Source organism: Lysobacterales bacterium, assembly GCA_019634735.1.
Taxonomy (GTDB): Bacteria; Pseudomonadota; Gammaproteobacteria; order Xanthomonadales; family UBA2363; genus Pseudofulvimonas.
Genome location: JAHCAT010000013.1, coordinates 1 through 113216 on the forward strand (window position 1 = coordinate 1; position 113216 = coordinate 113216).

Genomic DNA, 113216 nt, shown 5'->3' on the forward strand with positions numbered 1-113216 from the left:
AGAAGTGCAGTGCCGTCGCATCGGCGATACGCCGCCTGGCAACGGGCTGAGGCACGACGCCAATCAGGCCTGTGGGAGAGGGGCCGGGGGAGAGGGCCGGGGCTTGCCATGATCTGCATCGTTGCCGGCCCAGCGGCGCGCGCTGCTCAGGGCAGCCCTCTCCCCCGCCCCTCCCCCGCAGGCGGGGGAGGAGAGAAGTGCGGTGTCGTCGCATCGGCGATACGCCGCCTTGCAGTGGGCTGAGGCACGACGCTGATCAGGTCGAGGCGGGCGCCTACAGCACCGGCAGCAGCGGCGCGCCGAAGGCCGCCGACAGTCGCGTCAGCACACGCTTCCAGAAGCTGTCTTCGCCCGGGAAGTCGCCGACGTCGGCGTGGCACAGGTGGAACTGCGGGTGCGTGCGCGCCAGCGGCGGACAGGCGGGTTGCAGCTCGTAGCTGGTCGCATAGCGGAACGGCCACAGGTCGAACACTGGCAGCGCGGTGGAGATCCGTTCGATGGCGCGGCCCATGCGGTAGAAGGGTGCCGGGCCGCGCGGGCCGCGGGCGATCAGCCAGGCGTTGCCGGGCGCCATGTCGCGCTCGATGGTGGCGGTCAGCCGCGCCGCCAGCGCGGCATCCTCGATGACCAGGGCCGACTCGGTGTTGAAGCGGTCCGAGCGCGGATCGAAGTTGTGGCTGCCGACCAGGCTGGTGTGTCCGTCCACCACCAGGGTCTTGCCGTGCATGCTGTTGCGCGGCGCACGAACCGGCCCGGCCAGTTCGACCATGCGCTCGAGGTCCTCCGGGTCGGGCCGCATCTCGTGGATCTGGAAGCCCAGCTCGCGCAGGTAACGCTTCTTGTACTTCCAGGTCAGCGCATAGACCGGAAAGGCGTCGGTCGCCGCCAGCGAGTTGGTGGAGACGCGCACCTGCGGCGGTTCCGGCTCGCTGCGGCGGGCGCGCAGCAGGCGGCGGCTGGGCCGGTCGAGCACCAGGTAGGGCGTCTGGATCAGCAGGTCCCGGCGGGCACCGGCGACCAGCCCGGCGATCTCCAGGCTGACCGCATTGGCCTCGGGCCGGCGCGAGCCGACCTTGACCGGGGCATCGGCGACGAAGCGGATCGACTCGACCGGCAGCATCGGCGCCAGGAAGCGGCCGCGCACCAGGGCATCGTCGGCGGCCTCGGCGGCGAAACGCGCCGCCTGGGCATGGATCGCCGGATCGATCTCGGCCTGCGGCTGGGGCGCGGACTCGCCGGGCGCGACGCGACGCAACTGCCGGGCGACATCGGTCAGGTATTGTGCCGGCACCGCGCGCGGATGCGCCCAGAAGCGGTCGAAGGCCGCGACCATGTCCGCCACCACCGGGCCGGTCACCAGCAGCTCGCGGTCGTAGTAGGCGAACTCCGGGTCGAGGTCGAAATAGGTGTCGGCGTAGTTGCGCCCACCCAGGATGCCGACCTCGCCGTCGATCGCGAACAGCTTGGTGTGCATGCGCTGGTTGAAGCGCGAGAAGCAGCACAGGATGCCGGCGGCGAACTCGCCCGGCGAAGTGCGCGCCTGGTTGAAGGTGGGGTTGTAGACGCGCAGCGACAGGTTGGGATGGACGCGCACCAGGTTGGCTAACAAACCGGGATGGTTGAGCGAGAACAGCTGGTCGACCAGCAGGCGGACCCGCACGCCGCGCCGCGCCGCGGCCTCGAGCTCGGCCAGCACCAGGTCGGAGCCGGCGCCCGGCTTGAAGATGTAGGTCTGCAGATCGATGCTGTGCCGGGCCGCGCGCAGCAGGTGCAGGCGGATGCGCAGCGCGTCGCTGCCCAGTTCGAGCGGCAGCACGTGATGGCGACCGGCCTGGGTGGCGAGGAATTCATGGAAGGGCGAATCGATGGCCGCGCAACCGGCCGCTGCGGTACAGGATTGCGCGGTACCGGCCTGTGCGTGCGCCTGCGCCTGCGCCAGCCGGGCGTCGACCTCGGCGCGGCGCGCCGGCGACAGCGCGCAACCGGCAAGAGCCATGGCCAGAAGCGCGGTCGCCAGGCGCGACAGCGCGACGCGGCATCGACGATTCGGCCCGCCCGGCACGGATGGACTCACCGGCCCTGGTCCACGTTCGCGATCGCGCGAGGCAGCACGGCGTCGTCCTGGCCGGTCGGCGACGGGTGCGACGGCAAGTGTGGCAGGACAGGCGATTGCCGGGACGAGGCCCGCGACGCGGCTTTCAGGGCGACCACGCTTCGAGCAGCCTGGACTTGCCGCGCAGCGGCCGCGCCGGCCGTGTCGGCACCAGGATGCGCAGGTGGGCAGCGGTCACCATCGGCGGGGCGTCCGCGCCGACCAGGAAGGTCGCCAGGTCGGTAAGCCCTGGGTTGTGGGCCACCACCAGGGCGTGCGCGGCCTGCGGCCGCAGCGACTCGACCAGGTCCAGCAGGACTTCCCACTCGCATTCGTAGATCTGCTCGGGGTACTCGGCCGCGGCGGTGAAGTCGTAGCCGAGCGGCGCCAGCGTCTGCCGCGTGCGCGTGGCCGGCGAGCAGCGCACCTGATCGGGGATGCCGCGCTCGCGCAGACGTTCGGCCAGCAGCAGGGCCTGCTTGCGACCGAGGGGCGACAACGCGCGCTCGAAGTCGCTGCCCGCGGGCGCCTTGGGCAGGGCATCGGCATGCCGGACGAGGTCGAGCAGCAGACTCATGGGCCGCGAATGCTAGCACCCGGGCAGTCCGCAACGGCCCCGCAGGCAAGGACACGTGTGTGTCGTTTGCGCCGGGAGCCCGGCACCCCGGGGACCGCCAGCGCCTGCCTCGGCCCGTCGCGCAACGACGCGCCTATCCGCCTTGGCCGCCGAATTCGCCGGCCCACGGGCCAGGCGCTCCTGATCGCCTGCCCTTGGGAACCTTCCTGCAATCAGCGGCGTAGCGGTGCCTTTTCGCGGCTGTGGAGCCCGCGGCACTCGACAGCCCGACCGTGTTCCGGGAAGCGCGTCGGCAGGGCGACCCGCTGCGGAGGTCTTTCAACCCCGATCCCGCGCCGCGGAAAAAAGAGGTGCAGGTCACGGCCCCGATCCCGATTCCCGAGCGCGCGGGCCCGGACCAGTCATGGACCCACGTCGTGGGGCGTCGAGGGCGTGCCAGCAGGCTGTTGAAGAACAGCCTGCTGGCTGCGGCCATGGATGGCTGTTCGGCGAAGAGACTGCACAAGCAGCCGCTTCGACGGGAGCGCGTCCGGACCTGCGCCGGACGGGCGACTTGAAAAACGACCAGGATGGTCGTTCTTCAACAAGCTGCTACGCCGCCGGCCCGAGGTCGAACGAGATGCTGATGCGCTCGCCCTCGCCGCTGTAGGGCAGCGTGCGGTGGAACAGATAGGACGGAAAGAACAGCATCGCGCCGGGTCGCGGGCGGAGCCGCAACAGGCGATCCGGGGGCGGCGCGGGCAGGCCGGGATAGGGCTGGCCGAACTCGATCCAGCCGGCGGCGCTCCCGTCGCCAAGTACGGGCGGCAGCGCCACGTAGAACGCCCCGGACAGCCAGGAGCCCTCGTGGATATGGGTGTCGATCAATCCCTGCTCGCGCACCCGCGTCGCCCAGACGTGCATCAGGTGCGGGCCGCGCGGCACCTGGCCCAGGAACGGATGGCCCGGGACATCGGGCAGGCCGGCGATGAAGGCGGCAATGGCGGCGCGCAGGCTGTCCGCGAAGCCCGTAATCGCCGGCGTGTCGTCGGCCAGCAGCTCGCCGGTCAACCAGCCGCCGCGCGCCACCAGACCGACCGGCTCGTAGCGCAGCCTGCTGTGGTTGCGGATGTCGTCGGCCAGCGCGGCCAGGAAGGCGTCACGGTCGGCGAAGGCTGGCGGCGTGGCGATGTCGACCTCGCGCACCCAGTCGTGCAGGCCCAGCCAGGCCTCCGCGGCCGGCCAGCCCTCGACACCGGCCAAGGCGATGGCGCGCGCGGCAATGCCACCCTGGTCGGCGGGCTCCAGCCTGCAGGCCCGGTCGAGCGCAACCAGCGCCGGGGCGGACTGCTGGCTGCGCAGGCGTACCTGGCCGAGCTGGCGCAATACCGGCGCCGGCGCATCCTCGGCCTGGGCGAGCAGCTGCAGGCACTGCTCGGCCTCGTCGAGGCGACCCAGGGCTTCGAGGACGCGCGCCAGGGTCACCGTCGGACCCGCTTCGTCCGGCGCCAGGCGCACGGCCTCCCGGGCAGGCTGCAGGGCTGCCTGGGCGTTTCCCTGCTTGAGCAGGCAGGCGGCAAGACAGTCGTGCGCAGCGCCCAGCCCGGGATGGTCGGCGATCAGCGCGCGCGAAGCAGCCAGCGCCCGCTCGACCTGATCTGGCGCCGTGCCCCGGGACAGGGCCGCGGCCAGGGTCATGCGGGCGGGCACGGCATCCGGCGCAAGGGCGACGGCAGTTCCGGCGGAAGCGATCGCCTCATCGATACGGTCGAGGTGGATCTGGCTGGCCGCCAGGTTGGTCCAGGCCTCGTGGCCGTCCGCTCGCAAGGCCGCGGCGTCGGCGAATGCCGTGGCGGCCGCCAGCCAGGCACGCCGCCGCCAGGCGAGATGACCGCGGGCCAGGGCCAGCACGTATCGATCGGCACCGGCAGCGACACCTTCCTGCAGCGCGGCTTCGGCACCGGCAACGTCGCCGGCTACCTCGCAGGCCCAGGCCAGGGCCTGCCAGGGCTCGGTCCGGCCTGGCTGGCGTCCGACCAGGGCCCGGGCCTCGATCAGTGCATCGGCAGCGTGGCCGGCGTCGGCCAGCGCGCGCACCCGGGCCGATGCCGCTTCAAGGTCGTGCGGCCGGCGCGCCAGTACGGCCTGCCAGGCTTTCGCCGCCTCCAAGGGGCGCCCGGCCTCGCCCGCCGCCTGCGCCAGGCCGATCCAGGGTTCCGAGGGCGCCGGCTGGCGTTGCACGGATCGGGCGAAAGCCTCGATCGCGGCAGCCGGCTGGCCCGCGGCACGCAAGGCGAGGCCAAGGTTGTAGTTCACACCGGGATCGTCGGGGCGACGGGCCTGGACGCGCTGCAGTGCGTCCACCGCCAACCCGGCCCGACCCAGCGCCAGTGCGGCACCCGCCTGTATCTGGAGGGCATCGGGATGGTCCGGATGGGACTCAAGCACCGGCTGCAGCAGGGCCAGGGCCTGCTCGGCCCGGCCCGCCGACAGGGCAGACCAGGCCGAGCGCAGTGCGGCCAGGGTCACGTCAGCCACCAGCCGGTGATGCCCAGGCGATCGGTCTCCGCCCAGGGCGCGACCGGCGAAACGAAATGCCAGGCCGGCACCTTGAACAGGCTCAGGCTGTTGGGCATGGGTTCCAGCGTCTCGACGACCCGGCCGTCCTGGTCCTGGAAGTGCAGCAGGCCACCCCAGTCGGCCGACCAGGACCGGCCGAGGTTGAAGACATACGCGTAGCGACGGCCTTCATCCGCTTCGAAATCGTTGTGTCGGCGAAGGAACATGCCTGGCCGATAGCGGGTCGCCTGGGCGCTGACCCGTCGCAGCGACGGGTCGCCGGTCAGCATCCGGCAGAACGACAGGAACGGCGGAGCATTGAGGAAGTCGAGCACGGCGTGCAGGAGCAGGCCCGGATCGCGGCCTTCGAGCGCCGCGGTGACCATCATGTAACTCTCATAGGCGAACGCGTAGCCGCCCCGGGCGCCCTGCGCTGCCTGCGCGACCCGTCCGGCCTCGCCGTCGCTGCCGTTGCGCCACTCCGCCGCCGGGAGCAGCCGGGCCACGTCTCCGGCATGACGCACGGCCAGGCCCCAGGGAACCTCCTGCTCCAGGCAGGCACGCAGCCGCTCGAGCGCACTGGCCTGGAGCACGTCGGGAATCTGGATACGGCCGCGCTGCTGCAGTTGCTGCCGCCAGTGCCGCAGGTCGAGATCGTTGCTGAGCATCTCCGGGAAGATCGCGCGGGACGGGAGTGGCCATCTTCTCACGCCCGGCGCAGCCGCCCTGCCGCGACCCGAGAGGCGTCCAGTCTCAGCGCATGAGCGGGGACCGGGACCAGGGGCCAGGAGCGAGAGGGGGCGAGCAGGGACCGGGGATCAGGACAGGGGGGACGGGACTGGCTGCGGCGCCGGGCCCCGGATCGGTCGCCGCGAGGGCGGCAGCGCCTCCCGTCAGCGCCCCAGCCAGCGCAGCAGGCGTGCGAAGTCCTCCTGGCGATCGAGGGCGAGCATGCTGCGGTAGTCGAACAGCCCCTTGCCCATGGCGGCGGCCAGGACGTAGGCCTGGGTATCGCGGACCTGGGCCAGCAACGGGAACGGCTGGCCGGCCAGGCGCTCGAGCGCGGCGCGTGTCGACAGGGTATCGACGCGCACCCGGTTCAGCACCAGACCGACCTTGGCGCGCCCGCCCGCCACCGGGCGGGTGCCGGCCAGGTCGGCCAGGAAGCGCTCGCTGGCATCGAGGTCGATCACCGAGGGCAGCATGGGTACCAGGACCCGGTCATCGGGCTGCAGCAGCTTTTCCAGGTCCTCGGCATGGACACCGGCCGGCGTGTCGACAATCAGCCAGTCGACCCCGGCGGGAGGTTGGAAGCCGCCCAGGCGCTTGAGCTTGCGCAGCACCACCCATTCCACCGGGGCGGCGTCCTGCGGCCGGCGCTCGCACCACGCGGCGGTCGACAGCTGCGGATCGCAATCGGCGAGCAGGACGCGCCGGCCCTTGCCGGCCAGCGCCGCGGCAAGATTGACGGTCAGCGTGCTCTTGCCGCAGCCGCCCTTGCTATTGGCCAGGAACAGACGCTTCATCGCACCCTCCGGCATGACCCGCGCCCGATCATGCCCGGCCCCGGCCGGGGTGTCGAGACCGGCGCGGCGCGGCTTGACCGGGATCAACCGGGCCAGAGTCGGACGCGGCCTACAATGGCCCTCCGCTCCGCCAGGCCGCCGCCATGTTCCAGGTGACCCCGCTGTTCGCCGTGCCGATGATCGAGGTGCAGCACCCCGATCCGGCCGATCTCAACGCGCGCCTGCGCGAGCTGTTCCTGGCCCGAGAGGCCGAGGGGCTGCGCCATGCCAACCCGGCGTCGTCGATGAAGATCAAGCAGGGCCTGTTCGAAAGCGACTTCACGGTGTTCTCCTGGCCGGACGCGCCGGTGCAGGCGCTGCGCGAGTTCTGCTGGGCGGGCCTGTCGCGCGCGGTGGCGCAGCTCAACGGCTTCGGCGCCGAGCAGATGGCGCGCCTGCAGATCTTTTCCCACACCTGGTTCCACATCACCCGGGGCGGCGGCCAGTTCGACCTGCACAACCACGGGATGGCCTCGTGGTCGGGCGTTTACTGCGTGGATCCCGGCGACAGCCCGGCCGACGACCCGGATTCCGGCGCCCTCACCTTCGTCAACCCGATGGCCCTGGCCAACATGTTCCAGGACCCGGCCAACGTCCACCTGCGCCGGCCCTACGGGATGGCCAACATCACCTATCGCCACACCGCCGGCCGTCTGGTGCTGTTCCCCTCCTGGCTGTTCCACCAGGTGCAGCCCTACCGCGGCCTGCGCGAGCGGATCACCGTCGCCTTCAACTGCTGGTTCCGCTTCGAGGGCGAGTAGGCCGCGAGCCAGCACGACCCGGACGATCCGCCTTCGGTCCTCGTTCGCCATGGTTCCTGCGTGCGGCGCCGCATCGGTCGCCACGCGCCTTGCCCAGATGCGCGCCTGGCGCCCGGGCGCTGCGGCCTTGCCGCGACGACACGGATCGATCCGGACACGGCACCGGCGGCACGCATCCTCAGGGGTCCGCTCGGGCCTGGCCACGGAACGCGCCTGAGCCGCGACACCCCTCAGGTGTCCTGGGTCTGCTCCCGGTACCCACGGTCGTACGCAACGCCCCGATCCCGCAACCAGGCCAGCACGCCCTGTGCGGCCGCCGCGCCGCTGGCGAAGCAGGCGGTCAGCAGGTAGCCGCCGGTCGGCGCTTCCCAGTCGAGCATCTCGCCGGCGACGAACACGCCGGGCAACGCGCGCAGCATCAGGCCCTCGTCGAGCGCCTCCAGGCGCACGCCGCCGGCGCTGCTGATCGCCTCGGCGACCGGGCGCGCGCGCAGCAGGCGCAGCGGCAGGCGCTTGATCGCGGCGGCCACGCGCTGAGGATCGTCGAGCACCTCGCGCGGCAGGATCTCCTGGAGCAGGCCGGCCTTGACGCCGTGGATGCCGGCGTCGCGACGCCACTGCTCGGCGCGCGTGCGCTTGCCGCGCGGTCGCGACAGCGCCGCCTGCAGGTCCTCCAGGCTGCGACCCGGCGCCAGATCGAGCGCGAGGTCGGCATGGCCGTCGCGGGCGATGCGCTCGCGAAACAGCGCCGACAGCGCGTACACCACGCTGCCTTCCAGGCCGGTCGCGGTGGCCACGCATTCGCCCTGCAGCGCGCGCGGCGTGCCGTCGTCGTCCAGCCAGTGCACCACCACCGGCTTGACCGGCGCGCCGGCGTGGCGCTGCGCGAAGTGCGCGCTCCAGTCCAGGTCGAAGCCGCAGTTCGCCGGCTGCAGCGGCGCGATGTCCACGCCGCGCGCCCGCAGCACCGGTACCCAGGCGCCGTCGGAGCCGAGCTGCGGCCAGCTGCCGCCGCCCAGCGCCAGCACCACGGCATCGGCCCCGGCGCTGCGTTCGCCGACGGGCGTCTGGAACGCCAGGTCGCCGGACTGCGTCCAGCCGGCCCAGCGGTGCTGGACATGGAAGGCGACGCCCTGCTCGCGCAGCCGGCGCACCCAGCCGCGCAGCAGCGGCGCCGCCTTGCGGTCGGTCGGGAACACCCGTCCCGACGTGCCGACGTAGGTGTCGATGCCGAAGCCCCGTGCCCAGGCGCGCAGCGCGTCGGCGTCGAAGCGCCGCAGCCAGTGTCCGACCGCCGCGCTGCGCGTCCCGTAGCGGGGGGCGAAGGCTTCGAACGGATCGGAGTGGGTGAGGTTCAGCCCGCCCTTGCCGGCGATCAGGAACTTGCGGCCCACCGAGCCCTTCGCCTCGTACAGGTCCACGGCGACGCCCGCCGCACGCAGCCGCTCGGCCGCGAACAGGCCGGCGGGGCCGCCGCCGATCACGGCGACACGGAGTGGAGCGGGCGATGCCGTCATCGCGGCATTATCGCCGCGCGGCCAGGGCCACGGTTGCCGCGCATGGCCGGGCTCAGCCCGTCCCGATTGGCGTCGTGTCTCAGCTCGCTGCCAGGCGGCGTGTCGCCGGTGCGACGGCACCGCACTTCTCCCCTCACCCGCCTGCGGGGGAGGGGCTGGGGAGAGGGCCGCCCCGGCCAGCGCGCGCCGCTGGGCCGGCAACCATGCAGATCATGGCAAGTGCCGACCCTCTCCCCCGGCCCCTCTCCCAGAGGGAGAGGGGAGCACAGCGCGCTGCGCTCAGCGAACACCGGCTCCTGGCCCTTGGTCCCGACCCTGAGCTGAGACAGGACGCCAATCGGGTCAGCCCGTCGGATCCGGCAGGGCCAGCGCGCGGACCGCGCGGATGCGCGCTTCGCGCACGGCGGCCGCGATGTCGGCATCGGTACCGGCGACGCGCGCGGCCACGGCGCCGGCGTCGACCGCGCGCGCAGCCGCAAGTGCAGCGCGCAGCCGCCCGGCCTGCGGGTAGGGGTCGTCCTGGCGCCCGGCCCGGCCGCGGGCGTCGGCTTCGCAGGCGAGCAACAGCCGCTGGAAGCGCTGCGGACGGCGGAACGCGTCGACCTTCGCCAACAGGTCGACCACGGTGGCCGGACGCAGCTCGGCCGCCCGATGGATGTCCAGATGGTGGCGGCAGGCCAACCGGGCCAGGTCGGCGTGGTCGCGGGGCACCTTGAGCCGGACGTTGACCGCCTCGACCATGGGCAGGCCGGCGTGCTCGTGGCCGCGGTGCGCGGGCAGCTCGCCGGCCGGCGTGACGCCCTTGCCGAGGTCGTGCAGCAGGGCCGCCCAACCGACCTGGCTGTCGCCGGGCGCCAGCGCCGCGGCCATGTCGCTGACCAGCTCCTGGTGCCGGCCGGTGTCGATCTCGGGGTGGAACTCTGCGCGCTGCGGGATGCCGTACAGAGCGTCCAGCTCCGGCAGCAGCACGGCCAGCGCGCCGCTGTCGCGCAGCATCCGCAGGCAGGCCGAGGGCCGCGCTTCGCGCAGCGCCCGTTCCAGCTCGGCCCAGACCCGTTCCGGGACCAGGTGGTCGAGTTCGCCTGCCGCGACCATGCCGCGCAGCAGGTCCAGGGTCTCCGGCGCCACCGTGAAACCCAGGGGCGCGAAGCGCGCCGCGAAGCGCGCCAGCCGCAGCAGGCGCACCGGGTCCTCGGCGAACGCCGACGACACGTGGCGCAGCACGCGCGCCTGCAGGTCGGCCTGGCCGCCCCAGGGATCGATGACGCGGCCCTGCGCATCCTCCGCCATGGCGTTGATGGTGAGGTCGCGCCGGCGCAGGTCGTCCTCTAGGCTCACCGACGGGTCGGCGTCGACCACGAAGCCGCGGTAGCCGCGGCCCTGCTTGCGCTCGGTGCGCGCCAGCGCGTATTCGGCCTGGCTGTCGGGGTGCAGGAACACCGGGAAGTCGCGGCCGACGCCCCGGAAGCCCAGCGCCTCCAGGTCGGCCTGGCGGGCGCCGACCACCACGAAGTCCTGGTCGTGCACCGGCAAGCCGAGCAGGCGGTCGCGCACGGCGCCGCCGACCCGGTAGGTGGCGAAGCGGCCGGCCGGAGCGAACGGCTCAGGTGCGACGGGCATGGTGCCGGTACTGGTCCAGGCGCGCCTGGTGGCGGCCGCCGGCCAGCATCTGCGGCACCACCGCGTCGACCGGCGTCGGCGCGATGCCGAGCGCGGCCAGTCCGTCCCTGCTGCCGACCGAATCGAGCTTGAGCGAGCGGAAGTTGTCGCTGGAGATCGGCTTGCCGGGGATCAGGTCGCCGACCAGCGCCTGCACCCGCCCGAGCGGATCGGGCAGGCCGATCACCCAGCGGCGCAGGCCCAGGTGGCGGGCGGTGTAAGCGACGATCTCGCGCAAGCTCATCACCCGCGCGCCGTACAGCTCGAAGGTCTCGCCGGCGGTCTCCGGCCGCGCCAGGCAGCGCGCGACGGCCTCGACCACGTCGCCCACATGGACCGGCGCGAAGCGCGCGCCGGGCCGGGCGATCGGCAGCGCCGGCAGCAGCCGCAGCAGGCCGGCGAAGCGGTTGAACAGCCCGTCGCCGGGTCCGAACACCACGCTCGGCCGAACGATGCGCCAGCGCAGCGTGCTGGCACGGACCAGCGCCTCGGCCTCGCCGCGGGTGCGCAGGTAGTGGCTGTCGCCCTCGCCGGCGCGCAGCGCGCTCATCTGCACCAGGTCGGCGGCCCCGGCCGCCGCACAGGCGGCGATCACCTGGGCGGTGAGCTCGACATGGGCGCGCCGGAAGCCCTTGCCGCCGAAGCCGCGCTCGTTGAGGATGCCGACCAGGTTGACCACGGCGTCGGCGCCGGCGAAGGCGCGGGCGAGCGCCTTCTGATCCAGGGGATCGACCTGCAGCAGGCGCAGCCCCGGCAGCAGCCGCAGGTCGCCATGGCCGGCAGGATTCCGGCTGGTGACGGTGACCCGGTGGCCGGCATTGGCCAGCCGTGCCGCGAGGTGGCGGCCTATGAAGCCGCTGCCGCCGACGATGACGATGTGCCGTGTCGTGTTCATGGCGCGGTGTCCTCCATGCCGATGCCGTCCCGTGCCGGAACCTGGGCGAGCGGCGCCGCGCAGTGCACACCGCCGCTGGCCGCGAACGCGGTCGCCGCCGGGCGCTGGCCGGGATCGGGCAGGCGGCTGGCCAGCGGGCGCGTGCGGCCATGCAGGCGCCAGTCGTAGATCACGCTGAAGGCGAGCACCCGGGCCACGTATTCGCGGGTCTCGCGGTAGGGAATGGTCTCGATGAAGACATCGGCGGGCAGGTCGCCGCGCTGGTCCAGCCAGCGCTGCACGGGTGCCGGCCCGGCGTTGTAGGCGGCGCTGGCCAGCCAGGGGCTGCCCCCGAAACGTGCCGCCTGGTCGGCCAGGTAACGGCTGCCCAGGCGGATGTTGCGGTCGGGATCGAGCAGGGTGGCGGTGCCCTGCCAGGGCTCGCCAAGCTGCGCCGCCACCTGCCGGCCGGTGCCCGGCAGCAGCTGCATCAGGCCCCAGGCGTCGGCCGGCGAGCGGGCATCGGGCTGCCAGGCGCTTTCGGCGCGGATCAGCGCCAGCACCCAGGCCGGGTCGAGGCCGTTCGCGGCGGCCTCGCGCTCCACCGTGTCGCGGCGAGGCAAGGGGAAGCGCAGGGCGTACTTGCGCAGGTCGTCGCCGCCGCTGAGGGCGTGGATGACCCGGTCGTGCCAGCCTTGCGCGGCGACCATCAGCAGCATCTGGTCGCGGCCGGCGGCATCGCCGCGCGAGAGCGCGCGCTGCAGGGCGCGCGCCGCCTCCGGCCGCCAGCCCACCGCATGCAGTTCCAGGGCGCGCGCGAGATCGATGTCGGCGAGCAGGGCGCGCTGGCGCTGCGGGTCGGCGCCGACCTCGATGGGACACAGCGAATAGGGCAGGCCGGCCCGGTCGGCCGCCAGGAAACCGTGGAAGCTGGCGTCGCCGGCCAGGGCGGCGAAGGCGTTTCGCGCCGCCTCGGCCTGGCCGGTCTCGTCGAGCGCGCGGGCGCGCCAGTAGCGCATCCGCGGCGCCTGCGCCTGGTCGGCCGGCAGGCCGTTGACGAGGGCCAGCACGGCCGGCCAGTCGAGCGCGGCGAGGGCGGTGCGCAGGCGCCAGTCGGCGATCTGCGCATCGCGCGCGCTGGCCGGCACGCGGTCCAGCCAGTCGCCGGCGTCGGCGCGGTAGCCGGCCGCGGCGAACACCGCGATCTCGCGCAGCACGGCGGCACGTTGCGCATCGCTGAAGGCCAGCCGCGGCGACAGCGCCTGCCAGTGGCCGATCGCGCTTTCCACGGCCGAACGCGCGCGGCGCTGCAGGGCCAGGGTGGCGGCCTCGCGGGTGGCGGGCTCGTCCGGCCAGGCGGCAGCGGCACGCAGAGTGGCCTCGGGGTCGCCCGCGGCACGCGCCAGCCGTTCGCCGGCGGCGCGCTGGTTGGCCGGCAGTTGCCGCGCCAGGAAGCCGGCCAGGCCGCCGTTGCCGGCTTCGACCGCCAGGCGCAGGCGCTGCCAGGTGGCGGCGGCATCCAGCCAGCCCTGGGCACGGCCATGGGCGATCACCGGGTCGCAGGCGTCGGGAAGACCTTGCCCGGTCGGCCACAGGGCCCGCAGGCCGGCGCGCAGCGCGGCGGCGTCGCCGCCGCGTTCGATGCCGGCGCGCAGACGGTGGCAGGCCAGGCTGCCGCCCAGCTCGTCGCCGGGATCGTCGGCCTGGAAGCCGGCCCAGTCGCCGCGCCGCGCCAGCTCGCCCAGCCAGTCGCGCAGGAACTGGCGGCCGAGCTGGCTGTCGCCTTCCGACGCCAGAAAAGCGCGGGCACGACGTGCGTCCAGGGTGCGCAGCTCGCGGCGCAGGGCGGCGTAGTCCAGGTAGGGCGCCAGCACGTAGCCGTCCAGGTGGCGACGCCGCTGCGCATAGTCGTCCTGGCGGCCGGCGGCGAGTGAGACCGCGGCCGCCAGGAACTCGGCACGCCAGGCCGGCGTGCGGTCGCGCGCGGCATCGGCGGCCAGGGGCGGCGCCACCACCAGCAGGACAGCGAACAGGAACGCGGCAGGGCGCACGGTCATCGCGACCAGTCTACCCCGGGGACGGATGCACGCAGCGTGTGCGGCCAGGACCGGATCGCCGGTGCCGCGCGCGATAATCCGGCGATGCCCGATCCCTCGCTGCTGGTCGATCTCGTCCTTTATCTGCTGCTCGGCGCCCTGGCCGGCTTCCTGGCCGGCCTGCTGGGCATCGGCGGCGGCCTGGTGGTGGTCGCCGCACTGGTCTGGCTGCTTCCCGGCCGCGGTGTGCCGGCCGCCGTCCTGATGCAGGTGGCGCTGGCCACCGCCCTGGCCGGCATCGTGTTCACCGCCGCGTCCTCGACCCGCGCCCACTGGCGGCGCGGCGCGGTGCGCTGGCCGCTGGTCGCCTGGCTGGCACCCGGCCTGGTGCTGGGCGCCGCCGGCGGCGCGGTGCTGGCCACCTGGCTGCCCAGCCGGCTGCTGGCCGCCGTGGTGGCGGTCTATTGCCTTCTGAGCGCCTGGCAGCTGGCCCTGGGCAGCGTGCGGCCAGCCGCCGGCGCCGCGCACGAGGTCGGTCGACTGTTGCTGGCGCTGGCCGGTCCGGTGATCGGCGTGGTCTCGGCGATCGTCGGCATCGGCGGCGGTTCGATGACGGTGCCGCTGCTGGTCTGGCGGGGCGTGGTGCCGGTGCAGGCGGTGGCCACCTCGGCCGCCTGCGGGCTGGCGATCGCCGTGGCGGCGGCAGCCAGTTACGCCCTCGCGCCGCCACCGCAGGACCTGGTGCTTCCGCCCGGCACGCTCGGCTATGTCTACTGGCCCGCTGCGCTGGCCGTGGCGGCGACCAGCATGCTCACCGCACCCGCCGGGGCACGGCTGGCCCACCACCTGCCGGCCATGCTGCTGCGCCGGGTGTTTGCCGGGTTCCTGCTGCTGATCGCGGCGCTGATGGCGGTGGCGGTGCTGCGCCACTGAGTGCCTGGTCGGCTCGGGCACGCCTGACTGCGCGCCCGAGGCGCGCGCGAGCCTTCCATGGCTCGCGGCTGCCGCGCATCGACCCCGCGCTGCCTGGCTGAAGCCCGCTCGACCAGAGACTCGGGTCTGGTCTGCTCGGGCCCGCCTGGGTCAGGGCAGGTTGGCGAGCAGCCAGTCGGCCACCGCAAAGGGCCGGCTGTCGCCACGCTGGCGCAGCTCGACCCGGTAGCGGCCGGCGACCACGAGGGTCGGCGTCGAGGTGATGCCGGCGGCCAGCGACCACTCGCGGGCCTGCGCCATCGCCGCCTCGACCTCTGCGGAACGGGCGACCTCGAGGAAGCGGCTGCGATCGATGCCGGCGACCTGCACGATGTCGGCCAGCTGCTCCAGCGTCTGTCCCGGACGGCCTTGCTGGTACATGGCCGTGAAGATCGGCCGGTGCACGCGGCTGAACACGCCCATCGCCTGGGCGGTGTGGAAGGTGCGCGCATGCGGGTCCCAGGCCGGCGAGAACACCACCGGCACGTAGCGCAGGACGACCGCGTCGCCGCGTTCGCGCTTCCAGGCATCGACCTCGGGCTGGAACTGGGCGCAGGCCGGGCAGGCGTAGGAGAACGCCTCGGTGACCTCGTTGTCGGCCGCCGGCAGCGGGGTGGCCAGGCGATGCCAGTGGACCCCCTCCTGATAGGCGCCGCCGGTGGTCCCGGCAGGCGCCGGGGATTCCTGGGAGCCGCCGCCACAGGCGGCGAGCAGGCCAGCGACGGCCAGCAGCGCGATGCGTTGGATCATGGTTCAAGCTCCTCTTCGGTGGCGCCGGGCAGTCGGGTCCAGGCGCAGTCGCAGGGCAGGCGCGCGGTCAGCGCCAGCGGCAGGTGGTCGGACAGTCCGAACGAGGGCGCTTCGCAACGCAGCGACTCCAGGGTGTCGGACAGCAGGATGTGGTCGATGCCGCGCACCGGCGCCCAGCTCGGGAACGTCGCCGGCGAGGCCGAGGGCGGCGTCAGCGGGGTGCGCTCGTACAGCTGGATCATCTCGCGGGCGGTGGCGGGGCAGTTGAAGTCGCCCATCACGACGACATGGCGATGCTCGTCGATGATGCCGCGCAGGAACTCGATCTGGCGCATCCGCGCGCGCGGCCCCAGCGACAGGTGGACGACCACCACCAGCAGGGCGTCGTCGCCATCGCCGAAGCGCGCCCACAGTGCGCCGCGACCGGGCAGCGTGCCGGGCAGCGCGTAGTCGCGCACCTCGCTGGGCTTGCGCCGCATCAGCAGCGCGTTGCAGGTGTGCGTGATGCCGCCGATGCGGCGGTTGGTCTGCACGCTGAACCAACCGAAGCCGGCCTCTTCGGCGAGGAACTCGATCTGGTTGGTGAACCCCGAACGCAGGCTGCCGGCATCGGCCTCCTGGAGGGCGACGATGTCGTAGTCGGTGAGCAGGCCGGCGAGCTTCTGGAGGTTGCGCCGGCGCGCGCCGTGCCCCAGCAGGTGCCGCCAGGGCCGGGTCACGTAGTGGTGATAGCGCTCGAAGTGGGCGCCGGCCTGGATGTTGAAGCTGAGCAGGCGCAATGCGCCGTCGGCGCCGTGCCGGGCTGCCTGCGCGGAGGCGGTCACGGCGCCGGTCGCAGGCCTCAGTTGCCGCGCATTTCCTGGGCGACCAGGAAATCGACCACCTCCAGCATGCCCTGGAAGCCGCCCTGGCCGGCCTGCACCAGGTACTTGCCGTTGACGATCACGCTGGGTGTGCCCGGCACTCGCCAGCGCATCGCCTGCTCGCGGGCGCGACGCAGCTTGAGGTCGGTGGAGCTGGCGCCGGCCGCCTCCATGAAGGCGGCCCGGTCGATGCCCTGCTGGGCCGCGAAGTCGGCGATCTGCTCCAGGGTGGCAAGCGCCCGACGCTCCTGGTGGATGGCCTTGAACATCGGCTCATGCAGGGCGTCCAGGGCGTTCAGCGCCTCGGCTGCGAAGAAGGCGCGGGCGTGGGGCTCCATCGCCGGCGAGAACACCGCCGGCACGCCGCGGAACTCGACGTGCTCGGGCTTGCGTGCTTTCCAGGACGCCAGGAACGGCTCGAAGTGGGCGCAGTGGATGCAGGTGTAGGCGAATACCTCGACCACCTCGACCTTGCCCTGGGCGACCTGGGTCGGCTGCGGCGGATCGATGCGCTGGTAGTGGGTGCCTTCCTGGAACAGCGCCTGGGCGCCGGCCAGGCCGGGCAGGACGAGCGCGAACAGCAGGGCGAGCAGGCGGATGGGCATCGGTGCGTCCTCGGTAGGGGGCGAAACGGACCGGAACCGGCGGCTCAGGTTCCCGGTTCCGCGACGGGCTGCGCCTCGGCCGCGGCAGGTGCCGGATCCGCCACTGCGGCCGGCACCGGGGTGCGGCGCGCGGCGGCGGCGGCGGCCGGGTCGGCCCGGTGCAGGCCCTCCACATAAGTGGCCAGGGCGGCGATCTCGGTCTCGTCGAGGCCGCGCGCGATCGCCACCATCTGGGTGCTGGGGTGGTCGGCGCCGCCGTAGTGGATGCCGGCGTGGAAGCGCTCGAGCACCGTCCTGGTGTACTCGCCGTGCTGGCCGGCCAGCGCCGGATAGCCGGCGCCGGGGATGCCCCGGCCGCTCGGGCCATGGCAGGCCAGGCAGGCCGGCACACCAGCCTCCGGCTTGCCGCCGCGATACAGGCGCGCGCCCAGGCCCGCGTAGGTGTCGTCGCGGCCGTCGATGGCGCTGTCGTCGGCCAGGCCGGGCACGATGGTCTGGCCGGCGAAGTACGCCGCCATGTCGGCGATGTCCTGATCGGACAGGCCGGCCACGAACGGCGTCATCTCGATGATCTCGCGCTCGCCGTCGCGCACCGCCCGGGTCTGCCGGTAGGTGTAGTCGGCGTGCTGGCCGGCCAGCTTGGGCCAGGCCGGGTTGGCGGAGTTGCCGTCCAGGCCGTGGCAGGCGCCACAGACGGCGGCCTTTTCGGCGCCGGCCTGGGCATCACCGACCGGCGGCGCTTCCAGCGCCTGCACGGCAAAGCTGGCCAGACCCGCCAGCGCAACAACCAGCCGAATGCTCATGAAGGACACTCCAGGGAACTCGTTTCCATAGCAGGGCGGCGATTCTAGCAGCCGCCGCCGGCAGGCGGTTCAGGCGGCGGCCGGGATCGCGCCCGGGGACTGCGGGAGCCGTCGACCTTCTATGATGGCGGCCGTGAGAAACCCCTTCGCCTCAGCCACCTTCGCCCGCAGCGCGCCGCGGCTGCCCGACCTGCCGCCCGACGAGGGCCGCGAGCTGGCCTTCGCGGGCCGCTCCAACGCCGGCAAGTCCAGCGCCATCAATGCCCTGACCGGCGTCGCCGGCCTCGCCCGCACCTCGCGCACGCCCGGCCGCACCCAGCAACTGGTGGTGTTCGACCTCGATGCCCGGCATCGCCTGGTCGACCTGCCGGGCTACGGCTACGCCAAGGTGCCGGTGGCGGTGCGCGCGCAATGGGGCCAGGAGCTGGGCCGCTATTTCCGCGAGCGCCAGAGCCTGATCGGCCTGGTCCTGGTGATGGACTGCCGGCACCCACTGAAGGACAGCGACTGGCTGCTGCTGGAGGCCTGCGCCGACCGCGGCCTGCCGGCCATGGCCCTGCTCACCAAGGCCGACAAGCTGGGCCGCAACCAGCAGCAGACCCTGCTGCGCGAGGTCCGTGCCCGCCTCGCCGAAGGCGGCGCCCTGGTCGCCGCCCGGCTGTTCTCGGCGACCCGCCCGGTGGCGCAGGATGCGATCCGCAACGAGCTGGGCGCCTGGCTGTTCAAGGACATCGCGCCGGCGCCCTGAGCGCTCCAGCCGCGAACGCTCCTGCACGGACCACCTTCCGGCGCAGACCTGCGCCTGTCCCCGCTCCCTGCGCATGCGCCCCTCTGAGAGGCCGCGATGTTTCGCCCGGCGTCCGACATCCCGCGCGCAGGCACTCGCCCCACGCACACTCAGTCGTAACGCAGCACCGTCTCCAGCGGAGGGCCCTGCCGCCAGCGGGCGCGGCCGTCGAGGCCGGCGAGCTCCAGCAGCACGCCGGCGCCGGCGACCTGGCAGTGCAGCTTCTCGACCAGGGCGCGCGCCGCGGCCAGGGTGCCGCCGGTGGCCAGCACGTCGTCGACGATCAGCACCCGCCGACCCGGGGGCAGCGCATCGACATGGATCTCCACGCGGTCGTGTCCGTATTCGAGGCCGTAGTCCTCGCCGATGGTCGCTCCGGGCAACTTGCCCGGCTTGCGGATCGGCACGAAGCCGGTACCCAGGTGCACGGCCAGGGCGGCACCCAGGATGAAGCCGCGCGATTCGATGCCGGCCACCGCGTTGATATCGGCGTCCCGCCAGGGTGTGGCCATGGCCTGGATCGCGGCGCGCAGGCCGCCGGCGTCGGCCAGCAGCGGCGTGATGTCCTTGAACACGATGCCCGGCTTCGGAAAATCGGGCACGTCGCGGATCAGTCGGTCGAGATCGGTCATGGCGGGGTCGCAGCGTCGGGTGGGGTCGGCCGCGCTGCCAGGCGCACGGTGCCGATGAAGATGCCGAGCAGGGCGAGCAGCACGCCCAGCCACTCCCGGCCGCTGGTGGCGCGATCGAACAGCAGCACGTCCTGGACGAAGGCCAGCGCCGGCTGCAGCAGCAGGAGCAGGCCGACCAGCGAGGCCGGCAGGCGTGGCATGGCACGGGCGATCAGCACCCAGCCCAGGCACTGGCCGACCACGCCGAGCGCGACCAGGGCGGTCAGCGAGCGGGCATCCGGAATCGCGAAGGAGACGCCCTCGACGGCGCCGGTGCCGGCCAGCATGGCCGCGCACAGCAGCGAACACAGGGCCAGCAGCTGCGCCGAGGGCAGGTCGGTATGGCCGCGCTGGGCGTGCCGGAAGCTGAGCATGTAGACCGCGTAGCACAGGCCGGTGAGCAGGCCGAGCAGGACACCGGTGCGCGCGCCCGGGCCGAGCGTCGACCAGTCGACGCCGACCAGCAGCCAGGTGCCCGCGAACGCCAGCACCAGGCCGGCCAGGAAACGCGGCCCCAGTCGCTCGCGGTAGAGCAGCACGCCGGCCAGGGCCATGAAGAAGACCTGGAAGTTGGCCAGCAGGGTGGCCAACCCGGGCCCCACCAGCAGGATGCTTCGGTGCCAGACGAACAGGTCGGCGGCGAACGCTGCGGCGGGCAGGCTCATCCACAGCCAGTCGCGACTGCGGGTGGGGCGCCATTGACTCAGGAGCAGCAACAGCAGCGCCAGGGCGACACCACCGAACGCCATCCGCCAGAACGCCGAGACCGTGGCTGGCACGTCCGCGTACCGGACCAGCACGCCGGTGGTGCTGATCAACGCCGCACCCAGGACCATCATCAGCAGCGCCGCACGATCGCCGGGCACCGGGGCGCCCGGCGACGGGCGAGGTTGCGCGGGCTGCTGCGGGCGGGCCTGGACCGGGGGCATGCGGGATCCGGAAAAAGCGCGAAATGTGATCCGCTGCGCTGGCGGCCGGCGGTACCAGGGCGCATGATGGCAAAGGTCGATGACGGCTGTCGCGCGGCCTTGCCGCGATCGTCACGGATCAGGCGGCGACACTGTCGGCACCGTGGCACGCCTGTCGCGCGTGCCGGGCACGATACGCCGCACGCATCCGGCGGGTCGGGCCATCCCGCGCCGGACGAATCTTCGGCGCAACCATCCAGACACGGGGGTCCTGCCATGCGCGTCGCCATCTTCGCCACTCTGCTCGGGCTTGCCCCGTTGGCCCTCGCCGGCGTCGCCGTCGCACAGGACGACGCCGAGCCGCCGCCGCGGACCCTGCGCGATCCGGCCCAGGCCCTGCCCAGCCGGCAGACCGGCGAGGCGGTGATGCCCGCCCGCGAGGCCTTCGACCGCGAAACACCGCAGATCCGGGTCGGCGTCGGCCGCGACCGCGCAGCCGAACAGGCCGCGGCCGAGGCGGCCGGCGCGCAGCTGGTCGGCGACGGCCATTCGCGCAGCCACGAGTGCAGCCCGGGCGAGCGCGTGCAGCTGGTCGGCAGCGGCAACATCGTGCGCATCTCCGGCCTGTGCGTCGGCCTGGTGATCGACGGCAACGACAACCAGGTCGAGGTCGAGGTCATCGACGAGATCCGCATCAACGGGCGCGACAACGACGTGCGCTGGCGTCGCGGCCTGACCGTGGACCGCCCCAACTACCTGGAGACCGGCGGCTTCAATACGGTCGGTCGGCTTGCCGCGGGGGCCGACGACGAGGGCGGCTGAGCGGCCGCGCGGCGCAGCCGCCGGTAGCAGATCGAACGCCGACACGACCGCGTCGGCGGCGCTTCCCGGCAAGGCTTCCCAGCCACCCGACGGAGCCGCCGGCGGTCGCGGCGGCCCGGCGCTCCGCCCGGCCGCTAAGGCGGGTTAGACGCGGCCGGCGCGCAGCGCCAGTGGCCAGCGCACGGTACGCAGCGTCGCCGGCGCGCCCCAGGCCGCCGCCAACGCGTCCGCCATATCGGCCACCGCGTCGCGGCCGGTGGCTGCCCGGTGGCGCTGGCTGGCCGACCAGGAACGCAGGTAGGCCAGGAACGCCGGCAGATCCCACTCGGAGGCCATCGCGAACGTCGGCGCCGGCAGTGGGTCGAACGGGAACGGCAGGTCGGCGTAGCCGGCCTCGACATGCTGCCGTTCCGGCGGCCAGTACGGACCCAGGACGCCCTCGTACAGGCGCTCGAACACCGCATCGACCGCCGCCGACACGGTGCAGAGGCCGTAGCACCAGACCGCCACGACGGCGCCGGGGCGCGCCACGTCCCGCACCGCCGCGTGGAAGGCCTCGCGGTCGAACCAGTGCCAGGCCTGGGCCACAGTGACCAGGTCGGCGCTGCGCGCCGGCAGGTCCGGCGCGTGCGCCGGCGCCACCTGGTAGCGGATCCTCGGATGCGCGGCGGCGCTGGCGATCTGGGCGGCGCTGGCGTCGCTGGCGTGAACGCGCTCGAAGCGCGCCGCCAGCGCCAGCGCCGCCTGGCCATTGCCGCAGCCGGCGTCCCAGGCAAGCTCGCGTCCGGGGCTGCGCTGCGCCAGCCAGTCGAACAGGGCATCGGGATAGCCGGGTCGCGCCGCCGCGTAGTCGGCGGCGTGCCCGGAGAAGTGGTCCTTGAAGGCGGTCATCCCGGGGCACCCCCGGGGCGGAGAGGTGATGTCCTCAAGGCGGATCTCCGGCCTGGCGCGGGCGACCATTGTCGCGCCGACTGGCATCGCCGGCAGCGACGCCGGACAATCCCGGCATGGACATCACCCTCTGGCACAACCCGCGCTGCAGCAAGTCGCGCCAGGCCCTGGCCCTGCTGCGCGAGCGCGGCATCGAGCCGCACATCGTGGAGTACCTGGTCGAGCCGCCCGACGCCGCGGCGCTGCGCGCCGTGCTGGCGGCCCTGGACGGCCCGCCGCAGGCCCTGCTGCGCGGCGACGAGCCGGACGCCCGCGCCCTGAGCCTGGCGCCGGAACGCATGGACGCCGGAGCCGTGGTTGCCGCCCTTGTCGCCCATCCAGGGCTGATCCAGCGGCCGGTGGCGATCGCCGGCGCGCGGGCGGTGATCGGACGGCCGCCGGAAGCGGTGCTGGCGCTGCTGCCGGACGCCACAGGCTGACCTGATTGGCGTCGTGTCCCAGTTCATGATCGGGGACCAAGGGCCAGGACTCGGGACCCGGGACCCGGGAAGCGCAGCGCGCTCTGCTCCCCTTTCCCTCTGGGAGACCTGATTGGCGTCGTGTCTCAGCCCAGGATCGGGGACCAAGGACCAGGACTCGGTGTTCGGTGAACGGAGCGCGCTGTGCTCCCCTCTCCCTGTGGGAGAGGGGCCGGGGGAGATGGTCGGGGCTTGCCATGATCTGCATCGTTGCCGGCCCAGCGGCGTGCGCTGGCCGGGGCGGCCCTCTCCCCCGCCCCTCCCCCGCAGGCGGGGGAGGGGAGAAGTGCGGTGTCGTCGCACTCGCGTAAAGCCGCCTGGCAACGGGCTGAGACACGACGCTAATCAGGTCCCCCGCAGGGCGGGGGAGAGGGCCGCCCGAAGCGGCCGGAAACTCACCGGCCGCCTGGCGGCCGCTGGATCACTCGCCCGGACGCGGCACCAGGTGGTCGGGCAGGCGCGGCGGCTCGAAGTCCCAGTTGAAGCGGACCGGCGTGCGGAACACCCGCACCGGCGGCAGCTCGCGCCCGCTGCGCAGCAGGCCGTAGCTGTCGTAGTAGCCACGCTGCGTGTTGGCGATGTAGTAGAGCTGGTCGTCGACCAGGACGCCCCGCGTCGGGCTGTCGAAGCCCGGCTGGTTCGCCTCGATCGGCACCGCCTGCGCGATCGCCCGGCCGGCGTCGTCCAGCTTGATGCGCAGCACGCGCTGCGGCGAGGTGCCGCTCTGGATGGCGACGATCTGCCCTTCGTAGACGAAGATGTCCTCGATGCCGTGCAGGATCACCGCGCCGGGATGACGCACGTCGAAGGCCATGCCGCGTGTCAGGTCCAGCCCGAACAGGCCCATGTCGTAGTCGCTGAAGTACAGGGTGTTGCCGTCCCCAGAGAACGCCAGGCCACGCAGACGGTTCAGGCGCGGCTCGGCCATCAGCGGCTCCAGCGCCGATTCGCCCAGACGGAACAGCTGTCCGCGCAGACCTTCGGCGACGATCACCTGGCCGCGCGGCGACACCGCAATGGTGTTCAGCACGTGCGGCAGGCCATCCTCGGGCGCGGGGTAGGCGGCGATCAGGCTGCCGTCCTCCAGCGAGAGCTTGAGCAGCGCCGAACGCCCGCCCTGCTCGGCCTTGAAGCCCTGGAAGTGCGGCACCGCCGCCGTGGTCGCCCACAGCACGCCGCGACCGGCATCGACACGCAGGTCGAACAGCCCCCACCAGGACTCGCCCTGCGGACGTGCCCAGGGCTGCACCTGGCCGTCGCGGCCCCGCCGGTAGATCACGCCATCGCGCGCGCTGCCGAACAGGAAGTCGCCGTTGCCCGGATGCCGGGCGATCGACTCCAGCAGCAGGTCGCGCGGGGCCAGCTCGAAGGCCAGCTCGCCGTCGCCGAAGGCCTTCTCGCGGGCATCGTCGAACAGCGCCACAAGGTAGTCCCACACTTCGGTGCCACGCAGCGGCGCCATCCGCGCATCGCCGGCCAGGTCGTAGGCGGCACCGGCGCGCTGCATGATCAGCAGGGCATTGTAGGCCTGGGGGAGGTCGCCCTTGCCGGCGTAGGCGGCGACCAGCTCGAAGACGTAGTGCGGGTTGTGCGGGCGAAGCTGGCGGACCCGCTCCCAGACCCGCACCGCACCGTCGAACTCGCCTTCGGTCTGCAGGCGGCTGGCCATCGCCACCAGCGCATTGACGTCGGTGATCTGGGTCAGGTCGACGACCGGGCCTTCGTCCTCGTCGGACTGCGCGGCCGGTGCCGCCGGCTGGGACTGCGCCGCGGACGCGGCGACGGAAAAGACCGACAGGACGGCCAGCAGCAGCGCTGCGGTGAGCTTGCTCATTAGCGTGGAAACACCTGGGTAAGGAAAGCGGGGCGGCCGCAGCGGGCGCTGCGGCACGGCCAGGGCAGACCGGCGCGGCCGGCAATGGTTCCCGGCGGCCGGATTCGGCCATGATGCCGGTCAGGACGCCAAAGGATACCGCAGTGGACCCTGTACCGCCCCCGCACGACACCCGCACCCTGCACGAAGGCCGCTTCCTGGCGCTGCGCCAGCGCGGCCGCTGGGAGTTCGTCCAGCGCACCAACGCCTTCGGCGCCGCCGTCGTCGTGGCCCTGACCGACGCCGACGAAATCGTCCTGGTCGAGCAGTACCGCGAACCCCTGCAATGCCGCTGCATCGAGAACCCCGCCGGCCTGGCCGGCGACCAGCCCGGCGAGGACGACATCCTGGCCGCCGCCGGCCGCGAGCTTCTGGAGGAGACCGGCTTCCAGGCCGCCCGCCTGGAGCTCCTGATGCACGGCCCCAGCGCCCCCGGGATGGCCGACGAGATGCTGAGCTTCGTGCGCGCCAGCGGCCTGCGCCGCACCGGCCCCGGCGGCGGCGACGGCGGCGAGGACATCACCGTGCACGTCGTGCCCATGACCCGCGCCGCCGCCTTCCTGGCCGAGCGCATGGCCGCCGGCCTGCACGTCGACCCGCGCGTCTACGCCGCCCTGTTCCTGGCCCGCTGGCAGCCCGACGGCCGCGCCGTCGACCCGGACCGCGCCGACTTCGCCTGAAGCGGCGCGCGGCGTCCGGCGCACCGTCGATGTCGGCCGCGCTGATGCGAAGGCTCAGTCGCCGAAGCCCAGCCCCGCCAGCCCGCCACGCAGCGAGGTGGCATCGGCATGGCCCAGTTGCCGCAGCACGGCCGCGCCATACAGGCTGCGCTGGCCATGCGCGCACAGCACCAGCCAGCGACCCGGCCCCGGGTCGGCCAGGCCCGACAGCAACTGCGGCAGCGGGATCCAGTGCGAATCCACCGGTACCGGGATGGCCACCCGCTCGCCCGCGCTGCGCACGTCCAGCACCGACCAGCCCTCGGCCAGCGCGGTCTCAAGGTCGGTCAGCTCGATCTCGATCGAATCCATGGCCGGCACGATACCCAAAAGACCGCAGTCGTTCCCGCGGAACCGCACACCCCTCGCTGCTTTCAGGCCCTTTGACCGCCGCAGCACCGCACTTCTCCCCCTCCTCCGCCTGCGGGGGAGCCTCCGGGACCAGCCCGGTCTCGATCGAATCCATGACTGACGCGACAGACGAAGGATGCAAGTCGGCTCGACGGGGTCGCAGCTCCGACATCGCGTCCAGGCCCGCTGTCGACCGCCGCAGCACCGCACTTCTCCCCTCCCCCGCCTGCGGGGGAGCCTCCGGGCCCAGCCCGATCTTGATCGAATCCCTGACTGACGCGACAGACGAAGGACGCAAATCGGATCGACGGGATCGCAGCCCCGACGTTGCGTCCAGGCCCGCTGTCGACCGCCGCAGCACCGCACTTCCCCCCCCCCCCGCCTGCGGGGTAGCCTCCGGGACCCGCCCGATCTTGATCGAATCCATGACTGACGCGACAGACGATGGACGCAAGTCGGATCGACGGGATCGCAGCCCCGACGTTGCGTCCAGGCCCGCTGCCGACCGCCGCAGCACCGCACTTCTCCCCTCCCCCGCCTGCGGGGGAGGGGCGGGGGAGAGGGCCGTCACGGCACAGCCGCTTCCTACCCAACGGCCCCGCGCCCGAACCGTCCGCCACGCCCCGCAGCGTTGCCGCCATCGCTGTCAGCCGCCACCATCCGGTTCACCCTCCAGCCCGGCCTGATCGATGCTTCCTGCCCAGCACCTCACTCTCCGCTGCCTGACCGTCCTGTTCCTGTCCGCGGTCATCCCCGCAATGGCCTGGGCCGCGCCACCGGCCGCGGACGCCGCCAACGCCACCACCACCGTCTACCTGGTCCGCCATGCCGAAAAGGCCGACGGCGACGACCCCACCCTGTCCCCTAGCGGCCAGACCCGCGCGATCACCCTCGCCCACGTGCTCGCCGACGCCGGCCTGTCCGCCGTCTTCGTCACCGACACCCGGCGCAGCCGCGACACCGCCGCGCCGGTCGCCGCCGCCACCGGCCTGGCCGCCACCCGCTACGACGCCCGCGACGCCCAGGCCCTGGCCGCCACCGTGCGCGCCGACCACGCCGGCCAGGCGGTCCTGGTCGTCGGCCACTCCAACACCCTCGACGACCTCGCCGCTGCCTTCGGCGCCCACGGCCTGGCCGATCTCGACGAGTCGCAGTACGACCGGCTGTATGTGGTGCAAGCAGGAAGCAACGACGTTCGGCTGCTGCAACTGCGCTATGGCACGCCCACGCATTGACCGTAGCCTTCCCAGGCATCCGGACCCGGGGCGACTCGACCGCAGGGGCTTCGTGTGCAACCACCCCCCCTGGGAGCGGACTCACCATGGCGCCGGCCACAGGAGTACTGCCATGCAGGCCACCCTGACGTCTCCGGCCGGAGCTTCCTGATGAGTTCCCTAACCGCTCCGCTCCGCTTCCAGGCCCCCCTGCTGCGCCCCGCGCAACCGCGCAACGCCAGCTGGTCGTTCCTGCATGTCCCGGCCGCGGCCAGCGCCCGCCTGCCCTCGCGCGGCCTGGTCACGGTGGCCGGCACCCTGGCCGGCGCGTCCTTCCAGGCAACCCTCTCGCCGGATGGCCAGGGCAGCCACTGGCTGAAGGTCGAACGCGCCCTGCGCGAGGCCGCCGGCGTCGCGGTCGGCGATACCGTGGAACTGGCCATCGCCCCGGCCGTCGAAGAACCCGAACCCGCCCTGCCCGCCGACCTGCGCCGTGCCCTGGCCGCACACCCGGCGGCAAAGGCGCAATGGGCCAGCCTGACGCCGGTCGCGCGCCGCGACTGGATCTTCTGGATCGGCTCTGGCAAACAGGCGCAGACCCGCACCAGACGCATCGCCGCCACCTGCGACATGCTGGCGTCCGGCAAGCGCCGGGCCTGCTGCTTCGATCGCTCGGGGAGGTGGAGCAAGGGGCTGTCGGCGCCCGAACCCGCCGCGTGAGCAGCAGCCGGTCACGGCGGAAACCGGTCGAGCCGGCCAGGTTTCCACCGCTACGATCACGCAGCCCGATCCACGGCGCCATGGTCAGCCACGTTGCGGCGCATCGATAACTGCCCGGCACCGCAGCCGACCGCACTCCGCGACCAATCCAGCAAGTCAATCACCCGCTGCCAGGCGACACCCAAGTCGGCCATGCTGGCGCACCCGTCGTTCCCGCCAGTTCGGAGACCTCGGGGCATATGTATGGCCTTCACGAAGCCCGAACACCGACAGCGCCCGGCGGAACGGGTGCACCCACGAGACCTCGAAGGCAACAGCACGCTCATAGGCGGCAAGTTTGTGGATCGGGTCGAGACCGGCCGTAGACCGTGAAGGCACCCCGATCACCCAGTCCGGCGGACCCCGCAGACCGCGCTCGTCCAACCGTGGTGTGGCATGCTTTCCACCTGCCTCTGAGATGCGCCATGGCCAAGCCAGTCGAAGACCTAGCCGCGCAAGCCCTGAACCTGCCAGCCGAGGACCGTGCGAAGCTGGTCGAGCGCCTGCTCGAGAGCTTCGAGCCACGCTCGCCTGCGCAGGTGGCGTGGTTGCAGCTTGCCGCTACTCGCCGGGATGCCGTTCGCGCGGGCAGCGTATCGATGGTGCCTGGCGATGAGGCGCTCGCCCGCATCCGCAGCCGAATCACGTGAGTTTCTGGCTTCACCCGGACGCAGAAGCAGAACTTGGCGAGGCGGCAGCCTACTACGCCGAACAAGCAAGCCCCTCGTCGCCCGGGCTTTCCTGGCGGAATTCGAGCGCGTTCGCGACCTGCTAGTCGAGAACCAATACCGAGGCCCGCACGGGGAGTACGGCCTTCGCCTGTATCACCTCGATCGTTTCCCTTACACAGTGGTGTACGAGCCAGATGAACAGACGGGCCCGCAGATCTACGCCGTCGCACATCAGCATCGCGAGCCAGGTTATTGGGCCAAGCGCATCGACCCTTAGCCCGGACGTCCACGAGGACGCGTAGTGGGGCCGTCGGGATCGCGCCCTGGCAGCGAAAAGGTGCAGTGCAAGGCTGCCAGGGACGAACTTCCGATCCAGGTCAATGCGCCGCCCGGTCCCTTCGCGGCGCTCCCTTCGGTTAGCAATCAAGCGCATGAGCACCCTGCTGCCCGTCGCGATTCTCGCCCTGCTTTCGCCTGTCGCCAGCGCAACCTGGGCGGACACGCCCGGCGGGCACGTCCCCGCCCGGTTTCTCGGCACCTGGGCGGCCGATGCCGACCTGTGCGGTCAGGAACCCTACGAGTCGATGCTGGAGATCACCCCCGACTCGATCGCGTTCTATGCCAGCGGCGGCCCCATACGCTCGGTGGAGGCGCACAGCGTCGAGGAAGTCACCCTCGTGGCCGAGCTCCACGGCGAGAGCGACGAGACCTGGGCCGAATCAATGACGCTGCGACTCTCCCAGGCCGGAAACAGGCTGGCGATCGACGACAGGGAGGGGTTCCGGCATCGTTGCCCGCCTGCGAATCGCTGACGCAAGCGGTGCGGGAAAGGTTTCCGGGAAAACGCAGGCTCCCCACCCGGCAGACACCTCGAGAGCACGACCTCCAGCCGCATGCGGACGGTGCAGCACATGCCCCATGTCGCCCGAGCAATCGCGCGCCCTCACCCCACCCACAACAACCTCCCCGCCACATACAGCACCAGCACCGCCGTCAGCCGCTTCACCGTGCGCTCGGAGAAGCGGCCGGCGCCCAGCCAGCTGCCGAGCTGGCCGCCGGCCAGCACCGCCAGGAACAGCGGCCACCAGGCCAGCAGTTCGCCAGCGTGGTCCAGGCCGCCCAGCTTGGCGGCCTGGCCGGCCAGGCCGGCCAGCGAGTTGAGCAGGATGAAGACGCTGGCGGTGGCGGCGATGGCCTTGGGCGTGGCCAGGCGCAGGGTGTGCAGCAGGGGCGCCAGGAAGATGCCGCCGCCGATGCCGACCAGGCCGCTGAGCAGGCCGATGCCGGCGCCCAGGGCCAGCGCCAGGGCGAGCTGGCCGGGCGTGCGCCGCGGCGGCGCGGCGGTGGCCTGGCGGCGTTCGAACAGCATCAGCAGGCCGGCCGTCAGCAGGGCCAGGCCGAGCAGCAGCACGAAGGCCTCGCGCCCGATCGGCAGCCGGCCGCCCAACCAGGCCATCGGCATCGACAGCAGCACGAACGGCGCCACGAAGCGCGGGTCCAGGTGGCCGGCGCGGGCGTAGCGCCAGGCGCCGCCGCTCACCACGATCAGGTTGCACACCAGGGCGATGCTGGGCAGCAGCCGGTAGTCGACCTCGGCCAGCACCAGCAGGGCGTTGTAGGTGGAACCGCCGCCGAAACCGACCATGGCGTACAGCAGGGCGGTCAGCGCGAACAGTGCGGCCAGCCAGGTCACGGCGCGGCGTCCCCGCCCTCCAGGTCCTGGTAGTTGCCGGCCTGGAAGCGCGGCGTGCACAGGGCCAGGAACACCAGTTCCTCGGGCCCGGGGTTGGCGATGCGCTGGCGCACGCCGGGCGGGATCAGCACCAGGTCGCCGGGGCCGACCGCCTGCGCCGGCAGTTCGCCGACCTCGACCTCGCCGCGGCCTTCCAGCACCAGGTAGCGCTCGGCGGTGGCGGCCAGGCGGTGCCAGCGCGTGCGGCCGCCGGCCGGCACCCGCGCGCGCGCCACCGACAGCGCCGGGTCGGCGGGGTCGTTGAGCAGCTCCAGGATGTGGCAGCCCTCGACGAACCAGTATTCGCGGGCCGGGTCGGCCCGTCTCACCTGCGCCTGCATCGCCGTCTCCCTCGCTGTCGCCCGCCCGGCGCACGCCGGACCGGCATCGTAGCCGGCCGGGCGGCGCTGCTGCTCAGGCCGCACCTGAGCGGCGCGGCGCAAGTGCTTGGCGCGGCGCGGTTCGTCTCAGCCGGCGCGACGGCCGCGCCGGAAACCGCTTGCGTCCGCCCGCGGAACCACATAAAAAGGTGGCATGCAGCTCACCGACCGCCAGCAGGCCATCCTCGACTTCCTGACCGCCTTCCAGGCCGGCCACGGCTACCCGCCGACCCGCGCCGAGATCGCCCGGGCGTTCGGCTTCTCGCAGGCGCGCAGCGCCGAGGACCACCTGCGGGCGCTGGCCGCCAAGGGCGCGATCGCGCTGGAGGGCGGGCGTTCGCGCGGCATCCGGGTGCTGGCCGGGGCCGGCGCGGGCGAGGAGGGCGACGCGGGCGCGCCGCCGGCCGCCGCCGACCTGCTCAGCCTGCCCCTGGTCGGCCGGGTCGCCGCCGGCGCGCCTATCCTCTCCGACGCCCACATCGCCGGCCGCTACGCGCTGGACCGCGCGCTGTTCCGGCCGCGCCCGCATTTCCTGCTGCGCGTCGAGGGCGACAGCATGCGCGAGGCCGGCATCCTCGACGGCGACCTGATCGCCGTGCACCGCACGCCGGTCGCCGAATCCGGGCAGATCGTGGTGGCGCGGCTGGACGACGAGATCACCGTCAAGCGCCTGCGCCGCGGCGCCGACGGCGGCCTGGCCCTGCTGCCGGCCAATCCCGACTACGCGCCGATCCCGGTCGACCCGGCACGCCAGGCCTTCGCCATCGAGGGCCTGCACGTCGGCGTGATCCGGCGCGGCTGAGGGCCATGACCGCCCTGCACCAGCCGGCCGTTGCCGGCACCGCCGCCGACCCCGCCCTCCCGGTCCGCCCCGACCTGTGGCGCGGCCGCCGCAACCGCAGCGGCACGCCGGCCAGCGCCACCGGCTGGCCGGCGCTGGACGCCCTGCTGCCCGGCGGCGGCTGGCCGGCCGGCGCGGTGTGCGAGGTCCTGCACGGCCACGACGGCTGCGGCGAGCTGGCCGTGCTGCTGCCGGTCCTGGCCCGCCTGGCCAGCCCGGCGCGGCCGCTGGTCTGGGTGGCGCCGCCCTACCGGCCCTTCGCGCCGGCCCTGCGCGCGCACGGCCTGGACCTGGCCGCCCTGCACCTGGTCGAGGCGGCGCCGCAGCAGGCGCTGTGGGCGGCCGAGCAATGCCTGCGCGCCGGCTGCTGCGGCGCCGTGCTGCTGTGGTCGGCCAGCGCCGACGGCACCGCCCTGCGCCGCCTGCAACTGGCCGCCGAGACCGGCCGCGGCCACGCCTTCCTGCTGCGCGACGCCCGCCACGCCGGCAACCCCAGCCCGGCACCGCTGCGCATCGTCGTCCGCCGCGAGCGCGGCGAACCGGTGCTGCGCGTGCTCAAGTGTCGCGGCCTGCTGGCGCCGCCGGCCGGCGAGCTGGCGCTGGTGGCCGGCGATGCCGGGCGCGCGGGCGCTGTCCGGCCCGGGCCGGCCAGCCCCCCGGCGAGGCAGGCGGCGGACGCTGCACCCGGGGCCACCGGCCTCGAGACGAGGCGGGCCGGCGCGGCGTCCGGGTCCGCCGGTGCCCGGCAAGCCACGCTGTTCCAGCCCGCGACCAGGGCGGCGCCCCACACGGCCAGGCCCGACCCGGCGACCGTCCGCCTGCCGGCGCCGTCGTCGGGGCGCGGCGCCGACCCGGCGGGCGCCGGCCGTGCCGTGCCCGTGCGGCTGGCGGCGGGGCAGCCCTCCGCCTGCCTGGCGCCTGCGGCGTCAGGGTCTGACTGTCCGGCTCATCCGGCAGCCGGGCCGGCCTGTCTCGCTCATCCTGCGGCCGGGTCCGGGCACCCGCTCCAGACGGTCCTTGCCGCCGTCGCCGGCCCGGCCAGCGGCGCCGCCGGCACGCCGCCATGAGCGCGTCGCTGTGGGCCTGCCTGCGCCTGGCCGATCCGGCGCTGGCCGCCATGCAGCGGCGGCTGGCCACGGTGCCGGAGCGCCTGGCGGTGCTCGACGGCCCGCCGCAGCGGCCGCAGGTGCTGGCCTGCAGCGACGGCGCCCGCCGCGCCGGGGTGCGCCCGGGCCTGGGCCTGCCGGCAGCCCGCGCCCTGTGCCCGGATCTCATCGCCCTGCCCCGCGATGCCGGTGCCGAGCAGGCGCTGTGGCAACTGCTGGGCGCCTGGGCCTACGGCTTCAGCGACCAGGTCAGCCTGGCCCTGCCCGACGCCGTGGTGCTGGAGGTCGGCGGCAGCCTGCGCCTGTTCCGGGGCTGGCCGGCGCTGGAACGGCAACTGCGCGGCGACCTCGCCCAGCTGGGCCTGGCCGCGCGCCTGGCCCTGGCGCCGCGGCCGCGCGCCGCCTGGGTCCTGGCGGGGCTGGCCGGGGCGGCCTCCTCGCCGGCGGCGGGCCGGACTGCGGGCGGTATCCGGGCCGCGCCGTCGCCTGCCGGCGCGTTGCCGGCGGCCCGTGCTGCCAGAGGGGCGGTTTTTTCCGACGGCAGCGCGCGGGCGGCATGCAGCCCGGGCATCGGGCCAACGATGCCTTCCGGAAAACGCGACAGGGAGGATGCCGGGCAGGCCGGGGTGCGCGCCGCGGGCGACCTGGTCCGGGCGATCGATGCAGCGACCTCCGCCCCGGTCAGCGCGGTGGCCCGCGACGACGCCCTGCGCCGCCTGCTCGACGACCTGCCGGTGAGTGCCGCCGGCTTCGAGCCCGGCGCCCTGGCCGCGGTGCGCGCCATGGGCTTCCTGCGCCTGCGCGAGCTGGCCGCCCTGCCGCGCGACAGCCTGGGCCGCCGGATCGGCGCCGCCGCCCTGGTGCAGATCGACCGCCTGTACGGCCGCGCCCCCGATCCCCTGCCCGGCTGGCAGCCGCCGCAGGGCTTCGAGGCGGTGATCGAGTTCGACGCCCGGCCGACCGCCGTGGAACCGCTGCTGTTCGCGCTGCGCCGGCTGTTCGCCGAACTCGCCGCCGCCCTGCAGGCGCGCGACGGCGGCGTGCAGCGCTTCCGCCTGGTGCTGCTGCACGAGGACGTGCCGGCGACCACCGTGCCGGTCGGCCTGCTGCGTCCCGAGCGCGATCCGGCCCGCCTGCTGGAACTGGCGCGCGCGCGCCTGGAACGCGCCAGCCTGGCGGCGCCGGTCGCCGGCCTGGCCCTGGTCGCCGACGAGCTGCCGCCGTTCCGGCCCGGCCTGGCCGACCTGTTCGCCGGCGCCGCCGAGCGCGGCGACTGGCCGGACCTGCTCGAGCGCCTGCGCGCCCGGCTCGGCGACGAGGCGATCCGCCATCCGGTCGAGCAGGCCGACCATCGCCCCGAACGCGCCACCGCCCTGCGGCCTTCGGCGCTGCCGACACCCGGCGCGCCCCGGCTCGGCGTTAGGCGGCGCGATGGCGGCCTGCCACTGCCCGGCACCGGCGTCGCTGCCGGAGTCGGTGCCTGTGCCTCTGCCCGTGCCGCTGCTGGTACTGCCGCCCGCGGCGTCCCCGCCGCCCTGCCCGCCGACCCCCGCCAGGCGGCCAGCCGCCCGGTCTGGCTGCTGCCCCGTCCGATCCCCCTGCGCGGCCGCCCGGCCCGCGTGCTGTCCGGCCCGGAACGCCTGGAGACCGGCTGGTGGGACGGCGGCGACCTGCGCCGCGACTACTACGTCATCGAGACCGCCCAGGGCCAGCGTGCCTGGGCCTTCTGCCCGGTCGGCGAGCGCGACGGCTGGATGCTGCACGGCTGGTTCGCCTGAGGCGCGAACGCATGGTCCCGTCGCTGGGCAACACCAGGCTCTCCTGCCCGGCCGGAGCTGCCTCCGCGGCACGGCGTGGCGACTTGGGCTCCACGCGGGCGACGCAGCCAGAGGTCGCCGGCAAACCCGGGCAGGCCGGTCCGGCATGGAGGGAGGCCCCGGCAAGCCCCGGCCCTCTCCCCCAGCCCCTCTCCCCGAGGGAGAGGGGAGCAGGACGCGCAAGTCGCCCCCCTCCCCGCGACCCTCTCCGACGCGGCGACGCCCCGCCTCTCCCTCCCCGCCGCGACGGCACACCACTTCTCCTTTCCCGCCGCGACGACGCCCCACTTCTCCTTTCCCGCCGCGACGGCACCCCACTTTTCCTTTCCCGCTGCGACGGCGTCCCACTTCTCCCCTCCCCCGCTTGCGGGGGAGGGGCCGGGGGAGAGGGAAGTCCCTCCGCACCCCGGATGTCGTCACGCCTGTCCGCGGCCGGGACGACAGGCTCTAGGCGAACACACCCCACTTCTCCCCTCCCCCGCCTGCGGGGGAGGGGCCGGGGGAGAGGGCAGGACGCGCCATGAGCGCCGACCTGCCCGACTACGCCGAACTGCACTGCCTGAGCGGCTTCAGCTTCGGCCGCGGCGCCGCCAGCGCCGACGAGCTGTTCGCACGCGCGAAGCGGCTCGGCTACCGGGCGCTGGCGATCACCGACGCGTGCTCGCTGGCGGGCATCGTGCGCGCCCTGGAAGCCAGCGAGGCGCATGGCGTGCCGCTGATCGTCGGCGCCGAGTTCACCCTGGCCTGCGGCCTGAAGTGCGTGCTGCTGTGCGCCGACCACGCCGGCTACCGGCGCCTGTGCGCGCTGATCACCACGGCACGCCGGCGCGCCGGCAAGGGCGGCTACGAGCTGCGCCGCAGCGATGTCGAAGCCGGCAGCAACGACGGCCTGCTGGCGCTGTGGCTGCCCGGCGAGCGGCCCGCGCCCGGCCAGGGCCGCTGGCTGGCCCGGCAGTTCCCACAGCGCACCTGGCTGGCGGTGGAACTGCACCGCGGCCCCGACGATGACGCGCGCCTGGCGCTGCTGCTCGACCTCGCAGCACGCCTCGACCTGCCGGCGGTGGCCAGCGGCGACGTGCACATGCACGAGCGCCGGCGGCGCGCCCTGCAGGACGTGCTCACCGCGATCCGCCTGGGCGTGCCGGTGGCGCAGGCCGGCCATGCCCTGTTCGGCAACGGCGAACGCCACCTGCGCACCCGCCGGGCGCTGGCCGCCATCCACCCGGAACGGCTGCTCGCCGAATCGGTGGCGATCGCCGCGCGCTGCAGCTTCAGCCTGCGCGAGCTGTCCTATCGCTATCCGCGCGAGCTGGTACCCGACGGCCACGACGCCGCCTCCTGGCTGCGCAGCCTCACCGAGGCCGGCCTGCGCCGACGCTGGCCCGGCGGCGAGCCGCTAGCCGTCCGTGACCAGGTCGAACAGGAACTGGCCCTGGTCGGCAGGCTCGGCTACGAGGCCTTCTTCCTCACCGTCGAGGACGTGGTCCGCTTCGCGCGCGGCCGCGGCATCCTGTGCCAGGGCCGCGGCTCGGCGGCGAACTCGGCGGTGTGCTTCGCGCTGGGCATCACCGAGGTCGACCCGTCGCGGTTCCGGCTGCTGTTCGGGCGCTTCCTGTCCGAGGAACGCAACGAGCCGCCCGACATCGACGTCGACTTCGAGCACCAGCGCCGCGAGGAGGTGATCCAGTACGTCTACGGCAAGTACGGCCGCGAGCGCGCCGCGCTGGCCGCCACCGTGATCCGCTGGCAGCCGCGCAGCGCCGCCCGCGAGGTGGCCAAGGCCCTGGGCCTGCCCGCCGACCAGCAGGACGCGCTGAGCCGGGTGTTCGCGCGTGGCCAGGAAGGCGCGGCGCTGGAGGTGCTGCTGGCCGAACAGGGTTTCGCACCGGACTCGCCGGAACTGGCGCGCGTCCTGGCCCTGGTCGACGAACTGGTGCGCCTGCCCCGGCACCTGTCGCAGCACGTCGGCGGCTTCGTGATCGCCGACGAGCCGCTGTCGTCCCTGGTGCCGGTGGAGAACGCCGCCATGGACGGGCGCACCGTCATCCAGTGGGACAAGGACGACCTCGAGGAACTCGGCCTGCTCAAGGTCGACGTGCTGGCCCTGGGCATGCTCTCGTGCCTGCGCCGCGGCCTGGACCTGCTGGCCCGCCATCGCGGCCGGCGCCTGGAGCTGGCGACGATCCCGGCCGAGGACCCGGCGGTGTACGCCATGCTCCAGGGCGGCGACTCGATCGGCGTGTTCCAGGTCGAGTCGCGCGCGCAGATGGCGATGCTGCCGCGCCTGAAGCCGGCCTGCTTCTACGACCTGGTGATCCAGGTGGCGATCGTGCGCCCCGGCCCGATCCAGGGCGGCATGGTCCATCCCTACCTGCGCCGCCGCAACGGCGAGGAACCGGTCGACTATCCCAGCGCGGAGCTGAAGGCGGTGTTCGAGCGCACCCTGGGCGTGCCGATCTTCCAGGAGCAGGTGATGGAGCTGGCGATGGTCGCCGCCGGCTTCAGCGCCGGCGAGGCCGACCAGTTGCGCCGCTCGATGGCGGCCTGGAAGCGGCGCGGCGGCCTGGAGCACTGGCGCGAGCGTATCCTCGGCGGCATGGCCGCGCACGGCTACGCTGCGGAATTCGCCGAGCGCGTGTTCGAGCAGATCAAGGGCTTCGGCAGCTACGGCTTCCCGGAATCGCACGCGGCCAGCTTCGCGCTGCTGGTCTACGCCTCGGCCTGGCTGAAGTGCCACCAGCCGGCGATCTTCGCCGCCGCCCTGCTCAACAGCCTGCCGATGGGCTTCTACGCCCCGGCGCAGATCGTCGCCGACGCGCGCCGGCACGGCGTGCGCGTGCTGCCGGTCGACGCGCTGGCCAGCGACTTCGACTGCACCCTGGAGGAACAGGACGGCAGCACCGGCGGCCTGGCCCTGCGCCTGGGCTTCCGGATCGCCGACGGCCTGGCCGAGGCGGCCATGCGGCGGCTGGTCGCGGCGCGCGCGCAGGCGCCGTTCGCCGAGGTCGGCGACCTGGCCCGGCGCGCCGCGCTCGACCGCGGCCAGTTGCAGAAGCTGGCCGCCGCCGGCGCCCTGCGCCGCCTGGCCGGGCACCGCCACCGCGCGCTGTGGGCGGTGGCCGGCACCGAACCGGTACCGGCGGCGCACGCGCGCGGTCGCGACGCGGCCCTGACCGGTTTCGAGTCCCGGCCCGCCATCGGGACCCTGACATCGATTCCGGGTTCGACTGCTGCTTCGACTTCAGCTTCGGTTATCGCTTCGGCCCCAGCTTCGTCTGTCGCTTCGTCTGTCGCCTGGGCCTCAGCTTCGGCCCCGGATGCAGCAGATGCGCATGCGACCGGGGCCGCCTCCGCGACTGCCGGCGCCGATACGCCTGTGGAGAACACCGGCGTATCGGCCCGGCCCGGGCGCCCGACCGGAACCGGCAGGACCGCCCGCCAGGCGCCGCTGCTGCTGGCCGACGACAGCGCCCACGAGCGCCGCGTCGCGCTGCGGCCGCCCGATCGCGCCGCCGAGGTGCATGCCGATTACGCGGCGCTGGGCCTGAGCCTGGCGGCGCATCCGCTGTCCCTGGTGCGGCCGCGCCTGGCCCGGCGCGGCCTGCTGCGGGCGCTGGACCTGGAATCCCTGGCCGACGGCGCGCCGGTGCGCCTGGTCGGCCTGGTGACCATGCGCCAGCGCCCGGCCACCGCTTCCGGCGTCACCTTCGTGACGCTCGAGGACGAGACCGGCCAGGTGAACCTGGTGGTCTGGCGCCAGGTCGCCCTACGCGACCGCCGCGCCCTGCTGGAATCGCGCCTGCTCGCCGTGCGCGGCCACCTGCAGGCCGCCCACGGCGTGCGCCACCTGATCGCCGCCCGCCTGGACAGCGCCGACGCCCTGCTGCCGTCGCTCTCGGCCGGCAGCCGGGATTTCCACTGAAATGCGCGACGGATCGGCGGCAGGCGAGTGGGGGCGACGGCAACGACGAACTACAGCGTGGCTCGCCTGTCCGATACCGCGGTCGATCCCGTCGATGATGCCGGTCGCTGCTGCTTCGCGCCTGCTGAGGTGTCGACACTCCCGGATCGCTGCCGCTGCACCGACGCCGCGGTGATGCTGCTGCCGAAGCCCGTACCGCAAGACACCAGGGGCATCGCTACGCACCCGCAACCCTCTCCCCCAGCCCCTCTCCCGCGCCGCGGGAGAGGGGAGCAGCGTGCGCTCCGAATCCCGAATCCCGAATCCCGAATCCCGAATCCCGAATCCCGAGTCCCGAATCCCGAGTCCCGAATCCCGAATCCCGAGTCCCGAATCCCGAGTCCCGAGTCCCGAGTCCCGAGTCCCGAGTCCCGAATCCCGAGTCCCGAATCCCGAGTCCCGAATCCCGAATCCCGAGTCCCGAATCCCGAATCCCGAGTCCCGAATCCCGAATCCCGAGTCCCGAGTCCCGAGTCCCGAGTCTCGAATCCCGACTGCCGAACCCCGAGTCCCGATGACCAGTACGGCCAACCGAACACAGAGCCGTCCGGCCAGAACGCGGCGACACCGCACTTCTCCCCTCCCCCGCCTGCGGGGGAGGGGCCGGGGGAGAGGGACGGGGCGGAGCCTGATCCCCGCCCTACTCGCGCGGGCCGTCGGCGCGCAGCAGGTTGTCCTCGCCATGCTGGCGCGCCTCGTCCTCGACCTGGGCGTCGATGTGGACTTCGGGGGCGATGTCGGCTGCGGCTGCGGGCTCTGCGGGCGCTCGCGGCGAGCGGCCGGCGGAGGCTGCCGGCGACGATCCTGGCGCAACCGGCGTCACCACGGTCGGGGTGGAACCGGGCATCGACGCCGCCCCCGACTGGCTGAGCTGGACCCGGTAGATCGGCTCGGGCAGGTCCATGCCGGCGCCCTCCAGCGCCGCCTTGACCGCCTGGATGGCCTCGCTCTGCACCTTGCCGAACGAAGCCCGGCGCTGGTCGACCCAGGCGCTGCAGCGCAGCGTCACGCTGGAGTCGGCCAGCGCTCGCACCAGCATCGCGGGCGGCGGCTGGGCGATCACGCCGGGCGTGCCGGCCAGGGCGGCCAGGCACAGCTCGCGGGCGCGGCACAGGTCCTCGCCATTGCCGATGCCGAACTCGAACACGAAACGCCGGGTCGGGTTGCGCGTGTAGTTGAGGATCACCGCCTTGAACACCAGGGCGTTCGGCAGGCGCAGGTGGTTGCCGTCCAGGGTGATCAGGGTGGTGGCGCGCGCGGTCAGCGTCGCCACCCGGCCCTCGTGGCCGTCGATCACGACGTGGTCGTTGGGCGCGAACGGCTGGCGCAGGCTGAGCAGGATGCCGGCGATGTAGTTCTCCACCAGGTCCTTGAACGCGAAGCCGACCGCCAGGCCGACGATGCCCGCCGCGCCCAGCACCGCGCCGACCAGGGCGGTCGCGCCCAGCAGGTCCAGCGCCACCAGCACGCCCATCACGGTCACCGCCAGGCGCAGCGCCTGGTGCATGAGGTCGGTGAGGAAGGGATTGCGGCTGAAGCGGCGCAGCGGCGCCAGCACACGCACCAGCAACCCGCCCAGCAGGTGCAGGCCGACCACGATCGCCAGCGCCAGGCCCAGCAGCGGCAGGGCGACGATCAGCCTGCGCAGGCGCTCCATGCCGTCCGCCAGCACCGGCGCAAGGCGTCGCTCAAGCGCGGTTTCCAGATACACCCGATTGTCCACAGCGACCACGCCGTCGACCGCGTTGGCGAGCTGGCCCGCCACGTCGATCATCGCCTCGGTATCGACGCTGCCGCGCAGGGTGGCCAGTCCGGAGGTGACCTCGACACGGATGCCGGCCAACGCCGGCACGCGCACCATCACCGCCTGCACACGCCGCGCAAGGTCGGCATCGCCCTGCGCCAGGCGCTCGATCTCGGCGGCCACCGCAGGATCGCTGGCCGGGTCGTCGTCGACCTGCGCCGCGTCGGGGCCATCGGCATCGGCCGGCGGCGCCTGCGCCGCGACCGCCGCCGCGCCCGCCAGCCACAGGGCCAGCGCCAGCGCGGCCAGCAACCGGATCAGGCGGTCAGCAGCCACCAGGCCACGCTCTGCCACAGCAGCACCAGCGCCATGGCGGCGATCGCCAGCCAGGTCAGCACGGTGCCGAACACGCGGCCGTTGCTGGTTCCGGCGGTGCGCGACAGGCCCGCCGCGTGCAGCACCCGGCCCAGGACCAGGGCGATGCCGAACGCGTGCAGCCACAGGGGCACCGTCGCCAGCAGTTCGAGCACCAGCAGCAGCACCAGGGCCAGCGGGATGTTCTCGGCGAAGTTGGCGTGCACGCGAACGCGCAGCGCGAGCGCCTTGTCGCCGCCGTCGCCGATGCCGATGCGGGCGCGCCGACGGTACATGACCACGCGGGCGGCAAGGGCCAGCATCAGCAATGCCAGCAGCGCCGCATAGAAGGCGGTGACGCGCGGCATCATCACGGCGTCAGCCTGCCGGCTGCAGTTCGACGCTATACGCGTCGATGCGGTACTCGACCTGCGGGCCGCTCACCGATGAAGGGTCGTCGCCGGCGTCTTCGGCCAGGTGCCGGGCGAAGCTCTCGCTCAGCGTGCGCTGGCCGAGCGTGCCGTAGACCACGGCATTGCCGCTGCTGTCCATGGGCAGGAAGAAGGCGTGGTTGGTGAACACGCGCGCGCTGCGCTCGCCGTCGGCCAGCACCAGCCAGCAGCCCTTGTTCTGGCAGACCTGGGTGATGCGGCCCTCGAACTTGGCGCGGCGGCGCAGGAACGGGCCGGCATCGTCCAGCACCGAGCCGATCGCGGCCGGCCGCCCAAGGGGCATGGCCTCGCCGTAGACGTGGCTGCCGCTGGCGGTGATCTGCGGCGTGCTGGCGCCCTCGCCCGCGGCCAGCGCGGCCGTGGCGGAAAGCAGCAGGGGCAGGAACAGACGCTTCATCGGAAAACTCCCTGGGTGGTCCCGCCGGGGGCCGGCGATGGATGCCGGCCAGTGTAGCGGCGCAGGCGACGCTTGCGCCGCATGGAGATTCCGTCTCCCCGCGACCGCTGGTGCCGCGCGCGCAAGCTCAGGCGAGCAGCGCGATGCCGCGAACCCGGTCGCCGTCCGCTCAGGTCGCCAGCGGCCAGTCGACCAGCCGTTCGACCGGATCGACCGCCAGGTACTTGCCGCGTGGATCGCGCGCCAGCCGGGCCATCGCGCAGCCCGGGTCGTGCGTGAAGAACAGCCGCACGCCGCGCGCCAGCATGTCCACCAGGAAGGCCTGCTTCTCGTCGATCAGGCGCTCGGGCCAGCGGTCGTAGCCCATGGTGACCGGCAGGTGCACCCAGGGCCGGCCAGGGATGAGGTCGGCGCAGAACACCACGCCGCCTTCCGGCGAGACGATCTCCGAGAGCATCAGGCCCGGTGTGTGGCCATCGCTGTAGTGGAAGCGCACCGCCTCGCCCAGGGTGGCGCTGTGCGCGCCCTCGACCAGTTCCAGGCGGCCGGAGTCGCGCAGCAGCGGCGCCAGCTCCGGGATGAACGAGGCGCGGTCGCGCGGGTGCGGGTCGAGCGCACGCTGCCAGTGCGCGGCACCGACCAGGAAGCGCGCGTTCGGGAACAGCAGTTCCGGCGCTGCGCCCTCGCGCCAGGCGGCGAGCAGGCCGCCGGCGTGGTCGAAATGCAGGTGCGAGAGCACCACAACGTCGATGTCCTGGTGGCCCAGGCCGGCCTCGGCCAGCGAATCCAGCAGCCGGTGCCGTTCCTCGACGACGCCGAAGCGCTCGCGCATGCGCGGCTCGAAGAAGGCGCCGATGCCGGTCTCGAACAGCACCGTGCGGCCGGCGAGGTCGCGCGCCAGCAGCGCCCGGCAGGCCAGGGGCACGCGGTGCGCCTCGTCGGGCGGCAGCCACTGGCCCCACAGCGCGCGCGGCACGTTGCCGAACATTGCGCCGCCGTCCAGGCGCTGGCTGTTGCCGTCGATCGACCACAGCCTCATGGTTCGCGCACCTCGCCGCGCCCGGACGACCAGCGCGGATCGGCGGCCGCTTCCAGGCTGTCGTCGGCGTGGTTCCAGATCACCACCTGCATGTTGCCCCAGTCGCGCTCGCCGACGTTGACCGTGTGGCCCATCTCCTTTAGCGCGGCGATGGTCGCCTCGTCCAGGGCGCCCTGCTCGGCCGAGATCGCGTCGGGCAGGTACTGGTGGTGGATGCGCCGGGCCGAAACCACGGCCTGCGCGTCCTTGCCGTCGATCACCTCGAGCAGGCCGAGCAGCACCATGGTGATGATGCGGCTGCCGCCCGGCGTGCCGATCACCGCGGTGCGATCGTCGCCGATCACGAAAGTGGGCGTCATCGACGACAGCATGCGCTTGCCCGGCGCCGGCGCGTTCGCCTCGCGACCGATCAGGCCGTAGGCGTTCGGCGCGTCCGGCACCAGCGCGAAGTCGTCCATCTCGTTGTTGAGCAGCACGCCGGTGCCCGGCACCACGAAACCCGAGCCGTACGGCAGATTGACGCTCAGCGTCGCGGCCACCAGGTTGCCCTCGGCGTCGATCACCGAGAAGTGCGTGGTGTCGCTGCCGCGCGGCGCGTTGTCGGTTCCCGGCAGCATGGCGCTGGGCGTCGCCCGGTCGAGCAGGATGGAGGCGCGCAGGCCGGCCGCATAGTCGGTGCTGAGCAGCTTTCGCAGCGGCATCTCGACGAAATCCGGATCGCCCAGGTAGATGCCGCGGTCGCGGTAGCCGCGGCGCAGCGCCTCGGCGAGCAGGTGGGTGCGCGGCGCGGGATCCAGCGCCGGCAGGTCCCAGCGGCGCAGGATGTTCAGCACCTGGGCGATCACCACGCCACCCGACGAGGGCGGCGGCGAGGTCACGATGCGGTGGCCGCGGTAGTCGATGACCAGCGGCTCGCGTTCCTTGACCTGGTAGGCGGCGAGGTCGTCCAGCGTCCAGCTGCCGCCTGCCTCGTTGACGCCGGTCACCAGGCGGCGCGCCGTGTCACCGGCGTAGAACCCCTCATGACCGTGCTTGGCCAGGCGCTCGATGGTGCGCGCCAGGTCGAGCTGGCGGATCACGTGACCCTCGGCGGGATTCTCGCCGGCATCCAGGAACTGCCGGGCGCTGGAACGCCAGCGGCGCAGCACCTCGACCCGGTAGCCCATCAGGGCGCGGTACTTGTCGTCGACCGGGAAGCCCTCGCGGGCCAGGCGGATGGCGGGCGCCAGCGAGGTCTCCAGGGGCAGCTTCCCGTAGTGCTCGGCCAGCCAGGCCAGCCCCGCCGGCTGGCCGGGAATGCCCGCAGCCAGCGGCCCGTTGACGCTGCGGTCGCGGTCGGGCTTGCCGTCGTCGTCCAGGTACCAGTCCAGGCTGACCGCCGCCGGCGCGGTCTCCCGGGCATCGATGAAGACTTCCTTGCCGTCGCTGGCGCGGCGCACAAGGAAGAAGCCGCCGCCGCCGATGCCCGAACTGGCCGGCTCGACCACGGCCAGCGCCATGGCGACCGCCACCGCGGCGTCGAAGGCGTTGCCGCCGGCCGCCAGCACCTCGTGGCCCGCTTCCGTCGCCAGGTGGTGGGCACTGGCGATGCCGGCCCTCCCGGGACCGGCAGCGGCTTCCGGCGCCGCCGCCGGGGTGGCCGCCGGTGTGGCCGACAGCAGCAGCGCGGGAAACATCAGGGCGGCGGCCAGCAGGACGCGGCGGGCGAGGGTCATGGCGTGATTCCGGTCAGTCGGTGGTACTTGGCCAGCAGCTGGGCCTGGTCCTCGACCTGGTCGGGGTCGGGCAGGCAGCACTCCACCGGGCATACCGCCTGGCATTGCGGCTCGTCGAAGTGGCCGACGCATTCGGTGCAGCGCGCCGGGTCGATCTCGTAGATGGATTCGCCCTGGTGGATCGCCTGGTTCGGACATGCCGGTTCGCAGACGTCGCAGTTGATGCACAGGTCGGTGATGCGCAGGGCCATGGTGTCGAGGCAGGGCGGGTCGGGCGACCCGCCGGGTGGCCGGAAGGCCGGTGCGGCAGGGCCGCACCGGCGCTGTGTGATGGCTCAGCTGCCGAACTCGAGGAAGATGAACTCGGCGCCGGAGCCGGCGATCGCGGCCTCGGCGGCGGCGCGGTCCTCGGCGCGGCCCACGAAGACGACGCGGGCGCCCCGCAGCCGGTTCTCCGGCAAGCCTTCGAAGATCTCGGGCATGTGCCGGGCCATCAGCGCCGAGTCGCGCGAACCGAAGGCCAGCACGGTGTCCTTCAGCACGCCGCGCTGCAGGGTGTTGTTGGCGTTGTCGATGGTGCGCATCCGGGTCTCGTCGTCGTCGGACGGGCTCAGGTAGACGGCGAACGGCGGCACGCCGCGGCGCACGCGGACGTGGTGGCCGACCATGCGGCTGATGTACTGGCGCCACTCGCCGTCTTCCTGCGAGGTCGGCAGGGTCGGCGATGGCCGCGCGGCGGGCTCGGCCGGCGCTGAGCCTTCCCGGTTGCAGCCGGCCAGGGCCAGCAGGCCCAGCAGCAGCGCAAACAGGGGCAGTCGGGAAACTCGGGACATCGTTGGCTCTCCTTGGCTCCGGGCGGCAGGATCGTCCCTGCGGACGACGGTTCCGAGTATAGCGCCGGCGCGCGGCAGGATCAGGCGAAACGCCGCTGCAGGGCCGCCCACACCACCGGATGCACGAAGCCGGAGACGTCGCCACCGAACCGGGCGACCTCGCGGACCAGCGAGGAGGAGATGAAGCTCCACTGCTCGGCGGGCGTCAGGAACAGGGTCTCCGCTTCCGGGATGAGGTGGCGGTTCATGCTGGCCAGCTGGAACTCGTACTCGAAGTCGGAGACGGCGCGCAGGCCACGCAGGATCACCCCGGCGCCGAGATCCCGCACGAAGTCCGCCAGCAGCACCCGGTAGCCGACCACCTCGACGCCTGCGATGCCGGCCAGCGCCTGGCGGGCCAGGTCGATGCGCTCGTCCAGGGAGAAGCTGGGACCCTTGACCGGGTTCTCGGCGACCGACACCACCAGCCGGTCGAACAGCGGCGCGGCGCGTTCCACCAGGTCGATATGGCCGTTGGTGAGCGGATCGAAGGTGCCCGGGTAGACGGCGATGCGGGGGTTGGCGGGCATGGCTGGGTGGACCCCTCGGACCGGTGGGCGCGTGGCCGCAGGTTAGCCGAGGCGGGTCGGGGGGCGCTATGTGGGGAGGAGCCGGGACTCGGGACTCGGGACTCGGGACTCGGGACTGGGGGGACCGGGGACCGGGGACCGGGGACCGGGGATCGGGGACTTGGGGCTTGGGACTTGGGGCTTGGGACTTGGGGCTTGGGACTTGGGGCTTGGGACTTGGGGCTTGGGACTTGGGACTTGGGACTTGGGACTTGGGACTTGGGACTTGGGACTTGGGACTTGGGACTTGGGACTTGGGACTTGGGACTTGGGACTTGGGACTTGGGACTTGGGACTGGGGACTTGGGACTTGGGACTTGGGACTTGGGACTTGGGACTGGAGACTGGAGACTGGAGACTGGGGGCTGGAGACTGGGTTGGGGTTGGGGCTGGGGTTGGGGCTGGGGTTGGGGCTGGGGCTGGGGCTGGGGAGTTTGAGCTCAGGGCTGCTCGGGGGCGGGGCGGGCGTCGGTGGCGCGGTAGAGGGCGCATTGCACCTGGCCGGCTGTCAGGCTGCGCCAGGGCGTGGCCGACAGGGGCGCGGGGCCGCCGCGTGGCCATTCAACGTACAGCCAGGCGGACGGCGCCAGCCAGCCGTTGGCGAGCAGGGCAGCCAGCGCGGGTGCCAGCAGGCCGGCGTCGTAGGGGGGGTCCAGGAAGACCAGATCGAAGGGCGCCAGAGGTGGCCTGCGCAGCCACTCCAGGGCATCGGCCGCGACCACCTGCACGGTATCGCCTGTCGCGAGCAACTCGACATTCGCGCGCAGCACCGCAAGCGCGCGCGGGTCGCGTTCGACCAGGGACACGTGCGCAGCGCCGCGGGAGGCGGCCTCCAGGCCCAGGGCACCGGTACCCGCGAACAGGTCCAGGCAACGGCTGCCCTCGACCACCGGCGCCAGCCAGTTGAACAGGGTCTCCCTCACCCGGTCAGGGGTCGGTCGCAGGCCCGGCACATCGGCCACCGGCAGGCGCCGGCCGCGCCAGGTGCCGGCGATGATGCGGACCCTGCCCGGCGCTGCGCGTGTCGCGCGCGCGATCAAGGCAGCGGCTCCGACCGGCAGCCGGCGACGTCGGGTCGCGGCGTCCGCGGGGCGGGTGTTCCAGGCGGTCTGGGCGTCGGCATTTCCGGGGCCTCGATAAGCCAAGGGGATGGATGCGCAGCGGCCGGCCGGTACGCCGACCGTCCGACGCTCCGGCTCTCCGGCGCGGCGGCGTTGCGTCTCCCGGCCGGCGGCGGTCCGGGCCTTGCGGTTGCGGCGGCGTTCCCCGGCCACGGCGACTCTGAGCCGGCGCTGATCGCAGGCGCCCACACCCGGATCGTGCGCCCGCGACGGGCTGTTAGCATACCGGTCCGTCCCAGCCCCGCCCGCCATGCTCGGCCTGTTCCGCAAGAAGCCCACCGACCAGCCTGCCGCCGGCGATCCCGCCGCGGACAAGGCCGTCCAAGCCCCGGCAGCCGCCGCGCCCGCTGCGGAACCCGCAGCGCCCGCCCGCGGCGGCTGGCGCCAGCGCTTGTCCGGCAGCGCCCTGGGCGTCGGCCTGCGCGCGCTGTTCTCGACCCGGCCGCCGCTGGACGAAGACCTGCTGGAGAGTCTGGAGACCGCCCTGCTCACCGCCGACGTCGGCGTGCCGGCGACCACCGCCCTGATCGAGGCGCTGCGCACCGAGATGCGCGCCCGCCGCTACCGCGATTCCGACGACCTGATGGCCGATCTCAAGGCGCGCCTGCGCGCCCTGCTGGCACCGGTCGCGCGACCGCTGCAGGTCGACCCCGCGCGCGCGCCGTTCGCGATCCTGATGGTCGGCGTCAACGGCGTCGGCAAGACCACCACCATCGGCAAGCTGGCCCGGCGCCTGTCCCGCGAAGGCCACAACGTGGTGCTGGCCGCCGGCGACACCTTCCGCGCCGCCGCCGTCGCCCAGCTCGAGACCTGGGGCGAACGCACCGGCGTGCAGGTGTTCTCGCAGGGCCAGGGCGCCGATTCCGCGTCGGTGATCTTCGATGCACTGAAGGCCGCGCAGGCGCGCGGCGCCGGTGTGCTGGTCGCCGACACCGCCGGCCGCCTGCACACCCAGGCGGGCCTGATGGACGAGCTCTCCAAGGTTCGCCGGGTGATGGCCAAGGCCGACACCGGCGCGCCGCACGAGGTGTTGCAGGTGATCGACGGCAGCACCGGCCAGAACGCCGTCAACCAGGTGCGGCAGTTCCGCGAGGCCGCCCAGGTCACCGGCCTGGTGGTCACCAAGCTGGACGGCACGGCCAAGGGCGGCGTGGTGTTCGCGCTGGCCCGCGAGTTCGGCCTGCCGATCCGCTTCATCGGCCTGGGCGAGGGCGCCGAAGACCTGCAGCCGTTCGACCCGGACGCCTTCGTCGATGGCCTGCTGCCCGACGACGGGGCACGCTGAGTCATGTCGCGGGCCCGGATATGTCATGAGGACGCGTGGCGAGGCCGTAGAGATGATCGGCGGCCGCAGTAGCGGCGTCGTGAAATGCCCGGGCTAGGCCGGCGCCTGCTGGCCGTGGCCGCCCTGCTGGCGGTGCTGGCCGGTGCCACCTTCCTCACCGCCCGCTGGCTGCTGCGTCCCGACAACCTGGCGCGCACCCTGGTCGCCTGGGTCGAGCGGGAGCTCGACGCCACCCTGGTGCTGGACGCGCCGCCCGGCCTGCGCCTGGTGCCGCGCCTGCAACTGACCCTGGAACAGGTCCGCGTTGAACGCGCCGGGCAACCGCTGGCGGCGGCGCGCGAGTTGCGCCTCGCCCTGCCCTGGTCGGCGCTGTGGAACGGCGGCCTGGCGGTCGACAGCCTGCTGCTGCGCCGGCCGGAACTGGATTGGCAAGGCCTGCTGGCCCTGCTGCGCGACCTGCAGCCGGCGTCCCCCGCCAGCCCCCGCCGGACCAGCCTGCCCAGCATTGCCGTGGGTCTGCGCGTGGAGGACGGCGTGCTCAGCTCGGGCGTGGCGGGCAATGGCGGCTGGCGGCTGGACCAGGTGTCGCTGGTGACCACGCCGCTGCGGGACGGCCGCACCTTCCGAATCGACGCCGGCGCCCGCCTGCGCGGCGAAACCACGCGCACCCTGTCGTTGTCCGCCGCCGGTCGGCCTCAGACCGGTGCGGAGGGCCTGCGCCTGGACGAGCTGTCGATCCGCCTGGTGGTGGGCGCCGCCGACGGACCGCTGGACCAGGGCGTGGTGGTCGAGACCAGCGGCGCCCTGACCCTGGCCGATGGCGCCATCGCCGCCGCCGACCTGCAGTTGCGCGTGCCAGCCTGGCCGGACGGTGTTCCGCTGCCGCCCGGCGTGCAGGCCGGCGTGCCCGTGGGCCTCACCCTGGTCCTGCCGTCGGGCGCCGAGTCGGCCGACCTCGACCTGCGCCAGGACGGCCTGGCCCTGCACGCCCGCCTGCACGCCAGCGAACTGCAGCAGGCGCTGGGCAGCCTCGGCCAACCGCTGGCGGCCCTGGCCGCGGTGCGCGGCCACTGGCGCCTGGATCGCCTGGCCACCGGTGGCGTGACCATCGAAGGCGTCGAGCTGGACATCGTGCCGCTGCCGGACACTGGCCCAGGCAGCCAGACCCTTGGCGACGATTGAGCCCCTTCCAGGCTTCGCCGCGCGCCTGCTGCGCTGGCACGCCAGCCACGGCCGCCACAACCTGCCCTGGCAGCAGCCGCGCACCCCCTACCGGGTGTGGCTGAGCGAGATCATGCTGCAGCAGACCCAGGTCGCCACCGTCATCCCCTACTTCCAGCGCTTCGTCGACGCCCTGCCCGACCTCCCGGCGCTGGCCGCCGCGCCCCAGGACCAGGTGCTGGCCCTGTGGTCGGGCCTGGGTTACTACAGCCGCGCGCGCAACCTGCATGCCGCCGCGCGCGCCTGCATGGAACGCCACGGCGGCGAGCTGCCGAGCGATGTCGAGGTGCTGGCCGGCCTGCCCGGCATCGGCCGTTCGACCGCCGGCGCCATCGCCGCCCAGGCGTACGGCATCGCCGCGCCGATCCTGGACGGCAACGTGCGCCGGGTGCTGTGCCGCAGCCATGGCATCGACGGCTTCCCGGGCAGCGCCGCGGTCGAGAAGCGGCTGTGGCAGCTCGCCCGTGAGCTGCTGCCGGCGAACGATCCGGCCGACTACACCCAGGCGCAGATGGACCTGGGCGCCACCGTCTGCACCCGCGCCCGTCCGGCCTGCCTGCGCTGTCCCCTGGCTGCGGACTGCCGCGCGCTGGCCAGCGAGCGCGTCGCCGAGCTGCCCCAGCCAAGGCCGCGCAGGTCGCTGCCCGAGCGCAGCGCGCACTGGCTGTTGCTGGTCGACCCCGGCGGCCCGCGCGTGCTGCTGGAGCGCCGCCCCGAGCAGGGCCTGTGGGGCGGCCTGTGGTCGCTGCCGGAATTCCCCGACCGTCAGGCGCTGGACGGCGCCGTCGCCCTGCTCGGCCTGCGCCACGACCGGGCGACCCCGCTGCCGCCGGTGCGCCACCTGTTCACCCACTTCGCGCTGACTGCCCAGCCCTGGCAGGTCGAGGCGCCGGCATCCGCCATCGCGGAACCGGGACGGCAACGCTGGCTGGCCGGCGACGCGCTGGCCGACACCGGCCTGCCGCAGCCGGTGCGCAGGCTGCTGGTGGGCGTGCTGCGCTGAACCGGACCGGCACCAGGTGCCGGAAGACATGTCCACAGACGGCTCGGCGCCAAGGACCTGGGACCCACGCAGTCGCGTCCATCCCTGCGCAGGGGCGCGGAGCCGCCGCGCCGGCAATGGCCACGGCACCCGCACCCCCTACAATGTCGCCATGCGCACCGTGCACTGCGAAAAACTCGGCCAAGAACTGCCCGGTCTGGACTTCCCGCCCTGGCCCGGCGAACTGGGCCAGCGGATCTTCAACGGCATCAGCAAGGACGCCTGGAGCCAGTGGCTGGCCCACCAGACCATGCTGATCAACGAGAACCGCCTGTCGCCGCTGGACCGCTCGACGCGCACCTTCCTGGCCGCCGAGATGGAGAAGTTCCTGTTCGGCGAAGGCGCGCAGCCGCCGGCAGGCTACGTGCCGCCGACCGACTGAGCCTGCGTTCCGCTCAGCGCTGCCGGATCGCGCGTATCTCGGTCCGCGCGGCCTTGTAGTCGATCGGCCGGATTCGCTCGATGCGGCAGCGCACACCCTCGACGATCACGCTGTCGAAGCGGCTGCGCAGCGAGTTCATGGTGCCGTCGAACATCACCACCCGCGCGAACTCCAGGCCCAGGCAGGGCCCGCCAATGTCGAGCAGGTACCAGCGATTCAGGCGCGCCTCCAGCAACAGCATGTCCTGGTTGACCGGCTGCCAGCTGATCAGCCGGAAGCTGCGGATCTGGTCGACCGGCTCGCCGGCATGGGCCTGGTAGATGGCCAGTTCGCGCTGCTGGAATTCGCGGCGCTCGGCCAGGCTTGCGCAGCCGACCATCAGCAGGGCAACCAGGACGGTGAGGCAGGCGGTACGCAGGCGGGACATGGTGGGCTCCTTCGGCCGAGGGCTGTCGACTGGCGCGCAACCGAGCGTGCCCGACCCCTGCAAGGTCGGATGATGCCGGCAAAACGTCGCAGCCCGCCGGATGCGGTTCAGCGCGGCGCCAGCTTGACGGCGCCGGCCCCGACCGCTTTAATACGCGGCCCGTCCCGGCCGTCCCGCCGGATCCACGACGGAACCCGTGGCCGGGTAGCTCAGTTGGTAGAGCAGGGGATTGAAAATCCCCGTGTCGGCGGTTCGATTCCGTCCCCGGCCACCATCGCAGGGCCCGCCTCGCCGGGCATTGCGGGGTCGGAAAAAGGTCGGACCCGACCGCCGCAGCGCCAAGTCCGGCCCGTATCAGGCAGCGCTGGCCACCAGGGCGACGCCCTTCCGCATTCCTCTGCACCAACCTGACGACCGGGCCGCGGGCGCCGGCGCAGCGTGCGCGCGCCGACCACAGGCCGGGTCGCTTGAACTGCCCCTGGCTCGCCGTCAACGCGGCATCCATGCCCGCGACAAGGCCGGGGACAGCGCCCCGCACACCAGTCCCGCCAGCGCGGCCGCGGACCGAACCCTGGCGATTGCCGCGAGGAACGGCACCCGGAACGTTCCGGCCGCGCCGGGCCGTCCGCCCCGATGAGACGCCTGGCCAGCAAGATGCAAGCCCTGCCGAACAGCCAACAGGAGATGCCCCCATGACCGTCCTGACCAGCCGCTTCACCCGCGCCGTCGACCATGCGCGCATTGCCCACGCCGCACAGTTCCGCAAGGGCTCGGGCACGCCCTACCTCTACCACCTGCTCAGCGTCGCCGGCCTGGTGCTGGACTACGGCGGCGACGAGGACCAGGCCATCGCCGGCCTGCTGCACGACCTGCTGGAGGACTGCGGCAGCGGCCACGAGGCGCTGATCCGCGCCGAGTTCGGCGAGCGCGTGGCCGCCATGGTCAGGCACTGCACCGACGGCAGCGCCGAGGCGAAGGCTGAAGCCACCACGCCCGAAGCGAAACGCGCGAACTGGCTCGACCGCAAGCTGGCCTACCTGGACCACCTTGCCGAGGAGCCGCTGGACGCCCTGCTGGTCGGCGCCTGCGACAAGCTCCACAACGCCCGCGCCATCCTCGCCGACCTGCACGGCGACGCCGGCCTCGCCGTGTTCGACCGCTTCACCGCCGGCCGGCTGGGCACCCTGCAGTACTACCAGGCCCTGGCCGAGGTCGCGCTGCGCCGCGCAGGCGAGGGCGGCGCGCGGTTCCACGAGCTGGCGCGGGAACTGGACCGCACCGTGGCCGAAATGCATACCCTGGCCGGGGCGCAGCAGCGGGTGGCGCTGGCGGCAGGGTCGTTGTCCGGCGAGGGATGACGGAAGCCCGACCCGAGGGCGCGGTTGGACAGCCGGGAGCGGCGCGTCCGCCCCGATTTGCGCCAGGCGATGCATGGCGTCGCGATTCGGCAGGTGGCGATCGCCGGCGTCCCACCCCGACCTTGCGTCGACGCCGGGCAGTTGCTGCCCGCCCGCAACCTGCCAATTGACGCGCCCGCGGCAACGCTGAAGACTCATCGGCCATCGGCAGCCGCTTGGTCCTCCTTGCCCTGCCGACCGCTCCAGCTCAGGCACCCGACGACCCCGCCAAGGAAGACGTCTGGTCCTGGCAAGCCCGTCGCCCGTCGGGACGCGGTCGGGGTTGTGGCGGCTTATCGGACCACCGTGGTGCGGAACGCTGCTCCGCGCTCCCGGACGCCAGCAACCAGGAGAGTCCAGATGACCGTATCCGAGGTTCTCGCCCTGCTCGAGTCCGAGCGCGACGAGCGTGGCGTGAATAACTGGGAAAAGCTGGGGCGCGGGACCGCCGGATTGCGGAGCCATGGGATCGGACTCACGCGCCTGCGCAAGCTGGCGAAGCAGATCGGTCGCAACAGGGACCTGTCGCTGGCGCTCTGGCGGACCGACGTCTACGACGCCCGGGTCGTCGCCCTTCTCATCGACGATCCTGCGCAGATCACCCGCGAGCAGGCCGAGCGGCAGGTCGAGGAACTGGCTGGCGGCATGCTGGCGCACGTGTTCGCCTCCTGCGACGCGACGCTGGCCAAGACCCCTTTCATGGTCGAACTCGCCGAGGCCTGGGTCCGGAGCGACGACCCGGTCCGCCGCGATTGCGGGTTCGGACTGCTCTACGAGGCGTCGAAGCTGTCCGGGAAGAAAGCCCCGGGCGACGGGTTCTTTCTGGCCCAGGTGCAGCGCATCGCGAACACCATCGACGGTGAGCCGGAAAACGTCCGCCTTGCCATGGCTGCGGCGCTGATGGGCATCGGGAAACGCAACGCGACGTTGAACCAGGCTGCGCTGAGGGTCGCGCAGGATGTGGGGCCGATCGAATTCACCTCCGCCAACGGAACATGCGAGCCGTTCGACGTCGCGAAGCATCTCACCACGGATCGGCTGAAGGAGAAGCTGGGCCTGCAGGTGCCGCGCGTCGCCGGCTAGCGGTTCCTTCCAGCCGATGCCGGCCTCTGGAACCCACCTCCCCTCCCCGTCACCAGGGCGCTCCACTGAATCCAGGCGCCCTCCTGCCGGCATCCATGTCCGGGAAGCGTCGCGATGTCGCGGCGCAAACAGGAGTGATCGATGGTCAGGTTCGACAGCGCTTGGGTTCTGGTCCGCGTATGTGCGGTGGTGTGGGGGTTGGCGCTTGAACCCACCACGGCCCTCGGGCAGCCGGGGCCGCCCCCTGACCCGGCCTCGGTCGGCATGACCGCAGAGCAGAACAGCGCCGTGGTGCTCGCCCTGGCGACCGTGCTGCGCGAGCGCTTCGCGTTCGAGGAGCGCGGCGCGGCCGCAGCGCGGCAGGTCGAGGCGATGGAGGCCGCCGGCGCCTTTCGCGAGGCGCGCAATGCGGCGCAGTTGCTGGACCTGATCTCGGCCCGGATCGCCCCCATCGTCGACGACCGCCATTTCCGAGCCCGCTATATGGGGCCGGAGGCCGTCGCCGGGTTCAGCGAAGCCGGGCCGTCAGCGGAGGACACCGCCCTCTACCACGAGGAGGTACGCCTGCGCGGGGGTGAGATTCCGGAGGTGCGCTGGCTGGCGGGCAACGTGGGATACCTGCGCATCAGGATGTTCCTGGACACGCCGCCCAGCACCGAAAGGCTGGCTGCGGCGATGGCCATGCTCGTCGACACCGGCGCGCTCATCATCGACGTGCGCGGGGCGCCGGGCGGCGAACCCGCTGGCGTCGCCAACGCGATCGGCCATCTGGTGAGCGAACGCACACCGACGGTGCACCTGCAGGTCCGATTCGATCCGGACTCCAGCCGCAGCTTCCACGCCGAGCCCCGGACACCGGGATTCATCGGCAAGCCGGTGTATGTCCTGACCGATGGGCGCACCGCCTCCGGCGCCGAGGAGTTCGCCTACGACCTGCAGGCCATGGGGCGCGCGACCCTGGTCGGCGAGACCACGCGTGGTGCCGCGACGCCGGGCGGATACCGGCCGCTGGCGCACGGCTTCGTCGCCTTCATTCCCATGGGGATCGTGACCCAGGCCATCACCGGCGGCAACTGGGAAGGCGTCGGCGTGGTGCCGGACGTCGAGGTGCCGGCTGCGGAGTCCCTGGAACGGGCGCACCGCCTGGCGCTGGAAGCCATCCTCGAGCGTGCGCAAGGCGTGCACCGCGAAATCGCGGAAGAAGGCCTTGCTTCGCTGAAGCCATAGGTTCGGGGTCAGGTTCACTCCCGCGCTTCCGGCAGGCGGAAGCCCGGCATCCCGGCGCCACCAGTCCGTCCCGATTGCGGATGCGGCTGGTGTCCGGTCTTCAGCCAGCCTGACCCTTCTCCACCTCCCGCGCGCCGATCACCCGCGCGTGCGCGTTCGGCCGGATCGGCTCGCCGCGGAGCTCGGCGAGCAGGTGGGTGAGTTCGGCACCCAGCAGCAGGATCAGACCGGAGTAGTAGACCCAGACCAGCAGCACGACCACGGCGCCGGCCGGGCCGTAGGCGCCGCCGACGCTGCTGTGGTCCAGGTACAGGCCGATGCCGGCCTTGCCGACCGCGAACAGCGCGGCGGTCAGGGCGCCGCCGATCAGGGCGTCGCGCTTGCGGATCACGGCGTCGGGCAGGAAGTGGTAGACGGCGGCGAAGATCACCGTGAACAGGGCGAACGAGAAGCCCGCTTCCATCAGGCGCCAGGCCAGGGTGTCGCCGCTGACATACAGGGCGATCGCGGCACTGGCCAGCAGGGAGATCACCAGCAGCACCACCAGGCTGAGCAGCAGGCCGATCGCCTGGGCGCGTGAGCGCAGCCAGCCCAGCCAGGCGCGACGCGGCGCTGGCTCCAGACCCCAGATGCGGTTGAGCGCGCCCTGCAACTGCGCGAACACCGCCGAGGCGGCGAACAGGGTGACGCCCAGGCTGACCAGGCCTGCGATGTTGCCGAAGCCGGGGCGCTGGCTGGCGTTGGCGATGACCAGGTCGGCGGTGCCGGCGGCGCGCTCGCCGACCAGGTCGGCGAGGCCGGCGACCAGGCGCTCCTGCAGGGCCGGGTCCAGCGAGCTGGCCAGCCACAGGGTGAGCACCAGCAACGGCGCGAACGAAAGCGCGGCCCAGAACGCCAGGGCCGCGGCGCGGGTCAGCAGTTCGTCGCTGCCGATGTCGGCGAGCAGGCGCTTGATCGCTCCTGCGGTGGTCCGGACCTTGCTCATCGCGGCTTCCGTGGCGTTCGTGGCATACAGCTTAGCCGGCGCTGGCGTGTCCGCTTCGCGAACGGGGCCCAGGTCGCGATGGCACCGTCGTCCCCGATCATCCGACCCGGCGTCAGCCGATGCTGATCGCCGTTCCATACCGTTGCGTATAGACTGCCCGCCAGCATCCGGACGAAGGCCATGGCCCAGGGCGAACGCATCCTGATCACCGGCGCCGGCAGCGGCCTGGGCCGCGCGCTGGCGCTGCGCCACGCCGCGCTCGGCGACCGTGTGGTGTGCGCCGACATCGAGCCGGCGCGCGCGCTGGAGACCGCGGCGATGATCGAGGCCACCGGTGGCCATGCGCTGGCCCTGGCGGTCGACGTCGCCGACCCCGCCAGCGTCGACACCCTGTGCGGCGAGATCGAAGCGCTGTGGGGCGGCATCGACGTGCTGGTGAACAACGCCGGCGTGAGCAGCGCCGGCAGCGTCGCCGATACCGGCCTGGACATCTGGCGCTGGACGCTGGACATCAACCTGATGGGCGTGGTGCACGGCTGCCGCAGCTTCCTGCCCGGCCTGCTGGCGGGCGGCCGCGGCCGGATCGTCAACATCGCTTCGTTCGCGGCGCTGGCCGGGGCGCCGGGCATCGCGCCCTATGCGGTGGCCAAGGCCGGGGTGGTGGTCCTTTCCGAATCGCTGCGCGCCGAACTGGACGGCAGCGGGGTCAGCGTCAGCGTCGCCTGCCCGTCGTTCTTCCCGACCCGGCTGCTGGAGAGCTTCCGGTCGCCGGCCGAGGGTTACCGGCACATGGCCGGCAAGCTGATGGCGGCCTCGCGCACCGATGCCGATTCGGTTGCGCGGATCATCATCGAGCAGGCGCGCGCTGGCCGCTTCCTTATCCTGCCGACGCCCGGCGAAGCCGGCCGCTGGCGCCTGAAGCGCTGGTTGCCCTCGGTCTACCACCGCCTGCTGATGCGGCGCGTGCGCGCGCGCCGCAGGCGCTGAGCCATGGGCCGATCGCCGGGCGCGAAAGACCGCGCGGATACGCGGGCCCGCACTCTTCGACCTGGCGGCCCGCACGGAATCGCCCGATCCGCCGATCGCTGCAAGGGCGGCGCGCATCCGCTGCCAGTTTCGAGGCGGGTGGACGACAGCCATGCCCCGACGGTTTCCAATCGCCATGACCGCGCCCGGCACGGGCGCACCGAATCAAGGACCCAGATGCCATGGCCAAGCTGCTGATCTACGGCGCCAACGGGTACACCGGACAACTGGTGGCGCGCCTGGCCGCGCAACGCGGCCTCGATGCGGTGCTGGCCGGACGCAACGCCCAGGCACTGTCCGCGCTGGCGACCGAGACCGGGTTCCCGGTGCGGGTGTTCGGGCTGGACGATGCCCAGGCATTGCGCGCGGGGCTGGACGGCATCGCCGCCGTGCTGCACTGCGCCGGGCCGTTCTCGAAGACCTGCGCGCCGATGCTGGAGACCTGCCTTTCGGCGGGCGTCCACTACCTGGACATCACCGGCGAGATCGACGTGTTCGCGCACTGTCATGGCCAGGACGGCCGGGCGCGGGCGGCCGGCATCGTGGTGCTGCCGGGCAGCGGCTTCGATGTCGTGCCCACCGACTGCCTGGCGGCGATGCTGCACCGGCGGCTGCCTTCGGCCACGCACCTGGTGCTGGCGTTCGAGGCCGGCGGCGGGCCCAGCCCAGGTACCGCCAGGACCAGCGTCGAGGGCCTGGCCGGCGGTGGCCGGGCACGCATCGATGGCGAGCTGCGCCGCGTGCCGCTGGCCTGGAAGTCGCGCAGCTTCCAGCGCGATGGCCAGCAGCGCACGGCGATGACGATTCCCTGGGGCGATGTCTACACGGCCCATGTGTCGACCGGGATCGCCAACATCGAGACCTACATGGCGGTGCCGCCGGCGACCATCGCCCGGGCGCGGCGGATGCGCCTGCTGCGACCGCTGCTGGCACTGGGCCCGGTGCAGCGCTGGCTGCTGCGCAGGGTCGATGCCAGCGTCCGCGGCCCGGACGCGGAGCGGCGCAGCCGCACCGGCTGCCATGTCTGGGGCGAGGTGCGCGACGAGGCAGGCCGGATGCTGTCGCTGGCCCTGGTCACGCCGAACGGCTACGACCTCACCGCCACCGCCTCCCTCGGCATCGCCGAGCGCGTGCTGCGCGGCGACGCGCCGGCGGGCTTCCATACCCCGTCGACGCTGATGGGCGCCGAGTACGTGCTCTCGCTGCCGGGCGTGCGTCTGGTCGGCGACTGACACGGGTCGACGCGCGGGGTCGGGCCGCTGCCGTCCCGTGCCGGCAGCGACCCGACAAACCGCGCCCGATACGTCGGTGCGTCGCGACCGCCATCGGCCCGAACGCCCTGGGGTCCCCCACCTGCGAACGCCCTTTGCAGCGCGTGCCCGCGGACCTGGAGCGATCAGCTGCCTTCGCGCACGCCCTCGCGCGCGGGACCGAAGCATCGGCTCCGAAGGACCGCCCTCTCCCCCAGCCCCTCTCCCGCGCCGCGGGAGAGGGGAGCAGATCACGCCCCGAACCCCGAACCCCGAACCCCGAACCCCGAACCCCGAACCCCGAACCCCGAACCCCGAGTCCCGAGTCCCGAGTCCCGGCTCCCGGCTCCCGAAAGAACAGCGGCACCCCACTTCTCCCCTCCCCCGCCTGCGGGGGAGGGGCCGGGGGAGAGGGCCCGCCGTGCCCGGTGGCGACCACCGCTCGGGGCGCCACCGAAACACCGCCCGATGCGCGAGCCCCCTACTCGAAGCCGTCGGCGAAGATCACGTCGCTGCCGCAGCTTGCCGCGTCGAACTGGCCGGGCGTGCCGAGGTCGGCACCGCTCGATGCCCAGGATCCGAAACCATCGCCCAGGGCCGACAACTGCCAGCCGGACACGTCGTTCTCGCCGATGAAGGGGCAGTCGGCCTGGCCGCTGCGGTTCTGGGTGCGGATGGTGCCGGGATAGGTCTGGTCGCCGTAGAAGAGGCGGTCGTGCAGCGCGGATGCGGCGTCGTACAGGTGGATCTGGTCGTTGCGCCCCAGGTTGTTGCCGCTGGTCGCGCCGAGCAGGCCGATCACCTTGACCTCGGGCGCCAGGCCCCAGGCCAGCCGGAAGCTCGCGGCGTCCGCCTCGGTGACGATCACCGACTCGCCCGGCTGCACCACGCCGAATGCCGACAGGTCGAACGCCCCTGGCACGGCATGGTCGTCGTCCATGCTCCAGCCGGTCATGTCGATCGGCGCCGCCGACAGGTTGGTGAACTCGATGAACTCGCCGTTGGCGCCGGCGTACATCCATTCGGTGATACGCATGCCATCGGTGCCGCCCAGCGCGTACTCCAGCATCAGCGGCCCGCGTTCGGCCAGGGCCGGCGAGAAACGCATCGAGGCGAATGCGTTGCCGGCGGTTGCCGACACGTACCAGGCGACGCGCTGCCCGGCACCACCGGCCAGCGGGAACTGCGCGCCGTACACCCCATCGCCGGCCGCGCCGTCGCCGGACTGGCCGTCGTCGCGCATCTCCGCCCAGCTGTAGCGGGCCGACGGCGACGGCCGCCAGTACAACCGCACCTGCGCCACCGTGCTGCCCGCGGGCTGCACGCGGGCGGTCGCCCAGACCGGCTCGCCGGGCTGCGGCGTGTCGCTCGACGCCGCCACCTCGCTGATCGCCGGGCCGACCGCGACCAGTTCGCCATTGCCGTTGAGGAAGGTCGCACGCTGGGTGACGAACGGCTGGATGCCGACCAGGGTGCCGCCCGCCAGTCCGGACAGACCCAGGTTGACCGTGCTGGTGAAGTTGTTCTGGAACAGCGCGTAGGTATAGATCTTCTTGGGGTCGGCCTGCACGTGCGACTCGATCAGCGCCCGGTGCGCGGCGAAGATCGGCTCGAAATAGGCCCAGCTCAGATCCTCGCGCACCGTGCGGTAGTGCGCCATGTAGCGCTGGCGCAGCTCGGGCACCGCCAGCACCCGGCTCAGCACCGGCTTGTTGGTCTGCGTGAAGTTGCGGTTGATCGCCCAGTTGGTCTGCGTGAAGGTCTCGTTGGCGTCGCGCTGCATCAGGTGCAGGCGTCCGTCCAGCGGGTCCGTATAGGTCATGAAGTCGCAGCCCTTGTTGATGTAGCTGTCGTCGTCGGTGAGCATGTTTTCCAGCACCACCGACCAGATCGACGGGTCGATCGCGAACAGGGCGTCGATGTCCTGCCAGTTGCCCAGCGGCGTGTTGCTCAGCGCGTTGGTGACGGCGATCAGCGAGGCGAGCGGATCGGGCAGTCCGCCGTCGTTCTGGATCTCGTAGGCGACGTAGTTGGCCGGGCTGGTACCGGCGTAGGCCAGGCCGGGTCCGTTCGGGCGATTGGCGCACTTGATGCGCAGGCCGTCGGCGTTGGCGAAGAAGTCGCGCAGCATCCGCTTGTCCGGCTGCTGGATGTTGTTGTACACGCCCCAGTTCTGGCCGTTCAGGGTGACCAGCACGTGGTTGGCGCGCGGGTTCGGCACGAAGCGCGCCACGAAGTTGTTGTAGACCACCTCGCGGGTGAAGGTGGGATCGCGGAAGCCGTTGTTGAGATTGATGTTGTCGTAGCCCTGCACGTCCTGGTTGCCGTGCACGTGGTCGACCTTGATCTTCAGCGAGAACTTCTCCGAGCCCGCCGGCAGCGCGGTGTACGAGGTGTTGCCGCGGATGCGCACGCCGACATCGGGATAAACCTGGCCGTCGATGGTCAGGTCGGCCAGGATGTAGGTCTCGGAGACATAGTTGTTGCGCAACCGCTGCATCCAGTCGGCGTCGTGGAACTGCAGGGCGACGGTGCGCAGCACCGTGGGGTCGTAGAGGTCCTGGGCACCGGCCAGGGTGGCCGGCAGGATCAGCAGGACGAGCAGACGGGCCAGACGACGTGGCGAAAAGGACATGATGGACGCTCCCCGGTGGCGCCGCGCAGAAGGCGACGGCGCGGGCGGCCGGGGCATGTGTGGCGCCGGCCTGGCCCACCGTCAAGCCTAGCGCCTTGACGACCGGCAACCATGGAGGAATTCCGGAGGCGCCGACGGGCGGCGCGGCGCCGCGAGGGCCCCGGCCGGACCGTACCCCGCCTGATCGCGGCGATCAGCGCGATCGAGTCGGCTGGCGGCTGCGGCCGCCGGCCGGGCGGCGAGCCGGCCGGTTGCCCGTCGGTGGCGGGCAAGCCATTGAAATCGAAGATCTGTCCTGTGCCCACCGAGGTACGCACATCCGGTGGCCCGCGGATCCTGGGTGGACGCCGGTAATCGCCGGCCGCCAATCCGGTAGAGCAGGTCAGCCCAGGCAGCCTGAGCGCTTGCCCCGTCCGTCCACCCGGTGATTGCCATGACCCAGCTCCCCCAAAACACCCCCCGCGCCGGACCGGTGCGCGACCGTGGCAGGCCGCCCTGGCAGCGAACCGACCTGTCCGTCGCCGCCCGGTTCGCGCTTGCGATGGCCATCGGCATCGCCGACGCAGGGTCGGCCGTCGCCGGGGCGCCGGAGAGCGCAACCGGCGCAGCCGGACACACCGGCTCGGTCTCTGTGCTCGGCATCGAGTTCCGCGGCGACCGCACGCCGTTCGAGTTCGCCTCCTCGCTCGACAGCGGAGCCCTGTGGTGCACCGGCGCCATCAGCGTCGCCGAGGCCCGCCTCGCCCTGCCCGCCGGTGCCCGCTTGCTGGAGATGCGGGTCTGGGGCACCGACGACCTGCCCAGCCATGGCCTGCGGGTCAGTCTGGTGGAGAGCTGCCTGCCCAATCTGCTGCCCGCTGCCACGCCGGTGAACACCGTCCTGGGCCTGCTGGAGAGCGTCGGTTCGCCGCTGCACTACAACCAGGCGCTGAGCTTCGACCCGGCGCCGGTGGTCGATGGCCGCGACTGCACCTACTGGGTGCGCGCGCAGTTCGCGCCACTGTGCGCCGGCGGCGGCTCGCTGGCGGTGCGCAAGGTGCGTGTGAGGTACCAGCGATGAAGCGCAGCGCCACAGCCTGGATGTCCCCGGCCGCCTGCGCGAGACGGTGGGTGGCCGGCCTTATGCTGCTGGCCGCGGCCGCGCCTGCCGCCGCCCACGACGCACCCACAGGCGGCGCCATGCCGGCGAACGACTTCCGGACGACCATTGCCCGGGCCGGGTTCCCTGCCCTGTCCACGGACCTCTCGTCCGGCGAGACCTCCTACGTCTGCGGCAACCTGGCGGTGCGAACCACTCCGCACCGCGTCCGCTACCCCTTCTCCCTGCCCGACCACAGCGGGCCGCTGGCGATCGATGTCTGGAGCACGGCGTTCAGCGGCGCACCGAGCCTGGAGCTGCGCGTCCGGGTGTCGTGCCTGTCCGGGCAGCAACTGCTGCCCGTCACCCAGACGCTGAATGCCGTCACCCTGCCCGGCACACACGGCTCGCAGCGGGTGACCATTGCCGTGACCGATCCCGGCGTGCCCGCCGAGGACTGCCGGTTCTGGCTCGAGGCCGCCTTCGCGCTTGACGTCGTGCCATGTTCCAGCCGCTGGATACTCGACAAGGTGCGCGTGACCTCGCGCGTGCGCGACCGGATCTTCCGGTCGCGCTTTCCTGCCACGCTCTGACCGGAGCCCGCATCCATGGACCGCCCACTGAGCTTGCTCCTGCTCGCCTGCCTGACCTGCCCCCCTGCCTTGGCCGACCCGCCACACCCAGGTCACCGACTGGTCACCGATCCGGCCGAGATGGCCGCCTGGGACACGGCGCCGGGGGGCGAACTGTGGCTACTGGCCGACGCGCGCGCGGCAACCCCCGGCGAACGGGCGGAACGGGCCCGCCAGCACGAGCTCGCGGCGTTCAATCCGGCCGTCAACGCCGGACGCTGGTTCCACGTGCAGGCCACCGAGTTCCTCAACGTCAATGCAAGCCACGGCTACTCGACGCGCGGCGAGCTGATGTTCACCCTGAGCGGAGCCGGGGCACTCGACGCCCTCGCCAACGTCGACCTTCCCGAGGATCGCCGACTGTCCTGGATGGATGTCTGGGGCGTCGACAGTCACCCCACCGCAAGCCTGGCGGTCAGCCTGTGGCGCCGCTGCACCGACGACACCGGGGCGGTCAGCACCGTGCAGCTCGCCTCCGCATCCAGCGGCGCGGCCTTCGCCGGCGGCGCCTTCTTCTCCGATGTCCCAGTGGTGCATCCGCAGGGCATCGCCCAGCACGAGCATTGCGTCCACTACCTGCGCCTGTTCGTCACCGCCGCCAACCTCGGCGAGTCCATCGCCCTGCTGCGCGTGCGCCTGGAGTAGCGCCTTCCGTCCTGGCTGCGTTGATTCACCGCAGCGCCGACGACGTGATCTGGTTCGCGGTTCTCATCCGGCACCGCCTAATCAGCGCCGCACGAGGTCCCCCCGTTGATATCCTGCGCCGTCCGACCCGCGCACCGTGCCGTGGGCGCAGGATCCGGGGGGATCGACATGCATCGACGTGGCTTCGTACGCTCGCTGGGCGGTTTGCTGGTGGCTGCGCCGATGACCCGGCGGGCCGGGGCGGCTGGTCTTCCGGCGTTGCCCGGCGGCACACAGCTGGACCGCATCTTCACCGATGGCTTCGACCGCCTGCCTGGCGTCGAGCCGGTCGACGACGGCATCGAACTGGGTCAGGGCACGGTCTACCACATCGCCAAGACCGGCAACGACGCCAATCCCGGCACCCAGGAGCAGCCCTTCCTCACCATCAACCGGTTCATGGCCGCGTGCGCACCCGGCGACACCGGCGTGGTCCGTGCCGGCGTCTACCGTGAGTCCACGGTCGGCAATCCGCACGTGCCGCCGCAGGTCTGGATGGGCGATGTCATGGCGGCGATCGGCATGCGCGTCAACGGCGCACCGGGCAACCGCTGCACGCTGATGGCGCATCCCGACGACGTCGGCGCCGTGGTGATCGACGGCAACGGCAGCCTGGTCGGCATCCACGCCAACCAGAAGGACCACTGGAACCTGTGGGGCCTGCGCATCGAGAACTGCCTGATGAACGGTATCGCCAGCTGGGGCCAGGCGCCGGATCATGTGCCGGACTTCGCGGCACTGTCGCGCTGGTGGAAGATCAGCAACTGCGCGGTCGCCCACGTCACCGGCCTGGCCCAGGACAACGTCGCCGGGATCGGCCCCTGGGGTACCCAGGGCTGGCACATCGTCAACACCCACATCCACGACATCCACTCGATCGGCCATGTCGGCGGCGTCTCCGGCATCCTCGCCTACGGCGCGATCGGCCTGCTGGTCGAGCACTGCCGGATCGCCGCGGTCGACCATGGCGTGTTCCTCAAGGACCACTTCCTGCTCACGGCCGAGCCGCGCACGCCGGCGCCGGGCGCCGAGATCCGCTACTGCGTGCTGGACACCCGCGAGTTCGTGCTGTTCAAGAGCTTCAGGGGCGATGGCTCCTGCGAGGCCGGGACCACGCGTTTCCACCACAACATCTGCTACGGAACCAACGCGGGCGAGACCATCGCCCGCGCCGTGATGGGCGGCACGCTCGGACAGAGCGAGGGCCTGTACTTCGAGCACAACCTGTTCGACGTGCAGGCGAGCAGCGCCGTGGTCCTGGAGTGCCAGGCGATGCGCGATGTCCGCATCCGCGGCAACATCCTGGTCAACGGCGGCGGCATGTACCGGTTCATGGACACCCACCTGGCCAGCCACCTGACCCAGGCCAACCACAACCTGTTCAGTCCGCACGTGATCACCGCGGTGATGGACGAATACAGCGCCAACCCGGTGCCGTACTGGTCGCTGGCGCAGTGGCAGGCGGCGCTTGCCAGCCAGTCGAACGCGCTGGGCTTCGACCATCCGGACACTGCAAGCCAGGTGGTGGCGACCGCCAGCCTGTTCGTGGACCGTCCGGCTCGCGACTACCGGCACCGGCCCGGTTCACCGGCGCTGGGCCTGATGCCGGACGGCTCGCACTGCGGTCCCTACCAGCTCGGCCTGGAGACCATCGGCCTGCTGTCGAACCACAGCGCCAGTTGATTCCGACGCGACATCCCTCGAACAGGGGCGCACGGACCCGCATCCGCCAGGCGCGGCGCCGGACGTCGTCTTGCGTTCTCGATCCCACCCGGCACGGCCGCAATCCGGCCGGCCCGCCCGATCCGCGCGCCCTGCAGGCTCGCCGCGCCGGACCGTAGGATTCAACCCGATCCGGATCCACGGCGGCAGCGACGACGGGGTCGCTGTCCGCGGCGAAAAGGGTGCGCGACGGCAGGAGCCTCAGGTGCCATCGACGTGCGCGTCGGCTGGCAACCCGGGATCGATCTCCAGGGTGACGGCATAGACCATCGGTGCCTCCATGGAACCCTGCCCGGCGCGCAGGCGCAGGCCACGGATGGGACCGACACCCGGCGGTACGTCGAGGCTGGCCAGGTAGACATGGGCACCGGTGTGGGTGACCGCGCCGTGGCCCTCACGCAGCGAGGCCGGGAACACGCCAACCCAGCCCAGTCGCGCGTCGGGCACCAGGGCGCTGTCCAGCGACAGGGTCGTCACGTGGCGTCCGAGCAGGACCTCCAGGGCGTGCTCGCCGCCCCCGGCCCCCGACAGGACGAGTTCGACAAAGCGCCGCGGAGGCTGGCGCGGCGAGACCGGCACCAGTTGCATGACCAGGGCATGCACCTTCCGGGCCCGTACCGCGGGCACCGGCACCTCGCCGGTTTCCAGGTGGGTGGGATGGATGCTGATGGCCGGGCCGCCACCGCTGAGCTGCACGCCGCCGGCGATCAGGAAGTCGATCCCGTTGAAGCGGTGCAGGCCCGGGGCCAGGGTCACCAGGTCGCCGGGGGTGAAAACGTTGGAAGGCCCGTTGCCGCCGATAGGCAGGTTGATTTCCGGGCCCAGGTCCAGCGGCAAGAAACGGGCATCGACGACCTCACCCGGGGCGGCCGCGAGTGCGACCTGGGGCCAGTCGTCGGGGTCGTCGCCCCGCCCGGCTGCCGCGGCGCTGGCGCGCAAGCGTGCCGCGAGGGCCCTCGTCGCATCCGGCGTGGGCCGGGGCGCGGCGCCGGTGGGCGCGAGCAACTGCACCAGTTCCGCCAGCTCCTCTGCGGGCGTGTCGTCGGTGGGGAGGTCCCAGACCAGCCAGCGACCGCGCACGCTGCGTGCCAGCAGCCGATCCCCAGGCGGCGAGAACGCGAGCTGGACGATCGCGTCGTTGCCGGCCAGCGGCAACGGCAGCAGCGCGCTCAGTCGCCGTCCGGTTTCCAGGTCGACGATCTGCACGGCATTGCGCGTGGCCTGCGCCGCGCGACGGCCATCGGTGCTGACGGCGAACTCGTGGATCGCCTCGCTGCCGCCGAGGGCCGGGACATCGCGACGGCGACCCGCCGCGTCGACCAGACTGATGCCATCGGCGACCAGCTTCTGCGCCGCCACGCCGCCGGCCATCGCGATCAGGTGCGATTCGTAGCCGGCCGAAGGCAGCTCGAGCTCCTGCTGCACGCTGCAATCGCGAAGGTCAACCCGGGACAAGCGGGTGCGCCGTTCCGGCAACGACCAGCGCAGCCAGGCGTGGCGGCCGTCCTGGGCGACCACGGCGGCGGTCACCAAACCGGCCTCGCCGGGTCGGCGCAGCTCCGTGCAGGCCGCCGGCCAGCCGCCCAGGTCGAGGATGCGCAACAGGGGTTCGTCCTCGATCCGGGTGTTCGGTCGGGTGAGCACGAACCGACCCAGCGGATCGAGGGCGAACAGGTGCAGCGGGCCGCCCACCAACGGTGCCTGCGTGCGCAGCTCCACCCGATCGATGTCCAGGGTCCAGACCTGTTCGACGTAGCGGCCCTCGACGTAACCCCCTGTGGTCAGCGCCAGCACCGGGGCCTGCGAGGCCAGCGCCGCCCGGAGCGGCGTCTGCGGCAACACGATCGGTGCCGCGCGCTCGCGCATGTCGCGGGCATCGAGCACGCGCAAGCTGCGCCCGGCCACGGTGACGATGCTGTTGCCGTCGGCGCTGAACTCGGCCAGCCCGACCGCCTGCGGATGCACGGCCACCGGGCCCGACGGGCGTCCGTCGTCGGCACTGACCACCTGCACGCGGGCACCGTCCACCGCCAGCAAGCGACGGCCATCGAAGCGCAGGCTGCCCGTGGGCAAGGGGGCGGCCCGTGCCGGCAGCATGCCGCCCACTGGAACCCGCCACAGCGAGATCGAACCGTCGCTGCCCCCGGCGACCAGCAGGCCGCTTTCCCTGTGCAGGTCGAAGGCGTGGGACATGAAGTCGCGGGTGCCGGCCAGGCGCACCGGTAGCGGGACGGCGAAGCTGTCGAATGGCGCAGGCGGAGGCAGCGACCAGGCCCGCAACTCGTGGTCGACCGGCCGCAGCAGCAGGTCGCCGGCGAGCCGGACCCTGCCCATCCGGTTGCCTACGCGCTCACGGATCGGCGCCACGCGCAGGCCGCCGCCGGCCAGGTCCCAGACCAGCACGGTGCCGTCTTCCGCCAGGCCGGCCAGGCTGCGGTCGTCGGCGCTGAACTCCAGCCAGCGGATGGTCGCCGCCGACGCGGAAGGCAGCCAGCGCATGCCGCCGTCGGCGACCGCGATCAGGACCACGGCGCCATTGGTCAGGCCCAGTGCGAGGTGCGCGCCGCGATGATCGAAGCGCCAGGCCCGTGCGGGCGTCGCTGCCGGCACTGTTGCAGTCCACCGTGGCTGGAAGGATCGCGGGTCGACGAAATCGAACCGGGCCGAGTCCTCGGTACCGAGCAGGCCGCTGCCGTCCGGCGAGAACAGCCACTGCACGGCGCGTTGCGCGCGCACCGGACCCAGGGGCCTCCAGCCCTCGACAGCGTGCAGCTGGACGCGGTCCGGGAAGCGCATGGAGGGGTCGCTGCGCGACCTGACCAGCGCCAGGCGCAGATCGGGGCTGAACACCAGGTCGGCATGGCCCGGGCCGGTCCGCTCCGGCATCAGGACGGTGCCGTCCGTTGCATCGACCGCGATCATGTCGGACTGGGATGGAGCGGGCATGACGGGCATGCCGACGGCCGCGGCCAGCAGATGACCGCCGTCGCTGCTGAAGCGCAGATCGCCGCCCGGCGCATCCGCGAACGGCGAGGCATGGCTGAGGCCCTCGATCGCCGTTGTCCAGACGGGTGCGTCGCCGTCCATCGGATACTTGCGCACCTCCCGACCTCCCGTCGAATGGTGCAGGGCGACGGCGAAGTGGCGCCCATCGGGAGCGATGGCAACCGAGCTGACCGCGGCGCCGGGGTCCATCTGCAGTAGACCCAGCGGGCGCGGTGCGCTTGCCCGAACGATGCCGATTCGCTGTCGCTCGATCGCCGCTTCCGAGGTCCGGCCGGCAGCCTCCATCTCGAGCAGGTTCTCGACCATCGCGCGCAGGCCGCGGAAGCCGTCGCCCTCCGCCAGCGCAGACTCGGCGGCCTGGGCGCGCGTGCCCCACAGGTGCTGGCGCGCCTGCTCGGCATTCGCATCGGCGCGGTTCCATTGCAGCGTCGTGGCGATCAGCCCGGTCAGCAGCGAGGCCAGCAGCAGGCCGGCCAGCGCCGACAGCCGGGGTTCGCGCCGTACCAGGCGCAGGCCGCGCTGCCAGCGGGCCAGCGGGCGCGCCTGCACCTCGCGGCCCTCCAGGTAGCGTCCCAGGTCCTCGGCCAGCGCACGGGCACCGGGATAGCGGTCGGCCGGCCGCTTCGCCAGGCAACGCAGGCAGATCGCCTGCAGGTCGAGCGGGATGCGGGCATCCAGGCTGCGCGGCTCGGGGACCGGGCTGTTGCGCACCTTATCCAGCGTGTCGCGGGCGCTGGTCCCGGCGAAGGGCGGCTGGCCGGTGAGCGCCTCGAACAGGGTCGCGCCCAGCGCGTAGACATCGGTGGCGGGGCCCAGCTCGGCGTCGCCCTCGGCCTGTTCGGGCGCCATGTAGCTGGGCGTGCCGGACACCACCCCGGGGCCGGCGGCGAGCGTCCGGCCCAGGCGCCGGGCCAGTCCGAAGTCGGCCACCCGCGGCTCGCCGGCCTGGTCCAGCAGCACGTTGCCCGGTTTCAGGTCCAGGTGCAGTACGCCCAGCCGGTGGGCGTAGTCAACCGCCTCGGCGACGACGCGCATCAGCACGGCCGCCGCCCGCGGCGCCAGCGCGCCACCGCGCTGCAGGCGCTCGGCCAGGGACTCGCCGCGGACCAGGGCCATCGAGAAATAGGGCAGCCCGTCCTGCTCGCCGATCTCGTGGATGCCCACGATGTTCGGATGCTGCATGCGCGCGGCGCTCTGCGCCTCCAGGCGGAAACGCTCGATAAAGTCCGGCGATGCCCAGGGATCGGCCGCCAGCAGCTTCACGGCGACCTCGCGATCCAGCGAGTGCTGGTGCGCGCGGTAGACCACGCCCATGCCGCCTTCACCCAGCTTGGCCAGCAGGGTGTAGTCGCCGAAGGCGGCCAGCGCCGGATCGTCGAGGTCGAGATCGACGGTGCCGCGCGGCGTGCCGCCCGGCGCGGACGATGCGGTATCGGCCCCGACCTGGCCCGGACCGATCGTGCTGCGACCGAAGGCAAGCCGGGCCAGCGCCGGCAGGTCCCGGTCGACTGGAGGCGTTTCCTCGCCGTTACTGGTTCGGCGCTTCTCGGTCATCGGGATTGCCGCAGCCTCCACTGCAGAGGGACGCCAGGACCTGGGGCAGTCCCGTGACCGTTGCCGCGGCGGGCCTGCAGCGCGCCGCACGCGGGAACCCCTGGCGCATGTTTCCGGAAAGCCCGCAACTGCAACAATCCCCGGCCCGGGCAGTCTACGCGGCACACCCTTCCCGTCAACCTGATTGGCGTCGTGTCTCGGCTCGCTGCCAGGCGGCGTGTCGCCGGTGCGACGGCACCGCACTTCTCCCCTCCCCCGCCTGCGGGGAGGGGCGGGGGAGAGGGCCGCCCCAGCCAGCGGACGCCGCTGGGCCGGCAACGATGCAGATCATGGCAAGCCCCGACCCTCTCCCCCTGCCCCTCTCCCACAGGGAGAGGGGAGCACAGCGCGCTCCGTTCACCGAACACCGAGTCCTGGTCCTTGGTCCCCGATCCTGGGCTGAGACACGACGCTAATCAGGTCCCACAGGGAGAGCAAAGCGCGCTCTGCTCACCGAACACCGGGTACTGACCCTTGGTCCCCGATCCTGAGCTGAGACACGACGCAAATCAGCGACCCGTCAAGGATGCGCGGAACCGTTCGCCGACTGCCGTCGCGTCGCCGTGCAGGATCACCGAGCGATACGCTGCGTGGGGTCCGCGCGCCGGGCCGGCCGGTCGCCCCGCCGCGGCGCTGTTGCGGTGCGGAATGCGGGCCGCTAGCATGCCCGCCATGTCGTCCTTCCCGACCCGCGTCATCGGCATCACCGGGGCCCGCCTGGCCTCGGGCATGACCTCGCGCGCGCGCCGACCGCACGCCCTTCGTTCCGGCCGGTCCTGAGCGCCTTCCCGCGTTCGCCCTGACAGACCCGGCCCGCGCGCCGGGTCTTTTCGTTTCACAGCCCTTCCCCTTCACCGACAACAGAGCCGACGCCATGGCGATCCGACATTTCCTCAGCACCCAGGACCTCTCCCACGAGGAACTGTCCCACCTGCTCGACGTCGCCGCGGCGTTCAAGCAGAAGCCGGCCGGCGACGCCCTGCGCGGCAAGGCGGTGGCCCTGGTGTTCCTGAACCCGTCGATGCGCACTCGCACCTCGTTCGAGATCGGCACCTGGCAGCTCGGCGGCCATGCCGTGGTGCTGGCGCCGGGCAAGGACGCCTGGGGCATCGAGTTCGAGCCGGGCGTGGTCATGGACGGCGAGGCCGAGGAGCACGTCGCCGAGGTCGCCCAGGTGCTGTCGCGCTATGTCGACCTGATCGCCGTGCGCGCCTTCCCGAAGTTCATCGACTGGAGCGAGGACCGCCAGGACAAGGTGATCCGCGCCTTCGCCCGGCACGCCACGGTGCCGGTGATCAACATGGAGACCATCGTCCATCCCTGCCAGGAGCTGGCGCATGCGCTGATGCTGCGCGAGCGCCTGGGCACGCCGGACTTCCGCGGCCGCAAGTACGTGCTGACCTGGACCTACCACCCGAAACCCCTGAACACCGCAGTCGCCAACTCCTCGCTGCTGATCGCCACCCGCCTGGGCTTCGACGTCACCCTGCTGTGCCCGACCCCGGATTACCTGCTCGACCCGATGTTCATGGACCAGGCACGCGGCAACTGCGCGGAGTCCGGGGGCTCGCTCACGGTCAGCCACGACATCGAGGCCAGCTATGCCGGCGCCCACGTCGTCTACGCCAAGAGTTGGGGTGCCCTGCCCTGGTTCGGCAACTGGGGCCCTGAAAAGCCGATCCGCGACGCGCACCGCCACTTCATCGTCGACGAGGCAAAGATGGCGCTGACCGACGGCGCGGTGTTCAGCCACTGCCTGCCCCTGCGCCGCAACATCAAGGCAACCGACGGCGTGATGGACGCGCCCTACTGCGGCGCCATCGACGAGGCCGGCAACCGCCTGCCGGTGCAGAAGGCGGTGATGGCCTGGCTGGCCGGCCAGCCCCGCGACCGTTGACTCCCCTGCCCTTCCTTCGAGGATTCCCCGTGAGCGCCAACCCCCCCAGCCCCGGCACCCCGATCGTCCTGGCCTTCTCCGGCGGCCTGGACACCAGCTTCTGCGTCCCCTGGCTGCGCGAGCGCGGCTGGGCGGTGCACACGGTGTTCGCCGACACCGGCGGCGTCGATGCCGACGAGCGCGCCTACATCGAGGCGCGCGCCGCCGAGCTGGGCGTCGCCAGCCATGTCACCGTCGACGGCGGACCGGCCCTGTGGGAGGGCTTCGTCAAGCCCTTCGTGATGGCCGGCGAGGGCTACCAGGGCCAGTACCCCCTGCTGGTCTCCGACCGCTACCTGATCGTCGCGGCAACCCTGGCGCGCGCCGCCGAACTGGGCACCCGGGCGATCGCCCACGGCTGCACCGGCATGGGCAACGACCAGGTGCGCTTCGACCTCGCCGTCAAGGCCGACGGCGACTGGACGATCGTCGCGCCGATCCGCGAGATCCAGAAGGAGCACACCCAGACCCGTGCCTACGAGCAGGCCTGGCTGGAGCAGCGCGGCTTCGCGGTGCGCGCGAAGCAGAAGGCCTACACGATCAACGAGAACCTGCTCGGCGTGACCCTGTCCGGCGGCGAGATCGACCGCTGGGAACAGCCCGGCGCCGAGGCGCGCGGCTGGTGCGCGCCGCGCGCGAAGTGGCCGGCAGCGCCGCTGCAGGTGCGGATCGGCTTCGAGCGCGGCGAGGCGGTCAGCCTGGACGGCGAACGCCTGCCCGGCGCCGAACTGCTGGCCCGCCTCAATCGAGCCTTCGCGGCCTACGGCGTCGGCCGCGGCCTGTACACCGGCGACACCACGATCGGCCTGAAGGGCCGGATCATCTTCGAGGCGCCAGGTCTCGCCGCCCTGCTCGCCGGCCACCGCGCCCTGGAGGAGGCGGTGCTGAGCAAGCTGCAGAACCGCTTCAAGCCCGAGGTCGCGCGCAAGTGGGTGGAGCTGGCCTACGAGGGTTTCTGGAACGACCCGCTGAAGGCCGACCTGGAGGCCTTCCTGCGCTCCAGCCAGGCCTGCGTCACCGGCGAGGTGGTCCTGGAAACCGCGGGCGGCCGGGTCGATGCGGTGGCGGTTCGCTCGCCGCACCTGCTGCACGCCAAGGGCGCCACCTATGCGCAGTCGGCCGACTGGGGCGTGGCCGAGGCCGAGGGCTTCATCCGCCTGTACGGGATGAGCTCGACCCTGTGGGCGCAGGTCAACGCCGGCAAGGGCGACTGACGCCATGCTCGACGCCGTACTGCGCCACCTCGATGCCCTGGTCGCCTTCGACACCCGCAACCCGCCGCGGGCGATCGGCACCGACGGCATCTTCGACTACCTGCGCGCCCAGCTGCCCGGCTTCCGGATCGAGGTGGTCGACCACGGCGCCGGTGCCGTGCATCTGTTGGCGGTGCGCGGCACGCCACGGCGCCTGTTCAACGTGCACCTGGACACCGTGCCGGACTCGCCGCACTGGCAGGGCGACCCGCTGCGCCTGCGCGTTGCGGGCGACCGGGCGATCGGCCTGGGCGCCTGCGATATCAAGGGCGCCGCCGCCGGCCTGCTGGCCGCCGCGGCGCAGACCGCGGGCGACGCGGCGTTCCTGTTCAGCAGCGACGAAGAGGCCAACGACGCCCGCTGCATCGCCGGCTTCCTGGCCGGCGACCATGGCTTCGCCGAGGCGCTGGTCGCCGAGCCGACCGGCTGCCAGGCGGTGCTGGCGCATCGCGGCATCGCCTCGGTGCTGATGCATTTCCATGGCCAGGCCGGCCATGCCTCGGGCGCCCAGGCGCCGACCGCCAGCGCCCTGCACCAGGCGGTGCGCTGGGGCACGGCCGCGCTCGACCTGGTCGAAGGCCATGCCGGCGACCGCTTCGGCGGCCTGACCGGACTGCGCTTCAACATCGGCCGCGTCGAGGGCGGCATCAAGGCCAACATGATCGCGCCGGCGGCCGAGCTGCGCTTCGGGTTCCGGCCGCTGCCCAGCCAGGACATCGACGACCTGCACGCGCGCCTGCGCGCGCTGGCTGCGCAGGGCACCGGCTACCAGGAGACCTTCCGCGGCCCGCCGCTGCCGGCCGGCGATGTCGCCGGCGCCGAGGCCGCCCGCCTTCGGGCACGCGACCTGGCCGATGCACTGGAACTTCCGGTCGGCAACGCCGTGGACTTCTGGACCGAGGCCTCGCTGTTCTCGCAGGCCGGCCTGACCGCCCTGGTGTACGGCCCGGGCGACATCGCCCAGGCCCACAGCGCCGACGAATGGGTGGCGCTGGACCAGCTCGCCGCCTACGCCGACACCGTCCGCCGCCTGATCGCCTGAGCCCGCCATGAGTCCCGCCCGCTCCGCTGCCACCGACCTGCGCCCGACCATCGTCCGGCTGCTCTCCAACATGGCCAGCGCCAAGGAGATCCAGCAGTACCTGAAGCGCTTCTCGCAGCTCGACGCCGCCCGCTTCGCAGTGGTCAAGGTCGGCGGCGCGATCCTGCGCGACGAGCTCGGCGCCCTGGTGTCCTCGCTGGCCTTCCTGCAGCAGGTCGGCCTGACGCCGATCGTCATCCATGGCGCCGGCCCGCAGCTCGACGAGGAGATGGCCGCCGCCGGCATCGAGAAGCGGACCGTCGGCGGCCTGCGCCACACCACGCCCGAGGGCCTGGCCGTGGTGCGTCGGGTCTTCCAGCAGCAGAACCTGCGCCTGGTCGAGGCCCTGCAGGCCGAAGGCGTGCGCGCCACCTCGATCCTGTCCGGGGTGTTCGAGGCCGACTTCCTGGGCCGCCGCACGTACGGCCTGGTCGGCAAGGTCGCCCGCGTGCACACCGCCGGCATCCAGGCGGCGATCAAGGTCAGCTCGATCCCGGTGATCGCCAGCCTGGGCGAGACCGCCGGCGGCCAGATCCTCAACGTCAACGCCGACTGGGCCGCCAACGAGCTGGTCAAGGAACTCAAGCCCTACAAGATCATCTTCCTGACCGGCACCGGCGGACTGCTCGACGACCGCGGCCGGGTGATCGACTCGATCCACCTGAGCACCGAGTACGCCGAGCTGATGCGCCAGCCCTGGCTGCATTCGGGCATGAAGGTCAAGATCGAGCAGATCCACGATCTGCTGATGCAGCTCCCGCATGCCTCCTCGGTGTCGATCACGCGGCCCGACGAGCTCGCCAAGGAGCTGTTCACGCACCGCGGCTCGGGCACCCTGGTCCGGCGCGGCGAGAAGATCCGCAGCGCCCGCGGCTGGGGGCGTCTGGACACCAGGCGCCTGCGCGCGCTGATCGAATCCAGTTTCGGCCGGCGCCTGGACCGCGACTACTTCGAGAAGACCCGGCCGTGGCGGGTGTACTGCAGCGAGCACTACCGCGCCGCGATCGTCCTGACCCGCGAGAACGGCCTGGTGCACATGGACAAGTTCGCGGTCAGCGAAGACGCCCAGGGCGAGGGCCTGGGCCGCGCCATCTGGCAGGTCATGCATGCGGAGAACCCGCAACTGTTCTGGCGCTCCCGGCGCGGCAACCCGATCAACGAGTTCTATTTCGCCAACGCCGACGGCGCCGTGAAGGACGCCCGCTGGACGGTGTTCTGGTACGGCATGGACGACTGGGCGCAGGTGCGCTTCGCGGTCGAGCATTGCCGGACCCGCCCGGCCACGCTCAAGGACGCCTGAGCGATGACCGCCTGGACCACGGTGCCGACCCTGACCGGCAGCCACGTCCGCCTGGTGCCGCTGCACGCCGGCCACGCCGATGCGCTGGCCGACGCGGTGGCCGATGGCGAGCTCTGGCGCCTGCCCTGGACCCGGGTGCCGGCGCCCGACCAGGTGCCGGACTGGATCGCCCGGGCGCTGGACGAGCACGGCCTGGGCCGCGCCCTGCCCTTCTGCGTGCTGGACGGCCACGGGCGCGTGGTCGGCAGCACACGGCTGGGCCACCTCGACCCGGACAACCGGCGCGCCGAGATCGGCTGGACCTGGTACGCGCAACGGGCGCAGCGAACCGCCCTGAACACCCAGGCCAAGCGCCTGCTGCTGGAGCACGCCTTCGGGCCGATGGGCTGCGTCGCGGTTGAGCTGTGCACGCACCGGCTCAACCAGCGCTCGCGGCGTGCCATCGAGCGCATCGGCGCGCGCCTGGACGGCATCCTGCGCAATCACATGCGGATGCCGGACGGCACCCTGCGCGATACCGCCGTGTATTCCATACTCGACAGCGAGTGGCCGGCGGTGCGCGGCCACCTGGACTTCCTCCTGGAGCAGCGGCCATGAGCGCAGCCTTCACCCTGGGCATCGTCGGCGCCCGCGGCCACGTCGGCGCGGAGCTGGTGCGCCTGGTCGCCGGCCATCCGCGGCTGCGCCTGGCCTTCGTGTCCTCGCGCGAACTGGCGGGGCAGGCGCTGGCCGCGCATTTCGACGGCGCCGCCGGCGACCTGCATTTCGAGAACCTCGATGCCGACGCGGTCGCCGGCAAGGGCGCCGACGTGGTGGTGCTGGCCCTGCCCAACGGCAAGGCGGCCCCCTTCGTCGCCGCCCTCGAAGCGGCGCGGCCGGACACCCTGGTGGTCGACCTGTCCGCCGACTTCCGCTTCGACGACGACTGGCACTACGGCCTGCCCGAGCTGAACCGGGCGCGCTGGGCCGGCCAGCGCCGGATCGCCAATCCCGGCTGCTACGCCACCGCCATGCAGCTCGCCCTGGCGCCGATGCGGGACCTGCTGGACGGGCCGGCACAATGCTTCGGCGTGTCCGGCCATTCGGGCGCCGGCACCACGCCGTCGCCCCGCAACGACCCGGCCCTGCTGCACGACAACCTGATGCCCTATGCGCTGACCGGCCACGTCCACGAGGCCGAGGTCGGCCGCCACCTGGCGCACCCGGTCGAGTTCATGCCGCACGTCGCGCCGCACTTCCGTGGCATCACCCTGACCGCCAACCTGCACCTGGCCCGTGCCATGGACCTGCCGGCCGTGCGCGCCTGCTACCGGGACTTCTACGCCGGCGAACCGCTGGTCCGCGTGCTCGACGAGGCGCCCTGGGTCAGCCGCATCGCCGGGCGCCACCACGCCGAGGTCGGCGGCTTCGCGCTGGCCGCCGACGGCCGCCGCCTGGTGCTGGTCGCCACCCTGGACAACCTGCTCAAGGGCGCCGCCACCCAGGCGCTGCAGAACATCAACCTGGCCCTGGGCCTGGCCGAGACCGACGGCATCCCGCTGCCGCCGGCGGCCGCGACGACGGAGGCGCTGGCATGAGCACGCTGCTGTGGCAGAAGGCGGGCGTCGAGGTCGATCCGCGCATCCAGGCCTTCCTGGCCGGCGCCGACGTGCTGCTCGACCGCGAGTTCTTCGCGCACGACATCCGCGCCAGTCTTGCGCACGCGCAGGGGCTGGAGCGGATCGGCGTGATCGACGCGGCCTCCCTGGCCGGCATCGAGCGCGAGCTGGACGCGCTGGCCCGGGCCTTCGCGGACGGCAGCTTCGTGCTGGACGACCGCCACGAGGACGGCCATTCGGCGATCGAGCACTGGCTGACGCAGCGCCTGGGCGAGGCTGGCCGCCGCATCCACACCGGCCGCAGCCGCAACGACCAGGTGCTGGTCGCCACCCGGCTGTGGCTGAAGGACCGCCTGGCCGGCCTGGCCGGACTGTGCCGGGACATCGCGGCGGTGCTGCTGGACGGCGCGCGCGCCGGCGCCGGCCTGCCGATGCCCGGCTACACGCACCTGCAGCGCGCCGTGCCCAGCACGGTCGGCCATTGGAGCGCCGGCTACGCCGAGGCCTTCATCGACGACGGCGTGCGGGCACTGGCCACCCGCGACTGGCTGGACGCCAATCCGCTGGGCACCGCCGCCGGCTACGGCGTCAACCTGCCGCTGGACCGCGCGCACACCACCGCGGCGCTGGGCTTCTCGCGCATGCAGGTCAACCCGGCCTACGCGCAGCTCTCGCGCGGCAAGTTCGAGCTGGCCGCCCTGGAGGCGCTAGGCTCGGCGACGCTCGACCTGCGCCGGCTGGCCTGGGACCTGTCGCTGTTCACCACCGCCGAGTTCGCCTTCGTGCACCTGCCGGCGCAGTACACGACCGGCAGCTCGATCATGCCGAACAAGCGCAACCCCGATGTCGTCGAGCTGATGCGCGCCAGCCACGCCGCGGTGGCCGCGGCCAAGACCGAGACCGAGCAGCTGCTGTCGCTGCCGTCCGGCTACCAGCGCGACCTGCAGCTCGGCAAGGGCGCCCTGGTGCACGGCTTCCGGCACGGCCTGGGGGCGCTGGCCCTGCTGCCCGGCCTGCTCGCCGGCCTGCGCTGGGACGAGGCACGGCTGGGCGCGGCGATCGAGCCGGCCATGCACGCCACCGACCTGGCGATCGAGCTGGCCGCCGCCGGCCTGCCGTTCCGCGACGCCTACCGCCAGGTCGCCGACGGCGCCGGCGACCTCGCCGCGCGCACGCCGCAGGCCAGCATCGCCGCGCGCGTCTCGCCGGGCGCCTGCGGCGACCTGCGCCTGGACGCGCTGCAGTCGCGGCTGGCCGACCTGGCTGCCGCACTGCCCGGCGCCGCGGATACCTGACGACGCGCTCGATAGCGACGTCGACAGCGCATCGACCGCCCGCGCCCGTCAGCCACGTTCACCCGCGGACACGCCATGCCCCGCCTGCACGACAGGATCGCCCTTGTCACCGGCGCCGCCCGCGGCATCGGCGAGGCCATCGCCCGCGCCTTCGTCGCCGAGGGCGCGTTCGCCTGGATCACCGACATCGACGAGGCCGGCGGCCGGGCGGTCGCCGCCGCGCTGGGCGGGCGCGCCGCCTTCCTGCGCCTGGACGTCCGCGAGGAGGACGACTGGCACGCCGCCATGGCGACGGTGCTGGAGCGCCACGGACGGCTCGACGTTCTGGTCAACAACGCCGGCATCACCGGCTTCGAGGCGGGCCTGGTCGCCCATGACCCCGAACACGCCAGCCTGGCCGACTGGCATGCCGTGCACCGCACCAACCTCGATGGCGTGTTCCTGGGCTGCAAGCACGGCATCGCGGCGATGCGCGCGACCGGTGCCGGGTCGATCATCAACCTGTCCTCGCGCTCCGGGCTGGTCGGGATTCCCGGGGCCGCCGCCTACGCAAGCTCGAAGGCCGCGGTGCGCAACCACAGCAAGACGGTCGCCCTGTACTGCGCGGAACAGGGCCTGGCGATCCGCTGCAACTCCCTGCACCCGGCCGCCATCCTGACGCCGATGTGGGAACCGCTGCTCGGCCAGGGGCCGGAACGCGAGGCGCGCATGCGCGAGTTCACCAGCGACTGCCCGATGCGCCGCTTCGGCCGGCCCGAGGAGGTCGCCGCGGTCGCCGTCCTGCTCGCCTCCGACGAGGCCGCCTACGTCAACGGCGCCGAGATCACCATCGACGGCGGCATCCTGGCCGGTGCTGCGGCGGCGCCGGCGCCGGCCGGCGATTGATTCACGCCCACCCGGGGGCGATCGGCTACAGTGCCGGGCAACCGGCCACAGGATCCTGCCATGACTGCGCGTGCCGCTCTCATCTCCCTGGCTCTCGCCCTGTCCGTCTGCGCGCCCGCTGTCGCCCAGGAGCGGGTGTTTCGCGATCCCTTCGAGCTGCCCTGCGAAGGACTGCCGGCGCCGTTCGCGCGCAACTCGGTGGTCGACTACGCTTGGCACTACGGCGTGCCGTTCGGCACCAGCCACGGCTGGACGGCCAACCACACCGGCAATGCCTTCAACGCCGCGCAGCAATTGCAGCGCATCTACGTGCGCGCTTTCACCATCACCGGTCCGGAGGCGGGCCTCCAGGGTCGCATCAACATCCCGTCGTCCTCGGCGGGAATCTTCGCCTCCCTGGGCACCCAGTGCGGAAACTTCGACCTGCCGCTGTCGTGTGTGGCCGGCGCTTCGTCGGCGATTTCCTGGTCGACCTTGGACAACCCGCTGCCGAACCGCTGCCGCCTGGAACCCGGGCGCACGTATTACCTGAGCTTCGCGTGGTTCAACCTGCCGCAGTACCTGATCAATTACAGCATCCTGTCCACCTGCGACTGCCCGGCACCCAGCTGCACCTCGCAGTGCCAGTACCTGACCAACCACACGCCCTGAGCGGACCGTCGGCCGACTGCCGCCCGTCGGAACCGTAGAGGCGGGCGAGGGTCGGTCCCGCGTCGCCGGACACCGGGGAAGGTACCCATACGGCAATACGCGCCGGGGTGCCGCAGACTCGGTTCGCTGGAGCATGCGAGAGCGGCGGGCGTCGGGGAACCTGCGTCACGCCATTGTCCGGCCGTCGAAGGGCAACTGCGGTCGGGTGTGGACCAGCGCTCCAGACCCTCGATGGCGGCAAGGGCGCCGATGCTGAAGTTCGGGAGCGGCAAGGTGCTCGCGCCCGCGCACGCAGTGGTGTCCTCCTGAACTGTATGAGCCAGCGCTCGGAGAGCAGCGGGCAGGATCTCACTGCGGCAGGGCCTGCCTGCGCGACCCGCAAGGGGCACCCAACGGGCACACCGGAACCGCCAGGGCGACGGACTGCGAGCGTGCCGGCGCAGGGTGCTGATTTCGTGGTGGGCCGTGTTGGGATCGAACCAACGACCAACGGATTAAAAGTCCGCTGCTCTACCGGCTGAGCTAACGGCCCGGTGCGAAGGGAGCGAAGTTTACCAGCCGATGCCCGCAAGGATGCGAAAGCGAGGCGGCGCGATGCGCGCGGCCGACCTGCCCGAACCGGCGCGGCACAGCGCGCGGCTCAGTCGCGGTAGCGCGTGGGATCGGCGACACCGGCCTCCGCGAAGCCCTGGGCGCGCAGCCGGCAGGCGTCGCAGCGGCCGCAGGCGCGGCCGTCGGCGTCGGCCTGGTAGCAGGACACGGTCATCGAAAAGTCGACGCCCAGGCGCAGGCCCTCGCGGACGATGTCGGCCTTTGACAGGCGCATCAGCGGCGCGTGCACGCGCAGGCGCGCGCCCTCCACGCCGGCGCGGGTGGCGACGTTGGCCAGCGCCTCGAAGGCCTCGATGAAGGCGGGGCGGCAATCCGGATAGCCCGAATAGTCGACCGCATTGACGCCGACCAGCAGGTCGGCGGCACCGAGCACCTCGGCATGGCCCAGGGCCAGGGCCAGGAACACCGTGTTGCGGGCCGGCACGTAGGTTACGGGGATGCCTTCGGTGGGCGCCTCGGGCACGGCGATCTCGGCGGTCAGCGCCGAGCCGCCGATGCTGCGCAGGTCCAGGGCCAGGATCTTGTGGCTTTCGGCACCCAGCGCCGAGGCCAGGGCAGCGGCGGCGGCCAGCTCGGCGGCGTGCCGCTGGCCGTAGAGGATGCTCAGCGCGTGCACTTCGAAGCCGTGCGCGCGCGCCTGCGCCAGCACCACCGCGGAGTCCATGCCGCCCGACAGCAGCACCACGGCGCGGCGGCCGCGGCCAACGTCGCCCGGCGGCGGCGTCGACGCGCTCACCGGCCAGGCTCCTCGCCCCACAGGAGCTTGTGGAGCTGCACCTGCAGGCGCACCGGCAGGCGGTCGTCGAGGATCCACTGCGCCAGCTCGCGGGGCGCCAGGGTCGACCACACCGGCGAGAACAGCACCTGGCATCGGGCGGCAAGGTCGTGGGCGCGAAGCTGTTCGACCGCCCAGTCGTAGTCGCCGCGGTCGGCCAGCACGAACTTGAGCTGGTCGTGCGGCTTCAGGTGCGCGAGGTTGCCCCACAGGTTGCGGCCGGACTCGCCGGAGCCTGGCGCCTTCAGGTCCATGACCTTGCGCACCCGCGGGTCGACGCCGGAGACGTCCAGCGCCCCGGAGGTCTCCAGCGAGACCTCGAAGCCGGCGTCGCACAGGCGCACCAGCAGATCCAGGCAGCGCCGCTGCGCCAGCGGCTCGCCGCCGGTGACGCAGACATGGCGGGCACAGTACGCGGCGACCTGGGCGATGAGTTCGTCGATGTCCCGCCATTCGCCGCCGTGGAAGCTGTAGGTCGTGTCGCACCAGGTGCAGCGCAGCGGGCAGCCGGTCAGGCGAACGAACACCGTGGGCCAGCCGACGGCATCGCCTTCGCCCTGGATGGAATGGAAGACCTCGGTGATGCGCAGACGATCGGCGGCGACCGGTGCCTGGGCATCCGGCTCGGGGACCGGGACGGGCGCGGGGGAGGCCATGGCAGTCGGCAGGTGCGGGACCGGCGGACCGCGATCAGCGCGCGGTCGCCAGGAGGATCAGCGCTGTTCGAGCGCCAGGGCGCGCAGGCGGCTCTCCGCCAGACGGGCCACCGTGGTGTCCGGCCAGCGGGCGCTGACCCCTTCCAGCGCGCCGCGGGCGGCGTCGTACCGGCCGAGCTCGTACAGGCAGTAGCCGATCTTGAGCTCGGCATCGGCGGTCTTGTCGCTGTCGGGATAGGCCGCGACCAGCTCGCGGAAGGTCGCCAGCGCGGTCTCGTAATTCTGGGTGACGTAGTAGGACTCGCCCAGCCAGTACTGCGCGTTGTCGGCCAGCTCGTGCGCCGGCCAGGCGCGCAGGAAGGCCCGGAACAGGCTGGCGGACTCGTCGTAGCGGCCCTGCTTGAGGGCATCGAAGGCGGTCTGGTACTCGGCCTGGGGGTCGCCGGCCGGCAGGGGCGAGGCCGCCGCGCCGGCAGGCATCGGCTGGCCGGTGTAGGGATCGACCGGGGCGGCCTCCTCCATCATCAGCTGGTCCGGATCGGCCGGACGCGCAGGCGCCAGCGGCGCGGTGCCCGCACCGGACGAAGGCCGCAGCGAGAGCGGCTCGTCGCCGCCCGCCCCGCCACCGCCGCCGAGGCGGTTGATGCGGTCGTCGAGGTCGGCGTACTGGTCGTTCTGCCGCTTCTTCAGCGCATCGATCTCGAACGCCTGCTGCTCGACCAGGTTGCGCAGGGACTGCAGTTCGACCTGCATCTCCTGGATGCGGTTGAGCAGTTCCATGTTGCCGCCGCCGGTGGCCGGCGCCGACTGTCCCTGCTGCTCGAGCCGGGCGACACGCTCGGCCAGGCTCAGCCGGCCGTCCTGGGCCAGCACCGGGGCCACCATGGCGGCCGCGAGGGCCGCCATGGTGGAGACACGCAGTACGCGACGGATGGTCATTACCTGACGGTGTAGACGATCTCGACGCGACGGTTCTGCTGCCAGCAGGACTCGTCGGACATGGTGCAGGTCGGACGCTCTTCGCCGTACGAAACGACGGTGAGCTGGCCCGAGGAGGCGCCGGCCACGGTCAGGGCATCACGCGCGGCGTTGCCACGACGCTCGCCCAGGCCGAGGTTGTACTCGCGGCTGCCGCGCTCGTCGGCATGGCCTTCCAGGGTGACGCGGGCCATCGAACGGTTGCTCAGGTAACGGGCGTGGCAGCTCAGGATTTCCTGGGCCTCGGAACGCACGTTGGCCTGGTCGAAGTCGAAGTAGACGACGCGCTGGCGCAGGCACGGGATGCGGTCCAGGGCGCTGGGATCGCTCCAGTCGTCACCGGCGGGCGTGGTCTGGGCGGCCGGCGGGGTGGTCTGGACCGGCGGCTCGACCTCGTCACGGACGGTCTTCTTCTTGCAGGCGACCAGGCCGAGGGCCAGGAGGGCTGCCAGGCTGATGCGGATTGCGACGTTCATTGCAGTGTTCCCGGGTGGAGTGGGGGAGTGGGACGTGGATCTGTTCTATTCCAAAACGGGGCTTGCCGCTCACCGCTGGCGATACGGCGACCAGGCCGGCTCGCGGACATCGCCATCGGCAAGCACCAGCCGCTGCCTGACGCGACCGTCGGCGGACACGGAGTAGAGCACTCCGCGGCCCCCTTCCCTGGCGGCGTAGATCAGCATGCTGGCGTTTGGAGCGAAGCTGGGCGACTCGTCCATCCGCCCTGGGGAAACCAGGTCGTAGCGGCCGCCGCCGCCCCGCGTCCGGTCCAAAACCGCTATACGATACACGTTTCCAGCCCCCTGCACCATGGCGAAGCGCTGGCCGTCGTAGGCCACGGAAACGCGGGCGTTGTAGTCGCCCTGGCCGGTCAGGCGGGTCGGCTCGCCACCGGTCGCCGGCACCTGGTAGATCTGCGGCTTGCCGGCCCGGTCCGAGGTGAACACGATGCTGCGGCCGTCGGGCAGCCACTGCGGCTCGGTGTCGATCGCCCAGTGCCGGGTGAGCTGGGTTGTCTGCCGGCTGGCCAGGTCGAGGATGTGGATCTCCGGGTTGCCGGTGCGCGACAGCGACACCGCCAGCCGGGTGCCGTCCGGCGAGAAGGCCGGCGCGCCGTTGATGCCGGGCGAGGCCGAGACCACCTCGCGGCTGCCGGTGGCCAGTTCCTGGATGTAGATCGCCGAGTTGCCGCGCTCGAAGGACACATAGGCCAGGCGCCGGCCGTCCGGCGACCAGGCCGGCGACATCAGCGGTTCGCGCGAGCGCACCACCAGCTGCGGGCCATGGCCGTCGGAGTCGGCGACCATCAGCGCGTACTCGATGTTGGGCGCCACGCCGCGGGCGGTGACGTAGGCGATCCGCGTGAAGAAGGCGCCACGGACACCGAAGATCTTCTCGTAGACCAGGTCGGCGATCTGGTGGGCGACGCCGCGCAGTTCGGCCTCGCGGCCGTTGATGGCGCCGGTGAGGATGCGTTCCTGGCGGGCGACGTCGAAGGCCTCGTACTCGACCCGGAAGCCGCCGCCGGGGGCGTCGGCGACCCGGCCGATCACCAGGTAGTCCTGGCGCAGCAGGCGCCAGGTGGCGAAGCGGACGTCGCTCTCGCGCACCGGGAACTCGACCACGTCGCCGCGCGGCAGCGAACGGATCTGGCCGCTGCGGTTGAAGTCGGCGGCGATCACCTGGGCCAGGTCGACGCTGGGCGGAAGCCCGCCGCCCTCGTGGGCGAACGGCACGACGGCGACCGGTACGGCACCCTCGTTGGCGCCGCTGATCACACCCCTCAAAGGCTCCTGCGCGTGCGCTGAAAGCGACAGCAGGGTGGCGAAGGTGAGCGCTACGAGAATTCGAATCATTGTGTGCACCGTGGATCGTTCTGGTTCTGGGGATGGCAGAAGGTCAGGATGACCTCGCGGTTGAAAACGCTTTCGAATCCTTCATAGGGTAACGGTTCGGCTGCCAAGACAGCTCTCTCGAGCAGTCCCCGGGCCAGCTCATCCGCATCGCAAGGACGGACCGCTGTCGCGCTGAGGATGGTCCCACCCCGAACCTGAACGATTCGCACGTCGCAGATCAGCGGGGCCGTATTGTCCGGAAGGCGCCACCGTTGATGGACGCTTCGGATGATGGATGCCAGATAGCGGGCCTCCAACCCATCGTCCTCGCCGCGCTGGCCGGCCTGGGCCGCCGCGGCAGCGGCAGCGGCCTCCCGCTCGGCCGCCTCGCGCGCCGCGGCCTCGGCGGCGGCGCGCTCCGCGGCCTCGCGCTGCTGCTGTTTGCGTTGCTCGCGCTCGCGCTGCTGCTGCTGTTCGCGCTCCCGGCGCTGCTGCTCCTCGGCACGCTGGCGCTCCTGTTCCTCCAGCAGCACCTGCTCGGCGCGGCGTCGGCGCTCCTCCTGCTCGCGCGCCTCCTCTTCGGCGCGCAGCAGCGCCTGCTGGTCGATGCGCTGCTGGTCGACGGTGTCGTCGGCCTGCAAATCCGTCGGCGGCTCGGGCTGCTGGGGCGGCGGCGGCGGCGGTGCCGGGCGCGGTGCCGGGCGCGGCGGCGCCGGCGGCGCCAGCGCGGCGAGGTCGACGAACACCGCCTCGATCGGCTCGCCGGCCGCGCGCAGCGGCTTGCCCGACTGCCACCAGAACAGCCCGCTGAAGGCCATCAGCAGCACCAGCACATGCACCAGCAGGGCGTAGACGACCGCCTTGACCGTGTCGGCCCGGGTCTCCATCCGCGTCCTCAGTTGCCCGCCGGGGTGGTGGGGTTCGGCTGGCTCATCAGGCCGACCTTGCCGACCTCGGCCTGCTGCAGCAGCACCAGCGCCTGGTAGACCTGCTGGTAGTCGACCCGGCCGTCGCCGCCGACCAGCACCGGCACCTGCGGGTTGTTGCGCACGAAGGCGCCGACCTTGGCGACCAGGGTCTGCGCGTCGACCGCCTCGCGCGCCTCGCCGCCCAGGGTCAGGAAGATCGCCCCGGCCTGGTCGACGGTGACCAGCACCGGCTCGCTGTCGACGTTGAGCGAGCGCGCGTCCGAGCGCGGCAGCTCGATGTCGACGCCCAGGTTCAACAGGGGCGCGGTGATCATGAAGATGATGAGCAGGACCAGGGTGACGTCGATGTAGGGGACGACGTTGATCTCGGCCTTGAGTTTGCGGCGCTGGCGGCGGGCGGCCATGGCAGGGTCCTCAGGCGGCGTCGCCGGCGTGCGCCTGGCGCTGCAGGATGGTCGAGAACTCGTCCTGGAAGGTCTCGTAGCGGCTGTTGATGCGCTCGACCTTGTTCTGGTAGCGGTTGTAGGCGATCACCGCGGGGATCGCCGCGAACAGGCCCATGGCGGTGGCGATCAGCGCCTCGGTGATGCCCGGCGCGACCATGGCGATGGTCGCCTCGCGGACATTGGCCAGGCCGTGGAAGGCGATCATGATGCCCCACACGGTGCCGAACAGGCCGACGTACGGGCTGGTCGAGCCGACCGTCGCCAGGAACTCGAGGTTCTGCTCCAGGCGGTCGACCTCACGGGTGACCGCGGCGCGCATGGCGTGCTGGGCGCCCTCGACGGTGGTGCGCGGGTCGGCGAACTTGCGCTGCCGCTGCCGCGCGAACTCGCGGAATCCGGCCTCGAAGATGCCGGCCATGCCGGTCGCCTCGCCCTGCTCGGCACCGACCTCGCGGAACAGGGCGGCCAGGTCGACGCCGGACCAGAAGCGCGATTCGAAGGCCTCGGCCTCCTCGCTGGCGCGGGTGAGGATGGCGCGCTTGCGGAAGATCACCACCCAGGAGGCGATCGAGGCCAGCAGCAGCAGGGCCATCACCACCTTGACCGGGATGCTGGCCTCGAGGATCAGTTGCAGGAGGTCGAGATCGTTGCTCATGCGGAGAGGGTCTCAAGCAGGGTGTCGGGGATGGCGACGGGCCGGAAATCGGGGACGCGCACGCAGGCGACGCGGACGCTGGCGGAACACAGCAGGACGCCGTCGGCGGCGCGGACGATGCGCTGGACGCCCTTCATGCTGGCGCGACGGGCCTCGCGGACCTCGAAACCGACCTCGAGCAGGTCGTCCAGGCGTGCCGGCGCCAGCCAGTCGACCGCCATCGAGCGCACCGCGAAGGCGATCGCATGCTGCGCCAGCAGGGTCTGCTGGTCCAGGCCGCGGCTGCGCAGCCACTCGGTGCGGCAGCGCTCGAAGAAGCGCAGGTAGCCGGCGTGGTAGACGACGCCGCCGGTGTCGGTGTCCTCGAAATAGACCCGCACAGGCCAGCGGAAGGCCCCCGGCCGGCCAGCGTCGGACGGGCCGGCGGAAGGGGCCGCCGGCTGGGGGTGCGCGCTGTCGGTCATGGTTCGGCCTGTCCGGGGTCGACCCCGGAAAATAGATCGGCTTCGCTTAAGCCGGGCTGACGCGGCGGCGGCTTCAGGCCCAGGTGGCGCCAGGCCCGGGCGGTGGCCATGCGGCCGCGGGCGGTGCGCACCAGGTAGCCCTGCTGGATCAGGTAGGGCTCGACCACGTCCTCGAGCGTGCCGCGCTCCTCGCTGAGGGCGGCGGCCAGCGACTCGATGCCGACCGGGCCGCCGTCGAAGCTGTCGATGATGGTGGCCAGCAGGCGGCGGTCGAGCGGGTCGAAGCCCTCGGCGTCGACTTCCAGCACCGCCATGGCGGCGCGCGCCGCCTCGGCGCTGATCGCGCCGTCGTGGCGGACCTCGGCGAAGTCGCGGACCCGGCGCAGCAGGCGGTTGGCGATGCGCGGTGTGCCGCGCGCGCGCCGGGCGATCTCGGCGGCGCCTTCGGCGTCGCAGGCGATGCCGAGGATGGCGGCCGAGCGGGTGACGATCTGCGCAAGCTCGGCGGGCGTGTAGTAGGCCAGGCGCTCGACGATGCCGAAACGGTCGCGCAGCGGATTGGTCAGCATGCCGGCACGGGTGGTGGCGCCGATCAGGGTGAAGCGCGGCAGGTCGAGCTTGATCGAGCGCGCGGCCGGACCCTCGCCGATCATGATGTCGATCTGGAAGTCCTCCATCGCCGGATAGAGCACTTCCTCGACCACCGGCGACAGCCGGTGGATCTCGTCGACGAACAGGACATCGCCCTCGGACAGGTTGGTCAGCAGGGCGGCGAGGTCGCCGGCGCGCTCGATCACCGGCCCGGAGGTGGCGCGCAGGTTGACGCCGAGCTCGTTGGCGATGACCTGGCTGAGGGTGGTCTTGCCCAGGCCCGGCGGCCCGAAGATCAGCACGTGGTCGAGCGCCTGCTGGCGACGCCGCGCCGCCTCGATGTAGACCGACAGCTTCTCGCGCACCGGCACCTGGCCCAGGTACTCGTCCAGGCGACGGGGCCGGATCGAAGACTCGATCCGGGCCTCCTCGGGGCTGGTGTCCGGGGTGATCAGTCGTTCGGTCATGGGCAGGCGGGTGGCGGGGCTCGCTGGGTGGTCTAGGTGACCCCTTCAACGTGCCGGGGCCGGCCAGGGGGTCGGACGGGACGCATTATCAACCAGCCACGGCCGCCGTGCCGGCCGGCCACCACCCCGCACCGCCGCTCCCGCGCGCCCGTACGGGCGCCCCGATGACCGGGAACGTCCCGCTACCGCGGGCAGCCTCGGCCAGCGCGCGCCGTCGGGCCGGCAACGATGCGGATCATGGCCAGCCCCGGCCCTCTCCCCCGGCCCCTCTCCCAGAGGGAGAGGGGAGCAGAGCGCGCTCCGCTTCTCGCTTCCCGCTTCCCGCTTCCCGAGTCCCGGGTCCCGCGTCCCGGGTCCCGGGTCCCGAGTCCCGGGTCCCGAGTCCCGGGTCCCGAGTCCCGAGTCCCGAGTCCCGAGTCCCGAGTCCCGAGTCCCGAGTCCCGAGTCCCGAGTCCCGGGTCCCGGGTCCCGAGTCCCGGATTGGCCGCGGCACCGCACTTCTCCCCTCCCCCGCCCTGCGGGGGAGGGGCGGGGGAGAGGGCCGCCCCGGCCAGCGCGCGCCGCCGGGCCGGCAACGATGCAGATCATGGCAAGTGCCGGCCCTCTCCCCCGGCCCCTCTCCCAGAGGGAGAGGGGAGCAGAGCGCGCTCCGCTTCTCGCTTCCCGCTTCCCGCTTCCCGCTTCCCGCTTCCCGCTTCCCGAGTCCCGCTTCCAGAGTCCCGCTTCCAGAGTCCCGAGTCCCGAGTCCCGAGTCCCGGCAACCCACTCACGCCTTCAACGCCGCCTTCAGCGCCTTCCTGATGATGGCCTCGGCGTCGTCGCCCTCGACGGCGGCCTGGCGGGCCATGCGCAGGGCGTCGGGTGGCTTGTAGCCAAGGGCCTGCAGGGCGGCGGCGGCCTCGGACTGCGGGTCCAGCGGTACTGCGCCGGAGGCGCCGGACAGGCGGGTACCGCCACCCAGCACCAGATCGGCAGCCTTGTCGCGCAACTCGACCAGGATGCGCTCGGCGGTCTTCTTGCCGATGCCGGGCACCCGCACCAGGGCAGCAGGGTCGCCGGCCTGGACCAGGGCCGCGAAGGCCTCGACGCTGACGCCGGAGAGAATCGCCAGCGCCGTCTTGGCGCCCACGCCATTGACCTTGAGCAGGGTGCGGAACAGGCCGCGTTCGGCCTCGCGGTGGAAGCCGTACAGCGCCACGGCGTCCTCCTTCACCGCGTAGTGTGTGACCAGGGTGACGCTGCGGCCGGTCTCGGGCAGCTCGTAGAAGGTCGACATCGGGCATTCCAGCTCGTAGCCGACGCCGCCCACGTCGAGCAGCAGCCAGGGCGGCTGCTTGCCGATCAGCGTGCCGTGCAGTCGTCCGATCATTCAGGTCCTCGGGTTGTCGTTGGGTGATTCGATCCGGTCATCCTAACCCGGACATTTCGTGAGGACGCGTAGCCAGACCGTCGGGATCGCATCGTGGTGCGGGCAGCGGACCGTTGCACAATGAAGGTGTAGCCGACACCACGTCGAACCGGCCAACGGGAGCAGACCGCGCCACGGCGCGAAGATCGGCGGCCGCAGTAGCGGCGTCGTGAAATGTCCGGGCCAAGGCCTGGATGGCGCGAGTGGCCTCCGCCACGGCGCCGGGTCGGACCGGCGACACGTCGTCGCGGCCACAGTGCGCACCGGTCGGGTGGGCGCCCGAAAAGGGCGGCCGGTCGTCGCCGCTCAGCGGCCGCGCCGCCAGCTGCTGCGTGCCAGGCCGGTGCGGCCCAGGGTGGCGCGGGTATGGGCGTGGGTAAGGGCGATCGCCAGGGCATCGGCGGCGTCGGCCTGCAGCGGCCCGGACAGCCCGAGCAGCATGGCGACCATGTGCTGCACCTGACCCTTGGCCGCAGCGCCCCGACCGACCACGGCCTGCTTGACCTCGCCCGCGGCATACTCGTGCACGGCAAGGTCGCGCAGCACCACGGCGCAGATCGCCGCGCCGCGCGCCTGGCCCAGCTTCAGCGCCGACTCCGCGTTGTTGCCTTTCACGAACACCTTCTCGATGGCGACCTGCTGCGGCTGCCAGCGGTCGATGGCGGCACCGACATCGTCCAGCACCTGACGCAGGCGGTCGGCGAAGGTCTCGTTGTCGAGCAGGCCGATGGTCTGGTGGTGGACATGCGTGCTGCGCCCGGCGGCGTCGACGTCGATCACACCGATACCGGTGCGCTGGCTGCCGGGATCGATGCCCATGATGCGCGTTGCGCCTGTGCGCCCCGCCGGGGTGCCCCTGTCGGGGACCGGGGACCGGGGACCGGGGACCGGCAAAGCAGCCGAAGATACCCCGACATCGTCGCCCAGCACCGCCGGTTCCGCCGGATCGCCTGCCCGAGAGGGTTTCCCGACGCCTGCCACCTGCCCGGATCGCCTTCTCACCCCCATTCCCTCACCCCGTCCTGCTCCTGGCCCCCGCCCCGGGACTCGTGTCCCTTGCCCTGACTCCCTTGCCCTGACTCCCTTGCCCTGACTCCCTGGTCCTCGACTCCCCGGTCCCTGGTCCCTGGTCCCTGGTCCCTGGTCCCTGGTCCCTGGTCCCCGGTCCCTGGTCCCTGGTCCCCGGTCCCCGGTCCCTGGTCCCCGGTCCCTGGTCCCCGGTCCCTGGTCCCTGGTCCCCGGTCCCCGGTCCCCGGTCCCCGCTCCAAGAGTCCCGAGTCCCGGCTCTACTCATACGCATCCGCCGCCAGGTCGGCATTCGAATAGACCTCCTGGACATCGTCCAGGGACTCGAGGCGATCCAGCATCTTGGCGACCGCCTTGGCGTTGTCGCCCTCGACCGCGACGTCGTTGTCGGCACGCAGGGTGACCTCGGCCTCGTCGGGCTTCTGGCCGGCCGCAGTCATGGCGTCGCGCACCGCCTCGAAGGTCTCCGGCTGGGTCAGCACCTCGATCGAACCGTCATCGGGGAACACCACGACATCGTCGGCGCCGGCATCCAGGGCCGCTTCCATCACCGCATCCTCCGAGCAGCCGGGGGCGAACGACAGCACGCCCAGCTTGCGGAACATGAAGGCCACCGAGCCGTCAGTGCCGAGGTTGCCGCCGTGCTTGCTGAAGGCGTGGCGGACGTCGGCCACGGTGCGGTTGCGGTTGTCGGTCAGGCAGTCGACGATCACGGCGACGCCGCCCGGTGCATAGCCCTCGAAGCGGATCTCCTCGTAGCTGACGCCCTCCAGCTCGCCGGTCGCCTTCTTGATGGCGCGCTCGATGTTGTCCTTGGGCATCGACGCCGCAGTGGCCTTGTCCATGGCCAGGCGCAGGCGCGGATTCATCGCCGGGTCGCCGCCACCCATGCGGGCGGCGACATGGATCTCGCGCACCAGCTTGGTGAACTGGGCGCCGCGCAGGGCGTCCTGCTTGCCCTTGCGGTGCTGGATGTTGGCCCACTTGGAATGACCTGCCATGGTCGCTGCGGCTCCTGTTGCGATGGTGGCTGAACATTTCTTGTTGAAAAACGGCCGTGCTGGTCGTTCTTCTCGCCCGTCCGGCGCAGGTCCGGACGCGCTCCCGTCGAATCAACTGCTTACGCGGCCGCTTCGCCGAGCGGCCATCCATGGCCGCAGCCAGCAGGCTGTTTTCAACAGCCTGTTAACCGCGCGATTCTAACCGAGGCCGGAAGCCAGACCGTCGAGCGGGGCCGTTGGCAGGGCCTGCCCGGCCAGCCAGGTCGAGGCCAGCCCGGCCACCTGCGGCGACAGCAGCAGGCCGCTGTGGCTGGTGCGCAGCACGACATGGCCGGCCAGGCCAGGGTGCCGGGTCTCGGCCACCGCCACGGTGCCGTCGTGCGGTCCAGTCAGGCCTGGCACCAGGGCACCGAATCCCATCGGCAGGGAACCGGCGACCATGGCCACCGGCACCTGCCCGGGCAGCCCCTCTGCGCCCCGGCACAGCAGATCGCGGGCGCCGCCCAGGCTCCAGCGCAGGGAACGGCGCGCGGCCAGGGCGCGCGCCACCGCGCTGCCGGCCAGCGGCGTGCCCAGGCACAGGACCCGGCTGCCCGCTGGCAAGCCGTCCCGGCATGCCGCCTGCACCGCCAGCAGGCCGCCCAGGCTGTGGCCGACCAGGTGCACCGCGCTGCCATCCGCCAGGGTCGCCAGACGCCGGGCGATGCGGTCCAGTGCCCGCATCGGGGAGCCGGCCACGCTGGCGTAGTCGAGGCAGGCCACCGGATGGCCGCGGGCGCGCAGCCGCCGCGCCAGCAGCGCCAGCGTGAAGCCGCGCATCCAGATGCCGTGCAGGAGCAGGACCGGCGGGGACATGGCGGCAGTCTACGCCGCCTCGCGGCGCGCAGAGAACGGCCGTCTCCCCGCTGGCCCGCAGTCCGGGAAGACCCTTCCTGCCTTCATGATGCGGTGGACGCCGCGCCAGGTGCGCCCTGCGACAACTGGCCGCACCCCGGGCCGTGCTTCAATGTCGCCCCCCCTGCCCGCGCCCGGCGGCGGTTCCGGACCCCGGAACGGACCGCCCGCGACGGCTGCACTGCCCCTACGGAGCCCCCCGATGACCCTGCTCGCCCCGACCTCTTTGCGCCTGCTGGCACCTGCCCTGGCATTGGTCCTGCTGGCCGCCTGCGGCAAGCCCGACACCGCCGCCCAGGGTGACCCGTCGGCAGCGGCCACGGTGGCGGCCGTCGCGCCGCTGACCGCCGCCGAGCCCGGCCTGCCGGCACCGCCGGTGGCCGAGGTCCGGCCGCACACGGTCGCCGCGCCGCACGGCGCGAGCCGCGAGGACGAGTACTACTGGCTGCGCGACGACAGCCGTGCCGACCCGGCCATGCTGGCTTACCTCGAGGCCGAGAACGCCTACACCGATGCCGTGATGGCGCCGCTGCAGCCGCTCCGGCAGCGCCTGTACGACGAGCTGGTCGGCCGCATCAAGCAGGACGACAGCTCGGTGCCCTACCGCTTCAAGGACTACTGGTACCAGACCCGTTTCGAGGAGGGCAAGGAGTACCCCATCCATGTCCGCCGCAAGGGCACCATGGAGGCGCCCGAAGAGATCATGCTGGACGTCAACGCGATGGCGCAGGGCATGAGCTTCTACCAGGTCGCCACCTGGGAGCTGAGCCCCGACCAGAAGCGCATCGCCTATTTCGAGGACAGCGTCGGGCGCCGCCAGTACACGCTGCGCGTCAAGGACCTGGGCACGGGCGAAACGCTGCCCGTTGCGATCGGCGGCCTGTCCGCCGGCGCCGCCTGGTCGGCAGACGGCAGCACGATCTATTACGTCGAGAACGATCCGGTCACCCTTCTGACCCGGCGGGTGAAGGCGCACCGCCTTGGCAGCGATCCGGCCCAGGACCCCGTGGTCTACGAGGAGAGCGACGACAGCTTCTACATGGGCATCGGCCTGACCCGCTCCGAGCAGTACATCTGCATCTACCTGGCCAGCACCGTCTCGAACGAGCAGCGATGCACACCGGCCGCCGCGCCCGGCGAATTCCGGGTACTGGCCCAACGGGAGCGCGATTTCAAGTACGGCGCCGACCATCTGCACGGTCGCTGGGTGATCCGCACCGACTGGAACGCCCAGAACTTCAAGCTGATGAGCGCGCCCGAGGACGCCTGGGACGATCGCAGCCGGTGGACCGACCTGCTGCCGCACGACCCCGAGGTCTTCATCAGCGACGTGCAGCTGTTCGACGGATTCCTTGCCGTGGGCGAGCGCTCCGGCGGCCTGACCCGCATCCGCCTGCTGCGCGAGGGCCGCAATGCCGACCACGTGGCTGCCGACGAGAGTGCCTACACCATGGGCCTGTCCGGCAATGCCGAGCCCGGCACCGACTGGCTGCGCTACACCTACACCTCGCTGACCACGCCCGCCACCACCTACGAGCTGAACGTGGCTACCGGCGAGCGCCGTCTGCTGAAGGAACAGCCGGTGCTGGGCGGCTTCGACAAGGCCGCCTACGAAACCCACCGCCTGTGGGCGCCGGCCCGCGACGGCACGCGCATCCCGGTCTCGGTGGTGCACCGCAAGGGCCTGCCGATCGACGGCAGCGCGGCCCTGCTTCAGTACGGTTACGGATCCTACGGGTCGAGCTCAGATCCGCGCTTCAACGCCAACGCCGTCAGCCTGCTCGACCGCGGCATGGTCTACGCCATCGCCCATGTGCGCGGTGGCCAGGAAATGGGCCGCCAGTGGTATGAGGACGGCAAGCTGCACAGCAAGATGAACACCTTCACCGACTTCGTCGACGTCACCGATTTCCTGGTGAAGGAGGGCTATGCCCACCCGCAGCGCGTCGCCGCCCTGGGCGGCAGCGCCGGCGGCCTGCTGATGGGCGCCATCGCCAACCTGGCGCCGGAGCGCTACCGGGTGCTGGTGTCGTTGGTGCCGTTCGTGGACGTGGTCACCACCATGCTGGACGCCAGCATCCCGCTGACCACCAACGAATACGACGAGTGGGGCAACCCCGAGGACCCCGAGTTCTACCGAACCATGCTGGCCTACTCCCCGTACGATCAGCTCGAGGCCAAGGCCTACCCGGCCATGTTCATCGGCACCGGCCTGTGGGACAGCCAGGTGCAGTACTGGGAGCCGGCCAAGTATGTCGCCCGCCTGCGCGCGCGCAAGACCGACGACAACCTGGTGGTATTCCGCACCCAGATGGAGGCCGGCCACGGCGGCCGCAGCGGCCGATTCCAGCGCTTCCACGAGACCGCCGAGCAGTTCGCCTTCCTGCTCAACCAGCTGGCGGTTGCACCGTAACGGGCTGCGCCTGTCCGGCCCGAGGCTCGCGCACGGCATCGCCGCCAGGGGTTGGTCCGGGTTTTTCATGAGGCCGCAGTAGCGTCCCCATGATCGTTCCGGGTTTGGCGCCGCAATGGCGGCGCCTGCGGTGGACAGGCCCGACCCCGGCACCCTGCAAGGCGACGACCTGCCGGCTGTCGCCCTCGAGGGCCGCCCGGTGACCGGGCCGCCCACGAAGCCGGTTCGGACCCAGGCCGGACGGACGAGCCGCGAGGCCAGCGTGGGCGGCTTTCCAAAGGACTGCCAGGTCCGGCAGTCGACGCTGTATGTCGGGCAGACCAACCCGGCTGCCCGCACACCACGGCGCGCAGCGGCCGTGCACGCCGCGCGCCGTGGTCCCGCAGCGGATCAGGGCGAAAGCACGTCGGCCGCGCCTCCCGACGAGGCGGCGCCAAGGACGCCGCCCAGCCCCGGTCCGCCGATCAGCGTGCCGCCGGCGCCACCGACCAGATCGGCGCCCACCACCAGCAGCACCTTCCAGATCGGGCGCAGCCTGAGGCTCGACGCCGCGCTGTCGTCCGTGCCGGAGCCGCTGGTGCGCTCGCGCGCGCTCCAGAAGCGCAGCGAATGGCGGGCGACGCTGAGCCCGGCGAGGATCGACTGCTGGGGCGGCGTGCCGAGACGCAGCTGTGCGACCGCGGCGGCCTCGAGCTGCGCGAAGGCGGCATCCGCCGTGGCGAAGTCCGGGGCCGTCTCAAGCACATTGTCGATCTGTGCGAACCAGGCGAACTCGGCATCGGTGAAGGCTTCGCGATAGGGAAGCATGCCCTGCACCGCGCCGGCGTAGGGATCGATCTGCGCGAAGTCCTCGTAGCGCTCGACGAACGCCGCGGTCGACATGCCGGGATCGAACCCGCAGATGTTCACCACGGCGACCAGGGGCTGCACACCCTGGGTGGCGCCGTTGTGCATCAGGCAGGCCAGGTAGACGTTGTGTTCGATGCCGACGTGATCGAGCGGATTGCCCTGGGCCTGGGCTGCGCCCGGGGCGGAACCCAGCGCGAGCAGACCGGCGACGAGGGTGGATGCGAGCAGGTTCTTCATGATTCGACCTCCTGTGGTTGGTGCATGGCGTGACTGGGAGATGCGGGTCCTGGGCCGTGCCGAAGACCGGGCCCGCATCGGCGGTGCAGCATCGCCAGCATTCCCACGCGGCGTCCCGAAAGCGAGGAAGAATCCGGGATCGTCTGGGAAGGAATCGGTAACGTTTTACTGGAAGCTGTGATGTGTATCTCTTTTCGTTTCCCTGCTCAATCACATCCGAATGGAGGCCACGTCGCGAGCCGGGCGCAGTCGCCGGCAAGGACTGCCTCTCCCCTTCCCTTCGGGAAGGGACCGGGGGGCCGGATCGGGTAGCGCACCCGTGCACACACACGCGCATGCGGAACCAGCCTCCCACCCGGCTGCGCACGCAAGCTACGGGGCATATGGCCCGGAAGACATTCCCTGCTCAGTACGCCTGTCGGGAGTCGTACCTCAGCGCGACGGCCGTGCCGACCCCCTGGGAGGCGCCCGCCGCCAGTGCGACGGCGCCGCACGTCGCCCCTCCCTCGCCATGCGACCTGATTGGCGTCGTGTCCCAGCCCTCTGCCAGGCGGCGTTTCGCCAGTGCGACGGCACCGCACTTCTCCCCTCCCCCGCCTGCGGGGGAGGGGCGGGGGAGAGGGGAGCACAGCGCGTTCCAAATCGGGCACCCCGAGTCCCGAGTCCCGAATCCCGAGTCCCGAGCTTCATCTGCGGTGTCGATCCGTCCTCCGCCAAGACCTGGCGCGAACGTCTCACCGGCTCATCGAGGGGACGGCGCGACCGAGGCCCGGCAAGCTGGCAATGCCGGACACCGGCCACCGCCAGGTGACCGTCGCGATCGCCGCCATCCGATCCGCCGGACCGGGCCAGCACGGCAACGACCCCTGCACTCAGTCTTCGAAGCCGGCGAACAGCAGGCGGTCCTCGTCGTGCTCGAAGGCGCCGATATCGACCTCGAGGCCCGAGGCGCGCGGCACGCCGTCCAGGTCGATGGTCGGCGCGGCCCATCCGATGATCGGCGTGCCGGCGTCGTGGCCCAGCGAGCCGGACCGCAACCGGTGATCGCCACGAGAGTAGGCCACGAAGCCCGGGTCAATATCCGTCAGATTGGTGTCCGGAAACGGTGGCGTCGGTGCCGCATCGGTCCCGTTCCGGACGATGATGTTGTTGTGCCAATGAATGAAGCTGGACGGACCTATGCCGAATCCGCTGTGGCCGGTGATTGTGTTCCAACCGACCCGTGGCGGGGTCGCCCCGGCGCCCGCCACGACCAGGCCGGTGCCGCCACCGGTTATCAGGTTGCCCACGATTCGCATCGGCACGCTCTGGACATCGCTGACGACCGCACGAAGCTGCAGGGCCTGGCCATTGTCCGAAAGCCGATTGCGCTCAAAGGCGATTTCGGAGTTGCCGTGCACCTGAAGATCGACAACGGTCTGCTGGGACGTGGCGTCGACATTGTCCTCGAAACGGTTCCCTTCGATGCCCAGGCGAGCGTTCAGGGCATAGGCCTGCAGGGCCAGCGTTCTGTTCGCGCCGCCGGGCGCGACCCGGTTGCGTGCGAACACCGAGTCGCGAAGGTCCACTCGGGAGCCGAACCGCAAGGACAGGTAGACCGCGCCGTGGGCCGGTTGCGAATCGGCGGTGACGTTGTTCTCCTCGAAGTGGGCCCGCTCGATGGTCAGCCGCGCGTTTTCGACCAGGGCCGCGAAGAATCCGACGCCGGCATTGGTTCCTGAGCCGCCGGTCAGTCGGACCTGGTTCAGGGCGACCCGCACGTCCAGGAACTCGGCCGATGCGGTTTGCTGCGCCAGCAGCCCAACCCCCGCGCCCGTCGCGTCCTCGAGGAACCCCCCGGTGATGGACATGCCGGATACGGTCAGGCGCGACGACCCGCTCAGCACCGCCTCCAACGCGCGGCCCGCGGCGAGCGCAACCAGCTGGGTGTTGGCGGGATCGACGGTGCGCTGGGCGAAACCGGGATGCCACCCACCACTCAACTCGATGGTGCCCAGGGGGAGCGTCACCACCGGGCGCTCGAAGTAGACGCCCTGCCTGATCCGGATCTCGTGGTTGCCGCCATTGAGCGCCAGCGCCGCATTGATGGCGGACTGGATGCTGGCGTGACTGCCGCCCGCACCGACCGTGAACACGTCGGCGCCGGCCCAGCCGGGAAGCAGGACCAGCCCCAGGAGCATCGTCCATCGATGCGCGGCATGCCTGGGCACCGGGCGCCCTGAGCCGGGTCGGGAGGCAGGAGCCACAGGCTGGGCATTCGGGTCGCCGGTCGGCATGGGATTCCCACCTGTTCGTTTCGTGGCAACGTGCCTTTTCGCGCAGCCTACCGGGATGGAAGATGCCGTCAAGCACCGATTGCGTACGGGGCGGCCTTCCGGGGCTGGCCTGCGTTGGCGCGCCACCGTCCCGTTGCCGGCGGCCCGGCCTGGACCCTCGCCCCACGCGCCGACGGGGGGATGGATGCACAAGGCGATCCGCGACGCGATGACTCCTGGACCCGTGGCGCCACGCGCAGGCGCCTTCGCTCAGCACGATGGCGGGCACACGGGTCAGGCGCCGCCAAGGCCCGGCGCCAGGCAACGGACATGCCGCCGTCCGGACCGTCACGCCCGGCACACTGCGCAGGTGCACCGCCGGACCGGTCGGGCCAATGCCCATGGCCGCTCGGCACAGCGCGACCCAGCCTTGGAAACCAAGCGCACGCCCGGGCACCCCCGACTCAGGGACGCCGGCCTCCACGCGGGCACCGCTGCCGGGCAAGGGCGCTGCTGGCGCAACGTCGCGGCGCGCTCGCGACTGCCGACGCACGCGTCAGGGCGGGGCCAGGCGCAACAGGCGCCCCTCGACCAGCACCAGAAGGCCGTCTCCTGTCTGGTGGTAGCCGAAGCGACGGTCGCCGCAGTCGACGCGGTGCCGGGCGGCCTCCGCGCCGATCCGGGGGCTTATCCCGCGCCCGCCTCGCGCGGAAGCAACCGACCCGCATGCAGCACCGGTCCGATCTGGTCCGGCGGCACCGGCCGCAGGTACAGGAAGCCCTGCGCCTGCTCGCAGCCAAGCCGCAGAAGCATTCGCGACTGTTCGAGCGTCTCGACACCCTCGGCGATCACCTGCAGCCGCAGCGCCTGGGCCAGCGCAAGGATCGTCGTGACGATGGCGACGCCCTCGGGCCCGGCGCCCATGTCGTTGACGAAGGCCCGGTCGATCTTCAGCGCGTTCACCGGCAACCGGGCGATATAGGACAACGAGCAGTAACCGGTGCCGAAGTCGTCGATCGACAGGTGTACGCCGGCCTCCCGGATCCTGCCCAGCGTCTGCACGCTGCGTCCGACGTCGGCCATGATCAGCGACTCGGTGAGCTCCAGCTCCAGCTCGGCCGCCGGGGCGCCCGCCACCAGGTCGATGACCAGTTGCGCGAAGCCGGGATCGTTGAACTGCAGGGCCGACACGTTCACCGCCACCCGCGGCGGAGCAAGGCCGGCCTGTCGCCAGCGGGCCTGGTCGGCCAGCGCCCGTTGCAGCGCCCAGCGGCCGACCGCGCCGATCAGGCCGGTCTCTTCCAGAATCGGGATGAACCGGCCCGGCGGGACCAGCCCAAGTTCCGGGTCCTGCCAGCGGATCAGCGCCTCCAGCCCGGTCACCCGGCCATCGTCCAGACGCACCTTGGGCTGGTAATGCAGCACGAACTCCTCGCGTTCCAGGGCGCGGCGCAACCGGCTTTCCAGGGCCAGCGCCTCTGCGGCCCGGGCGTTCAACGCCGGGGAATAGAACAGGCTGGGCACCATCGCCTGCTTGGCGCCACGCAGGGCCGCCTCGGCGTTGCCCAGCAGCGCCTCGGCATCATCGCCATCGCCGGGGTGCACCGCGACGCCGGCCCGGCAGCCGATGCGCAGTTCCTCGCCGGCGACCAGGAACGGTGCCTTGAAGCACTGCCCCAGGACGGCCTCGATCCAGCGCGCCACACCCTCAACGGAATCCTCCACCGCCAGCAGTAGCGCGAACACGTCGATGCCGATCCGTGCCGCCGACGCGCGGGTGTCGCGCAGCCTCACGGCCACCTGGCGCAGCAGTTCGTCGCCCGCGCCGCGGCCGACGGTGTCGTTGATGCGGCGGAACCGCTCCAGGTCGAAGAACACAACGGCCAGGGTCTCGCCCTCGGCCAGACCGTTCTCCAGGCGCTGACCGACGCGCTCGGTGAACAGGCTGCGATTGGCCAGTCCGGTGAGCGGGTCGTAGTTGGCCAGGAACTCGATGTGCTCGGCCTTGCTCAGGTGCTCGAGCGCCAGCGAGATGTCGCTGGCCAGGTCGAGCAGCAGCTTCATCTCCTGGGTGTCGAAGTAGCCTGGCTGGTCCGAGCTCAGCACCAGCAGGGCGACCACCCGGCCACCGCTGTGCAGGGGCAGCACCGCCAGCGAGCGCGAGCGCGTGATGAGTTCGCGGTGACGGCGGCCGATGCGCGGGTCGTCGCGCGCCTCGTCGACCACCACCGGTGAGCCCTCGCGCAGCGCTTCGGCGATCAGGCCCTGGCCTTCCTCGAAATCGGCATTGATCGCGAGTTGCAGGCGGGGGAAATAGGCGCCGTCCTCGCCGCGCGCGGCGCAGACCTCCAACGGCTGCGGACCCTCGCCGACCGCGCACACCCAGGCCTTGGCGAATCCGCCGACCTCGACGGCGATCCGGCACGATTCACGGAACAGGTCCTCGCGCGGCGGCATCCGCACGATGAGGGTGTTGATGCCGCTCAGCACCGAGTGGACGCGGTTGAGGTTGCGGAAGCGGCGCTCGGCGCGCTTCTGGTCGGTCACGTCCTGCAAGGTGTGGAACCAGCGGGTCGGTCCGTCGCCGCCGTCGATAGGAAGCGGTTCGGTGACCTGGCGCATGTCGGCCCAGTCCCCGCCGCGCCGCATCCGGAACTCGAACTCGGCATTGCGATTGCCGTTCGCATAGCCCTGGATGGCCCGACGGTAGCCCTCGCGATCGTCGGGATGGACCAGGGCCAGCCATTGGCGGACGTCGCGCGGCACGTCGGTGGGCGCGACGCCCAGCAGGGTAGGCATGCTCTCCGACCAGCTCAGGAAGGCGCCATCAGAACCGCTGATGACGTGGGCCAGATGGGCCAGGCCCTGCGCCCGGCGCAAGCCCGCCTCGCTGCTGACCAGCGCCTGCTCGGCCTTCAGGCGTTCGCTGATGTCGCGCAGGAAGGCGGTGAACAGGCGGCCCTGGGAGGTCTGCAGCTTGGAGAACGAGGCCTCGACCGGGAACTCGCTGCCGTCGCTGCGCAGCGCCCAGACCCAGCGACCGCCCATGCGCCGACCCGGCGTGGGATCGCGCACGAAGGCGTCCAGATGGCCCGGATGCGCCGCGCGGAAACGCGGCGGCATGAAATCGGTGACCGGCCTGCCCAACGCCTGCTCGGGCGGGCACCGGAACATCTCGGCGGCCGCCGCGTTGAAAAGCACCACCCGGTGCGATTCGTCGAGGGCGACGATGGCATCCATCGCCGTCTCGACCAGCCCCGACAGGCGGGCCTCCACGTGCAGCATCCCGGCGTAAGCCTGTTCCAGCTCCTGGCTCTTCGCCTCCAGCTTGCGGATCAGGGTCTCGCTGTACTGCTGCATCACCGGCGCCTGGACCTCGGGCGGCAGGTTGCCGACCACCGCCCGGCCGCGCTGGCCGGCCGCGGCGATGGCCGCCAGCAGGCGGGCCACCGGCGCCGGCTTGTGGATGTAGGCGTCCGCACCGGCACTTTCGGCCAGGCTGCGGTCGGCGGGGGAGTTGTAGGTGCTGGTGTACAGGACGAAGGGCAGCGATTGCCAGCGTGGGTCGCGACGCACCTCCAGGCACAAGCGGAAGCCGTCCATCTGCGGCATCAGGATGTCGGAGATCACTCCGTCGACGGGCCCGGCGTCCAGCGCGCGCAGGGCCGCGATGCCGTGCTCCGCCTCGACCACTTCGACATCCTCGCCTTCGAGCTGCGCGCGCAGCAGGCGCAGGTTGATGTCGCTGTCGTCGACGATGAGCAGCTTCATGGCACCTCCTGTGGTGCCGCGAAGGCCGCCACGTCGTCGGCGAACCGGCGGGTGTCGATCGGCTTGCTGAGGAAGCCGTCGCAGCCGGCATCCAGGGCGCGGGCGACGTCCTCCTTCATGGCCAGCGCCGAGAGTGCGACGATGCGCAACCCGGCATGGCGGGCGTCGCCGCGCAACAGCCGCACCAGACTCAGGCCATCCATCCCGGGCAGGGAAATGTCCATGAGCACGAGGTCGGGCCGGCTGCTCGCCAGGACCTCCTGCGCCTGTCCGGCATCGACCGCGGTCAGCACCTGGTGGCCCGCCAGCTCCAGCACCTGCCGGGCCAGCTTCAGGTTGATGGCGTTGTCGTCGACGATCAGGACGGTGAGGGACATCAGCCACCGCCTCCGCCCGATGTGACCTCCACGGACAGCGGAAGCTCGACGGTGAACACGCTGCCCTGGCCCAGGGTGCTGGCCACACCGATGGTGCCGCCCTGGAACTCGACCAGGCGGCGGGTCAGGGCCAGGCCCAGCCCGGTCCCCTGGTAGCGCCGCGCGGCGCCGGTGTCGAGCTGCTGGAAGTCCACGAACAGGCGGTCGATATCCTGTTCGGCGATGCCGATCCCGGTATCGCGCACCGCCAGGCGCAGGCGCCCGCCCGGCAGTCGCTGCGCCCGCACCTCGATGCGGCCACCGGCGTCGGTGAATTTGGCGGCGTTGGACAGCAGGTTGTGCAGCATGCGCTTGAACTTGTGAAGGTCCAGGTGCACGGTGCCCAGCGAAGGATCGATCTGCACCGCCACGGCGATGCCCTTCTCCTGCGTCATCGGCGCGACCACCGCGGCCACGTCGGCGACCGCCGCGCCGAGGTCGAAATCCTGGGGAAACAGCTCGAGCTTTCCGGCCTCGATCTTGGACAGGTCGAGCAGGTCGTTGATCAGGTGCAGCAGGTGCTGGCCGCTCTTCAGGATGTCGTCCAGGAAGTCCTTCTGGCGAGGCGTCAGGGGACCGGCCTTTTCGTCGACCAGCAGCTCGGAAAAGCCGATGATGCCGTTCAGCGGCGTGCGCAGCTCGTGCGACATGCTGGCCAGGAACTCGCTCTTCATCCGATTGGCCTGCTGCAGGCGCTGCTCGATGCGCTTGCGCTCGGTGATGTCGCGCACCGCGCCGGAAACCAGCGTGCCGTCCTCGGTCTCCAGTGGGCTGAGGCTGATCTCGACCGGGAATTCGGTGCCGTCCTTGCGCTGGCCGTAGAGCTCCAGTCCGGCGCCCATCGGCCGCACCCGGGGGTTGTCCAGGAAGCGCTGGCGATGCGGCGGATGGCCGTCGCGGAAGCGTGCGGGCAGCAGCACCTCGACCGGTCGGCCGACCAGTTCGTCGCGCGCATAGCCGAACAGCGCCTCGGTCTGGCCGTTGACGATCACGATGCGGCCGTCGCGGTCGACGATGACGATGGCGTCCGGCGCGGACTCCAGCAGGCCACGGAACTTCTGCTCGGCCTTGCGGCGCTCGCCGACATCGCGGATCGCGCTCAGCGCCAGCACCTCACCGTCCAGATGGACCGGGCTGAGACTGACCTCCACCGGGAATTCGCTGCCGTCCTTGCGCAGCCCCTGCAGGGACTGGCCAGCGCCCATGGTGCGCGAGTGCGGCAGATCGAAGTACCCGGCGCGGTGTCCGGCATGAAGGGTGCGGAAGCGCTCGGGGAGCAGCATCTCGACCGGCCGGCCGTCGAGCTCGCCGCGGTCGTAGCCGAACTGGCGCTCGGCCAGACCGTTGGCGAACACCACAAGGCCCTGCCGGTCGACCATCACGATCCCGTCGGGCATCGACTCCAGCAACTCGCCGAACCGCCGTCTCACCATGCGTCGCGCCGCTCCATCCGGGGCGGTGGGATCGGGGTTCCGGCACCCTGGTTCGCGCCGCGCACCCCGGGTCTCCACGATGCGAAGGAGTATACGCCGCCCTCAGGATCCGCCAACCCCCTCGCGGCAGGGCCAGCCGGCGGCGCACCCCGCTACCGATGTTCGGCCTCAGGGACCCAGCCGCAGCAGGCGGCCGCCGACCACCGCCAGCAGCTCGTCGCCCACCCGGTGATAGTCGAAGCGCGCCTCACCGCAGTCCACGCGCAAGGTGGTGACCTGGGCAGGCAGCCCCAGCGCGGCGGCGCGGGACTCGGCCTGTGCCGCCGGCGAGTCCGGCAGCGCAACCAGCACCGCCGCGGCGCGCGGCTGCTGCAGCCATTGATAGCTCGCGCGCCGGCAGCCGAGCGGGCTCGGTGCCTGCACCCGGTGGCGGTCGAAGCGTACCCGTGCGCCGAGCAGACCCAACGGGGCCGGCGCCGGGTCCGCGGTGGCCAGCGTCCAGGGCGGAGCGAGTTCCTGGACGACCTGCCATTCGCCCTGCCCACCGCGGCCATGCAGCGTGGCCCAGGCGATCACGAACGGCACCAGGGCGAGCCCCAGCAAGGCCAGGTTGGCCAGGCGCCGCTTGCGGCCCTCGCGGGTCGGGGCCAGGCTGCGCGACAGGCGGCCCGGCAGGGTCCGCGCCACTTCGGTGGAGCGTGCGATCGACGCCGCCAGCCGCCGCATCTGCGGGCTCGGCTCGGGCGGCGGCCTGGGCGGCTGTCTGTCCATGGGCGAAGACCATGTTCGCACGCATGGCGCTTGGCTGTGGGACGCGGTGCCGGCCACGCCACTGCCGCCGCCGCTGGCGCCTCTTGGCGCCGGTCGCCGGTCGCCGGTCGTCCGGTGCTGCTCGCTGGTCGCTGATCGCCAGAGACCCCACCTGGTCTGCCGTTTGGCAGGCGCTCAGCCCGCGATTTCGTCGTAGCCCCGACCCAGGAACTGGATCAGACAGAAACCATGGCCGAACGGATCGGCCAGCAGGGCCAGGCGCCCCCAGCGTTGCTCCGCCACCGGCCGCTCCAGGCGGGCGCCCGCAGCCAGTGCGCGGGCCAGGGCCGCATCCAGATCCTCGACCGCGATGTCCAGGTGCACGGGTGTCCAGTGCCGGGCGTAGTCGCGCATCGCACCACCCTCCGGCACGGCCGCCGAGCCGGCAGCCTTGGCCAGCAGGTAGACCGGCGCCGGGCCGCCCAGCAGTTCCAGCGCGTCGTCACCGAAGCGCCGCCCCGGCCGCAGGCCGAACGCGGCGGTGTAGAAGCGCTCGGCGCGCGGCAGGTCGTCGACGTCGATGTTGATGAGCAGGTTCATCGGCGGCCCCGAGACCGCGCTGCATCGGCGCGACGTAGAGCGCGAGCCGCGGCGACCAGGAACGCCAGGCCCACCAGAACCTGCAGGGCAAGCACCAGCCAAACCACCCTGGGCGTCGCGCCAGCCAGCCCCGGCTGCACGGTCGCGATGCCGGTCGCTGCGGGTTGGGTGAAGTTGTAGAGCATCGCTGACTCGCCCAGCAGCGCCGCATGCCTTCGGTCCGACAGCAACCAGGGGACCAGGAGGCGCCCATTCGGAAGCGGCCAGGCCGCGGCGACCGCTTGCAGCGCCAGAGGACGTGCCAGGTCGCCGCGACCTGAGCTCCGGGCTGCGCCAATTCCGAAGGCAGAAGCCGCGGTTCCACGGCCCAGAAGTATCGGCCCGGAGTCGATGTCGCCCTCTTCGGTCGATGGATCGCCGGAACGGAACTCCCGGAATCCGCTCAGCCAGCGGTCCGCCTGCCAGTGCTCGCGCTCGTGCGCCGACATCCATGTTTGGGCCTGGCCCGGCCAGAGGAACGGCGCGTGATGCAGCAACCAGGAGTTCGCCGATCCGCGGACGGTGGTCGGCCGCGCTGGTGCATCTCCGAACCACGCATAGGGTGGAAGGTCACCGCTGGGCGCCATCGCCCCTATGAATCCCCGCATGCCTTCGCGAACCTGTTCGCGATGATCGGTGCCCAGCAGCGGATCGGCGCGCAGGATGGCGTGCCATGCCGCAGCCACATCGGCGGGAAAGGTCTGTCCGGGGTAATCCGCCAAAAGTCCGGTCTCGGCAGCGGCGAGCTCGGCAGCGAGACCGGTGACCTGGTCGTGAAGCAGTTGCCCGTGTGGCGAGGATCCCAGGATCCGCCATTGGCTCGCGAGGCCGTCGATCAACAGCATCCGATAGAACACGTTTTCCTGGCGGAGATAGCGGTCCGCCCCCCAATGCAGCTTCACCCAGTGCGCCTGGGCCTGATCGGCCAACAGGGCAGCAGCCGCATTGACCGCGGCCCGCGCATATTGCGCTGGCGGATCGCCCTCCGACTTCTCCAGCCAGGCAACCTGGAGGTTGTCGGTTGCGCGTAGGTAGTACATCGCCGAGAACAGCGGCCATTCCGTGCCGCTGATGTCGTGGATCGAAAGCATCGTCGCCTGCTTCCGGGACAACCGATCCTCCGCCCAGTTCGCGAACGCCGGCGACAGGGCACGGTGCCATCGGGCCGCCTGCCCGGCCGGCGCCGGACCGCCCAGTGCAGGATCGCGCAATGCCAGCACTAGCTCCCCTGCCGGCCACAGGAAAAAGAGCCCGGACGCCGAAAGCACCAGGGCACCGGCAGCCGAGACCAGCAATCCTCTGTTCATCATGGCTGCAACGTTAGCTCAGGCCGCAGCCGAACAGTCTGCAACTGGACGGCGCCAGGTTCGGTTCCCTGGGTCACAGCCAGCCTCAGGACGGCAGCTGGCCGATCGACTCACCCCGCGCCTTCCATACTTGCCGCCAGCGCGGCATCCAGCTCTCTCGCCCGCACCACGGCCGGATGCGCGGCGACGCGCTCGATGTAGGCGGTGATGGCCGGCAGCCTGGGGACGATGCCGAATTCCGTGGTCCAGGCCAGGGCGGTGCCCCAGAGCAGGTCGGCGGCAGTCAGCGTGTCGCCCAGCAGGTAGTCGGCCCGGGACAGCTGGGCCACCAGGGTGTCGATCACGGTGTCGTAGTCGCGGTAGGGCGAGGTGGCCGGGTCCAGCGGCTCGCGCTTGAAGGCATGGTCGACCACGGCCGGCTCGAAGCAGGCCCCGTAGAAGGCCAGCCAGCGCAGGTAGGGGCCGCGCGCCGGGTCGTCGAACGCGGGTGCCAGGCGGGCCTCCGGGAAGCGATCGGCCAGGTAGATCGTGATGGCGACCTGTTCGGTGATCACCGCCTCGCCGTGCACCAGGGTCGGCAGCTTGCCCAGCGGATTGAGCGCCAGGAAGTCCGGGCTGCGGTTCTCGCCCCTGGCGAAGTCGAGGACCTTCACCTGGTAGGGCACGCCCAGTGCCTCGAGCAGGACGCGACTGCCGGCCGAGCGCGACCTGGGGTTGTGAAACAGGGTGATGGCGGGCATGTCCATGGCGACTCCTGGAGGGTGGGAACGGGAGGGATGCGGCGTGCAGACAAGGTAGCCGACATTGCGGACAGTTTCTGTCCTCGATAGGCTGGCCGCGTGCTTTCCACCTCCGCCCGCCTGCTGCGCCTGGCCAGCCTGCTGCAATCGCGGCGGCACTGGCCCGGCCAGGCGCTGGCCGAGCGCCTGGGCGTCGATGCCCGCACGGTCCGCCGCGACATCGAGCGGCTGCGCGAGCTGGGCTATCCGGTCGAGGCCTCGTCCGGCGTCGGCGGCGGCTACGCGCTGGGCCGCGGCGCGGCATTGCCGCCGCTGGTGCTGGACGACGAGGAAGCCGTGGCGCTGGCGCTCGCCCTGCGCGCCGCCAGTGCCGAGGTCGGTGGCATCGAGGCCACGGCGCTGCAGCTGATGGCCAAGCTCGAGCAACTGATGCCCACGCGCCTGCGTCGCCGCGCCTCGGCCCTGCACGCGGTCACGCTGTCGCTGCGCACCGGCTCGCCGCTGGTCGACGCCAACCTGCTCAGCGTACTGGCCACCGCCTGCCGCGACTGCTGCAGCCTGCACTTCGGCTATCGCAACCACCAGGGCGAGGCCAGCCGGCGCAGCGTGCAACCGCTGCGCCTGGCCAACTACGGCCGCCGCTGGTACCTGATCGCCTGGGACACCGACCGCGACGACTGGCGCAGCTTCCGGGTCGACCGCCTGGACGGCCGACCGCGCATCGGCGCGCAGTTCGCACCGCGCCCGGTGCCGCCTGACGTCATGGCGCGCCTGGAGCGCGGCATCGCCTACACGCCCTTTTCCTGCCGCATCACCCTGCGCCTTCCGGGCAGCGTCGCCGACCTGCAGGCGTCCCTGCCGGTCTGGTGCGGCGTGCTGGAACCGGAAACCGACACCCACAGCCTGCTGCGCATGGGCGCCGATTCCCCGGACGCCCTGCTCGCCCAGGTGGTGATGCTGGGTCGCGACGTCGAGGTCGTGGAAGGCCAGGAGCTGGTGCCGCGGATGCAGGAGGTGTTGCAGCGCACGACAAAGGCCCTCCACTCCGGAGGGGGTCAAGGTCGGCGTTCAGCCGGCAGGAAATAGATCCGACTGTCTTGCTGGCCGGTGGCTGGCGCTGCCGGCGTCGCCGCGCCCGCATCGCAGCGAAAGGCCGGCCGGTCCCGGGAGACGATCCAGCGAACTGCGGCGTCGCGCCGACATGGCATGCGCGCATCGCCGCACAAGTCTTGCGCAGCTGGCGGTGGAACCTGCCCGCCTTCGTGGTGGCTGCCACCTATCCGGCGGTCGGACACAGGAAGAGGCTGACGTACCACGGCGTGAGCTGGCTGCTGGCGCGCTGCTCGAAGGCCACGCCCGACGCCTCCTCGGCGATCGCCGTGACTGCGGGTGCGTATTCGAACTCCGGGTGATCGAAATTGAAGGTCGCGGAGTAGCCGTGCTTGCGGTACCCGGGGTGGGCATTGACCAGTGCCGGCAACTCACGAACCCGGACGCGGCCACTCGTTTCCCTGCGCAAGGCGGCAGCTACGATCTCGGCCTGCGCACTTGCCACTGCGCCCGAACCCACGCACCAGAAGACATCCAGGTCGATATCCGCCAGCCGGCCACGGGCCGACGATGCCGGCGCCGCCCGGGCCCGGTTGAACGCCTCCTCCGAGACGACCTTCTGACTTGCGTCGAACGCGCTCAGGGCATTGACCTGGGCAACGATGGCCTGATCGCCACTGGCCATGAGCAGGGCACGCATGCGCTCCCTGGCCGGCTCGGCGGTCATCACCTCGACCAGGACCAGCGTCAGCTCCCGCCGCTGCGGTCCCGAAGTCGATGTGTCGCGCATCGCCTCCAGCACCTCCGAGTAGACCTCCTTGAGGGTGGCGTACTGGTGGCGCCGCTCTTCGAGCTGCTGGGTTGCCACGGCGATCTCGGCCCGCGTGCGCTCCACCTCGGCCTTCACGCCGTCCAGGAGACTGAGCGTCTGCTTGTAGCGGTGGTCGTTCCAGAGCGTTCCGAGTCCGACGATCGCCGAAACGATCGCGGCAAGGATCGCCAGCGAGCCTGCCTTTTGTATGTCACCTGCGCTCATGGGTGCCCGAATGTCCCTGGTCGATTCCTGATGGGAGGAAGCAGTGGCGGATTTCTCCCACGCCGGGACCTGAGTGGCGCTGTGTCGCAGCTCAGGATCGGGGGCCAAGGGCCAGGACCCGGTGTTCAGTGAGCAGAGCGCGCTGTGCTCCCCTCTCCCTGTGGGAGAGGGGCCGGGGGGAGAGGGTCGGGGCTGGCCATGATCTGCATCGTTGCCGGCCCGGCGGCGTGCGCTGGCCCGGGCGGCCCTCTCCCCCGCCCCTCCCCCGCAGGCGGGGGAGGGGAGAAGTGCGGTTCCGTCGCACGGGCGGCAACGCTTGGCAGGGGCTGAGAGACGACGCCAATCAGGACGCGGGAACGGGGCCGGGGCCAGCCGGGCCGAACCAGGGACCGAACGGTCGAACGGAACGATCGTACGCGGCCAGGATCGCTTTCCCGCAACGTGAGCTGTTCCTGGGCCTTCGGGTCCATTCGGGGCCGGCCCTTTCCCGATCCCGGGACGATGACTTCCTGATCCTGCAACTTCGGCACCCGCCAGCTCCGTCGAGGCGGGGCGCCGCAGCGCTCTGGAGACCTCTTTCGCGCTGCCAGGGCGCTTGGCACAGGGCTTGCGGCGTCGGCTGCAACGCCACCAGAAGCCACTCCATGTCGCAGCCCACGCACACCCCGTCCTTGCTTGCCCCGTCGCTGCTGGCGGCCCTGCTCGTCACTGCCGCCCTGCCGGCGACAGCCGCGACCTTCGTCGTCACCAGCACCGCCGACGCGGGGCCGGGCAGCCTGCGCGAAGCGATAGTGCTGGCCAACGGCGCTGCCGGCGCCGATGTGATCGAGATCCAGGCGACCGGAACGATCGTGCTGGAAAGTCCGCTGCCGGTGCTGAGCGAATCGGTCGGGGTGTTCGGCCCCGGCAGCCACCTGCTGGTCATCGATGCCGATGCCGGCCAGCGCCACTTTCGCCTGGGTGGACCGGTCGGATCGGTCTACCAGCTCCAGGATTTGAGCCTGCGCAACGGACATGCGGAATCCGGTGGCTCGGTACTCGTGCTTGCCAACTCCAGCCTTGACGTCCAGCGCTGCGTGTTCGAGAACAACCGCTCCGATTCCGAGGGTGGCGCTATCGCGGCCTATGGCCCGCTGCAGATGTCCGACACCCTGGTGCGCGGCAACGAAGCGCCATTCGGCGGCGGCGTCTTCGTCCGCGGCGCCGGCCACGAACTGAAGCGGTCGACGTTCGCGCTCAACAGCGCCCAGTTTGGTGGCGGCATCTACCTGGACAATGCCGGCGAACTGGAAGTGGAGAACAGCACGGTGGTCGGCAACACCGCCACGACCGGCGGCGGTGGCATCTACGTGTCCGGCGGCCTGGCCGCGATTTCGCACGTCACCCTGGTCGACAACATCGCCGACAGTGGCGCCGGACTGGCCCGCATCGGCGGCAACTTCACGACGATGGCCAACAACATCCTGGCCGACAACACGACGGCCGGCGGCTCACCCGCCAACTGCGCCAACGTCACCGGTTCCAGCGGCGGCAACCTGTCCTCCGACGCGTCCTGCCTGTTCAACGAGCCGACCGACCTGGTCAACACCGATCCGGAACTCGACGCATTGGCCGACAACGGCGGCCCGACGCCGACGATGCGCCCGCGCCCCGGCAGCCCGGCGATCGATGGCGGCGTGTTCGGCTTCTGCGCCAGCCGTGACCAGCGCGACCTGACGCGTCCGGAATCGCCTGGCGGCGACTGCGATCGCGGCGCCGTAGAAATCCATGCCTCCGATCACGACGTCCTGTTCACCGACGGTTTCGAGGGCGGCTGAGCGCAGGAGCGGCAGGCACGGAAAGCGCCAGGGAGGCTGCCGCGCTTCCCTGCGGTGCGGGCGCGGTCGACACGACCAGTCGCCCGGAGGGCGCGGCCGCGAGGGTTCTGGCCAGGTTGCACGGCGGCGCGATGCCGCCAGCCCCCCTCAGTCCTCGTCTGCCGGCGCCGCGCCCGTCATGAGGTCGATCCACGCCAGATAGTGGCCCAGTCGCACGTTGCAGGAGGTCTGGCCGTAGCGTCCCGGGCGGGCTGTGCGGATATCGCCCGGCACGAACTTCCAGGCCGCCAGGCCGGCCAGCTGCCACTGCCCGCCTGCCTGGATCAGGACCGGACCGCCGCTGTCGCCGTTGCCGGTTGTGCCTTCAAGTGGCAGACCGGCCGGGGGCGCGTCGAACACGTAACAGAACCAGCGCTCGTGGGCACTGCTTACGGTGTTGTAGGCGCGCCGCAACTGCGTGCGGTTCGGTCCCCTGCGGTCGTGGCCGGTGGCACCGTCGCCGGTGGCGCCCTTGCCGATGATCCGCACGGTCTGGCCGTGTTCGTCGCGACCGCGGTACAGGCCCACCGGCTCGACGTCATCGACCGGTTCGACCAGGCTGACCAGGGCCAGGTCGTCGGTGGTGGCCAGGAACGCCACCAGCAGGACGCCCTCGCCGCTGGCCAGGGCCTGGTCGATCATCGACTGCGGCGGCGTCGCGTAGCCTGGGTGCACGACCACGCGGTCCACCGCCCGGCGCCTGCCGTTGAGTTCGACATGGCCCAGCGTGGCGGGATGGGCGATCGTGTGGGCAGCGGTCAGCACCCACTGCGGGGCGATCAGCACGCCCTGCCCCTCTCCGGGCATGTCGACCAGGGCCGGGAACTCCGCGGCTGGGATCCGGTACGCGGCATCCTCGACATCGTGCCGGATCACGACTGCGCTGGCGGCGGAGGAAACGGCGAGCAGGGCGAGCAACGCGAGTCGGAGCATGGCAGTGGCCTTGAAGGGATGGGCAGGAGGATGCATGTGCACCGGCAAAGTCAGCCCACGAAGCGCCGCAGCCGGCTATGCCGTACCAGCCCCTGGTAGCCGAGCAGGCAGACGGTCAAGGTGCCGGTGACCGCGGCAAGGTACTTGAGCGGCCAGGGCCAGGCCAGGTCCATCAGCAGATACTGCAGGGCGAACAGCACCGGCAGGTGCAACAGGTAGGTCCAGTAGGCGCCCTGGGCCAGGTAGCGCAGCACGGTGTTCGGACGGTCCAGCCAGCGCCGGCCGGCGAGCAGGCACAGCACGGTCAGCCACACCGCCAGGCAGGCTTCCAGCGCGGCAACGACCCACGACGCGGTCGGGTGGGCCGGGCCGGGCGGCTCGGCGGACAGACGCCAGAGGAAGGCGAGGTAGAAGGCGATGCTGCCCACCAGCAACCAGGGCGCCAGCGGACTGCAGCGGTCGAGCCAGACGGGCCGTCCGTGGAGCTGGGCGCCCCAGGCGTAGAAGCCGCCATAGAAGGCGATCGCCCAGAACTGCGGCACCAGGCTCTCGGGCGCCGGGTGCGGCGCGCTCACGAAGGCCAGCGCCGGGACCAGGAGCAGCGGCATTCCGAGCAGCAGCCAGGCCGGGTGCCGAGCGACCAGCCATGCGCCGATCCGGCCCAGGCTTAGCGTGCGCAGGGCCCAGTGCAGCACGCCGAACAGCAGCAGGTAGTACAGGAACCACAGGTGCGCGGTGCCCGGCGGCGGACGCGGGACATCGGCCATCAGCAACCACGGGCCGATCATGGCGAGCAGCGGCGAGGGATGCTGCACGTTCGCCGCCGCCCATTCGGTGCTGGCCGACAGCGACCACCAGACCAGCGGCCAGGCGACCAGGAACGGCACCAGGATGCGCCGCACCCGCTGGCGCGCCAGCGCCGCGCCGCCGCGCCGGGCGAGGATCCAGGCGGCGAAGAAGCCGGCGACCAGGAAGAACAGCGGCATGCGCACCAGGTGCAGGCCCCAGACGACGGCATCGACGCCGGCGCTGGCCTGGCGGTCGGCCAGCGGCCAGAAGCCGTGCATCAGCGGGCTGTAGGCCAGGGCCGCGTGGAACAGCACGCCGGCCAGCATGGCGAGCGCGCGCAGGTGGTCCATGTAGTGCAACCGGTCGGACGTGTCGAGGTGGGTCATGGTCGGGGCTCCGCGGCAATCCTGGTCAGCGTGGCGTCCCGGCGCGCGTGGCCCGGGACAGGTAGGGACACTGGGCAAGGCGGGGCGGTGTATCGGCACCCATCGAGCGCAGTGCAATCGGCTCCCCTCTCCTTGCGGGAGACCATCGGGCGCAGCGCGATCTGCTCCCCTCTCCCCCAGGGAGAGGGGCCGGGGGAGGGGCGGCACTTGCCCTGATCCGCCTCGTGGCCGCTCCTGGCGCGCGCGCTGGCCCGGCTGCCCTCTCCCCCGCCCCTCCCCCGCAGGCGGGGGAGGGGAGAAGTGCGGTGCCGCCGCACGGCCCGGAGGGGAGAAGTGCGGGGCCGCCGCACGGCCCGGAGGGGAGAAGTGCGGTGCCGCCGCACGGCCCGGAGGGGAGAAGTGCGGTGCCACCGCAGGGCCGGGAGGGGCGAAGTGCGGAGCCGTCGCAGGGTCGGACGCGCCTGGGCGGGAGGCGCGGCCTGGCGATGCGCGTTTGGCGGCGGTGCCGGCAGTCGTGCGAGTGGCGACCTGTCAGTAGAACGCCGGCTTGCGCGCGTGATGCCAGGTGGTGGCGGCGATGATCGCCAGCGCCAGCACCGCCAGGCTGGCCAGGATCGCCACCGCCGGCGCGGTCCAGACCACGGCGTCCTCGCGCACCCGGTCGTTGATCGCCGGGATCTGCGACAGCGCCATGATGTAGGGGTTGATCAGCACCATCGAGGCGATCATCCCGAACGTCGCCCAGCCTTCGGACTGCACCGACATCGCCACCGCCCAGGACACCGCGAAGGCGAACAGCAGCCAGGCGAAGATCAGCAGTGCATAGACGAACAGGCCGTCGGGCAGCGGCGTGAACAGCACCAGGCCCAGGGTGCCGGCCAGCAGCACGAGGAAGGGCACCAGGAAGGTGAGCAGGTTGCCGGCCAGCTTGGCCGCCGTGAAGTCGGCCGGCGACACCGGCAGGCTCATCACGAAGGCCAGGGTCTGCTCCTTGCGCTCGACCACCAGCGAGGTGGAGATCGAAAAGCAGGCCGCCGAGACCAGCACGA

101 protein-coding genes and 2 tRNA genes (1 of these 103 running past the window's edge) are annotated in these 113216 nt (G+C 72.2%); 41 read left to right on the top strand and 62 right to left on the bottom strand.

Annotated features, from left to right (window positions below; translation table 11 throughout):
* Positions 1 to 274: 274 nt before the first annotated feature.
* The 5 genes from KF823_12315 to KF823_12335 form a co-directional block, all read right to left on the bottom strand.
* Positions 275 to 2074: a phospholipase D family protein gene (locus tag KF823_12315; protein ID MBX3726687.1), complete on the bottom strand. Its 1800-nt coding sequence runs from the start codon at positions 2072 to 2074 to the stop codon at positions 275 to 277.
* A 124-nt stretch (positions 2075 to 2198) separates the two neighbouring features.
* Positions 2199 to 2669 (bottom strand): histidine phosphatase family protein, encoded by a 471-nt coding sequence (locus KF823_12320; GenBank protein MBX3726688.1) that lies wholly within the window; start codon positions 2667 to 2669, stop codon positions 2199 to 2201.
* A 591-nt stretch (positions 2670 to 3260) separates the two neighbouring features.
* Positions 3261 to 5186: a tetratricopeptide repeat protein gene (locus KF823_12325; GenBank protein MBX3726689.1), complete on the bottom strand. Its 1926-nt coding sequence runs from the start codon at positions 5184 to 5186 to the stop codon at positions 3261 to 3263.
* Positions 5174 to 5875, bottom strand: coding sequence for a 2OG-Fe(II) oxygenase (locus tag KF823_12330; protein MBX3726690.1), 702 nt, complete (start codon positions 5873 to 5875; stop codon positions 5174 to 5176). The genes KF823_12325 and KF823_12330 overlap by 13 nt, the downstream gene beginning before the upstream one ends.
* Before the next feature lie 225 nt (positions 5876 to 6100).
* Positions 6101 to 6733, bottom strand: a complete 633-nt coding sequence (locus KF823_12335) for a ParA family protein (GenBank protein MBX3726691.1) — start codon at positions 6731 to 6733, stop codon at positions 6101 to 6103.
* A gap of 143 nt (positions 6734 to 6876) precedes the next feature.
* On the opposite strand from KF823_12335, the gene KF823_12340 reads away from it, so the two are divergent.
* Positions 6877 to 7533: a hypothetical protein gene (locus KF823_12340; protein MBX3726692.1), complete on the top strand. Its 657-nt coding sequence runs from the start codon at positions 6877 to 6879 to the stop codon at positions 7531 to 7533.
* Positions 7534 to 7763: 230 nt separating this feature from the next.
* Here KF823_12340 and KF823_12345 read toward each other — a convergent pair whose 3' ends face one another.
* The 4 genes from KF823_12345 to KF823_12360 form a co-directional block, all read right to left on the bottom strand.
* On the bottom strand, positions 7764 to 9050 hold the full coding sequence (locus tag KF823_12345) for a TIGR03862 family flavoprotein (GenBank protein MBX3726693.1): 1287 nt from the start codon (positions 9048 to 9050) through the stop codon (positions 7764 to 7766).
* 342 nt (positions 9051 to 9392) lie between these two features.
* On the bottom strand, positions 9393 to 10670 hold the full coding sequence (locus tag KF823_12350; protein MBX3726694.1) for a multifunctional CCA addition/repair protein: 1278 nt from the start codon (positions 10668 to 10670) through the stop codon (positions 9393 to 9395).
* The gene (locus tag KF823_12355) at positions 10654 to 11604 is read right to left on the bottom strand and encodes a complex I NDUFA9 subunit family protein (protein MBX3726695.1); all 951 of its coding nucleotides are present in this window, start codon (positions 11602 to 11604) and stop codon (positions 10654 to 10656) included. The genes KF823_12350 and KF823_12355 overlap by 17 nt, the downstream gene beginning before the upstream one ends.
* Entirely contained in the window at positions 11601 to 13640 is a 2040-nt protein-coding gene (locus tag KF823_12360) for a transglycosylase SLT domain-containing protein (protein MBX3726696.1), read from the bottom strand. Before KF823_12360 ends, KF823_12355 begins: the two co-directional genes overlap by 4 nt.
* 84 nt (positions 13641 to 13724) lie before the next feature.
* Between KF823_12360 and KF823_12365 the strand changes: the two genes are divergently transcribed.
* On the top strand, positions 13725 to 14552 hold the full coding sequence (locus KF823_12365) for a sulfite exporter TauE/SafE family protein (GenBank protein ID MBX3726697.1): 828 nt from the start codon (positions 13725 to 13727) through the stop codon (positions 14550 to 14552).
* Between the two features lie 150 nt (positions 14553 to 14702).
* On the opposite strand, the gene KF823_12370 is transcribed toward KF823_12365, so the two are convergent.
* The 4 genes from KF823_12370 to KF823_12385 form a co-directional block, all read right to left on the bottom strand.
* Complete coding sequence (locus KF823_12370; protein ID MBX3726698.1) at positions 14703 to 15341, bottom strand: thiol:disulfide interchange protein DsbA/DsbL; 639 nt, start codon at positions 15339 to 15341, stop codon at positions 14703 to 14705.
* On the bottom strand, positions 15338 to 16114 hold the full coding sequence (locus KF823_12375) for an endonuclease/exonuclease/phosphatase family protein (protein ID MBX3726699.1): 777 nt from the start codon (positions 16112 to 16114) through the stop codon (positions 15338 to 15340). Before KF823_12375 ends, KF823_12370 begins: the two co-directional genes overlap by 4 nt.
* A 68-nt stretch (positions 16115 to 16182) precedes the next feature.
* Positions 16183 to 16809: a thiol:disulfide interchange protein DsbA/DsbL gene (locus KF823_12380; GenBank protein ID MBX3726700.1), complete on the bottom strand. Its 627-nt coding sequence runs from the start codon at positions 16807 to 16809 to the stop codon at positions 16183 to 16185.
* A gap of 44 nt (positions 16810 to 16853) precedes the next feature.
* Positions 16854 to 17612, bottom strand: a complete 759-nt coding sequence (locus tag KF823_12385) for a cytochrome c4 (GenBank protein MBX3726701.1) — start codon at positions 17610 to 17612, stop codon at positions 16854 to 16856.
* A 124-nt stretch (positions 17613 to 17736) separates the two neighbouring features.
* Between KF823_12385 and yihA the strand changes: the two genes are divergently transcribed.
* Positions 17737 to 18360: a ribosome biogenesis GTP-binding protein YihA/YsxC gene (gene yihA, locus KF823_12390; GenBank protein ID MBX3726702.1), complete on the top strand. Its 624-nt coding sequence runs from the start codon at positions 17737 to 17739 to the stop codon at positions 18358 to 18360.
* Positions 18361 to 18509: 149 nt separating this feature from the next.
* Here yihA and KF823_12395 read toward each other — a convergent pair whose 3' ends face one another.
* Both KF823_12395 and KF823_12400 read right to left on the bottom strand, forming a co-directional pair.
* Positions 18510 to 19031 carry an adenine phosphoribosyltransferase gene (locus tag KF823_12395; protein MBX3726703.1) on the bottom strand — a complete coding sequence of 174 codons (522 nt, stop codon included), beginning with the start codon at positions 19029 to 19031 and terminating at the stop codon, positions 18510 to 18512.
* Positions 19028 to 19999, bottom strand: a complete 972-nt coding sequence (locus KF823_12400; protein ID MBX3726704.1) for a DMT family transporter — start codon at positions 19997 to 19999, stop codon at positions 19028 to 19030. Before KF823_12400 ends, KF823_12395 begins: the two co-directional genes overlap by 4 nt.
* Positions 20000 to 20254: 255 nt before the next feature.
* On the opposite strand from KF823_12400, the gene KF823_12405 reads away from it, so the two are divergent.
* Positions 20255 to 20800 (top strand): DUF3060 domain-containing protein, encoded by a 546-nt coding sequence (locus tag KF823_12405; GenBank protein MBX3726705.1) that lies wholly within the window; start codon positions 20255 to 20257, stop codon positions 20798 to 20800.
* 144 nt (positions 20801 to 20944) lie between these two features.
* Here KF823_12405 and KF823_12410 read toward each other — a convergent pair whose 3' ends face one another.
* Positions 20945 to 21691, bottom strand: a complete 747-nt coding sequence (locus KF823_12410; GenBank protein ID MBX3726706.1) for a class I SAM-dependent methyltransferase — start codon at positions 21689 to 21691, stop codon at positions 20945 to 20947.
* 116 nt (positions 21692 to 21807) lie between these two features.
* On the opposite strand from KF823_12410, the gene arsC reads away from it, so the two are divergent.
* Positions 21808 to 22170, top strand: coding sequence for an arsenate reductase (glutaredoxin) (gene arsC / locus KF823_12415; GenBank protein ID MBX3726707.1), 363 nt, complete (start codon positions 21808 to 21810; stop codon positions 22168 to 22170).
* A 460-nt stretch (positions 22171 to 22630) separates the two neighbouring features.
* On the opposite strand, the gene KF823_12420 is transcribed toward arsC, so the two are convergent.
* Positions 22631 to 24043 (bottom strand): hypothetical protein, encoded by a 1413-nt coding sequence (locus KF823_12420; GenBank protein ID MBX3726708.1) that lies wholly within the window; start codon positions 24041 to 24043, stop codon positions 22631 to 22633.
* Positions 24044 to 24156: 113 nt separating this feature from the next.
* Between KF823_12420 and KF823_12425 the strand changes: the two genes are divergently transcribed.
* A complete protein-coding gene (locus KF823_12425) occupies positions 24157 to 24762 on the top strand; it encodes an NUDIX hydrolase (protein ID MBX3726709.1) in 606 nt (201 codons plus the stop codon).
* Between the two features lie 54 nt (positions 24763 to 24816).
* On the opposite strand, the gene KF823_12430 is transcribed toward KF823_12425, so the two are convergent.
* Positions 24817 to 25113, bottom strand: a complete 297-nt coding sequence (locus KF823_12430; protein MBX3726710.1) for a rhodanese-like domain-containing protein — start codon at positions 25111 to 25113, stop codon at positions 24817 to 24819.
* 728 nt (positions 25114 to 25841) lie between these two features.
* On the opposite strand from KF823_12430, the gene KF823_12435 reads away from it, so the two are divergent.
* Both KF823_12435 and KF823_12440 read left to right on the top strand, forming a co-directional pair.
* Entirely contained in the window at positions 25842 to 26387 is a 546-nt protein-coding gene (locus KF823_12435; GenBank protein MBX3726711.1) for a histidine phosphatase family protein, read from the top strand.
* A 150-nt stretch (positions 26388 to 26537) separates the two neighbouring features.
* Positions 26538 to 27086: a DUF1905 domain-containing protein gene (locus KF823_12440; GenBank protein MBX3726712.1), complete on the top strand. Its 549-nt coding sequence runs from the start codon at positions 26538 to 26540 to the stop codon at positions 27084 to 27086.
* Between the two features lie 156 nt (positions 27087 to 27242).
* Here the strand turns inward: KF823_12440 and KF823_12445 are convergent, their stop codons facing one another.
* Entirely contained in the window at positions 27243 to 27509 is a 267-nt protein-coding gene (locus KF823_12445; protein ID MBX3726713.1) for a Uma2 family endonuclease, read from the bottom strand.
* A 41-nt stretch (positions 27510 to 27550) separates the two neighbouring features.
* Between KF823_12445 and KF823_12450 the strand changes: the two genes are divergently transcribed.
* The 3 genes from KF823_12450 (at position 27551) to KF823_12460 (ending at position 28608) form a co-directional block, all read left to right on the top strand.
* Complete coding sequence (locus KF823_12450; protein ID MBX3726714.1) at positions 27551 to 27775, top strand: addiction module protein; 225 nt, start codon at positions 27551 to 27553, stop codon at positions 27773 to 27775.
* The gene (locus KF823_12455; GenBank protein ID MBX3726715.1) at positions 27738 to 28073 is read left to right on the top strand and encodes a type II toxin-antitoxin system RelE/ParE family toxin; all 336 of its coding nucleotides are present in this window, start codon (positions 27738 to 27740) and stop codon (positions 28071 to 28073) included. The genes KF823_12450 and KF823_12455 overlap by 38 nt, the downstream gene beginning before the upstream one ends.
* 154 nt (positions 28074 to 28227) lie before the next feature.
* Positions 28228 to 28608, top strand: coding sequence for a hypothetical protein (locus KF823_12460; GenBank protein MBX3726716.1), 381 nt, complete (start codon positions 28228 to 28230; stop codon positions 28606 to 28608).
* Positions 28609 to 28739: 131 nt separating this feature from the next.
* Here the strand turns inward: KF823_12460 and KF823_12465 are convergent, their stop codons facing one another.
* A complete protein-coding gene (locus tag KF823_12465; GenBank protein MBX3726717.1) occupies positions 28740 to 29489 on the bottom strand; it encodes a sulfite exporter TauE/SafE family protein in 750 nt (249 codons plus the stop codon).
* Entirely contained in the window at positions 29486 to 29869 is a 384-nt protein-coding gene (locus tag KF823_12470) for a cupin domain-containing protein (protein ID MBX3726718.1), read from the bottom strand. The genes KF823_12465 and KF823_12470 overlap by 4 nt, the downstream gene beginning before the upstream one ends.
* Positions 29870 to 30062: 193 nt before the next feature.
* Between KF823_12470 and lexA the strand changes: the two genes are divergently transcribed.
* The 4 genes from lexA to KF823_12490 all read left to right on the top strand — a co-directional run bounded on the left by lexA (position 30063) and on the right by KF823_12490 (position 37594).
* Positions 30063 to 30710: a transcriptional repressor LexA gene (lexA, locus tag KF823_12475; protein MBX3726719.1), complete on the top strand. Its 648-nt coding sequence runs from the start codon at positions 30063 to 30065 to the stop codon at positions 30708 to 30710.
* A 5-nt stretch (positions 30711 to 30715) separates the two neighbouring features.
* Positions 30716 to 31816, top strand: coding sequence for a translesion DNA synthesis-associated protein ImuA (gene imuA / locus KF823_12480; GenBank protein ID MBX3726720.1), 1101 nt, complete (start codon positions 30716 to 30718; stop codon positions 31814 to 31816).
* Entirely contained in the window at positions 31813 to 33633 is a 1821-nt protein-coding gene (locus KF823_12485; protein MBX3726721.1) for a DNA polymerase Y family protein, read from the top strand. The genes imuA and KF823_12485 overlap by 4 nt, the downstream gene beginning before the upstream one ends.
* A 559-nt stretch (positions 33634 to 34192) precedes the next feature.
* The gene (locus tag KF823_12490; protein MBX3726722.1) at positions 34193 to 37594 is read left to right on the top strand and encodes an error-prone DNA polymerase; all 3402 of its coding nucleotides are present in this window, start codon (positions 34193 to 34195) and stop codon (positions 37592 to 37594) included.
* 679 nt (positions 37595 to 38273) lie between these two features.
* Here the strand turns inward: KF823_12490 and KF823_12495 are convergent.
* From KF823_12495 to rsmD, 9 genes are all read right to left on the bottom strand, one after another.
* Positions 38274 to 39713, bottom strand: coding sequence for a mechanosensitive ion channel (locus tag KF823_12495; protein MBX3726723.1), 1440 nt, complete (start codon positions 39711 to 39713; stop codon positions 38274 to 38276).
* Positions 39695 to 40105: an MAPEG family protein gene (locus tag KF823_12500; protein MBX3726724.1), complete on the bottom strand. Its 411-nt coding sequence runs from the start codon at positions 40103 to 40105 to the stop codon at positions 39695 to 39697. Before KF823_12500 ends, KF823_12495 begins: the two co-directional genes overlap by 19 nt.
* Before the next feature lie 4 nt (positions 40106 to 40109).
* Positions 40110 to 40580, bottom strand: coding sequence for a DUF4920 domain-containing protein (locus tag KF823_12505; GenBank protein MBX3726725.1), 471 nt, complete (start codon positions 40578 to 40580; stop codon positions 40110 to 40112).
* Between the two features lie 169 nt (positions 40581 to 40749).
* On the bottom strand, positions 40750 to 41619 hold the full coding sequence (locus tag KF823_12510) for an MBL fold metallo-hydrolase (GenBank protein ID MBX3726726.1): 870 nt from the start codon (positions 41617 to 41619) through the stop codon (positions 40750 to 40752).
* Positions 41616 to 43334: a gamma-glutamyltransferase gene (gene ggt, locus KF823_12515; protein ID MBX3726727.1), complete on the bottom strand. Its 1719-nt coding sequence runs from the start codon at positions 43332 to 43334 to the stop codon at positions 41616 to 41618. Before ggt ends, KF823_12510 begins: the two co-directional genes overlap by 4 nt.
* Complete coding sequence (locus KF823_12520) at positions 43331 to 43585, bottom strand: YfhL family 4Fe-4S dicluster ferredoxin (GenBank protein MBX3726728.1); 255 nt, start codon at positions 43583 to 43585, stop codon at positions 43331 to 43333. The genes ggt and KF823_12520 overlap by 4 nt, the downstream gene beginning before the upstream one ends.
* A gap of 84 nt (positions 43586 to 43669) precedes the next feature.
* Positions 43670 to 44167 carry a hypothetical protein gene (locus KF823_12525; GenBank protein ID MBX3726729.1) on the bottom strand — a complete coding sequence of 166 codons (498 nt, stop codon included), beginning with the start codon at positions 44165 to 44167 and terminating at the stop codon, positions 43670 to 43672.
* 80 nt (positions 44168 to 44247) lie between these two features.
* A complete protein-coding gene (gene coaD, locus KF823_12530) occupies positions 44248 to 44736 on the bottom strand; it encodes a pantetheine-phosphate adenylyltransferase (protein ID MBX3726730.1) in 489 nt (162 codons plus the stop codon).
* Positions 44737 to 45215: 479 nt separating this feature from the next.
* Complete coding sequence (rsmD, locus tag KF823_12535; GenBank protein MBX3726731.1) at positions 45216 to 46148, bottom strand: 16S rRNA (guanine(966)-N(2))-methyltransferase RsmD; 933 nt, start codon at positions 46146 to 46148, stop codon at positions 45216 to 45218.
* Here rsmD and ftsY point away from each other — a divergent pair.
* The 4 genes from ftsY (at position 46147) to KF823_12555 (ending at position 49826) form a co-directional block, all read left to right on the top strand.
* Positions 46147 to 47181, top strand: coding sequence for a signal recognition particle-docking protein FtsY (gene ftsY, locus KF823_12540; protein MBX3726732.1), 1035 nt, complete (start codon positions 46147 to 46149; stop codon positions 47179 to 47181). The two genes, rsmD and ftsY, sit on opposite strands and share 2 nt — an antisense overlap.
* Before the next feature lie 84 nt (positions 47182 to 47265).
* Positions 47266 to 48363 carry a hypothetical protein gene (locus tag KF823_12545; protein ID MBX3726733.1) on the top strand — a complete coding sequence of 366 codons (1098 nt, stop codon included), beginning with the start codon at positions 47266 to 47268 and terminating at the stop codon, positions 48361 to 48363.
* Positions 48359 to 49405: an A/G-specific adenine glycosylase gene (gene mutY / locus KF823_12550; protein MBX3726734.1), complete on the top strand. Its 1047-nt coding sequence runs from the start codon at positions 48359 to 48361 to the stop codon at positions 49403 to 49405. The genes KF823_12545 and mutY overlap by 5 nt, the downstream gene beginning before the upstream one ends.
* 151 nt (positions 49406 to 49556) lie before the next feature.
* Complete coding sequence (locus KF823_12555; GenBank protein ID MBX3726735.1) at positions 49557 to 49826, top strand: oxidative damage protection protein; 270 nt, start codon at positions 49557 to 49559, stop codon at positions 49824 to 49826.
* Positions 49827 to 49839: 13 nt separating this feature from the next.
* Here KF823_12555 and KF823_12560 read toward each other — a convergent pair whose 3' ends face one another.
* Positions 49840 to 50253 carry a hypothetical protein gene (locus KF823_12560; GenBank protein ID MBX3726736.1) on the bottom strand — a complete coding sequence of 138 codons (414 nt, stop codon included), beginning with the start codon at positions 50251 to 50253 and terminating at the stop codon, positions 49840 to 49842.
* A 198-nt stretch (positions 50254 to 50451) separates the two neighbouring features.
* Here KF823_12560 and KF823_12565 point away from each other — a divergent pair.
* From KF823_12565 to KF823_12580, 4 genes are all read left to right on the top strand, one after another.
* A tRNA-Phe gene (locus KF823_12565) sits at positions 50452 to 50527 on the top strand.
* Positions 50528 to 50945: 418 nt separating this feature from the next.
* The gene (locus tag KF823_12570) at positions 50946 to 51611 is read left to right on the top strand and encodes a bifunctional (p)ppGpp synthetase/guanosine-3',5'-bis(diphosphate) 3'-pyrophosphohydrolase (GenBank protein MBX3726737.1); all 666 of its coding nucleotides are present in this window, start codon (positions 50946 to 50948) and stop codon (positions 51609 to 51611) included.
* Positions 51612 to 52010: 399 nt separating this feature from the next.
* Complete coding sequence (locus KF823_12575) at positions 52011 to 52733, top strand: DNA alkylation repair protein (GenBank protein MBX3726738.1); 723 nt, start codon at positions 52011 to 52013, stop codon at positions 52731 to 52733.
* 141 nt (positions 52734 to 52874) lie between these two features.
* Complete coding sequence (locus tag KF823_12580; protein ID MBX3726739.1) at positions 52875 to 53960, top strand: S41 family peptidase; 1086 nt, start codon at positions 52875 to 52877, stop codon at positions 53958 to 53960.
* A 100-nt stretch (positions 53961 to 54060) separates the two neighbouring features.
* Here KF823_12580 and KF823_12585 read toward each other — a convergent pair whose 3' ends face one another.
* Positions 54061 to 54945, bottom strand: a complete 885-nt coding sequence (locus KF823_12585) for a YihY/virulence factor BrkB family protein (protein MBX3726740.1) — start codon at positions 54943 to 54945, stop codon at positions 54061 to 54063.
* A gap of 180 nt (positions 54946 to 55125) precedes the next feature.
* Between KF823_12585 and KF823_12590 the strand changes: the two genes are divergently transcribed.
* Both KF823_12590 and KF823_12595 read left to right on the top strand, forming a co-directional pair.
* Complete coding sequence (locus KF823_12590) at positions 55126 to 55932, top strand: SDR family NAD(P)-dependent oxidoreductase (GenBank protein MBX3726741.1); 807 nt, start codon at positions 55126 to 55128, stop codon at positions 55930 to 55932.
* Between the two features lie 221 nt (positions 55933 to 56153).
* On the top strand, positions 56154 to 57203 hold the full coding sequence (locus tag KF823_12595; protein MBX3726742.1) for a saccharopine dehydrogenase NADP-binding domain-containing protein: 1050 nt from the start codon (positions 56154 to 56156) through the stop codon (positions 57201 to 57203).
* A gap of 499 nt (positions 57204 to 57702) precedes the next feature.
* Here the strand turns inward: KF823_12595 and KF823_12600 are convergent, their stop codons facing one another.
* On the bottom strand, positions 57703 to 59856 hold the full coding sequence (locus KF823_12600; GenBank protein ID MBX3726743.1) for a CotH kinase family protein: 2154 nt from the start codon (positions 59854 to 59856) through the stop codon (positions 57703 to 57705).
* A 433-nt stretch (positions 59857 to 60289) separates the two neighbouring features.
* On the opposite strand from KF823_12600, the gene KF823_12605 reads away from it, so the two are divergent.
* The 4 genes from KF823_12605 (at position 60290) to KF823_12620 (ending at position 63933) form a co-directional block, all read left to right on the top strand.
* A complete protein-coding gene (locus KF823_12605) occupies positions 60290 to 60916 on the top strand; it encodes a hypothetical protein (protein ID MBX3726744.1) in 627 nt (208 codons plus the stop codon).
* Entirely contained in the window at positions 60913 to 61527 is a 615-nt protein-coding gene (locus KF823_12610) for a hypothetical protein (protein ID MBX3726745.1), read from the top strand. Before KF823_12605 ends, KF823_12610 begins: the two co-directional genes overlap by 4 nt.
* Before the next feature lie 15 nt (positions 61528 to 61542).
* Entirely contained in the window at positions 61543 to 62211 is a 669-nt protein-coding gene (locus KF823_12615; GenBank protein ID MBX3726746.1) for a hypothetical protein, read from the top strand.
* A gap of 168 nt (positions 62212 to 62379) precedes the next feature.
* Positions 62380 to 63933 (top strand): hypothetical protein, encoded by a 1554-nt coding sequence (locus KF823_12620; protein ID MBX3726747.1) that lies wholly within the window; start codon positions 62380 to 62382, stop codon positions 63931 to 63933.
* 240 nt (positions 63934 to 64173) lie between these two features.
* Here the strand turns inward: KF823_12620 and KF823_12625 are convergent, their stop codons facing one another.
* A complete protein-coding gene (locus KF823_12625; protein MBX3726748.1) occupies positions 64174 to 68532 on the bottom strand; it encodes a protein kinase in 4359 nt (1452 codons plus the stop codon).
* Positions 68533 to 69445: 913 nt separating this feature from the next.
* On the opposite strand from KF823_12625, the gene KF823_12630 reads away from it, so the two are divergent.
* From KF823_12630 to KF823_12670, 9 genes are all read left to right on the top strand, one after another.
* A complete protein-coding gene (locus KF823_12630; GenBank protein ID MBX3726749.1) occupies positions 69446 to 70468 on the top strand; it encodes an N-acetylornithine carbamoyltransferase in 1023 nt (340 codons plus the stop codon).
* A 29-nt stretch (positions 70469 to 70497) separates the two neighbouring features.
* Positions 70498 to 71721: an argininosuccinate synthase gene (locus KF823_12635; protein MBX3726750.1), complete on the top strand. Its 1224-nt coding sequence runs from the start codon at positions 70498 to 70500 to the stop codon at positions 71719 to 71721.
* A 4-nt stretch (positions 71722 to 71725) separates the two neighbouring features.
* Entirely contained in the window at positions 71726 to 72802 is a 1077-nt protein-coding gene (locus KF823_12640; GenBank protein MBX3726751.1) for an acetylornithine deacetylase, read from the top strand.
* Between the two features lie 7 nt (positions 72803 to 72809).
* Positions 72810 to 74141: an acetylglutamate kinase gene (locus KF823_12645; protein ID MBX3726752.1), complete on the top strand. Its 1332-nt coding sequence runs from the start codon at positions 72810 to 72812 to the stop codon at positions 74139 to 74141.
* A gap of 3 nt (positions 74142 to 74144) precedes the next feature.
* Positions 74145 to 74738: a GNAT family N-acetyltransferase gene (locus KF823_12650; protein ID MBX3726753.1), complete on the top strand. Its 594-nt coding sequence runs from the start codon at positions 74145 to 74147 to the stop codon at positions 74736 to 74738.
* Complete coding sequence (gene argC, locus KF823_12655) at positions 74735 to 75718, top strand: N-acetyl-gamma-glutamyl-phosphate reductase (GenBank protein ID MBX3726754.1); 984 nt, start codon at positions 74735 to 74737, stop codon at positions 75716 to 75718. The genes KF823_12650 and argC overlap by 4 nt, the downstream gene beginning before the upstream one ends.
* Entirely contained in the window at positions 75715 to 77034 is a 1320-nt protein-coding gene (argH, locus tag KF823_12660; GenBank protein MBX3726755.1) for an argininosuccinate lyase, read from the top strand. The genes argC and argH overlap by 4 nt, the downstream gene beginning before the upstream one ends.
* A 75-nt stretch (positions 77035 to 77109) precedes the next feature.
* A complete protein-coding gene (locus KF823_12665) occupies positions 77110 to 77919 on the top strand; it encodes a glucose 1-dehydrogenase (protein ID MBX3726756.1) in 810 nt (269 codons plus the stop codon).
* 60 nt (positions 77920 to 77979) lie between these two features.
* On the top strand, positions 77980 to 78570 hold the full coding sequence (locus tag KF823_12670) for a hypothetical protein (GenBank protein ID MBX3726757.1): 591 nt from the start codon (positions 77980 to 77982) through the stop codon (positions 78568 to 78570).
* A gap of 456 nt (positions 78571 to 79026) precedes the next feature.
* On the opposite strand, the gene KF823_12675 is transcribed toward KF823_12670, so the two are convergent.
* From KF823_12675 to KF823_12745, 15 genes are all read right to left on the bottom strand, one after another.
* A tRNA-Lys gene (locus KF823_12675) sits at positions 79027 to 79102 on the bottom strand.
* Between the two features lie 108 nt (positions 79103 to 79210).
* On the bottom strand, positions 79211 to 79846 hold the full coding sequence (queC, locus tag KF823_12680) for a 7-cyano-7-deazaguanine synthase QueC (GenBank protein ID MBX3726758.1): 636 nt from the start codon (positions 79844 to 79846) through the stop codon (positions 79211 to 79213).
* A gap of 68 nt (positions 79847 to 79914) precedes the next feature.
* Entirely contained in the window at positions 79915 to 80613 is a 699-nt protein-coding gene (gene queE / locus KF823_12685; protein MBX3726759.1) for a 7-carboxy-7-deazaguanine synthase QueE, read from the bottom strand.
* 57 nt (positions 80614 to 80670) lie between these two features.
* On the bottom strand, positions 80671 to 81552 hold the full coding sequence (gene ybgF, locus KF823_12690) for a tol-pal system protein YbgF (protein ID MBX3726760.1): 882 nt from the start codon (positions 81550 to 81552) through the stop codon (positions 80671 to 80673).
* Complete coding sequence (gene pal, locus KF823_12695; protein ID MBX3726761.1) at positions 81552 to 82067, bottom strand: peptidoglycan-associated lipoprotein Pal; 516 nt, start codon at positions 82065 to 82067, stop codon at positions 81552 to 81554. The genes ybgF and pal overlap by 1 nt, the downstream gene beginning before the upstream one ends.
* A 69-nt stretch (positions 82068 to 82136) precedes the next feature.
* Positions 82137 to 83456, bottom strand: coding sequence for a Tol-Pal system beta propeller repeat protein TolB (gene tolB / locus KF823_12700; protein MBX3726762.1), 1320 nt, complete (start codon positions 83454 to 83456; stop codon positions 82137 to 82139).
* Positions 83444 to 84313, bottom strand: a complete 870-nt coding sequence (tolA, locus tag KF823_12705) for a cell envelope integrity protein TolA (GenBank protein ID MBX3726763.1) — start codon at positions 84311 to 84313, stop codon at positions 83444 to 83446. Before tolA ends, tolB begins: the two co-directional genes overlap by 13 nt.
* Positions 84314 to 84321: 8 nt before the next feature.
* Positions 84322 to 84759, bottom strand: a complete 438-nt coding sequence (locus KF823_12710; protein MBX3726764.1) for an ExbD/TolR family protein — start codon at positions 84757 to 84759, stop codon at positions 84322 to 84324.
* Positions 84760 to 84769: 10 nt separating this feature from the next.
* The gene (tolQ, locus tag KF823_12715) at positions 84770 to 85456 is read right to left on the bottom strand and encodes a protein TolQ (GenBank protein MBX3726765.1); all 687 of its coding nucleotides are present in this window, start codon (positions 85454 to 85456) and stop codon (positions 84770 to 84772) included.
* Positions 85453 to 85920, bottom strand: coding sequence for a tol-pal system-associated acyl-CoA thioesterase (gene ybgC, locus KF823_12720; GenBank protein ID MBX3726766.1), 468 nt, complete (start codon positions 85918 to 85920; stop codon positions 85453 to 85455). Before ybgC ends, tolQ begins: the two co-directional genes overlap by 4 nt.
* The gene (gene ruvB, locus KF823_12725) at positions 85917 to 86978 is read right to left on the bottom strand and encodes a Holliday junction branch migration DNA helicase RuvB (protein MBX3726767.1); all 1062 of its coding nucleotides are present in this window, start codon (positions 86976 to 86978) and stop codon (positions 85917 to 85919) included. The genes ybgC and ruvB overlap by 4 nt, the downstream gene beginning before the upstream one ends.
* Before the next feature lie 766 nt (positions 86979 to 87744).
* Entirely contained in the window at positions 87745 to 88347 is a 603-nt protein-coding gene (ruvA, locus tag KF823_12730; protein ID MBX3726768.1) for a Holliday junction branch migration protein RuvA, read from the bottom strand.
* 345 nt (positions 88348 to 88692) lie between these two features.
* Entirely contained in the window at positions 88693 to 89205 is a 513-nt protein-coding gene (ruvC, locus tag KF823_12735) for a crossover junction endodeoxyribonuclease RuvC (protein MBX3726769.1), read from the bottom strand.
* Positions 89206 to 89672: 467 nt separating this feature from the next.
* Positions 89673 to 90413: a YebC/PmpR family DNA-binding transcriptional regulator gene (locus tag KF823_12740; GenBank protein ID MBX3726770.1), complete on the bottom strand. Its 741-nt coding sequence runs from the start codon at positions 90411 to 90413 to the stop codon at positions 89673 to 89675.
* A gap of 198 nt (positions 90414 to 90611) precedes the next feature.
* The gene (locus KF823_12745; protein ID MBX3726771.1) at positions 90612 to 91268 is read right to left on the bottom strand and encodes an alpha/beta hydrolase; all 657 of its coding nucleotides are present in this window, start codon (positions 91266 to 91268) and stop codon (positions 90612 to 90614) included.
* Positions 91269 to 91509: 241 nt separating this feature from the next.
* Between KF823_12745 and KF823_12750 the strand changes: the two genes are divergently transcribed.
* On the top strand, positions 91510 to 93720 hold the full coding sequence (locus KF823_12750) for a S9 family peptidase (protein MBX3726772.1): 2211 nt from the start codon (positions 91510 to 91512) through the stop codon (positions 93718 to 93720).
* A 390-nt stretch (positions 93721 to 94110) separates the two neighbouring features.
* On the opposite strand, the gene KF823_12755 is transcribed toward KF823_12750, so the two are convergent.
* The 9 genes from KF823_12755 to KF823_12795 form a co-directional block, all read right to left on the bottom strand.
* Positions 94111 to 94806, bottom strand: a complete 696-nt coding sequence (locus KF823_12755; protein MBX3726773.1) for a hypothetical protein — start codon at positions 94804 to 94806, stop codon at positions 94111 to 94113.
* Positions 94807 to 95678: 872 nt separating this feature from the next.
* Complete coding sequence (locus KF823_12760) at positions 95679 to 96986, bottom strand: hypothetical protein (protein ID MBX3726774.1); 1308 nt, start codon at positions 96984 to 96986, stop codon at positions 95679 to 95681.
* A gap of 762 nt (positions 96987 to 97748) precedes the next feature.
* Complete coding sequence (locus tag KF823_12765; GenBank protein MBX3726775.1) at positions 97749 to 100832, bottom strand: EAL domain-containing protein; 3084 nt, start codon at positions 100830 to 100832, stop codon at positions 97749 to 97751.
* On the bottom strand, positions 100829 to 101209 hold the full coding sequence (locus tag KF823_12770; protein ID MBX3726776.1) for a response regulator: 381 nt from the start codon (positions 101207 to 101209) through the stop codon (positions 100829 to 100831). The genes KF823_12765 and KF823_12770 overlap by 4 nt, the downstream gene beginning before the upstream one ends.
* On the bottom strand, positions 101209 to 102681 hold the full coding sequence (locus tag KF823_12775; protein MBX3726777.1) for a PAS domain S-box protein: 1473 nt from the start codon (positions 102679 to 102681) through the stop codon (positions 101209 to 101211). Before KF823_12775 ends, KF823_12770 begins: the two co-directional genes overlap by 1 nt.
* Positions 102682 to 102849: 168 nt before the next feature.
* Positions 102850 to 103452, bottom strand: coding sequence for a hypothetical protein (locus KF823_12780; GenBank protein ID MBX3726778.1), 603 nt, complete (start codon positions 103450 to 103452; stop codon positions 102850 to 102852).
* Between the two features lie 174 nt (positions 103453 to 103626).
* Positions 103627 to 104031 carry a VOC family protein gene (locus tag KF823_12785; protein MBX3726779.1) on the bottom strand — a complete coding sequence of 135 codons (405 nt, stop codon included), beginning with the start codon at positions 104029 to 104031 and terminating at the stop codon, positions 103627 to 103629.
* Positions 104028 to 105380, bottom strand: a complete 1353-nt coding sequence (locus KF823_12790; protein MBX3726780.1) for a hypothetical protein — start codon at positions 105378 to 105380, stop codon at positions 104028 to 104030. The genes KF823_12785 and KF823_12790 overlap by 4 nt, the downstream gene beginning before the upstream one ends.
* A 107-nt stretch (positions 105381 to 105487) precedes the next feature.
* Positions 105488 to 106123, bottom strand: a complete 636-nt coding sequence (locus KF823_12795; protein MBX3726781.1) for a glutathione S-transferase family protein — start codon at positions 106121 to 106123, stop codon at positions 105488 to 105490.
* A gap of 93 nt (positions 106124 to 106216) precedes the next feature.
* Between KF823_12795 and KF823_12800 the strand changes: the two genes are divergently transcribed.
* Complete coding sequence (locus KF823_12800; GenBank protein ID MBX3726782.1) at positions 106217 to 107203, top strand: transcriptional regulator; 987 nt, start codon at positions 106217 to 106219, stop codon at positions 107201 to 107203.
* A 190-nt stretch (positions 107204 to 107393) separates the two neighbouring features.
* Here KF823_12800 and KF823_12805 read toward each other — a convergent pair whose 3' ends face one another.
* Entirely contained in the window at positions 107394 to 108203 is an 810-nt protein-coding gene (locus KF823_12805; GenBank protein ID MBX3726783.1) for a hypothetical protein, read from the bottom strand.
* 644 nt (positions 108204 to 108847) lie between these two features.
* On the opposite strand from KF823_12805, the gene KF823_12810 reads away from it, so the two are divergent.
* The gene (locus tag KF823_12810) at positions 108848 to 110020 is read left to right on the top strand and encodes a right-handed parallel beta-helix repeat-containing protein (protein ID MBX3726784.1); all 1173 of its coding nucleotides are present in this window, start codon (positions 108848 to 108850) and stop codon (positions 110018 to 110020) included.
* 147 nt (positions 110021 to 110167) lie between these two features.
* On the opposite strand, the gene KF823_12815 is transcribed toward KF823_12810, so the two are convergent.
* From KF823_12815 to KF823_12825, 3 genes are all read right to left on the bottom strand, one after another.
* Positions 110168 to 110992, bottom strand: a complete 825-nt coding sequence (locus KF823_12815) for a trypsin-like serine protease (protein MBX3726785.1) — start codon at positions 110990 to 110992, stop codon at positions 110168 to 110170.
* A 50-nt stretch (positions 110993 to 111042) separates the two neighbouring features.
* Positions 111043 to 112167 carry an acyltransferase family protein gene (locus tag KF823_12820; protein MBX3726786.1) on the bottom strand — a complete coding sequence of 375 codons (1125 nt, stop codon included), beginning with the start codon at positions 112165 to 112167 and terminating at the stop codon, positions 111043 to 111045.
* 531 nt (positions 112168 to 112698) lie between these two features.
* On the bottom strand, positions 112699 to 113216 hold the 3' portion of the coding sequence (locus KF823_12825; protein MBX3726787.1) for an ABC-2 transporter permease. It continues 160 nt past the right edge of the window; 518 of the gene's 678 nt are visible here — the last part of the coding sequence; its start codon lies beyond the right edge, outside the window; it ends in the stop codon at positions 112699 to 112701.

Coding starts and splice junctions, on each gene's coding strand:
- KF823_12490 (MBX3726722.1), top strand. CDS start 34,193: ATGAGCGCCGACCTGCCCGACTACGCCGAACTGCACTGCCTGAGCGGC.
- argH (MBX3726755.1), top strand. CDS start 75,715: ATGAGCACGCTGCTGTGGCAGAAGGCGGGCGTCGAGGTCGATCCGCGC.
- KF823_12525 (MBX3726729.1), bottom strand. CDS start 44,167: ATGTCCCGAGTTTCCCGACTGCCCCTGTTTGCGCTGCTGCTGGGCCTG.
- KF823_12640 (MBX3726751.1), top strand. CDS start 71,726: ATGCTCGACGCCGTACTGCGCCACCTCGATGCCCTGGTCGCCTTCGAC.
- yihA (MBX3726702.1), top strand. CDS start 17,737: ATGGCGGCCGTGAGAAACCCCTTCGCCTCAGCCACCTTCGCCCGCAGC.
- ggt (MBX3726727.1), bottom strand. CDS start 43,334: ATGACCCTCGCCCGCCGCGTCCTGCTGGCCGCCGCCCTGATGTTTCCC.
- KF823_12795 (MBX3726781.1), bottom strand. CDS start 106,123: ATGGACATGCCCGCCATCACCCTGTTTCACAACCCCAGGTCGCGCTCG.
- KF823_12345 (MBX3726693.1), bottom strand. CDS start 9,050: ATGACGGCATCGCCCGCTCCACTCCGTGTCGCCGTGATCGGCGGCGGC.
- KF823_12810 (MBX3726784.1), top strand. CDS start 108,848: ATGTCGCAGCCCACGCACACCCCGTCCTTGCTTGCCCCGTCGCTGCTG.
- KF823_12760 (MBX3726774.1), bottom strand. CDS start 96,986: ATGCTCCTGGGGCTGGTCCTGCTTCCCGGCTGGGCCGGCGCCGACGTG.
- KF823_12450 (MBX3726714.1), top strand. CDS start 27,551: ATGGCCAAGCCAGTCGAAGACCTAGCCGCGCAAGCCCTGAACCTGCCA.
- KF823_12595 (MBX3726742.1), top strand. CDS start 56,154: ATGGCCAAGCTGCTGATCTACGGCGCCAACGGGTACACCGGACAACTG.
- KF823_12615 (MBX3726746.1), top strand. CDS start 61,543: ATGGACCGCCCACTGAGCTTGCTCCTGCTCGCCTGCCTGACCTGCCCC.
- KF823_12815 (MBX3726785.1), bottom strand. CDS start 110,992: ATGCTCCGACTCGCGTTGCTCGCCCTGCTCGCCGTTTCCTCCGCCGCC.
- KF823_12335 (MBX3726691.1), bottom strand. CDS start 6,733: ATGAAGCGTCTGTTCCTGGCCAATAGCAAGGGCGGCTGCGGCAAGAGC.
- KF823_12510 (MBX3726726.1), bottom strand. CDS start 41,619: ATGAGGCTGTGGTCGATCGACGGCAACAGCCAGCGCCTGGACGGCGGC.
- KF823_12370 (MBX3726698.1), bottom strand. CDS start 15,341: ATGATCCAACGCATCGCGCTGCTGGCCGTCGCTGGCCTGCTCGCCGCC.
- lexA (MBX3726719.1), top strand. CDS start 30,063: ATGCAGCTCACCGACCGCCAGCAGGCCATCCTCGACTTCCTGACCGCC.
- tolA (MBX3726763.1), bottom strand. CDS start 84,313: ATGGAGACCCGGGCCGACACGGTCAAGGCGGTCGTCTACGCCCTGCTG.
- KF823_12650 (MBX3726753.1), top strand. CDS start 74,145: ATGACCGCCTGGACCACGGTGCCGACCCTGACCGGCAGCCACGTCCGC.
- KF823_12570 (MBX3726737.1), top strand. CDS start 50,946: ATGACCGTCCTGACCAGCCGCTTCACCCGCGCCGTCGACCATGCGCGC.
- argC (MBX3726754.1), top strand. CDS start 74,735: ATGAGCGCAGCCTTCACCCTGGGCATCGTCGGCGCCCGCGGCCACGTC.
- queC (MBX3726758.1), bottom strand. CDS start 79,846: ATGGACTCCGCGGTGGTGCTGGCGCAGGCGCGCGCGCACGGCTTCGAA.
- KF823_12585 (MBX3726740.1), bottom strand. CDS start 54,945: ATGAGCAAGGTCCGGACCACCGCAGGAGCGATCAAGCGCCTGCTCGCC.
- KF823_12620 (MBX3726747.1), top strand. CDS start 62,380: ATGCATCGACGTGGCTTCGTACGCTCGCTGGGCGGTTTGCTGGTGGCT.
- KF823_12765 (MBX3726775.1), bottom strand. CDS start 100,832: ATGAAGCTGCTCATCGTCGACGACAGCGACATCAACCTGCGCCTGCTG.
- ybgF (MBX3726760.1), bottom strand. CDS start 81,552: ATGACCATCCGTCGCGTACTGCGTGTCTCCACCATGGCGGCCCTCGCG.
- pal (MBX3726761.1), bottom strand. CDS start 82,067: ATGAACGTCGCAATCCGCATCAGCCTGGCAGCCCTCCTGGCCCTCGGC.
- KF823_12750 (MBX3726772.1), top strand. CDS start 91,510: ATGACCCTGCTCGCCCCGACCTCTTTGCGCCTGCTGGCACCTGCCCTG.
- KF823_12505 (MBX3726725.1), bottom strand. CDS start 40,580: ATGAAGCGTCTGTTCCTGCCCCTGCTGCTTTCCGCCACGGCCGCGCTG.
- KF823_12410 (MBX3726706.1), bottom strand. CDS start 21,691: ATGACCGCCTTCAAGGACCACTTCTCCGGGCACGCCGCCGACTACGCG.
- KF823_12820 (MBX3726786.1), bottom strand. CDS start 112,167: ATGACCCACCTCGACACGTCCGACCGGTTGCACTACATGGACCACCTG.
- KF823_12470 (MBX3726718.1), bottom strand. CDS start 29,869: ATGCAGGCGCAGGTGAGACGGGCCGACCCGGCCCGCGAATACTGGTTC.
- KF823_12755 (MBX3726773.1), bottom strand. CDS start 94,806: ATGAAGAACCTGCTCGCATCCACCCTCGTCGCCGGTCTGCTCGCGCTG.
- KF823_12775 (MBX3726777.1), bottom strand. CDS start 102,681: ATGGTGAGACGGCGGTTCGGCGAGTTGCTGGAGTCGATGCCCGACGGG.
- KF823_12805 (MBX3726783.1), bottom strand. CDS start 108,203: ATGAGCGCAGGTGACATACAAAAGGCAGGCTCGCTGGCGATCCTTGCC.
- arsC (MBX3726707.1), top strand. CDS start 21,808: ATGGACATCACCCTCTGGCACAACCCGCGCTGCAGCAAGTCGCGCCAG.
- tolQ (MBX3726765.1), bottom strand. CDS start 85,456: ATGAGCAACGATCTCGACCTCCTGCAACTGATCCTCGAGGCCAGCATC.
- KF823_12625 (MBX3726748.1), bottom strand. CDS start 68,532: ATGACCGAGAAGCGCCGAACCAGTAACGGCGAGGAAACGCCTCCAGTC.
- KF823_12560 (MBX3726736.1), bottom strand. CDS start 50,253: ATGTCCCGCCTGCGTACCGCCTGCCTCACCGTCCTGGTTGCCCTGCTG.
- KF823_12485 (MBX3726721.1), top strand. CDS start 31,813: ATGAGCGCGTCGCTGTGGGCCTGCCTGCGCCTGGCCGATCCGGCGCTG.
- KF823_12435 (MBX3726711.1), top strand. CDS start 25,842: ATGCTTCCTGCCCAGCACCTCACTCTCCGCTGCCTGACCGTCCTGTTC.
- KF823_12780 (MBX3726778.1), bottom strand. CDS start 103,452: ATGGACAGACAGCCGCCCAGGCCGCCGCCCGAGCCGAGCCCGCAGATG.
- KF823_12520 (MBX3726728.1), bottom strand. CDS start 43,585: ATGGCCCTGCGCATCACCGACCTGTGCATCAACTGCGACGTCTGCGAA.
- ybgC (MBX3726766.1), bottom strand. CDS start 85,920: ATGACCGACAGCGCGCACCCCCAGCCGGCGGCCCCTTCCGCCGGCCCG.
- KF823_12670 (MBX3726757.1), top strand. CDS start 77,980: ATGACTGCGCGTGCCGCTCTCATCTCCCTGGCTCTCGCCCTGTCCGTC.
- KF823_12740 (MBX3726770.1), bottom strand. CDS start 90,413: ATGGCAGGTCATTCCAAGTGGGCCAACATCCAGCACCGCAAGGGCAAG.
- KF823_12395 (MBX3726703.1), bottom strand. CDS start 19,031: ATGACCGATCTCGACCGACTGATCCGCGACGTGCCCGATTTTCCGAAG.
- rsmD (MBX3726731.1), bottom strand. CDS start 46,148: ATGGCGGGCGGGGCTGGGACGGACCGGTATGCTAACAGCCCGTCGCGG.
- KF823_12340 (MBX3726692.1), top strand. CDS start 6,877: ATGTTCCAGGTGACCCCGCTGTTCGCCGTGCCGATGATCGAGGTGCAG.
- KF823_12665 (MBX3726756.1), top strand. CDS start 77,110: ATGCCCCGCCTGCACGACAGGATCGCCCTTGTCACCGGCGCCGCCCGC.
- KF823_12385 (MBX3726701.1), bottom strand. CDS start 17,612: ATGAGCATTCGGCTGGTTGTTGCGCTGGCGGGTCTGGCCAGCTTTGCC.
- KF823_12555 (MBX3726735.1), top strand. CDS start 49,557: ATGCGCACCGTGCACTGCGAAAAACTCGGCCAAGAACTGCCCGGTCTG.
- KF823_12790 (MBX3726780.1), bottom strand. CDS start 105,380: ATGATGAACAGAGGATTGCTGGTCTCGGCTGCCGGTGCCCTGGTGCTT.
- KF823_12425 (MBX3726709.1), top strand. CDS start 24,157: ATGCCGGTCAGGACGCCAAAGGATACCGCAGTGGACCCTGTACCGCCC.
- KF823_12365 (MBX3726697.1), top strand. CDS start 13,725: ATGCCCGATCCCTCGCTGCTGGTCGATCTCGTCCTTTATCTGCTGCTC.
- KF823_12600 (MBX3726743.1), bottom strand. CDS start 59,856: ATGTCCTTTTCGCCACGTCGTCTGGCCCGTCTGCTCGTCCTGCTGATC.
- KF823_12580 (MBX3726739.1), top strand. CDS start 52,875: ATGGTCAGGTTCGACAGCGCTTGGGTTCTGGTCCGCGTATGTGCGGTG.
- imuA (MBX3726720.1), top strand. CDS start 30,716: ATGACCGCCCTGCACCAGCCGGCCGTTGCCGGCACCGCCGCCGACCCC.
- KF823_12460 (MBX3726716.1), top strand. CDS start 28,228: ATGAGCACCCTGCTGCCCGTCGCGATTCTCGCCCTGCTTTCGCCTGTC.
- KF823_12545 (MBX3726733.1), top strand. CDS start 47,266: ATGCCCGGGCTAGGCCGGCGCCTGCTGGCCGTGGCCGCCCTGCTGGCG.
- KF823_12590 (MBX3726741.1), top strand. CDS start 55,126: ATGGCCCAGGGCGAACGCATCCTGATCACCGGCGCCGGCAGCGGCCTG.
- KF823_12350 (MBX3726694.1), bottom strand. CDS start 10,670: ATGCCCGTCGCACCTGAGCCGTTCGCTCCGGCCGGCCGCTTCGCCACC.
- coaD (MBX3726730.1), bottom strand. CDS start 44,736: ATGCCCGCCAACCCCCGCATCGCCGTCTACCCGGGCACCTTCGATCCG.
- KF823_12320 (MBX3726688.1), bottom strand. CDS start 2,669: ATGAGTCTGCTGCTCGACCTCGTCCGGCATGCCGATGCCCTGCCCAAG.
- KF823_12455 (MBX3726715.1), top strand. CDS start 27,738: ATGAGGCGCTCGCCCGCATCCGCAGCCGAATCACGTGAGTTTCTGGCT.
- KF823_12575 (MBX3726738.1), top strand. CDS start 52,011: ATGACCGTATCCGAGGTTCTCGCCCTGCTCGAGTCCGAGCGCGACGAG.
- KF823_12605 (MBX3726744.1), top strand. CDS start 60,290: ATGACCCAGCTCCCCCAAAACACCCCCCGCGCCGGACCGGTGCGCGAC.
- KF823_12355 (MBX3726695.1), bottom strand. CDS start 11,604: ATGAACACGACACGGCACATCGTCATCGTCGGCGGCAGCGGCTTCATA.
- queE (MBX3726759.1), bottom strand. CDS start 80,613: ATGGCCTCCCCCGCGCCCGTCCCGGTCCCCGAGCCGGATGCCCAGGCA.
- KF823_12770 (MBX3726776.1), bottom strand. CDS start 101,209: ATGTCCCTCACCGTCCTGATCGTCGACGACAACGCCATCAACCTGAAG.
- KF823_12360 (MBX3726696.1), bottom strand. CDS start 13,640: ATGACCGTGCGCCCTGCCGCGTTCCTGTTCGCTGTCCTGCTGGTGGTG.
- ruvC (MBX3726769.1), bottom strand. CDS start 89,205: ATGGGCATCGATCCCGGCAGCCAGCGCACCGGTATCGGTGTGATCGAC.
- KF823_12710 (MBX3726764.1), bottom strand. CDS start 84,759: ATGGCCGCCCGCCGCCAGCGCCGCAAACTCAAGGCCGAGATCAACGTC.
- KF823_12610 (MBX3726745.1), top strand. CDS start 60,913: ATGAAGCGCAGCGCCACAGCCTGGATGTCCCCGGCCGCCTGCGCGAGA.
- KF823_12400 (MBX3726704.1), bottom strand. CDS start 19,999: ATGCCCCCGGTCCAGGCCCGCCCGCAGCAGCCCGCGCAACCTCGCCCG.
- KF823_12330 (MBX3726690.1), bottom strand. CDS start 5,875: ATGCTCAGCAACGATCTCGACCTGCGGCACTGGCGGCAGCAACTGCAG.
- KF823_12785 (MBX3726779.1), bottom strand. CDS start 104,031: ATGAACCTGCTCATCAACATCGACGTCGACGACCTGCCGCGCGCCGAG.
- KF823_12430 (MBX3726710.1), bottom strand. CDS start 25,113: ATGGATTCGATCGAGATCGAGCTGACCGACCTTGAGACCGCGCTGGCC.
- KF823_12440 (MBX3726712.1), top strand. CDS start 26,538: ATGAGTTCCCTAACCGCTCCGCTCCGCTTCCAGGCCCCCCTGCTGCGC.
- KF823_12405 (MBX3726705.1), top strand. CDS start 20,255: ATGCGCGTCGCCATCTTCGCCACTCTGCTCGGGCTTGCCCCGTTGGCC.
- KF823_12380 (MBX3726700.1), bottom strand. CDS start 16,809: ATGCCCATCCGCCTGCTCGCCCTGCTGTTCGCGCTCGTCCTGCCCGGC.
- KF823_12745 (MBX3726771.1), bottom strand. CDS start 91,268: ATGTCCCCGCCGGTCCTGCTCCTGCACGGCATCTGGATGCGCGGCTTC.
- ftsY (MBX3726732.1), top strand. CDS start 46,147: ATGCTCGGCCTGTTCCGCAAGAAGCCCACCGACCAGCCTGCCGCCGGC.
- KF823_12420 (MBX3726708.1), bottom strand. CDS start 24,043: ATGAGCAAGCTCACCGCAGCGCTGCTGCTGGCCGTCCTGTCGGTCTTT.
- ruvB (MBX3726767.1), bottom strand. CDS start 86,978: ATGACCGAACGACTGATCACCCCGGACACCAGCCCCGAGGAGGCCCGG.
- KF823_12645 (MBX3726752.1), top strand. CDS start 72,810: ATGAGTCCCGCCCGCTCCGCTGCCACCGACCTGCGCCCGACCATCGTC.
- ruvA (MBX3726768.1), bottom strand. CDS start 88,347: ATGATCGGACGACTGCACGGCACGCTGATCGGCAAGCAGCCGCCCTGG.
- KF823_12630 (MBX3726749.1), top strand. CDS start 69,446: ATGGCGATCCGACATTTCCTCAGCACCCAGGACCTCTCCCACGAGGAA.